Source organism: Dendronalium phyllosphericum CENA369 (assembly GCF_016056275.1).
Classification (GTDB): domain Bacteria; phylum Cyanobacteriota; class Cyanobacteriia; order Cyanobacteriales; family Nostocaceae; genus Dendronalium; species Dendronalium phyllosphericum.
The window spans coordinates 1-115,343 of the sequence record NZ_JAECZA010000080.1; the positions used below are offsets into that span (position 1 = coordinate 1).

99 protein-coding genes and 3 pseudogenes (1 of these 102 running past the window's edge) are annotated in these 115,343 nt (G+C 40.4%); 57 read left to right on the forward strand and 45 right to left on the reverse strand.

Annotated elements, in window-relative coordinates; translation table 11 throughout:
• The 7 genes from I8752_RS16510 to I8752_RS16535 form a co-directional block, all read right to left on the reverse strand.
• Nucleotides 1–199: transposase family protein (locus tag I8752_RS16510; RefSeq protein WP_214433401.1), on the reverse strand; the 199-nt coding region annotated here is incomplete at its 3' end.
• Between the two features lie 29 nt (nt 200–228).
• Complete coding sequence (locus I8752_RS16515; RefSeq protein ID WP_263985313.1) at nt 229–585, reverse strand: histidine kinase dimerization/phospho-acceptor domain-containing protein; 357 nt, start codon at nt 583–585, stop codon at nt 229–231.
• Nucleotides 586–654: 69 nt separating this feature from the next.
• Nucleotides 655–807, reverse strand: a complete 153-nt coding sequence (locus I8752_RS37365; protein WP_225895704.1) for a PAS domain-containing protein — start codon at nt 805–807, stop codon at nt 655–657.
• Nucleotides 776–1,153: a sensor histidine kinase gene (locus I8752_RS38405; RefSeq protein WP_214433523.1), complete on the reverse strand. Its 378-nt coding sequence runs from the start codon at nt 1,151–1,153 to the stop codon at nt 776–778. The genes I8752_RS37365 and I8752_RS38405 overlap by 32 nt, the downstream gene beginning before the upstream one ends.
• A gap of 21 nt (nt 1,154–1,174) precedes the next feature.
• Complete coding sequence (locus I8752_RS16525; protein WP_339381860.1) at nt 1,175–1,840, reverse strand: PAS domain-containing protein; 666 nt, start codon at nt 1,838–1,840, stop codon at nt 1,175–1,177.
• 959 nt (nt 1,841–2,799) lie between these two features.
• On the reverse strand, nt 2,800–3,060 hold the full coding sequence (locus I8752_RS16530; RefSeq protein WP_214433403.1) for a hypothetical protein: 261 nt from the start codon (nt 3,058–3,060) through the stop codon (nt 2,800–2,802).
• Between the two features lie 114 nt (nt 3,061–3,174).
• The gene (locus I8752_RS16535; protein WP_214433524.1) at nt 3,175–3,405 is read right to left on the reverse strand and encodes a hypothetical protein; all 231 of its coding nucleotides are present in this window, start codon (nt 3,403–3,405) and stop codon (nt 3,175–3,177) included.
• Between the two features lie 828 nt (nt 3,406–4,233).
• On the opposite strand from I8752_RS16535, the gene I8752_RS16540 reads away from it, so the two are divergent.
• From I8752_RS16540 to I8752_RS16580, 9 genes are all read left to right on the forward strand, one after another.
• Nucleotides 4,234–4,557, forward strand: coding sequence for a hypothetical protein (locus tag I8752_RS16540; RefSeq protein ID WP_214433404.1), 324 nt, complete (start codon nt 4,234–4,236; stop codon nt 4,555–4,557).
• A gap of 276 nt (nt 4,558–4,833) precedes the next feature.
• Complete coding sequence (locus I8752_RS16545; RefSeq protein WP_214433405.1) at nt 4,834–6,027, forward strand: ABC exporter membrane fusion protein; 1,194 nt, start codon at nt 4,834–4,836, stop codon at nt 6,025–6,027.
• Nucleotides 6,028–6,140: 113 nt separating this feature from the next.
• On the forward strand, nt 6,141–7,313 hold the full coding sequence (devC, locus tag I8752_RS16550) for an ABC transporter permease DevC (RefSeq protein WP_214433406.1): 1,173 nt from the start codon (nt 6,141–6,143) through the stop codon (nt 7,311–7,313).
• A 26-nt stretch (nt 7,314–7,339) separates the two neighbouring features.
• Nucleotides 7,340–8,029, forward strand: coding sequence for a DevA family ABC transporter ATP-binding protein (locus tag I8752_RS16555; protein ID WP_214433407.1), 690 nt, complete (start codon nt 7,340–7,342; stop codon nt 8,027–8,029).
• A 236-nt stretch (nt 8,030–8,265) separates the two neighbouring features.
• Entirely contained in the window at nt 8,266–8,463 is a 198-nt protein-coding gene (locus I8752_RS16560) for a hypothetical protein (RefSeq protein WP_214433408.1), read from the forward strand.
• Nucleotides 8,464–9,165: 702 nt separating this feature from the next.
• A complete protein-coding gene (locus tag I8752_RS16565) occupies nt 9,166–10,764 on the forward strand; it encodes a hypothetical protein (protein ID WP_225895706.1) in 1,599 nt (532 codons plus the stop codon).
• Nucleotides 10,765–10,991: 227 nt separating this feature from the next.
• Nucleotides 10,992–11,612, forward strand: a complete 621-nt coding sequence (locus I8752_RS16570) for a hypothetical protein (protein ID WP_225895707.1) — start codon at nt 10,992–10,994, stop codon at nt 11,610–11,612.
• Nucleotides 11,613–11,898: 286 nt separating this feature from the next.
• Entirely contained in the window at nt 11,899–12,051 is a 153-nt protein-coding gene (locus I8752_RS16575; RefSeq protein WP_214433409.1) for a lmo0937 family membrane protein, read from the forward strand.
• Between the two features lie 247 nt (nt 12,052–12,298).
• Nucleotides 12,299–13,375: an AI-2E family transporter gene (locus I8752_RS16580; RefSeq protein WP_214433410.1), complete on the forward strand. Its 1,077-nt coding sequence runs from the start codon at nt 12,299–12,301 to the stop codon at nt 13,373–13,375.
• A gap of 221 nt (nt 13,376–13,596) precedes the next feature.
• Here the strand turns inward: I8752_RS16580 and I8752_RS16585 are convergent, their stop codons facing one another.
• The 4 genes from I8752_RS16585 to modA (I8752_RS16600) form a co-directional block, all read right to left on the reverse strand.
• On the reverse strand, nt 13,597–13,869 hold the full coding sequence (locus I8752_RS16585; protein ID WP_214433411.1) for a hypothetical protein: 273 nt from the start codon (nt 13,867–13,869) through the stop codon (nt 13,597–13,599).
• Between the two features lie 198 nt (nt 13,870–14,067).
• Nucleotides 14,068–15,918, reverse strand: coding sequence for a molybdate ABC transporter permease subunit (gene modB, locus I8752_RS16590; RefSeq protein ID WP_214433412.1), 1,851 nt, complete (start codon nt 15,916–15,918; stop codon nt 14,068–14,070).
• Nucleotides 15,919–15,991: 73 nt separating this feature from the next.
• On the reverse strand, nt 15,992–16,816 hold the full coding sequence (modA, locus tag I8752_RS16595) for a molybdate ABC transporter substrate-binding protein (RefSeq protein WP_214433527.1): 825 nt from the start codon (nt 16,814–16,816) through the stop codon (nt 15,992–15,994).
• Nucleotides 16,817–16,960: 144 nt separating this feature from the next.
• Nucleotides 16,961–17,752, reverse strand: a complete 792-nt coding sequence (gene modA / locus I8752_RS16600; protein WP_214433413.1) for a molybdate ABC transporter substrate-binding protein — start codon at nt 17,750–17,752, stop codon at nt 16,961–16,963.
• A 244-nt stretch (nt 17,753–17,996) separates the two neighbouring features.
• Here modA (I8752_RS16600) and I8752_RS16605 point away from each other — a divergent pair, with 244 nt between their 5' ends.
• Nucleotides 17,997–18,260, forward strand: coding sequence for a hypothetical protein (locus I8752_RS16605; RefSeq protein WP_214433414.1), 264 nt, complete (start codon nt 17,997–17,999; stop codon nt 18,258–18,260).
• Here I8752_RS16605 and I8752_RS16610 read toward each other — a convergent pair.
• The 3 genes from I8752_RS16610 to I8752_RS16620 form a co-directional block, all read right to left on the reverse strand.
• Complete coding sequence (locus I8752_RS16610) at nt 18,253–19,404, reverse strand: beta-ketoacyl-ACP synthase (protein WP_214433415.1); 1,152 nt, start codon at nt 19,402–19,404, stop codon at nt 18,253–18,255. The two genes, I8752_RS16605 and I8752_RS16610, sit on opposite strands and share 8 nt — an antisense overlap.
• Before the next feature lie 100 nt (nt 19,405–19,504).
• Nucleotides 19,505–20,290, reverse strand: a complete 786-nt coding sequence (locus I8752_RS16615) for a peptidylprolyl isomerase (protein WP_214433416.1) — start codon at nt 20,288–20,290, stop codon at nt 19,505–19,507.
• Nucleotides 20,291–20,451: 161 nt separating this feature from the next.
• Nucleotides 20,452–21,048: a photosystem I assembly protein Ycf4 gene (locus I8752_RS16620; RefSeq protein ID WP_214433417.1), complete on the reverse strand. Its 597-nt coding sequence runs from the start codon at nt 21,046–21,048 to the stop codon at nt 20,452–20,454.
• A 403-nt stretch (nt 21,049–21,451) separates the two neighbouring features.
• Between I8752_RS16620 and psbD the strand changes: the two genes are divergently transcribed.
• From psbD to gatB, 7 genes are all read left to right on the forward strand, one after another.
• A complete protein-coding gene (psbD, locus tag I8752_RS16625) occupies nt 21,452–22,510 on the forward strand; it encodes a photosystem II D2 protein (photosystem q(a) protein) (RefSeq protein ID WP_214433418.1) in 1,059 nt (352 codons plus the stop codon).
• A 783-nt stretch (nt 22,511–23,293) separates the two neighbouring features.
• Complete coding sequence (locus tag I8752_RS16630; RefSeq protein WP_214433419.1) at nt 23,294–23,575, forward strand: 4a-hydroxytetrahydrobiopterin dehydratase; 282 nt, start codon at nt 23,294–23,296, stop codon at nt 23,573–23,575.
• A gap of 370 nt (nt 23,576–23,945) precedes the next feature.
• Nucleotides 23,946–25,706 (forward strand): iron uptake porin, encoded by a 1,761-nt coding sequence (locus tag I8752_RS16635; RefSeq protein ID WP_214433420.1) that lies wholly within the window; start codon nt 23,946–23,948, stop codon nt 25,704–25,706.
• Nucleotides 25,707–26,053: 347 nt separating this feature from the next.
• Nucleotides 26,054–26,491, forward strand: coding sequence for an RrF2 family transcriptional regulator (locus I8752_RS16640; protein WP_214433421.1), 438 nt, complete (start codon nt 26,054–26,056; stop codon nt 26,489–26,491).
• A gap of 64 nt (nt 26,492–26,555) precedes the next feature.
• A complete protein-coding gene (gene cysK / locus I8752_RS16645; RefSeq protein ID WP_214433422.1) occupies nt 26,556–27,518 on the forward strand; it encodes a cysteine synthase A in 963 nt (320 codons plus the stop codon).
• Between the two features lie 16 nt (nt 27,519–27,534).
• On the forward strand, nt 27,535–28,242 hold the full coding sequence (locus I8752_RS16650) for a J domain-containing protein (RefSeq protein WP_214433423.1): 708 nt from the start codon (nt 27,535–27,537) through the stop codon (nt 28,240–28,242).
• Between the two features lie 151 nt (nt 28,243–28,393).
• Entirely contained in the window at nt 28,394–29,869 is a 1,476-nt protein-coding gene (gene gatB, locus I8752_RS16655; protein ID WP_214433528.1) for an Asp-tRNA(Asn)/Glu-tRNA(Gln) amidotransferase subunit GatB, read from the forward strand.
• A gap of 359 nt (nt 29,870–30,228) precedes the next feature.
• Here gatB and I8752_RS16660 read toward each other — a convergent pair whose 3' ends face one another.
• Nucleotides 30,229–31,500, reverse strand: coding sequence for a glycosyltransferase family 4 protein (locus I8752_RS16660; RefSeq protein WP_214433424.1), 1,272 nt, complete (start codon nt 31,498–31,500; stop codon nt 30,229–30,231).
• A 491-nt stretch (nt 31,501–31,991) separates the two neighbouring features.
• Nucleotides 31,992–32,876 carry a LysR family transcriptional regulator gene (locus tag I8752_RS16665; RefSeq protein ID WP_214433425.1) on the reverse strand — a complete coding sequence of 295 codons (885 nt, stop codon included), beginning with the start codon at nt 32,874–32,876 and terminating at the stop codon, nt 31,992–31,994.
• Nucleotides 32,877–32,977: 101 nt separating this feature from the next.
• On the opposite strand from I8752_RS16665, the gene ilvD reads away from it, so the two are divergent.
• On the forward strand, nt 32,978–34,669 hold the full coding sequence (gene ilvD, locus I8752_RS16670) for a dihydroxy-acid dehydratase (RefSeq protein WP_214433426.1): 1,692 nt from the start codon (nt 32,978–32,980) through the stop codon (nt 34,667–34,669).
• 71 nt (nt 34,670–34,740) lie between these two features.
• Here ilvD and I8752_RS16675 read toward each other — a convergent pair whose 3' ends face one another.
• The gene (locus I8752_RS16675) at nt 34,741–35,481 is read right to left on the reverse strand and encodes an amino acid ABC transporter ATP-binding protein (RefSeq protein ID WP_318780858.1); all 741 of its coding nucleotides are present in this window, start codon (nt 35,479–35,481) and stop codon (nt 34,741–34,743) included.
• Between the two features lie 397 nt (nt 35,482–35,878).
• Between I8752_RS16675 and I8752_RS16680 the strand changes: the two genes are divergently transcribed.
• The 5 genes from I8752_RS16680 to hpsP all read left to right on the forward strand — a co-directional run bounded on the left by I8752_RS16680 (nt 35,879) and on the right by hpsP (nt 41,973).
• Complete coding sequence (locus tag I8752_RS16680) at nt 35,879–36,619, forward strand: glycosyltransferase family 2 protein (protein WP_214433427.1); 741 nt, start codon at nt 35,879–35,881, stop codon at nt 36,617–36,619.
• Nucleotides 36,620–36,663: 44 nt separating this feature from the next.
• Nucleotides 36,664–38,322, forward strand: a complete 1,659-nt coding sequence (gene hpsL, locus I8752_RS16685) for a hormogonium polysaccharide biosynthesis protein HpsL (RefSeq protein ID WP_214433428.1) — start codon at nt 36,664–36,666, stop codon at nt 38,320–38,322.
• Nucleotides 38,323–38,416: 94 nt separating this feature from the next.
• Entirely contained in the window at nt 38,417–39,397 is a 981-nt protein-coding gene (gene hpsN, locus I8752_RS16690) for a hormogonium polysaccharide biosynthesis glycosyltransferase HpsN (RefSeq protein ID WP_214433429.1), read from the forward strand.
• Between the two features lie 57 nt (nt 39,398–39,454).
• The gene (gene hpsO / locus I8752_RS16695; RefSeq protein WP_214433430.1) at nt 39,455–40,657 is read left to right on the forward strand and encodes a hormogonium polysaccharide biosynthesis glycosyltransferase HpsO; all 1,203 of its coding nucleotides are present in this window, start codon (nt 39,455–39,457) and stop codon (nt 40,655–40,657) included.
• Between the two features lie 131 nt (nt 40,658–40,788).
• On the forward strand, nt 40,789–41,973 hold the full coding sequence (gene hpsP, locus I8752_RS16700; RefSeq protein ID WP_214433431.1) for a hormogonium polysaccharide biosynthesis glycosyltransferase HpsP: 1,185 nt from the start codon (nt 40,789–40,791) through the stop codon (nt 41,971–41,973).
• On the opposite strand, the gene I8752_RS16705 is transcribed toward hpsP, so the two are convergent.
• The 4 genes from I8752_RS16705 to I8752_RS38055 all read right to left on the reverse strand — a co-directional run bounded on the left by I8752_RS16705 (nt 41,970) and on the right by I8752_RS38055 (nt 46,058).
• Nucleotides 41,970–43,079 carry a substrate-binding domain-containing protein gene (locus I8752_RS16705; RefSeq protein ID WP_214433432.1) on the reverse strand — a complete coding sequence of 370 codons (1,110 nt, stop codon included), beginning with the start codon at nt 43,077–43,079 and terminating at the stop codon, nt 41,970–41,972. The genes hpsP and I8752_RS16705 overlap by 4 nt on opposite strands.
• Before the next feature lie 43 nt (nt 43,080–43,122).
• Nucleotides 43,123–43,845: a hypothetical protein gene (locus I8752_RS16710; RefSeq protein WP_225895709.1), complete on the reverse strand. Its 723-nt coding sequence runs from the start codon at nt 43,843–43,845 to the stop codon at nt 43,123–43,125.
• A gap of 39 nt (nt 43,846–43,884) precedes the next feature.
• A complete protein-coding gene (locus I8752_RS16715) occupies nt 43,885–45,597 on the reverse strand; it encodes a VWA domain-containing protein (RefSeq protein WP_214433433.1) in 1,713 nt (570 codons plus the stop codon).
• A gap of 329 nt (nt 45,598–45,926) precedes the next feature.
• Nucleotides 45,927–46,058 (reverse strand): hypothetical protein, encoded by a 132-nt coding sequence (locus I8752_RS38055; RefSeq protein WP_263985314.1) that lies wholly within the window; start codon nt 46,056–46,058, stop codon nt 45,927–45,929.
• A 284-nt stretch (nt 46,059–46,342) separates the two neighbouring features.
• Here I8752_RS38055 and psb28 point away from each other — a divergent pair, with 284 nt between their 5' ends.
• From psb28 to I8752_RS16740, 5 genes are all read left to right on the forward strand, one after another.
• Nucleotides 46,343–46,684: a photosystem II reaction center protein Psb28 gene (gene psb28 / locus I8752_RS16720; protein WP_214433434.1), complete on the forward strand. Its 342-nt coding sequence runs from the start codon at nt 46,343–46,345 to the stop codon at nt 46,682–46,684.
• 158 nt (nt 46,685–46,842) lie between these two features.
• Nucleotides 46,843–47,349 carry a MogA/MoaB family molybdenum cofactor biosynthesis protein gene (locus tag I8752_RS16725; RefSeq protein ID WP_214433435.1) on the forward strand — a complete coding sequence of 169 codons (507 nt, stop codon included), beginning with the start codon at nt 46,843–46,845 and terminating at the stop codon, nt 47,347–47,349.
• Between the two features lie 430 nt (nt 47,350–47,779).
• The gene (locus tag I8752_RS16730; RefSeq protein WP_214433436.1) at nt 47,780–48,100 is read left to right on the forward strand and encodes a slr1957 family protein; all 321 of its coding nucleotides are present in this window, start codon (nt 47,780–47,782) and stop codon (nt 48,098–48,100) included.
• A 322-nt stretch (nt 48,101–48,422) separates the two neighbouring features.
• Nucleotides 48,423–48,971, forward strand: coding sequence for a PEP-CTERM sorting domain-containing protein (locus I8752_RS16735; RefSeq protein ID WP_214433437.1), 549 nt, complete (start codon nt 48,423–48,425; stop codon nt 48,969–48,971).
• A gap of 485 nt (nt 48,972–49,456) precedes the next feature.
• On the forward strand, nt 49,457–51,046 hold the full coding sequence (locus tag I8752_RS16740) for an alkaline phosphatase D family protein (RefSeq protein ID WP_214433531.1): 1,590 nt from the start codon (nt 49,457–49,459) through the stop codon (nt 51,044–51,046).
• 11 nt (nt 51,047–51,057) lie between these two features.
• Here the strand turns inward: I8752_RS16740 and I8752_RS16745 are convergent, their stop codons facing one another.
• Entirely contained in the window at nt 51,058–51,255 is a 198-nt protein-coding gene (locus I8752_RS16745) for a hypothetical protein (protein ID WP_214433438.1), read from the reverse strand.
• A 105-nt stretch (nt 51,256–51,360) separates the two neighbouring features.
• On the reverse strand, nt 51,361–53,274 hold the full coding sequence (locus I8752_RS16750; RefSeq protein ID WP_214433439.1) for a GTPase family protein: 1,914 nt from the start codon (nt 53,272–53,274) through the stop codon (nt 51,361–51,363).
• Between the two features lie 202 nt (nt 53,275–53,476).
• Here I8752_RS16750 and I8752_RS16755 point away from each other — a divergent pair, with 202 nt between their 5' ends.
• Nucleotides 53,477–53,839: a hypothetical protein gene (locus tag I8752_RS16755; RefSeq protein WP_214433440.1), complete on the forward strand. Its 363-nt coding sequence runs from the start codon at nt 53,477–53,479 to the stop codon at nt 53,837–53,839.
• Nucleotides 53,840–53,876: 37 nt separating this feature from the next.
• On the opposite strand, the gene I8752_RS16760 is transcribed toward I8752_RS16755, so the two are convergent.
• The 5 genes from I8752_RS16760 to I8752_RS16780 all read right to left on the reverse strand — a co-directional run bounded on the left by I8752_RS16760 (nt 53,877) and on the right by I8752_RS16780 (nt 58,179).
• Complete coding sequence (locus I8752_RS16760) at nt 53,877–55,253, reverse strand: AtzE family amidohydrolase (RefSeq protein ID WP_214433441.1); 1,377 nt, start codon at nt 55,251–55,253, stop codon at nt 53,877–53,879.
• On the reverse strand, nt 55,250–55,438 hold the full coding sequence (locus I8752_RS16765) for a DUF4089 domain-containing protein (RefSeq protein WP_214433442.1): 189 nt from the start codon (nt 55,436–55,438) through the stop codon (nt 55,250–55,252). Before I8752_RS16765 ends, I8752_RS16760 begins: the two co-directional genes overlap by 4 nt.
• 38 nt (nt 55,439–55,476) lie before the next feature.
• The gene (locus I8752_RS16770) at nt 55,477–55,827 is read right to left on the reverse strand and encodes a DUF952 domain-containing protein (RefSeq protein WP_214433443.1); all 351 of its coding nucleotides are present in this window, start codon (nt 55,825–55,827) and stop codon (nt 55,477–55,479) included.
• Between the two features lie 3 nt (nt 55,828–55,830).
• Nucleotides 55,831–56,529, reverse strand: a complete 699-nt coding sequence (locus I8752_RS16775; protein WP_214433444.1) for an HAD family hydrolase — start codon at nt 56,527–56,529, stop codon at nt 55,831–55,833.
• 132 nt (nt 56,530–56,661) lie between these two features.
• Nucleotides 56,662–58,179 carry a thioredoxin-like domain-containing protein gene (locus I8752_RS16780; protein ID WP_214433532.1) on the reverse strand — a complete coding sequence of 506 codons (1,518 nt, stop codon included), beginning with the start codon at nt 58,177–58,179 and terminating at the stop codon, nt 56,662–56,664.
• A 124-nt stretch (nt 58,180–58,303) separates the two neighbouring features.
• Here I8752_RS16780 and I8752_RS16785 point away from each other — a divergent pair, with 124 nt between their 5' ends.
• Nucleotides 58,304–59,083: an SIMPL domain-containing protein gene (locus tag I8752_RS16785; protein WP_214433445.1), complete on the forward strand. Its 780-nt coding sequence runs from the start codon at nt 58,304–58,306 to the stop codon at nt 59,081–59,083.
• 354 nt (nt 59,084–59,437) lie between these two features.
• Complete coding sequence (locus I8752_RS16790; RefSeq protein WP_214433446.1) at nt 59,438–60,349, forward strand: glutaminase; 912 nt, start codon at nt 59,438–59,440, stop codon at nt 60,347–60,349.
• Between the two features lie 17 nt (nt 60,350–60,366).
• Here I8752_RS16790 and I8752_RS16795 read toward each other — a convergent pair whose 3' ends face one another.
• Nucleotides 60,367–62,061 (reverse strand): hypothetical protein, encoded by a 1,695-nt coding sequence (locus I8752_RS16795; RefSeq protein WP_214433447.1) that lies wholly within the window; start codon nt 62,059–62,061, stop codon nt 60,367–60,369.
• Between the two features lie 22 nt (nt 62,062–62,083).
• Nucleotides 62,084–62,371 (reverse strand): hypothetical protein, encoded by a 288-nt coding sequence (locus I8752_RS16800; protein WP_214433448.1) that lies wholly within the window; start codon nt 62,369–62,371, stop codon nt 62,084–62,086.
• A gap of 550 nt (nt 62,372–62,921) precedes the next feature.
• Between I8752_RS16800 and psaA the strand changes: the two genes are divergently transcribed.
• The 6 genes from psaA to I8752_RS16830 all read left to right on the forward strand — a co-directional run bounded on the left by psaA (nt 62,922) and on the right by I8752_RS16830 (nt 69,916).
• Nucleotides 62,922–65,180: a photosystem I core protein PsaA gene (gene psaA, locus I8752_RS16805; protein WP_214433449.1), complete on the forward strand. Its 2,259-nt coding sequence runs from the start codon at nt 62,922–62,924 to the stop codon at nt 65,178–65,180.
• 180 nt (nt 65,181–65,360) lie between these two features.
• Nucleotides 65,361–67,586, forward strand: coding sequence for a photosystem I core protein PsaB (psaB, locus tag I8752_RS16810; RefSeq protein ID WP_214433450.1), 2,226 nt, complete (start codon nt 65,361–65,363; stop codon nt 67,584–67,586).
• Nucleotides 67,587–67,767: 181 nt separating this feature from the next.
• Nucleotides 67,768–67,974: a hypothetical protein gene (locus tag I8752_RS16815; RefSeq protein ID WP_214433451.1), complete on the forward strand. Its 207-nt coding sequence runs from the start codon at nt 67,768–67,770 to the stop codon at nt 67,972–67,974.
• A complete protein-coding gene (locus tag I8752_RS16820; protein ID WP_214433452.1) occupies nt 67,974–68,321 on the forward strand; it encodes a type II toxin-antitoxin system PemK/MazF family toxin in 348 nt (115 codons plus the stop codon). The genes I8752_RS16815 and I8752_RS16820 overlap by 1 nt, the downstream gene beginning before the upstream one ends.
• A 78-nt stretch (nt 68,322–68,399) precedes the next feature.
• Complete coding sequence (gene cynS / locus I8752_RS16825; RefSeq protein ID WP_214433453.1) at nt 68,400–68,840, forward strand: cyanase; 441 nt, start codon at nt 68,400–68,402, stop codon at nt 68,838–68,840.
• 122 nt (nt 68,841–68,962) lie between these two features.
• Nucleotides 68,963–69,916, forward strand: a complete 954-nt coding sequence (locus I8752_RS16830; protein WP_214433454.1) for a DNA-methyltransferase — start codon at nt 68,963–68,965, stop codon at nt 69,914–69,916.
• Between the two features lie 74 nt (nt 69,917–69,990).
• Here the strand turns inward: I8752_RS16830 and I8752_RS16835 are convergent, their stop codons facing one another.
• Together I8752_RS16835 and I8752_RS16840 are read right to left on the reverse strand one after the other, a co-directional pair.
• Nucleotides 69,991–70,203 carry a hypothetical protein gene (locus I8752_RS16835; protein ID WP_214433533.1) on the reverse strand — a complete coding sequence of 71 codons (213 nt, stop codon included), beginning with the start codon at nt 70,201–70,203 and terminating at the stop codon, nt 69,991–69,993.
• A 324-nt stretch (nt 70,204–70,527) separates the two neighbouring features.
• A complete protein-coding gene (locus tag I8752_RS16840; RefSeq protein ID WP_214433455.1) occupies nt 70,528–70,740 on the reverse strand; it encodes a helix-turn-helix domain-containing protein in 213 nt (70 codons plus the stop codon).
• A gap of 12 nt (nt 70,741–70,752) precedes the next feature.
• Between I8752_RS16840 and I8752_RS38060 the strand changes: the two genes are divergently transcribed.
• The 3 genes from I8752_RS38060 (at nt 70,753) to I8752_RS16850 (ending at nt 72,588) form a co-directional block, all read left to right on the forward strand.
• Nucleotides 70,753–70,875 carry a hypothetical protein gene (locus tag I8752_RS38060; protein WP_263985326.1) on the forward strand — a complete coding sequence of 41 codons (123 nt, stop codon included), beginning with the start codon at nt 70,753–70,755 and terminating at the stop codon, nt 70,873–70,875.
• A gap of 284 nt (nt 70,876–71,159) precedes the next feature.
• On the forward strand, nt 71,160–72,221 hold the full coding sequence (locus I8752_RS16845; protein WP_214433456.1) for an SGNH/GDSL hydrolase family protein: 1,062 nt from the start codon (nt 71,160–71,162) through the stop codon (nt 72,219–72,221).
• A 4-nt stretch (nt 72,222–72,225) separates the two neighbouring features.
• Nucleotides 72,226–72,588, forward strand: coding sequence for a DUF4864 domain-containing protein (locus I8752_RS16850; RefSeq protein WP_214433457.1), 363 nt, complete (start codon nt 72,226–72,228; stop codon nt 72,586–72,588).
• Between the two features lie 184 nt (nt 72,589–72,772).
• Here the strand turns inward: I8752_RS16850 and larE are convergent, their stop codons facing one another.
• Both larE and hrmK read right to left on the reverse strand, forming a co-directional pair.
• Nucleotides 72,773–73,603, reverse strand: coding sequence for an ATP-dependent sacrificial sulfur transferase LarE (larE, locus tag I8752_RS16855; RefSeq protein WP_214433458.1), 831 nt, complete (start codon nt 73,601–73,603; stop codon nt 72,773–72,775).
• 119 nt (nt 73,604–73,722) lie between these two features.
• The gene (hrmK, locus tag I8752_RS16860; protein ID WP_214433459.1) at nt 73,723–75,573 is read right to left on the reverse strand and encodes a hybrid histidine kinase/response regulator HrmK; all 1,851 of its coding nucleotides are present in this window, start codon (nt 75,571–75,573) and stop codon (nt 73,723–73,725) included.
• A gap of 190 nt (nt 75,574–75,763) precedes the next feature.
• On the opposite strand from hrmK, the gene I8752_RS16865 reads away from it, so the two are divergent.
• A complete protein-coding gene (locus I8752_RS16865; protein ID WP_214433460.1) occupies nt 75,764–76,630 on the forward strand; it encodes a branched-chain amino acid ABC transporter permease in 867 nt (288 codons plus the stop codon).
• Nucleotides 76,631–76,651: 21 nt separating this feature from the next.
• Here the strand turns inward: I8752_RS16865 and psaX are convergent, their stop codons facing one another.
• Together psaX and lipA are read right to left on the reverse strand one after the other, a co-directional pair.
• On the reverse strand, nt 76,652–76,789 hold the full coding sequence (psaX, locus tag I8752_RS16870) for a photosystem I protein PsaX (protein WP_214433461.1): 138 nt from the start codon (nt 76,787–76,789) through the stop codon (nt 76,652–76,654).
• Between the two features lie 180 nt (nt 76,790–76,969).
• Nucleotides 76,970–77,875, reverse strand: a complete 906-nt coding sequence (gene lipA / locus I8752_RS16875; RefSeq protein ID WP_214433462.1) for a lipoyl synthase — start codon at nt 77,873–77,875, stop codon at nt 76,970–76,972.
• A 351-nt stretch (nt 77,876–78,226) separates the two neighbouring features.
• On the opposite strand from lipA, the gene I8752_RS16880 reads away from it, so the two are divergent.
• Together I8752_RS16880 and I8752_RS16885 are read left to right on the forward strand one after the other, a co-directional pair.
• Complete coding sequence (locus I8752_RS16880) at nt 78,227–78,856, forward strand: response regulator (RefSeq protein ID WP_214433463.1); 630 nt, start codon at nt 78,227–78,229, stop codon at nt 78,854–78,856.
• A gap of 380 nt (nt 78,857–79,236) precedes the next feature.
• A complete protein-coding gene (locus tag I8752_RS16885; protein WP_214433534.1) occupies nt 79,237–84,921 on the forward strand; it encodes a trifunctional serine/threonine-protein kinase/ATP-binding protein/sensor histidine kinase in 5,685 nt (1,894 codons plus the stop codon).
• A gap of 246 nt (nt 84,922–85,167) precedes the next feature.
• On the opposite strand, the gene I8752_RS16890 is transcribed toward I8752_RS16885, so the two are convergent.
• From I8752_RS16890 to I8752_RS16905, 4 genes are all read right to left on the reverse strand, one after another.
• Nucleotides 85,168–86,754 carry a flavin-containing monooxygenase gene (locus I8752_RS16890; protein ID WP_214433464.1) on the reverse strand — a complete coding sequence of 529 codons (1,587 nt, stop codon included), beginning with the start codon at nt 86,752–86,754 and terminating at the stop codon, nt 85,168–85,170.
• A 404-nt stretch (nt 86,755–87,158) separates the two neighbouring features.
• Nucleotides 87,159–88,820: a tryptophan halogenase family protein gene (locus tag I8752_RS16895; protein ID WP_214433465.1), complete on the reverse strand. Its 1,662-nt coding sequence runs from the start codon at nt 88,818–88,820 to the stop codon at nt 87,159–87,161.
• 327 nt (nt 88,821–89,147) lie between these two features.
• A complete protein-coding gene (locus I8752_RS16900; RefSeq protein ID WP_214433466.1) occupies nt 89,148–89,861 on the reverse strand; it encodes a hypothetical protein in 714 nt (237 codons plus the stop codon).
• Between the two features lie 960 nt (nt 89,862–90,821).
• Entirely contained in the window at nt 90,822–92,183 is a 1,362-nt protein-coding gene (locus I8752_RS16905) for a hypothetical protein (RefSeq protein ID WP_214433467.1), read from the reverse strand.
• A 453-nt stretch (nt 92,184–92,636) separates the two neighbouring features.
• Here I8752_RS16905 and I8752_RS16910 point away from each other — a divergent pair, with 453 nt between their 5' ends.
• On the forward strand, nt 92,637–93,956 hold the full coding sequence (locus tag I8752_RS16910) for an acetyl ornithine aminotransferase family protein (protein ID WP_214433468.1): 1,320 nt from the start codon (nt 92,637–92,639) through the stop codon (nt 93,954–93,956).
• Between the two features lie 88 nt (nt 93,957–94,044).
• A complete protein-coding gene (locus tag I8752_RS16915; RefSeq protein ID WP_214433469.1) occupies nt 94,045–94,935 on the forward strand; it encodes a DUF1338 domain-containing protein in 891 nt (296 codons plus the stop codon).
• 209 nt (nt 94,936–95,144) lie between these two features.
• On the opposite strand, the gene I8752_RS16920 is transcribed toward I8752_RS16915, so the two are convergent.
• On the reverse strand, nt 95,145–95,549 hold the full coding sequence (locus I8752_RS16920; RefSeq protein ID WP_214433470.1) for a hypothetical protein: 405 nt from the start codon (nt 95,547–95,549) through the stop codon (nt 95,145–95,147).
• 701 nt (nt 95,550–96,250) lie between these two features.
• The gene (locus I8752_RS16925) at nt 96,251–96,646 is read right to left on the reverse strand and encodes a DUF6335 family protein (RefSeq protein ID WP_214433471.1); all 396 of its coding nucleotides are present in this window, start codon (nt 96,644–96,646) and stop codon (nt 96,251–96,253) included.
• A 429-nt stretch (nt 96,647–97,075) separates the two neighbouring features.
• Here I8752_RS16925 and I8752_RS16930 point away from each other — a divergent pair, with 429 nt between their 5' ends.
• The 7 genes and pseudogenes from I8752_RS16930 to I8752_RS16960 all read left to right on the forward strand — a co-directional run bounded on the left by I8752_RS16930 (nt 97,076) and on the right by I8752_RS16960 (nt 102,564).
• The gene (locus I8752_RS16930) at nt 97,076–98,173 is read left to right on the forward strand and encodes a DJ-1/PfpI/YhbO family deglycase/protease (protein ID WP_214433472.1); all 1,098 of its coding nucleotides are present in this window, start codon (nt 97,076–97,078) and stop codon (nt 98,171–98,173) included.
• A gap of 72 nt (nt 98,174–98,245) precedes the next feature.
• Nucleotides 98,246–98,944: pseudogene (locus I8752_RS16935) on the forward strand (SRPBCC family protein).
• 324 nt (nt 98,945–99,268) lie between these two features.
• On the forward strand, nt 99,269–99,655 hold the full coding sequence (locus I8752_RS16940; RefSeq protein ID WP_214433473.1) for a hypothetical protein: 387 nt from the start codon (nt 99,269–99,271) through the stop codon (nt 99,653–99,655).
• Between the two features lie 180 nt (nt 99,656–99,835).
• Entirely contained in the window at nt 99,836–101,005 is a 1,170-nt protein-coding gene (locus I8752_RS16945; protein WP_214433474.1) for a zinc-dependent alcohol dehydrogenase, read from the forward strand.
• A gap of 95 nt (nt 101,006–101,100) precedes the next feature.
• Complete coding sequence (locus tag I8752_RS16950) at nt 101,101–101,442, forward strand: cupin domain-containing protein (protein WP_214433475.1); 342 nt, start codon at nt 101,101–101,103, stop codon at nt 101,440–101,442.
• 275 nt (nt 101,443–101,717) lie between these two features.
• Nucleotides 101,718–101,831: pseudogene (locus I8752_RS16955) on the forward strand (manganese catalase family protein); the annotation flags it as partial.
• Between the two features lie 535 nt (nt 101,832–102,366).
• Nucleotides 102,367–102,564, forward strand: a complete 198-nt coding sequence (locus I8752_RS16960) for a DUF2811 domain-containing protein (protein WP_214433476.1) — start codon at nt 102,367–102,369, stop codon at nt 102,562–102,564.
• A gap of 427 nt (nt 102,565–102,991) precedes the next feature.
• On the opposite strand, the gene I8752_RS16965 is transcribed toward I8752_RS16960, so the two are convergent.
• Nucleotides 102,992–103,711, reverse strand: coding sequence for a response regulator transcription factor (locus tag I8752_RS16965; RefSeq protein WP_214433477.1), 720 nt, complete (start codon nt 103,709–103,711; stop codon nt 102,992–102,994).
• Between the two features lie 680 nt (nt 103,712–104,391).
• On the opposite strand from I8752_RS16965, the gene I8752_RS16970 reads away from it, so the two are divergent.
• Complete coding sequence (locus I8752_RS16970) at nt 104,392–105,018, forward strand: CPP1-like family protein (protein ID WP_214433478.1); 627 nt, start codon at nt 104,392–104,394, stop codon at nt 105,016–105,018.
• A gap of 184 nt (nt 105,019–105,202) precedes the next feature.
• On the opposite strand, the gene I8752_RS16975 is transcribed toward I8752_RS16970, so the two are convergent.
• Entirely contained in the window at nt 105,203–105,895 is a 693-nt protein-coding gene (locus I8752_RS16975) for an HAD family hydrolase (RefSeq protein ID WP_214433479.1), read from the reverse strand.
• A 498-nt stretch (nt 105,896–106,393) separates the two neighbouring features.
• Between I8752_RS16975 and I8752_RS16980 the strand changes: the two genes are divergently transcribed.
• Together I8752_RS16980 and I8752_RS16985 are read left to right on the forward strand one after the other, a co-directional pair.
• Nucleotides 106,394–108,385 (forward strand): serine/threonine phosphatase, encoded by a 1,992-nt coding sequence (locus I8752_RS16980; RefSeq protein ID WP_214433480.1) that lies wholly within the window; start codon nt 106,394–106,396, stop codon nt 108,383–108,385.
• 400 nt (nt 108,386–108,785) lie between these two features.
• Entirely contained in the window at nt 108,786–110,003 is a 1,218-nt protein-coding gene (locus I8752_RS16985; RefSeq protein ID WP_214433481.1) for a protein kinase domain-containing protein, read from the forward strand.
• Between the two features lie 157 nt (nt 110,004–110,160).
• Here the strand turns inward: I8752_RS16985 and I8752_RS16990 are convergent, their stop codons facing one another.
• Nucleotides 110,161–110,382, reverse strand: a complete 222-nt coding sequence (locus tag I8752_RS16990) for a DUF4327 family protein (protein WP_214433482.1) — start codon at nt 110,380–110,382, stop codon at nt 110,161–110,163.
• Between the two features lie 841 nt (nt 110,383–111,223).
• Here I8752_RS16990 and I8752_RS16995 point away from each other — a divergent pair.
• Entirely contained in the window at nt 111,224–111,619 is a 396-nt protein-coding gene (locus tag I8752_RS16995; RefSeq protein ID WP_214433483.1) for a tetratricopeptide repeat protein, read from the forward strand.
• Between the two features lie 290 nt (nt 111,620–111,909).
• Nucleotides 111,910–115,343, forward strand: a pseudogene (locus I8752_RS38410) (FkbM family methyltransferase) (its annotated part continues 1,165 nt past the right edge of the window); the annotation flags it as partial.

A 115,343-nucleotide genomic window follows, 5' to 3' on the forward strand; every position in this document is an offset into this window, starting at 1 on the left:
ATGTTCGGTATTCTCTCCAATATTCTAATGTCATCAACAATTGGTCTTCTAAGCTTAATTTACCCGGTCGCCCTGTTTTCTGTTTTGTTCGATGAAGCGATCGCACTACCTCTAACATCTCGTTAAAAGTATCTGGACGTACACCACACAAGCGTTTAAAGTCTTCTGATTTCAGACTCTTTACCTGTTCGTAGGTCATAGATGCTACCCAACTCTATCCTACTTGTCTCACGCATCTAGGACTTTTGCAAGAGGTCTATTATTGAGCAATTCTATCAAGATTCGTTCTAAGCTATTGCTGTTTGAGAATAACGTTGGTAAATCTGAAGGTAAATTAAGCTTTAGAATTTGCTGACGTTCTTGAATGCGGACTAGAAACGGCTCGATCGTCCAAGGTAACCACTCTTGTAACAGGACTGCATCGGAGGTCAGGGAAACAGATGGTGAAGTTTGCAGTCGTTGTAAATCTAATAAATCGTTGATGAGTTCCATTTCGCGATCGCACTCGGCTTCCATCAGTTTTAGATAACGCTGAGTTTCTTCAGGTGTGGTAGGTAATTGTAACATTTGTATCATGACCTTCATGTTACTGAGAGGCGATCGCAATTCATGGGAAACTAAATTTAAAAAATCATTTTTCAGTTGATTAAGTTCTTATAATTGTGCTATCAATTGCTCTTGCTCAATTTGCTTTTTACGAGCCTCAATTACTTTTTTGTGTTCGGTAATATCCCGAAATATTAAGACGACACCTGTAATATTATCTTTGTCATCTTTAATAGGTGCAGCATTGATACATTTTTTCATGAATCAAAGCCATTGATGCAATGCGTTGTTGGCTTTGTTGAAATATTTCTATATCTTGTTTATCTTTAATATATTCAGATTGCAGACTGAGCAGACTAGAAATAACTTGTAAATTGTTTTTAACGCGATGGTAGACTTCTTTTAAAAGTACTTCTTTTTCTAAAAGGGATGCTTGTAGCTGCTCCTCTGACTGATTGCGTTCGCGTAATGCTGCTTGTCGTTCGGAGATTTCTGTTTGTAGCGATTCATTTATTTTTGTTAGCTCTGCTGTTCGTTCTTCAACTATATTTTCTAATTGGTCGAGTAAGTTACTTAAAGCTTCCTCTGTTTGCTTACGCTCAGTAATATCATTTTTATCCCATAGCGCTTAACCCCGATCCAAAATCCATTTGTATGTGCCGTCTTTACATAAAACTCGATGCTCGTTAATGTAAAACGGTGTGATTTTCGCAAAGTGCTCTCGAACTGCTTTTGTCACGCATTCAATATCGTTTGGATGCACTCGCGTCACCCTTTCATCTAAAGTATTGGAAATCTCATACTCTTCATATCCAAGCATTTCCTTCCAGCGAGCGGAAAAGAAAACTTCATTAGTTTTAACATTCCAGTCCCAAATACCATCATTATTTCCGCGCAAAGCTAAATGCCAGCGTTGTTCGCTTTCTCTTAGCACCTCTTCAGTTCTTTTACGTTCAGCAACTTCTTTTGCTAGTTGGTTGTTAGCTTCCTCTAGTTGAGCAGGACTAGGCAGAACAAGTGCTTGAGGAATTAATGACACTAACTCTAAAGCTGTATATATAGAGACAAAGGCGGTAATGGCTTTAATTAATCCCGATAGCCAATAGGTAGGATGCCAAAGCGTCCACACATCCATGATATGAGTTGTGCCGCAGGCAATGATAAATGTACCAAACATCAGGAAAATCCAGTCTAAAGGCACATCTGGTCGTTTACGGACAAAATAGACTAGCATCACTGGAATGGAATAATAGGCCAGTGTAATTAGCAAATCTGAGATGACATGCAACCCCACCAACTCTGGCTTCCAAAGGTAGCAATGTCCATGAGGAACAAACTGGCTAGTAAAAAAAAATTATGTAAAAATTCTGTCATAAAAACCTAATTAGCTGTAAAAGTTTTCATTGAAACATTGTATGTGAAGGAAATTTTCAATCTAGGCTACCACCAGACTTCAAAAGGTATGTAAATCCATTATCCTTCAAGTTTTTTTAACTAAGTTAATCAAATTAGGAACTCTACATGTAGTCTTTATTGTTATTAATGTATCCCGAACACTTGGTTATTATAACCGTAAATATTCTGTCATAGCTATTCAATTGCATAATAAACTTAACAAATTAGAACCGTATTTTTGTATTTAAAAAGTAAAAAATAATACAATTTTTTTTTAAGATATGGTTAACTGAGTTAAGACTTACGCACACTCCACAGAGCAATAGTTGGCTCGGTGACGCTACTAAAAATTACCTTAGCATCTAACTTTTCGGCAATGCGAGCGCTGTTTTGTTGCAGTCTCTAAACCCTCATTTGCTGTACTATGACAATCTCAACTGCACGCAAGCCGATAAATTGATTAATTTTAGTAGTGCGATCGCCGCATACAAATACTACAATTTCGAGCTGACATGCAACTATTTCTGCGTTGATATTTGGACTTGATACTCTTGAAATTAAAATTAAAAAGAACTAACGCTTATATTACAAGATTTTGATTGTTTTAAATTGTGGCTTTATTTCCGCTGTAATGTACTAGTAATTAAACGTAGAAGAATAATTGAGCGCAAACTTCTAAATAGTTAACTTTTGCAGATTTGGTATTACTTAAGCTTTAATAATTGCATAGATAAAACAATTGCCTTAGCTCCCTAGACCCTTGAGTACATTTTTCCTTGTCGATTGTGGGTGATGCAATTCTCAATTACACTACTTTTTGTTTTTTGTTTGATTTCACAAGAAACATAAAAAGGTTCATCATATGGTGGAATAGCGAATTGTTCTGATTGTCCTAGCTGTACGAGCAAACAAACTTTCTGATGTAAATGACTTAACCAATGTATAAGGATTGTACCATCTTATGGGAAACTGTCCTTGTTGCTGGGCTGTGAGTTCTTGCCATATACATTCAACAGTAATTTTTTTAAGACTAATATTTAAAATTCTAGTAACTCCTTGAAATGCTGAACTATGAAATAATGAGAAATCTCTACTTTGATAAAAATCTTTAATTTTCATTGTTCCATCTTAAATAATGTTATCAAATTGCCATTTGCACTTATATTAGTCTGACTACTTATATATGGCAAATAATATGCAACTTAAATGCAATTCAAGTATTAACTTGAGGCTTTATTCTTTATCTTTCAACTGACGTTGAGCAGCAGCTAATAGCTTCTGTTCAAGCTCGCTAATACTTATTCCAAGCTCGGAGGCTGTTTTGTTTTTCCATTCTTCTAGCTCAAAATCATGATAATTGAGCCACTCATGCACTGCAAGGCGGGCCATCTCAGCTTTACGAAGAGTCTGGCGAGCTGCATGAAAAATCAGCCGCTGATTATCAAAGCTTGGCAATGAAAGCATGAATCGCTGTAGTTTCATTATTTCCCATGTATTTAGAGGGCGATCGCTATCACTTACATAGCTGTTAAAACTCTTCTTTATTAATATCTCACATAGCAAAATTTCATTACCAAAGTTGCATATAAATTGCATAACTTATAGTTTAGTATTTGCTGAAAATATATATCTTTATCATAAAACTAAGTTTTCATGTAACTAGTCAAACTTATTCAAATAGCTTGATAAATTGATAAAAATATATAATGAAAATTAATAAGTATTTCTTTATGTTACTAACTATTTTTGACATTTATGCTAAGTTGATTTATTTAGCAATAACCATGTATCTATCAAATAGTTGATATTTTTTAAATTTTATTTCAAGAAAGTAAAATTTATTTTAATGTAAAAATAGCCACTGGTAACTATGCCTTTGGAATGAATAAATGTAATAGTTTCAATATTTGATATCCGATTTAATGATTTTAATAATATGAATAATTGGGCGGACATAATACTGTATTAAGCTGTTAAAATAGTACAAGTACACTTGATTATTTATATTATTAAGTTCACTAAATTTTATTATTAAATTTGTTGCATATGGGTTGCAATTGAGTATCAATTAGTTTATTCTATGTCATTAAATAATCTAATTAGATATTGCTCAATAAGTGAAAAGTGGAAATACAGAGGTAGAGTCAATACAATATAAATCCACCTTAGACCTCATCATTCCATCCACTTTGAACCGTACAGTAGGGCAATGCAACTTAATGCGATGACACCGTGCTGCATAAAGCGTTCTGCATAATTCAGATTGACACAAAACTATAAGGGCTTGCTGGCATGAGACTATCTGAGCTAGATCCACTCATACCGCTAACTGAGTTAAGAGAAGAACTTCTTAAGTTGCCAAAAGGCTACTCGTTTTATGAAGAAGAACTGGTCGATTTTTTATCCCGACGAAGATGGCCTGAGAGTCATCGCCGTATTGATCGGACAACTTTTTGGCGGTGGAGAAATGATAACGGAATTGAACATCAAAAAGTGTTCAGTCGATTGGATATTTTGAAACTATGTCAAATTTGCGATCACTACCGAGTAGATGGAACTCGTAATGAATATCTAGCAATCATGAAAAAGAAAAAAGAGGTAGTGTTAAACAAATAAACATACTTCTTGTTGAATACATCAAACACTAAATACCTCTCTACTGAAAGCTAATTCTACGAACGGATTGACGGATACTGTTTTGATAGTTCCATCATCCGACAGGACTCGCTACTGCTGCGCTATCGAGCATTTTAAAAAGGTAAAGGGAAAGGAGAAAATATTTGTTTAATTCTTTTTACCCTTTTTCTTTACCATTTTCCCTACTTTGGCAAGAAGTCTCCTCACTACTTACTCAGCGAATTGAAAGATATCGCTAACTTAGAAAAGATAATTATGGTAAATAAACAAAGACAGTCATTGACAAAACCTTTAGGTTTGTGGTCAATAATTTTGGCAACAGCTACTGCTGTAGTGACTGGTGCAGTTTCTCTCTACAGCTTTTCAAGATTTCATGCGAGTTCTAGATTGCAGACTTCAACTATCTCTAATAGTTCTCCCACCATGACAGCTGTTGCTGCGTTAGGACGTTTAGAACCTCAAGGAGAAGTTATCCGTTTGTCTGCTTCTGATTCCCAAGGGAGTGTTCGAGTTGCACAACTCTTGGTAAAAAAAGGAGACTGGGTGCGTCAGGGGCAAGTAGTAGCAATTCTTGACAATTACTACCCTCGCCTTGCAGCTTTAGAAAAAGCTCAAAAGCAAGTATTGGTTGCTCAAGCTAGTCTTAACCAAGTCAAAGTAGGGGCAAAAACTGGAGACATCTCTGCACAAAATGCCACAATTGCTCGTCTAGAAGCTGAGATGCGGGGAGAAAGCGCTGCACAACAAGCAACTATTGCTCGGTTAGAGGCAGAGTTGCGTAATGCTAACAGCGAAAATCAGCGATATCAACAGTTATACAACAATGGTGCAATTTCAGCTTCTGATTTAGATACTAAACGTTTGCGAGTCGAAACTATTCGACAGCAGCTCAATGAAGCTAGAGCTTCTTTAAACCGCACTGTAGAAACTATTCAGAAGCAGTTAAAAGAAGCTATAGCCAAGCTCAAGAGTATTGCTGAAGTTCGTCCTACTGATGTGCAGGCAGCACAAACTAGTGTTGAAAGTGCAAAAGCATCAGTTAAACAAGCTCAAGTAGACCTGAGTTTAAGTTCTGTGCGATCGCCTCTCAATGGTCAAATCCTAAAAATTTATACTTGGCCTGGAGAAATTATTGGCAATATGGGAATAGCTGACTTAGGTCGCACACAGCAGATGTACGTAGTTGCAGAAGTTTATGAAACTGACATTAAAAAAGTGCATTTAGGACAATCTGCCACTATTACTAGTGATGCTTTTTCAGGGATATTACGAGGGACAGTTATAGATATTGGTTTGCAAGTTGGCAAACAAAATATCTTCAATAACAATATACAAGCAGACACAGATAACAAAGTAATTGATGTAAAAATCCGAATCGATAACCGAGCAGATAATCAACAAGTTGCTACTCTGACTGATTTACAGGTACAGGTATTAATTGATATATAAGCTTTCAAATTTAGTTTTATTAACTCTATTAAATTCTTGACAGTCAACTAGTAATAGCAAGCGATCGCCATTTAATTATTTTGACATTAATCTGTCTCACATGAGGTTTTTAGATGATTCTCAATATACCTCTAGCTTGGCTACAATTATCGCGTCAAAAATCTCGTTTTCTTGTAGCTGTGGCTGGAATTGCTTTTATCGCCATTCTCATATTTATGCAAATTGGTTTCCAAGATGCCCTCTATGTTAGTGCTACAAAACTGCATAATAACATCCAAGGAGATTTATTTATAATTAGCACCCAATATAAATCTTTAACTTCTAATCAAAGCTTTTCTCGCTGGCGTTTATATCAAGCACTAGGTTTTGAGGGTGTAGAATCAGTCAGTTCCTTATATATGCAGTTTGCCAAACTGAAGAATCCAATTAATGGTTTAAAGTTTCCGATGTATGTAATTGGTTTCGACCCAGTAAAATCAATTTTCAAAATTCCAGAGGTTCAAGAAAATTTCAAAATATTACAGATTCCTAACATGGTTTTATTTGACCGTGCTTCTAGACAAGAATTTGGGCCAATAGCTAAAGACTTCGAGCAAGGCAAATCTGTGAAAGTTGAAATATTCGGCTATCTGGCATTCGTTGGCTATAAAGTTAAAGTTGGTGGTTTATTTAGCTTAGGCCCTTCCTTTGGAGTAGATGGAAATTTAATTGTTAGTACCTCAACCTTCTTGGCAATATTCCCCGATCGCCCCGTACAAAATATAGATATAGGCATAATTAAACTCAAACCGGATGCCAATCCTCAACAAGTTTTAGCAAATTTATCAGCCAAGTTACCTCCCGATGTGAGAGTTGTCACCCGCCAGCATTTTATTACATTAGAAAAAGATTATTGGACTCTTAGAACACCTATTGGTTTTATGTTTTACTTGATGGTATTGATGGCATTTGTGGTTGGTGTAGTTGTAATTTATCAAATTCTTTATAGCAATATCTCTACTCACTTAGCTGAATATGCAACTCTCAAAGCAATGGGATTTAAAAATAAATACTTATTGATTGTAGTTTTTCAACAAGCTTTAATTTTAGGAACTCTGGGTTATATACCAGGTTTTGCTATATCTATAGGTTTGTATGATGCAGCCAAAAATGTTACTCAGTTACCAGTTGCAATGAGCGTAGAAAAGGCAACTTTAGTATTAGTTTCAGCTATATCAATGTGCTTGGTTTCTGGATTTTTATCAATAAATAAATTGCGTAAAATAGATCCAGCAGATATTTTTTAAACTAGTAAAAATATTATTCTGACATCATGGAATCAAATTATGTTGTTAACATAAAAAACCTCAATCAATATTTTGGTAAAAAAACATTACGTAGCCAAATTTTGTTTGATATTAATCTGACAATCAACTCTGGAGAAATTACGATCATGACTGGGCCTTCAGGTTCAGGAAAAACAACCTTATTAACTTTGATTGGTGGGTTGCGTTCTGTCCAAGAGGGAAGCCTGAAATTTCTCAATCGAGAACTTCGTGGAGCTACCAACGAGCAATTAGTACGAGTACGTCGCCACATTGGGTATATCTTTCAAGCTCACAACTTACTAGATTTCTTAACAGCCCGACAGAATGTCCAAATGTCGCTAGAATTACACAAAGATATTTCCAAATGGGAAGCTCACAGGCAAGCAGAAGCAATGCTTCATGCTGTGAAGTTAGAAAATAAAGTTAATTACTACCCGTCCGATCTCTCAGGAGGGCAAAAGCAACGAGTAGCGATCGCTCGTGCTTTAGTCAGTCATCCCAAATTAGTTTTAGCTGATGAACCTACTGCTGCCTTAGACAGTAAATCAGGACGAGATGTCGTCAGCCTGATGCAGCAACTGGCTAAGGAACAAAATTGCGCCATTTTAATAGTTACTCACGATAACCGAATTTTAGATGTTGCAGATCGAATCATTTGTATGGAAGATGGGCGACTGAACAAAGAAGTTGCCTGATACCGAAGTAGAAAAGACAGAAGGAGAAAGAAAATTAATCCTAACTCCTGATTGAAACTTATGTAGACTTAGCACGAATCATAGCGCTCTCCTTCTCGCCAAGGGAGTAAGCTAAACGAACTTAAGTTATGCCTTCAGTCAGGAGTAAAACATGCTGTAGGTACGAAGTTTTCAAATATCAGTCTATAGAAAATGTATGAATCCTTAGTAAATCCTCAAAAGATGTCAGCGCGATTATGTTTGCCATTGGTGATTATGTGCTAAATCAAAAAACCGGACATCTAGGGAAAGTAGTTGGTTACGGACACCAAATAAATAATAGTGTATCTATAGTTACCTTAAAAGTTTTAGTAGCTGAGTCTGCCAACTCTCAAAAGAGAGAATACGTGGTAGAAGATCGAATTTCTGCATGGAATCGGTGGTCTGTAGCTTAAAAATTAGATTTATTATTTAATCAAGAATTTGCGGATATAAAACATAGTTGGATTATCAATATTATGATGCAAGATTTTATTTTATGTCTGGAAGAAGCTACTTTACAATTGATATTTAAAAAATATTCTTCTCCTAGAGATCCTTCTGAATGTTTCGTCAATCTTCCCTGTGGATGCAATAATCCAGGGAAAAACTTACAGTGTGAGAACTGTCCTTATCTCGAAGCTTGCTTGTCTAGTTTTAAGACTAAAAAATCAAGCAACATCCATAATAAGCTGGGATTGCGGATAAAGTACCATTAGTTTTTATCCTAACAAGCAACTGCCTTCAACACTCTTCAACACTTTATTATTTGGTACTAAGTTAAGAAATTTCAATGTTGGATGCATTGTCGCCCGCGCAATGCAAGCCAACAATTCAAAGTGTGTTAGCCTACCGCATAATATTACATTCAGTTTATATTTCTTCATCTACACTGAATTTTTGTTGTTGACTTACTTACACCGCGCTGTTTTACCTTGTGAAGACAACGTGAATTACAAGGAACAAACAATAGTTACATTTGCGTCTATCTTCACATCTGCCTCAGAAGAAAGACAATAATCAGTCCCGATTACTTTAGTTTTGGGATTACTTTATCTTTTGTTTCTAATTGCTAGATATTCTTTTTTAGTCATTATAAATTTTGACTAAATTACTTAATGCCGATATTTTACCACATTATGCTGAAAAATTATCCTACCACCAACCATGTCCGAATTGTTACTGCTTTAATTTTGACTGGCATTTTGTCTATTAGTAGTGGATTAACTTTTATCAAAAACGCTACAGCCGCTTCTACCAACCTTTTACCAGATACTACAAATGAAGTTCTTAAACAAAACATTAAATTAAACCGCTTGCCACGTCCAGTAGCTAACGCAGTGCTGCGAGATTTAGCCCAAAGACTGGGGATTTTTACCAGCCAACTAAAAATTATTAATTATAGTCAACAAACTTGGCGTGATGGTTGCTTGGAATTACCTCAGCCAGATGAACTCTGTACCCAAGCATTAGTTCCTGGGTGGCTGGTTGTGGTCTCTAATAATAGACAAAATTGGATTTATCACACCAACAATAACGGGCGTTCTTTACGTTTAGCTTTGCCAAACACTTCCTCAGACAATTTACCCGACCGATTACCAGCGTTGGTAAAAAATCGTATTTTGCAAGCAGCATCGAGACGTTTACAACTGCCAATTTCTCGGTTAACAGTTATTCAAGCTCAACAGCAGACTTGGAGAGATGGCTGTTTAGAATTGGGAAATATAAATGAATCATGTATCGCTGCTTTGACACCAGGTTGGCGGGTAGTTATCGGCGCAGCAAACCAAACCTTGGTTTACCATAGCAACCAAACAGGTTCTGTAATCAAGCTAAATGATAGAGCAGGCGATAGTCCAACTGCTAATAATAGTACAGAACCTATACAAATTTCCGCCAGCGAGTTACCGCCTCCTTTGGATCGAGGTGTGGTTTTTCGGCAAATCTCTAGTGGTGGCTTTGCTGGCAGAACTTACGAAACTGTTTTACTTAATGACGGAAGTTTGATTCGCGTGCGAATTGGCGATGCCAATGATTCAGAACGCAGCGTCCGCCGTATTTCTAGACAAGAAGTACAAAAATTTCAGCAATTGCTAGAACGCTATAGATTTGGTGAATACAAAAATTTGAATTACCCTGCCCCCAGTGGTGCGGCTGATTACATTACTTATACTCTTACTAGTCGAGAAGGTACAGTTCAATACAACGATTTTTTGCAAAATAACCTGCCACAAAATTTACAAAAAGTCGTCAAAGCCTGGAATCAGATTAGCAACAGTCAAGTTTCTAACGGTAATACAGGTGAGGCTGTACCAATTCCAGCTAGTGAATTACCACCTCCATTGGATCGAGGTGTAGTGTTTCGGCAAATTTCTAGCGGAGGTTTGTTTCCTAGAACCTATGAAACAGTATTACTCAATGATGGGCGTTTAATTCGCGTGCGAATTGGCGATGCTAATGATTCCGATCGCAGCGTCCGCCGTATTTCTACTCAACAAGTAAGACAGTTTGAGCAATTACTAGAACGCTTGGAATTTAGCGAATACCAAAATCAGAGTTACCCCGCTCCCAGTGGTGCTGCTGATTACATCACCTATACTCTTACTAGCCAAGAGGCTACAGTTCAGTACAACGATATTTCGCAAAATAACTTGCCACAGAATTTACGAGAAGTGGTTGATAACTGGAATCAAATTGTCAGTAACGCTCAAACATAATTTATTAGTAGCGATCGCCAGTTGAACTATGTATCTAGATGTTTGCTGGCGATCGCTGCCAAATGTCAGGCCAAAGAGAAAGGTATAATGAACTCAACAGTATTGCGATCGCCCAATAGCATTGACTAGGTTCCACCCAATTACCAAAGCTTTGGGGAAAAAATTTTGCAGAGGATAACTGTTAAAGACCATCTAAGTATTGTCTTTGAAAATTATACTCTTGACTCATGATGAACTCACTACAGACAATTCCAGTGCTGATTTTCGCAACTGGCTTAACTGTCCACTCTCCGCATCTGCGTGCAGCTTTTTCCGTTCCAGAAATAGTTAGTATTGCCCAAGCATCAAACAATTTGCCAGTGGTTAAATCAGCAGGGTTGTCACCAGATATGGATGTGCCTTGGTCAAAACCTGTCAAAATCATTGACCCTTTTGAAGGAGAATTTGTCGGTGTCTTCGATCGCAACACTTTAGGTAGTTCTTTATACCATGAGGGTTCTAAACAAATTATCAGTTTGTGGACTCGTTCGAGTATTCGAGTACTCGTAACAATAAATTCCGCTCGAGCTGAATCTTTTTTTTACACCGCCGGAGTTGTGTATCCTAGACCCGATTATCTTAAGTTTGTCACTACCAGGAAAGTCACTAAACTCTTAATCAAAGTTGGGCAACAGGTTTTTAAGTTAGATGGGTCAGACGGCACATTTGCTGTCAGTAAGGAGTTAGCCACTGCTTTAAAAAATGCTCCAGATAAAAATTTAGATATCAGATTGCTGTTGGAAGGAGGTCAAACTGTAGATAGCAAAATTGGCAAAGGGACGGTGAAAGCTTGGCAAAGCGTTTATTAAACAAAGGCAACTTCGTTAATTAACTGTTTATTTTATTAACGTCAGTCTTCAAAGGAAACGCACCAGCAACAAGAGCAAAACCAAAGCGAAGCCAGTGAGATGAATAGGCTGCAATCTAGGAAACTACGAAAAGTCAATTGTCCAAGCTCCTAATTTTTAATTGATTTTCTTTCTTAAGAAAGATGACTTAGAATTCTAAACCTTTCTTACGACAAATAGAATTAAAGCAAAGCTAGGGAGTAAAATATCTGAACAAGTTAAAACTCACTTGACTCGGAATAAATATATGTTAAGCATACTTTGGGGTATTGTTGTTGTACTGGTTGCTTTTTGGGCATTAGGACTAACACTTCATATTGCTGGAAATTTAATTCATGCAGTGTTACTTTTAGCCATTGCCCTTGCTATTTATAATTTTTTTAAGACACGTGATGTCTAAATAACCCTTTGACACATTGATGAATTTCAAATCAGTTAGTTAAATCAAATACATCAACCTTAAATTTAACTGTATTTTGACTAAAAAAGTTATTTTTAGGGAATTATTATCTAGTCGATATAGGCTCAAACAAAAGATAAAAACTAGATTTGTGGTAAAAGAGCGGAGCTACTCCAAAAGAGAAAATTCCGCGCCGTCCCTCACGCCCAATTTTCAAGAATGGTTAATAGAAGAATAAGTTATTGTAATGGCGAATCCTGATAATGCAGATAATGGATGGTCGCAGTTGACTCGTGGTGCGCCATTGGCAGTAATAGTGGCTGCTGTACTATACATCTTATACCAACTTTTACCAGTCTTAGAACTTTTAGCAGTTGCAGCATTAATTGCTTTAATTTTGCGAACGCTGTTAAGGTTGTTGCAAAAGTTAGTCAAATCACAAGATATTGCTGTTCTGTTATTAATTGGATTAATCGTTGGATTTATTGTGGTATTAGCTACTATAGTCGTACCAAGCGTGACATTTGAATCTCAAAAGTTACTAGCTACATTACCAACTTATCTAAATAGATTAACAGGAGATGTTGGGCAACTGCGTCAGAGATTTACTTTTATTCCTGACATCTCTCAAGCACTAATACAATTACGGAATTTGACCAACGAATTACTCAGCGGAGTACCTGTCTTCTTGGGTCAAGCTTTTAGCTTAACTTTGGAATTGTTAGCGACATTAATTTTAGCGCTTTACATGGCTTACGATCCTAATTCTTTAGTAAAAGGGATTTTGAGATTAGTACCAAGGCGACATCATCAGCGGTTTAAACGCATCCTTAAAGCTTGCGAAACAAGATTGCGGGGTTGGATTTTTGGCACAGGAATAGCGATGATATTTCTGGGAGCTGGAGCAACGTTTGGACTTTTAATTTTAGGGATTCCCTCAGCCCTGCCATTTGGAATTATTGCAGGTATATTTGAAATAATTCCTTACTTTGGTTCGATTATTGGAACTTTTTTACCAGCATTAGTAGCATTGAGTATTTCACCGCTTAAGCTAGTATTTGTGCTAATACTTTTCTTAGTAATGAATCAAATAGATGCCCATATTGTTCAGCCTTTGGTGATGGGTCAGCAAGTTAATATTCATCCAGTGATGGTGATTGTAACGTTTCTGGTAATGGGTAAGCTATTCGGATTTATTGGCGTGCTGCTTGCAGTGCCTGCGGCCGCAGTGATAATTACACTTATTGATGAGTTTACGCCCAAAGAACCTGCTTTAGAACAAGTAGGAATTGAAAGTAGAACAGATGTTAAATCAAATGAATAGATGAATGATTTTCTAGCAAGTCTTTGATGCAGTTTGACGCTCTGTAACTAAAATAGGACTTACGCGCAAAGGTTGTTTATTGAGACTGGATGTAAGGGGGTAATGGTGCAGAGTTTTACTCACTTACAACCTCACACTCCTATGCCCCTTGTCTAAACCCTTAATTTTTCGGATCGCTGCGTAAGTCCTAGTAATTTGCTTAATTCTTTAGTTTGCGATCGCTACTGAATTTTTAATAGGATAATACCAATTAACACGGCAATACCTAGCGCTCTGCGAAAATAATTAACGCCTTCAAATAATTCTAGCCACGCCCAAGTAAACAAAGAACCATCTGCCACTACATCTAACACTGTATTGATTGTGCCATTTGTAATAATTAGAGATAGTAAACTAGTTACTATCCAAACAATAAGCGGTGGATTGGGCATCTGAGCTATAACAATATTGCCATTGCTGTCACGGAAGGTTTTATCAATTAGTGTATTTTCCATCTCAATTATCTCTGAACTAAAAATTATTAATTTGCAAAAAAATCTTTAGCTGGTTTGTTAAGAATAAGCTGAGATTTAATTGCAAATTATTCAATAATATTAAAACATTCAGCTAAATCTGTTTCCAAGCATCTAATTGCTGAGATAAGAACGGTCAATCATACTCATATATGACTATATTGAAAGGCATAGCCAATACTACTCATTAAACTCACGTTCCATTAAAATCAATCGCAAAGGGTCTAGACGAACGTACCACGGCAAAGGTTGGTCTTTCATAGTTGCCCATTTTTCCTTGAACACTTCTGCTTGCAGATGATAATCATTAGAATTGCTATGAGCGGAATGCAGTTTGAGAAACAGCGTCATTCGGTGGGGTGTTTCGCTAGTTTTTACTAACCAACAGGGAAAGGTATTGTCTTGGGATGAGTCGTTAGTAAAGATTAGCTGATGGGCGCGAATTCCTAAAGAAGATAATTGGTCGGGAATGGGTTGAATAACTCGCAACCTACAACCCCAGTCAACAGCCTCCACCTCTTGAGATGTTTTGATGACAGCATCCGAAAAGTTCTTACAACCTGTTAATTGGGCAACGCTCACAGTAGCAGGACGCTCAAAAATATCATTTTTGGAACCATGCTGAATCGCCTTTCCTTGTTCCATCACTAATAGATTAGTGCAAACTCGGTAAGCCTCTTCCATATTGTGCGTGACAAACAGAGTGATACCTTGGTAAGAGGCTAGCGTTGTTACCATTTGCTGTTCTAGTTGACTGCGTAAGTGGGTATCCAGGGCGGAAAATGGTTCATCTAACAACAGCACTTCTGGTTGACTAGCCAAAGCTCTCGCCAATGCTACTCGCTGCTGTTGACCGCCAGACAGTTGATGGGGATAGCGATCGCCTAATCCTTCTAACTGTACTGCTATTAGTTGGGCTGCTACCTGCTGCTTAGTAGCTAATTTCGATAATCCTTTAGGCAAACCGAAAGCAACATTTTGGGTCACAGTCATGTTTGGAAATAAAGCGTAGTTTTGTACCAAAAGACCGATGCGGCGATCGCGGCTAGGAATGTTAATCCCCTGTTGCGAATCAAATAATACTCGTCCATTCAAAACAATGCGACCTTTAGTTGGTGTTTCTATGCCAGCAATACACCGCAAAATCATACTTTTACCAGCGCCAGAACCCCCCAACAATCCTAAAGGCCGATCGTTTGCTGCAAATGCAACTTTTAAATGAAAGCCAGGAAGTATTTTTTCAATATCTACCAACAACCCCGACTCAGAGGTTGAGTGCTGAGTGCTGAGTGCAGGGTGCTGAGTGCTGAGTGCTGAGTGCTGAGTGCTGAGTGCTAAGGAGCCACTGCCCCCCTGCTCCCCTGCTCCCCTCTTCTCCCTCAACTCTTGCCAGAGGTTAACTGCAATAATACCAGATAGAGAAATTACCATAATAGCGATCGCCCAGAACCAAGCTTCATCCATTGCTCCAGCTTCTACCGCGAAATAAATCGCCATCGGAATTGTCTGGGTTTGTCCGGGTATGTTACCAGCAAGCATCAAGGTAGCACCGAATTCACCCAAGGCACGAGCAAAAGCTAGGGTTGTTGCAGCCAAAATGCCTGGAAGCGCTAGAGGTAAACTGATGCGCCAAAAGATTGTTGATTCAGTAGCGCTAAGGGTTCTGGCTACCCGCAGCAGATTTTGGTCAATTTGCTCAAAAGCTCCCAGCGCTGTTTTATACATTAAGGGGAAGGAAACTACTGTAGCTGCGATCGCAGCACCATACCACGTGAAAACAATGCTGAAGTCAAAAGCCTGCATTAGTTTCCCAGCAGGACCATTTTTGCCAAAAAAGACTAGTAATATAAAACCAACAACTGTTGGCGGTAAAATTAGAGGAGCTACAAATAAACCTTCAATTAAAGACTTGCCTTTACCGCGATATCCCAACATCCAATAAGCAGCGGCAATACCAATAAAAAAGGTAATAAATGTAGCCAACAATGAAGTCTTAAGTGATATCCAAAGCGGAGATAAATCTTGTGGCATTGTCAGTGGTCAGTTGTCAGTTGTCAGTTGTCATTTTTCTCCCCCTGCTCCCCCTGCTCCCCCTGCTCTCTACTTAGCTGCCAGTAACTGTAAATCCCTGCTTTTCAAACACTGTTTTGGCTTGATTTCCAGATAAAAATTGCACAAAATTCTTAGCAGCATCAACATTTTTAGTGCTTTTAAGAATTGCGATCGGATAGACAACGGGAGAATGAGTATTTTCAGGTGCAGTTGCCACAATTTTTACTTTCGGTGTGCTTTTTGCGTCTGAAAGGTAAACAATTCCAGCATCAGCATTGCCTGATTCCACATAGTTTAGGGCTTGGCGAACATCTTTAGCGTAGACAGCTTTGCTCTTAATTTGGCCAAATATTTTTGATGAAGTCAAAACTTGCTGGGCATATTGTCCGGCGGGAACGCTTTTAGGTTCGCCCAAAGCAATTTTCTTCACACTGGGCTTGGTTAAGTCTTTGAAGTCAGCTACAACTGTGGAATTTTGAGGTGCAATTAATACTATCTGATTTTTGAGTAAGTCTTTGCGCGTACCATCTAGCAAAAGCCCTTTTTTCTGTAACGCATCCACTTGTTTAGTAGCGGCAGAAATGAAAATATCAACTCCTGCACCTTGTTCGATTTGTTGTTGTAACGCACCCGAAGAACCAAAATTGTAGGTTAGTTTAACGTTTGAATTTTCTTTGGCATACAAGGGTTTTATCGCTTCCATTGCATCTTTGAGACTGGCAGCAGCTGATATAGTCAAAGTTGCAGACTGAGATGCTGGACTAGCAGTTGACGATAAGTTAGGTGTGGTTGTTTGATTGCAGCCAACGACCAGTAACAATGAGAGGCAAACCCAACTCAAAAAAGCAAAGATTCGTTTATTATTAATTGGCAACATCACAAAGAGATTTTCTTAATTCACTAGCTACCAACTTTTTTATAAGTTGGTTATCAACAACGAATAGATGAGCCTTCACCCTGATGCATTTGGGAGTTTAATTGCAACTCGTAATTCAGACAGCTAAGGACTTATAGCTGATTCTTAAGGTAAAATAAACCCGTATTTTGTCAGAACGTTTTTAACTTGTTCGCTAGATAAAAACTGAATAAATTCTTTACCAGCTTGAACATTCTTACTGCTCTTAAGCGCTGCGATGGGATAGACAATTGGAGAGTGATATTTCTCATCAGCAGCCACTACAACTTTTACTTTGTCAGAAATTTTAGCATCGGTTAGATAAACTAAACCTGCATCGGCATTGCCACTTTCTACTGCTGCTAAAACTTGACGCACGTTATTAGAGTAGACAAACTTAGGTTTAATCTGCTCGTAAATTTTTAATTTCTGTAATACTTGTTCAGCATATTGCCCAGCAGGTACGCTTCTCGGTTCGCCAATAGCAATTTTCTTAATTTTGGAGTCTCTGAGATTGTATAGGCTGCCAATGCCAACAACATTTTTAGGCACTATTAAGACTAGACGGTTTTTTGCCAGAATACCGCGAGTACCTGGAACTAGCTGCCCTTGCTGCTCTAAAACATCCATCTGCTTTTTCCCAGCAGAGATGAAAACATCCACTGGTGCACCCTGCTGAATCTGTTGTAACAATGCACCAGAAGCCCCAAAGTTGTAGTTAATATTGATATTGGGTTTACTTTGTTGGTAAAGAGGTTTAATTGTTTCCATCACATCTTTCATACTGGCAGCGGCAGACACAAGCAAGTTTGTATCTGCTGCTACTACCGGATGGGGATTAAACAACGGCAAGCTAATTGCTAGTATTAAGCTAGCCAGTGCTATACCAATAGAGGCAATAAATTGTCTTCTTTTCATGAAAAACCGTACTTAGAAAGAATTTTTGCGTAAAATTGACCTTGGTAAAATAATACCAAGACTACCAAAAAATTACCAATGTAATTGGTAAAATTATGTCAAGAAAAGAACACGGTTAGTCAAAGTATTTTACGAAAGACGCACAATATAAAAGTTATGTTGGCGAAGCATCAATTCTGAAAATAGAAATGCGATCGCTAAATTTATTTTTAATGCTTTCAATAACTGATTGGGATTTTGACTTATGTCATCAATCGACTACCGACAAGAGTCGAGTCAGGAGTATTGGCAACCATTACCATGTCAAACTATCTGCAACGACTGTGCTTTTCATGTCAAGGTAGAAGAAGCCATAGAGTGCATTCACCCGGAAGAATTAGAAATTAATTGTTTTACTGTCACTTTCTGTAGTTCATTCCAACCACTACAGGAAGTTGAAAGCCCTTGTGTGTCTTTTGGTAGTGATGAGATGCGAGGGAGATCAGGGGCAGAGGAGCGGATTAGTTAGCCAACGCGACAACAGCATTCTGACCGCCAAAGCCAAAACTGAAACATAATACCCGCTGAATTTCACTTGAACGTGCAGTCATCACTAAATCCAAATCAAATTCTGGCTGACGCAATCCTACACAAGGAGGTAAAATTTTTTGCTGTAAAGCCAGAAGTGAAAAAGCTATACCTAAAGCTCCCGATGCACCTAGAGTATGACCTAAGCTACCTTTAGTAGAGCTAACAGCTACTTGATGGGGAAATAGTTCTTGTATCACTTTGCTCTCGATCCGGTCGTTCAATTGCGTAGCTGTACCATGAGCATGAATGTAATCAATATCAGCTGAATTCAGGTTACTACGTTGGAGACATTGCTTGATAGCCGCGATCGCGCTTTTCCCTTCTGGTTCTGGCTGGTTTGGATGATAAGCATCTGTTGTCAAGCCAAAACCGAGAACTTCACCATAAACTCTGACTTGTCGCTGTCTAGCTAATTCTGCTGATTCCAAGACAAATACAGCCGCGCCTTCACCTAACACTAAGCCTTCGCGGTGCAAATCAAAGGGATAAGCCCCGGTTTTTGCCAAAGCACCCATCTGCTGAAATCCCGCTATTGTTAGGGGTGTAATTGGTGCTTCCACAGCCCCAGCGATCGCTCTTTGACATTGCCCAGTTTGGATTAACAAAGCGGCTTGAGCAATTGCCCAAATACCCGTAGCACAAGCTGCCATTGGTGCTAAAACTATTCCAGATGCACCAATTTGTCGCGCAGCAGCGATCGCATTCATGTGAGGTAAAGTATCTAACCAATTCTCCAAAGAAAAGACGGAAACACTCTCTTTGTTTGCATCTCCATACATTTGTCGCGCCAGCACTTCCCAAGATGCTTGATAACTGCGACTCGAACCAATTATGACAGCACAATCAGGTAAAGGTGGAAGCAAGCCAGCATCTTGCAGCGCTGAAGCTACAACCGACTTGCTCAACGTTTGTAATTGAGCTGGTTTTTGACCAATCATACCTAGAGGAAGCAGTTCGAGTTCTGGGAATGGCTGATGCCATTGAATTCCAGATTTACCAGCAATTAATTTTTGCCAGCTATCCTCTAAATTTGCGCCTAAGCAGGAGATTAAACCAATACCAGTAACAAAAACCTTAACCAATTTGCGATTTTATAGAAATAGTTAAGTCAGGAAAAAGGCGCAAAGCCTTGCGCCCGAAATAATTTAGTATTTATTCTCCCTCATCTTTCCCTGCTTTCATCTAACCAGGAGTTTTCAAGTTTTCTGCACCTTGAGTGACTTTAGCAGAATCAATGCGATCGCCTTGCTGAATTTTGTTCACTACGTCAAAGCCTTGGGTGACATAGCCAAAAACGGCATAGTTACCATCTAGGAAGCCTAGATCGGCTAAGGCAAAGTAAAACTGCGAGGAAGCCGAATCGGGTTGTTGCGATCGCGCCATTGCTATTGCACCCTGTTTGTGTTGCAACTGGGGCGGTTTCGTCACTCCTGCTGCCTCGAATGTCTTACTATAAATCGGGCTTGCTTCCCCTTTTGGCTTAATTTCTAAGGGTATGTAACGTTCGTTGCCTGTTTTTGGATCGATATATCCCCCTGTTCCCAGTCTACTTGCGGGAATTTTCGGGTCTTTGCTTTGAGGATCGCCCCCTTGAGCTACAAACGGTTGGGGATCGCGCACAACTCGATGGAATACCAATCCATCGTATACACCCTTTTGCACTAAATCGACGAAGTTGCCTGCTGTAATTGGAGCATTCGTTCCGTCTACTTCGATAGTAATCGGCGATCCTTTAACCGTCATCACCACTGTAGCTTTACCTTCGAGCTGTGGTAAATTTTTCATTCCTGGAACACTCTCACTTGTGGTTTCAGATACAGATGTTGCTTCAGTAGTTGTCGTGGCGCTTGTCTCGACAGCTGTAGAGGTTGGAGAATTAGAAGTGACTTGCTGTGTCGAACATCCTCCCAACATCAAAGCACCGACTATCAGAAGCACGACCAAAAATTTTGAAACTTTTAACTGCATTGCCAGTTACTGACTCAACCACAGTATCTTATCCTTTCAAGGGGGATTGGGGACTGGGTATTGGGAATTAAGGATAGAAAGAATTTATGACTACAATCTTTTTGCTAGTCCCCAGTCCCCAGTCCCCAGTCCCTAATCCCCAATCCCTAGTACCCAATCCTTTAAAGTCCTTCCAAAGGAACTTGCAAAAAGCGGGCTAATTCTGCGCCTTGAGTTTCTAACTCTGTTAAGGAAAATGGTTGACCTACCCGTGTTAAAGGAATATCTCGCCGCCCTTTGATACGTAAGTAAAGTGCGCGGCGGGGATTTACTCCTTCTTTAATATCTACGCGAATAGATTGCACATCTTGTATGCGGCTGTCAATCTCAATGCGACGGTTTTTGCCAGGAAATCCCCAACGAAAGATTTTAACACTATCTGTTTCTAAGTTGTAATCGTTGTAGCCGCCTCCTACATCCCATAAAATTACTAGCCACAGGTATAAAGCTAAAAGCAAGCCAGCAAGCCCATATAACCCCATAACCAATCCTTGAGGTACGAATAACAGTTGTGTGGGATCGCTAACCAGGAGTAAATTTACTTTTAGGTAACTAGATATCGCAGCCAGTAAAAAGCCTGTGGCTCCCAATGTCACGACAGTTGCCCACCAGTAGTTGCTGAACCGACGAGAACCGATAACTTTTTGATGCAGAACGCGTGAAGCGGATCTATCGCCATTAGGCGAATCGTCTTTGTTAATTTTTGTTGATGCCGTCATGGAACTACCTTGGCCTGTGAGTTCTTCCCTTTGTCAAGTCTGCCATTTGAGCAGTATGTCTTGCAAGTTGAGAGACTGGAGTTTTAAGATTTCTGAGAAAGTTGTGTCAGATTGTAAAATTTCTGATATTCATATTATTTAATAGGTTTGTGTTAAATGACTGATTCACTTCCGTAGTTCGGGTAAAAACCCGAAGTAATGTGATAAGTTAAGAATCATTAAGATACCAAAAGCTAGATTACTGGCCAATGGTACGTGTAATGGCATAACCCTGAGAAATACTAGCTTATTTAGGTAGTAAATTCTCAGAATCTTAGCAGCTTTCAGGCGGCTGAGAATGTCAAAAAAAACGTTAATTCCTCGCAAAACGTTGCAATTTTAGTAAAAAGAGGATTTTAGTTCGATGACCATCGCAGTTGGACGCGCCCCCAGTAGAAGAGGGTGGTTTGACGTTCTAGACGACTGGTTGAAGCGCGATCGCTTCGTATTCGTAGGTTGGTCGGGGATATTATTATTCCCCTGCGCCTTCCTAGCACTAGGCGGTTGGCTAACCGGTACAACATTCGTCACCTCATGGTACACCCACGGGTTAGCGTCATCCTACTTGGAAGGCTGTAACTTTTTAACAGTAGCAGTATCATCACCAGCGGACAGCATGGGACACTCGTTGTTGTTGCTGTGGGGACCAGAAGCCCAAGGCGACTTTACGCGTTGGTGTCAATTGGGTGGATTGTGGACATTCGTAGCCCTACACGGAGCCTTTGGTTTGATCGGCTTCATGTTGCGGCAATTTGAAATTGCCCGTCTAGTAGGGATTCGTCCATACAACGCCTTAGCATTTTCAGCACCGATTGCGGTATTCGTCAGCGTCTTTTTGATGTACCCCTTGGGACAATCATCTTGGTTCTTTGCACCCAGCTTTGGGGTAGCAGCGATCTTCAGATTCCTACTATTCCTGCAAGGGTTCCACAACTGGACGCTCAACCCCTTCCACATGATGGGTGTTGCTGGGGTATTGGGTGGAGCGCTATTGTGCGCGATTCACGGTGCGACAGTAGAAAATACCTTGTTTGAAGACGGCGAAGGTTCTAACACCTTCCGCGCTTTCAATCCCACCCAGTCGGAAGAAACCTATTCCATGGTGACAGCAAACCGTTTCTGGTCGCAGATTTTCGGGATTGCTTTCTCCAACAAGCGCTGGCTGCACTTCTTTATGTTGTTTGTGCCAGTCACAGGCTTGTGGATGGCTTCGGTGGGAATTGTCGGTTTGGCTCTCAACTTGCGCGCGTATGACTTTGTGTCTCAAGAATTGCGCGCGGCTGAAGACCCAGAGTTTGAAACCTTCTATACGAAAAACATTTTGCTGAACGAGGGTATCCGCGCTTGGATGGCTCCTCAAGATCAGCCTCACGAACAATTTGTATTCCCTGAAGAGGTACTACCTCGCGGTAACGCTCTCTAAGGCTGATGACCTGGACAAGTTAATACCCTGTAGTCTAGCCCTCTGAGGCATGATGAATCGCTAATTCATCATTCACTATTCTCCAGTTATCCTCTGCCAAGATGCGGAGGATTTTCTATTTTTAGTTAATAACCCTAAATACTAAATAATTTGTGTTATATTGGTTCAAGGTGACAAACCCAGAGCAAAACGCTCTGCCCTTTTGAGACTAAGACCGCTTAGGCAATAAGGAGGTGATGCCCATGATAGAAAGTAGTAAACGCGTGGGTCATCAGGTTGTAGTTAGCCGGCTGTGTGCCGGGGCTGTTCTCTAAAAGTTAGCCTTAGTTATCTTTGAGATACTGAGTTAGCTCAATTAGCTAGGCTGAATATCGGAGTTCCTTCCGGCAGTCTGGTTACAACCTGAAGACCCAACTAGACCGCTCTGATTTAGATCGACCGATCCAAATCAGAGCGGATAGTTTTTATGGGTAACTTTTGAATGAGGCAGCCCCAATAAGGGACTTCTAAATAAAAAAATAACCAATAGCTAAACGAGCAGGGGAGGCAGTTGCTTGGCAGAAAACACCCCTTATGCAAACTGGCGTGCTTTCCCTCCAGCGAACTTTGCAGACAAAAGGAGGAAAAAAAGAAATTCCCCCTATATCTCACACCCCTTTTAATTCAAGAGTTAGGGATTGAGCAAACCAAAAGGGAACACGAATAAAAAAAGTTCTTCTTCCTTTTTAAACTGTTATCCATTTTGCCCAGTTTCCAGTTCCTGTTCTCAAAGGATGTTTAAATATGGCTCAACTACTGACTGATGCAGAAATTCAAGAACAAGCAAGTGGTCTGTCAGATTGGAAAATAGAAGGCTCTCAGTTGCAGACTAGCCGCACTTTTAAAGACTTTATTGCAGCAATTGAATTTGTAAATAAACTAGTGAAACCTGCTGAGTCAGTTGGACATCATCCAGATATAGAAATTTCTTATAACAAAGTGAAAATTTCACTTACTACTCATGACGCAGGTGGGTTGACACAAAAGGATTTTGATGTTGCAAAATTGATTTCCCAAATCGATTAAAGGATATTACCGGGTGAAGTCCTAGTAACTGCGTTTGAGTAGTTTAACAAGTAGAGACTAATGAGTATGTGAAACCTTAACCGTGGTCTATATATATTAGGTGATTACATGTGACAGTTAATTAGGCGATCGCTATGATGTTGCCATCTGCTTTAAATGCTATATAATGATATGCTATAAAGGTATGTTTTTGCATAAGATAATCACATCAATTTTTAACATTAAGTTAATCGATTATTAGCTTTGCAAAAACTAAAATTGTAGTAGTGGCAACTATACCTCATCAAAAGATTTCGGTCAGATGTCGCCTTTTTGAGAGTAGGTGCAGCGAAAACAATTATTTATACAAGGTGTGAGGAGAAAAGGAAAAATGTCTAATCTTTTGTGGAAAGCCCTAGTGCTTAGTCCAGCAGTTTTGGGAGCAACATTGTTAGTTTCGACAACAGCAATTGCCGCTCCAAATGCCACTACAGAAGTACCAGTAGCTGAAAAAACAGCGGCTACAGAAGTTGTTAAAACGCCAGAAATATTTGCTCAAGCAACTCCAGCAGCTGACGATACTAAAGTATTAGATCAAGTCAACCGCTACAGTAACGAAGGTACACAAAATAACTCTCAATCCCAAGTAACATCGGTTTCGCAGTTCTCCGACGTACAACCAACTGATTGGGCATTCCAAGCATTGCAATCTTTGGTTGAGCGTTATGGTTGTATTGCTGGGTATCCGAATGGCACTTATCGCGGTAACCGCGCTTTGACCCGTTACGAATTTGCCGCTGGTTTGAATGCTTGTTTAGATCGGGTTAACGAATTGATTGCTACAGCAACAGCTGATTTAGTAACTAAACAAGATTTAGCAACTTTACAGCGGTTACAAGAAGAATTTTCCGCAGAACTAGCAACCCTACGCGGTCGCGTAGATTCATTAGAAGCGCGCACTGCTGAATTGGAAGCACATCAGTTCTCCACTACCACTAAATTAGTTGGTGAAGCTGTTTTTGCAGTTACTGATGCTTTTGGCGATAACACAGGTGATGCCAACAATACAGTCTTCCAAGACAGAGTTCGTTTAGGTTTGCAAACCAGTTTCACTGGTAGAGACGTGTTGACTACCCGCTTATCAGCTGGTAACGCAACACCGTTTGATATCAGAGATGCTGCTAATGGTACTATCCCTAGTTCTGAAGGCCTTCAAACTTTTCAAGTCGATAGTACTGGTAATAACAGCATTGAAATAGACAAATTGACCTATGAAGTACCCATAGGGCCAGCCCAAGTTTACCTTGCAGCGGCTGGAGGACGGCATAGTCATTATGCTGCTGTCAACAACCCTTACTTCTTTGACAAAACTGACGGTGGTAATGGTGCTTTATCTGCCTTTTCTTCTGAAAGCCCCATTTACCGAATTGGTGGCGGTGCAGGTTTAGCACTAACTTTACCCTTTGGTAAAGGTGGCAGCATCCTGAAACCAAGTTCAATTACTGTAGGTTACTTAGCATCAGAAGCGAACGAGCCTGGCGTAAGTACGGGACTTTTCAATGGTGACTATGGTGCTCTCGGTCAGTTGAACTTTAGTGTCGGCGATCGCGTAGCTTTAGCTGCTACCTATGTCCACGGTTATAATGGCACAGGTAGTGCTTTGTTCGGTTCGGGTCTGGGTCTAACCAGCTTCGATGCAGATACTGGTGTTACGACTCCACTTGGTGTAGTAGGTACTAGACAAGCCAACGTTCTAGATGCTCCAGCTTCCAGCAACTCTTACGGCGCATCAGCGGCATTCAGATTTAGCGACAAGATTTCAATTAGCGGCTTCTTCTCTTACCACGATGTTAAACTTGATGGTGCGGGTAATGATTTTGAAGCTTGGTCTTACGGTGCTGGCATAGCCTTAGCTGATATTGGCAAACAAGGAAACGTATTAGGATTCTTTGGTGGTGCTGTACCTTATGCTTTGAACCGCCCAGGTTTTGGTGGTGGCGATGTCCCTTACCAAATTGAAGGCTTCTATAAATATCGCGTGTCTGATAACGTTTCCATCACCCCTGGCGTTATCTACTTGATCTCTCCTGGTCAAAGCAACGACAACGATGATGCGATTATCGGTACGCTCAGAACAACCTTTACCTTCTAAAGCGTTGGAAAAGTATTAAAATTCATCTGACAATTTTAAGCTTTATTTCACCCCGCCAGCAGGTGGGGTTTTTTAATTTTCTATGGAAGCAATAAACAAACCCCAGTGGATAACCGGAGTATAATAGAAAAAGTTAGGAGTTAGAAGTTAAAAATTAAGAGTTACAGAGTGCTGGTGAAGAATTAGAAACTTTTAGCTTTCCTAGGAGTGACTTTTTCTAAGCTAATTTTTAGAGAGCTGTTAGAGTAAATTAGCACAAATATTATAAACCGAATTTTTAACTCCTCACTCCTAACTCTTGGAAAGACTTGGGTTAATCGCGTCTCTACTCTTACTTATTACTGCCTATGGAAATATCATGTAAATCTGAATATGCCATTCTTGCTTTATTAGAGATGGCAACTCATTATGCAAGCGGCGAACCAATGCAAATTCGCCAAATTGCTGCACAACAAAATATACCAGATCGCTATCTAGAACAGCTACTAGCGACATTGAGGCGCGGGGGTATACTAAAAAGTCAACGTGGCTCGAAAGGTGGCTATTTGTTGGCACGGGAACCTTGGAAAATCACCATTTTACAAGTTTTAGAATGTTTGGAAGGCTTAGATATCAGGACAGGTGAGGAAGAAATTAATCGCAAAACTTTAGACAGTTCTGTTGTAGATGAAATCTGGCAAGAAGCTTGTCAAGCAGCAAATTCAGTGTTGCAAAAATACACGCTTCAGGATGTGTGTGAAAAACGAGATTCCCGGCGGCAGTTAGATGTCATGTACTACATTTAGTAAGTCATCAGTTATTACTTGTCTAATAACTAATGACTAAATATCTACGAACAAAGGAATAATTATGCGGATTGCTCGTAACATTACAGAACTAATTGGTCGTACTCCATTAGTGCAATTGAACCGCATCCCCCAAGAGGAAGGATGTGTTGCTCAAATTGTCGTGAAACTAGAAAGCATGAACCCATCGGCATCAGTTAAAGACCGAATTGGGGTGAGTATGATTAATGCCGCAGAACAAGAGGGGTTAATTACTCCTAAAAAGACAGTATTAGTAGAACCTACCTCTGGTAATACGGGAATTGCCCTAGCAATGGCAGCTGCTGCTAAAGGTTATCGTTTGATTTTGACAATGCCAGAGACGATGAGTGGGGAACGGCGGGCAATGCTGCGCGCTTATGGAGCTGAACTAGAACTCACACCAGGAATTGAAGGTATGAGTGGGGCAATTCGCCGGGCGCAAGAAATAGTGGAGACTACGCCATATGCCTATATGTTGCAGCAGTTTCGCAATCCAGCCAACCCCAAAGTGCATCGGGAAACGACAGCAGAGGAAATCTGGGAAGATACCGATGGTCAAGTTGATATGATTGTGGCAGGGGTTGGTACAGGTGGTACGATCGCAGGTGTAGCAGAAGTAATTAAAGCACGCAAGCCGAGCTTTAAAGCGATCGCAGTCGAACCAGCCAATAGCCCAGTTTTATCTGGGGGACGACCGGGGCCGCACAAAATTCAAGGAATTGGGGCTGGTTTTATTCCTCAAGTGCTCAAGGTAAAATTGATAGATGAAGTGATTAGCGTTACCGATGACGAAGCGATCGCTTACGGTCGGCGTTTGGCAAGAGAAGAAGGGCTGCTGTCTGGTATTTCTAGTGGAGCAGCTTTATGTGCTGCCATTCGTGTTGCCCAACGCCAAGAAAACAAGGGACGTTTAATTGTAATGATTCAACCCAGTTTTGGAGAGAGGTATTTAAGTACACCATTGTTCCAAGACTTGGAAACAAAGGTAGCCGCTAGCATCAGCTAACGATAAATTTGGATGAATGGTCAATTCTAAGCAAAATTTTAATCACTACGACACACTAAAAGTTAGTCCACATGCAAGCCAAGCGGAGATTAAACAAGCTTATCGCCGCTTGGTAAAATTATTTCATCCTGACAGCAATCAAGAAACTGCCGATAAAGACCAGATTATTCGTATTAACGCTGCATACGAAGTTTTAGGCGATAGTCAAAGTCGCCTCAATTACGATCGACAACGGCAAGATGACTCTTTAAAATTAAATAGCGATCGCCAACAGCGTACAGCATCCGCTCAAAAGCATTACAAAGTAACACGACAAACAGGACGGGATGCGGATGAACAAGTCGAGGAATGGCTGCGGCGAGTGTATCAACCAGTCAATCGTTTACTTTCTGGCATTCTCTATTCCTTAGAAGAACAAATGGAGCAATTGGCTGCCGATCCCTTTGACGATGAATTATTAGAAGAATTTCAGGAATACTTACAAACTTGTCGAGATGACTTTAAACAAGCACAAGTCACTTTTCGTTCTCTACCGAATCCTCCCAGTCTTGCTAGAACAGCAGCCCACCTTTACTACAGCCTCAGTCAAGTAGGAGATGGATTGGAAGAGTTAGCTTATTTCCCATTGAACTACGATGAACGTTATTTGCACACAGGGCAAGAAATGTTCCGCATAGCTATAAGATTACACTGCGAGGCACAAGCTTCTGTGAAGAGTCATTAGTCAGTTGTCGTAGAGACGCGATTAACCCAAGTCTTTCCAAGAGTCAGTAGTTACTTCTCCCTTGTCCCCCTTGTCTTCCCCATCTCCCCCAGCCTCCTTTCAAGAGCCGCTACAATAGTACGCTAAAGAAAGATTATGCCAAAATAGAGATATTATGACTGCTACTACCGTAAAAACTGAGTACGAAGCGATTATTGGTCTGGAAACCCATTGTCAGCTGAGTACCAATACAAAGATTTTCTCTACCAGTTCCACAGCATTTGGTGCTGACCCCAATACTAATATTGACCCAGTATGTATGGGTTTACCTGGGGTTCTACCTGTACTCAACCAAAAAGTTTTAGAGTATGCCGTCAAAGCTGGCTTGGCATTAAACTGCCAAATTGCTAAATATAGCAAATTTGACCGTAAACAGTATTTTTATCCTGACTTACCCAAAAATTACCAAATTTCTCAATATGACTTGCCAATCGCAGAACATGGCTGGTTAGAAATTGAGTTAGTAGATGCAGAAGGCAATCCGATTCGCAAACGCATTGGCATCACCCGTTTGCACATGGAAGAGGACGCAGGCAAACTCGTACACGCAGGTAGCGATCGCCTATCTGGTTCTACCTATTCTTTGGTAGACTACAACCGCGCAGGTGTGCCGTTGGTAGAAATCGTCTCTGAACCCGATTTGCGTTCCGGACAAGAAGCTGCTGAATATGCCGAAGAATTACGCCGTATTGTCCGGTATCTCGGTGTGAGTGATGGCAACATGCAAGAAGGTTCTCTACGTTGTGATGTCAACATCTCTGTACGTCCGGTGGGACAAAAAGAGTTTGGCACGAAAGTAGAAATTAAAAATATGAACTCGTTTAGTGCCATCCAAAGAGCCATTGAGTACGAAATTGAACGGCAGATTGCAGCCATAGAAGCAGGCGATCGCATTGTCCAAGAAACTCGTCTATGGGAAGAAGGTACTCAACGTACAAGTAGTATGCGGGTTAAGGAAGGTTCTAGTGATTACCGCTACTTCCCCGAACCCGATTTAGCACCAATTGAGGTATCCAATAAACAATTAGAGCAGTGGCGTAACGAACTGCCAGAACTGCCAGCACAAAAACGCCATCATTATGAAAGCGAGTTGGGGCTTTCGGCTTACGATGCGCGGGTGTTGACAGAAGACCGTCCGGTAGCCGAGTATTTTGAAGGGGCGATCGCAGCAGGAGCCAATCCGAAAGCTGCTGCCAACTGGATTACTCAAGATATCGCGGCATACCTCAACAAACAAAAACTTAATATTACTGAAATTGCTTTGACTCCCACAAATCTAGCTGATATCATCACTCGAATTGAAAAGGGTAAAATTAGCAATGCTCAAGCTAAAGAAAAGCTGCCAGATTTACTCACAGGTATTTCTCCTGAAAAAGCTTTTGCTGGTCAAGAGTTAATTACCGATCCTAGCGTACTGGAACCTATTGTTGATGAAGTCATAGCTGCCAATCCCAAAGAACTAGAAAAGTATCGCAACGGTAATACTAATCTCAAAGGTTTCTTTGTGGGACAGGTTCTGAAGAAGACTAGCAAACGTGCCGACCCTAAACTAACAAATGAATTAGTAGAGAAGAAACTGAATGCTTAATTGTGGGTGCAGCATTTGCAGTTAGTTGGCGATTGTTAGATAACCTTATTAAAAATTCAAAAATAAAAAGGCAAAAGATTTCGTCTTTTGCCTTTTTATTTTTGTTTTGACTTTAATTCTAAAATCTAGAGTTTAGACTAATTATCTAAAATGAGGCAACACATTTAAACCTCCAAAGCTATGACATACCTCAATACGGTTCAGTTAAAGGTTATTGGCGTAGAAAATTGGTCTTTCAGACGCGATTCATCGCGTCTCTACATGAGGATTTGGGGCTTAACTGAACTGTATTGTGCCATATCTGACTTTCTTAATTACGAATTACGAATTACGAATTGGTATTAGACTAATGATTAGATTCATACTTCTTGTTTTGAAACTACTTTCGACTCAATTGCTTGACTATCTGCTGTCACCGAATAAAATAACTTCTCATAGTGATTTAAAGCATGTTCAAAAGCATATTGTTCTGTAGCGTATTGACGGCTGTTATAACCTAGAGTTTTGACTTTTTCTGGATGTTTGTAGAGTTCTAAAATTGCCGTTGCTAAAGCTTCGTGGTCTTCTGGAGGAACAATAACTCCACCGCCACTTTGTCTAATTGCTCTTGCTGCTGTACCATTGTCGGGAACAGATGCGACTAAAGCCCGACCACTAGCAAGTAATACTTGAATTTTTGATGGCATATTGAATGAGATGACATTTTTCTTTTGCACTACCAAACTAACATCGGCAGCCGCTAACATTTGTGGTAAATCTTCGCGGGGTTGGAACGGCAATAGCAAAACGTTATCGGCTCCACAGTCTAGACAATACTTTTGTAATCGCTGTAAACCTTTTACTTCTCCAACAATTACAAAGGCAATCTCTGGGATATGACGCAATACAGAAGCAGCTTTAATGACAGTTTCTAAACCTTGGGTCAGGGCAATGTTTCCAGAATACTGTACTACAAATTTGCCATTGAGGTTATGTGCCATCCGAAAAAGGTTATTTTCTTTTGACAAAGGGCGAATGAAATTTATATCAACCCAGTTAGGAATTTGCTCAATTTTGCTTGATTCTACACCTTTAGATAGTAAGTTTTCTACAAACCCATCAGCGATGACGCTAATTTTAGAAGCAGTGCGGTAAGCGAATTTTTCTAATCCAGCAAATACTTTGATAAGCAATTTATTTTTCAGTAGTCCAACATGGACGGCTGCTTCCGGTAATATATCTTGAAGATTTAATACTACAGGGCAGTTACGCAACCATCCCAAAAGAGCAGCTGGTACACAAACAGGTAGTGATGGCGAAGTTGAGAGAATCACATCTGGTCGCCAGCCAACCAGAGCAGGCAAAAAACTAGTAACAACGAAACTAGCATCTAGCAATACTCTATCTAACAGATTAGGTTGTGGACGAATCCAAACATAACTGCGTTGGATTTTGACACCATTTTTATATTCGGTGAAATATAATTTCCCCCGATAGCCTTCATAAATTTGGCGTTCGGGGTAGTTAGGCATGGCGGTGACTACACGCACTTCATGACCTCTTTTGACCAGTCCCTCTGCTAATTCCGTCATCAGTGGGGCGATACCAATTGGTTCTGGATAGTAGTTGTAGGAGTAAATTAAAATCCGCATAACAAATTAGTCAGAAGTTCTCTGGTTTTAATGGACTATGAAAGTATTTTTCTTCAAAAATTTATTTTTCTGGATTTTGAAGCACCCACACTATTTAATTCTGTCTTCAGACTCTTGCTATGTCAGTGATTTTTCTTGAAGATTCAGTAAATTTTGTTATTTTATTGCTTAAGTATTAGTCGGTAGTTGTTTGACAATTTAGACATGAATGTAATTGTATAAATTAATTTTGTATTTAAGTAAAAACTCTAATATTAAAGCTCGTCTCTAAAATCTTGTTTGTATTTGCGATCGCTTCAATTATTGATTGCAACACATCCTTGGTTCAAGACGCGATTTATCGCGTCTCTACAAATGGTCTATTTGTCACATTCTTTTTTCAAATTCGTATAATTTACATTAACTAAATAAAACTAGACGTTTTAAATATAAGTAACTAGAAACAAGTTTTTTATTTTGGATAAAGTCGAGCTTAGGATATTTTGATTTTTTTAAATAGAAAAGCTTTTCACCACTTGCAGAAACTGCTGTAGAACAGGAGTTATATCTTCTTGTTGCCAGACTATAGTTGTTTCTATTAATGGTGTTTTCTCCTGAAATGGGCGGTAAACTACACCAGAACGCTGAAGATTTTTTAAAGAAGAAGGTACGATCGCAATTCCCATTCCTGCCGACACTAACCCGATAATCGTCTGCATCTGAATCGCTTCTTGAGTTATTTTAGGGCTGAAATTTCCTTGCTGGCAAAGACTCACAATTTGGTCGTAAAGTCCTGGCCCTAAGTGGCGGGGAAACATAATAAAAAATTCCTCAGCAAGCGATCGCATTGGTATGCATTCTTGTTCGGCTAAGAGATGAGTTTCCGGTAAAGCCACAATTAGGGCTTCTTGCTGAATGCATTGTTGATGAAGTGTATTGTCTTCCAAAGGTGGATGAGCAAAACCTACATGAATGTGGCGATTTTGTAGTGCTTGCTCTTGCTGAGTTGTCGTCATCTCTTGTAGTACCAACTCTACTTCTGAGTATTTTTCTCGGAACTTTCGTAAAATTTGAGGCAGTAAATTGTAGGTGACTAAACTAGTAAACCCCACTCGTAGTTGCCCTTTTTCACCTCTTCCCGTTCTTTGAGTTAGGTCAATTGCCTTTTCTAGTTGAGCTAATAGTTGATAAGCTTCCTGCAAAAATACTTGCCCTGCTTCGGTTAGCTGTACCTGTCGCTTGGTTTTGCGGTGAAATAGTTCTACCCCTAGTTCCAACTCTAGTTGCTGAATTTGTTGGCTTAAGGGAGGTTGAGCGATATGCAATCTTTCAGCGGCTCTACTGAAGTGCAGTTCTTCAGCTACAGCAATAAAGTAGCGGAGGTGTCGTATTTCCATCTTTTTGATATTTTATAAGTTTTAATTCTGCATAAATATATATTGGACATCTCAAATAAGTCTACTTATGATACTCGTACAAGACACGCAAGGAAACAAAGATGTCAGAAAATATCAGAAGTCAGGCGGTCACACAAGGAGTGCAGCGATCGCCAAATCGAGCGATGCTACGAGCAGTGGGATTTCAAGATGAAGACTTTCACAAAGCTATCGTCGGCGTAGCCAACGCTTACAGCACTATCACCCCCTGCAACATCGGAATCAATCAACTTGCAAAAATAGCCGAAGCTAGTATTAAACAAGCCGGAGCAATGCCGCAAATATTTGGCACAATTACCATCAGCGACGGCATTTCAATGGGAACAGAAGGGATGAAATATTCCCTAGTATCACGAGAAGTGATCGCCGACTCCATTGAAACCGTCTGTAATGGGCAAAGTATGGATGGCGCGATCGCCATTGGTGGCTGTGATAAAAATATGCCAGGAGCAATGATTGCTATAGCGCGGATGAATATCCCAGCAATTTTTGTCTATGGTGGCACAATTAAACCCGGATACTACAACGGCCAGGATTTAACCATAGTCAGTTCTTTTGAAGCGGTAGGTCAATACAGTGCTGGAAAAATTGACGAAAAAGAACTAATAGAAGTTGAAAGTCGGGCTTGTCCTGGTGCGGGTTCTTGTGGTGGGATGTACACCGCCAACACTATGTCCTCAGCCTTTGAAGCAATGGGCATGAGTTTACCCTATTCTTCCACAATGGCGGCAGAAGACCCAGAAAAAGCCGATAGTACAGCCGAATCCGCCAAGGTCTTAGTAGAAGCAATTCGCCAACAAATCTTACCTAGACAAATTATCACCCGCAAATCCATAGAAAATGCTATTTCTGTAATTATGGCTGTAGGTGGTTCAACTAACGCCGTATTACATTTTCTGGCGATCGCTCGCGCTGCCGATGTAGAACTAAATCTCGATAACTTTGAAACTATCCGCGATCGCGTACCTGTTTTGTGCGATCTCAAACCGAGTGGTAGGTATGTTGCCACAGACTTACACAAAGCAGGTGGCATTCCCCAAGTGATGAAAATGCTACTAGTGCATGGCTTACTTCACGGTGAATGTCTGACGATTACAGGTAAAAGCATCGCCGAAGTCTTAGCAGATGTTCCCGACAAGCCACCCGCTAACCAAGATGTAATTCGTCCTTGGGATCGACCAATGTATGCCCAAGGTCACTTAGCGATTCTCAAAGGTAATCTAGCAACACAAGGGGCAGTGGCTAAAATTACTGGTGTGAAAAAGCCTAGCATTACTGGCCCGGCACGGGTATTTGATTCCGAGGAAGAATGTTTAGATGCCATCCTGGCGGGTAAGATTCAAGCTGGAGATGTCATTGTGATTCGTTATGAAGGCCCCAAAGGTGGCCCTGGGATGCGAGAAATGTTAGCGCCGACATCGGCAATTATTGGTGCGGGTTTGGGTGATGCAGTCGGTTTAATTACTGATGGGCGCTTTTCTGGTGGTACTTACGGTATGGTGGTGGGACACGTTGCGCCGGAAGCTGCTGTTGGTGGTGCGATCGCTCTGGTGGCAGAAGGTGATACCATCACCATCGATGCCCATTCTCGGTTGTTACAGTTGAATATTTCTGATGAAGAGTTAGCACGACGACGAGCTAACTGGCAACCCCGTCCGCCCCGTTATACAAAAGGTATCTTGGCGAAATATGCTAAGTTGGTTGCTTCTAGCAGCGTCGGTGCTGTCACTGATTTGGATTTATTTCATGAATAATTAAACACCTATTCCCATATCCCGATGAGTGTTTAATTAAACCATAGAGGGGCGCTGAGGAACGCGAAGTTTTAGAGAATTTGTGAGAGGAATTTGCGGGTTCGTTCTTCTTGGGGGTTGGTGAAAAAGTTGTCGGGGGTGGCTGATTCGACTAAGTGTCCGCTATCCATTAAAACTACTCGATCGGCAACTTCACGAGCGAATCCGACTTCATGGGTAACGACTACCATTGTCATACCATCACGAGCGAGATTTCGCATTACATCTAATACTTCGCGTACCATTTCTAGGTCTAAAGCTGAGGTAGGTTCGTCAAACAGCATAATTTTAGGTTGCATGGCTAAAGCACGAGCGATCGCCACCCTTTGTTGCTGTCCGCCAGATAATTGTTCTGGGTATTTCTGTGCCTGTTCTAATATTCCTACTCTATCTAGCAATTGCATTGCCAATTCTTCGGCTTTTACCTTCGACCACCGACGTACACGAATTGGTGCTAAAGTGATATTTTGCAGCACTGTTAGATGGGGAAATAAATTGAATTGTTGAAATACCATTCCGACTTCTCGCCTAATTTTTTCGACATTTCGTAAGTCATGGCTGAGGGTAATTCCGTCGATTTCAATTCTTCCTTGTTGGTATGCTTCTAAAGCATTAAAGGTGCGGATAAATGTTGATTTACCCGAACCAGAAGGCCCCATCAACACTAATACCTCTCCACGATTTACTGTTAAGCTCACACCCTGGATAACGTGAAATTTTCCATACCATTTGTGAACTTCTTGAGCTACAATTATCGGGGTTTGTTCTATCACGTTGTTTAACCTATAAAATATTACTAAAAAATATTAATAAAAAATTAGTTTTTAATTAGTTAAAAGTCTTTAATGGAACGGGGAATACCTGTAATTTCTACCAATCGTACCAAAAATAAGAGTCAGGTGTCTTGAGATAAGGCGCTACGGCAATGAATTGTCCTGTAATGCACCAAAAGGGGCGATCGCAACACAGAGGCGGTTTTGAATTAGTTATTAGTCATTCGCCCCTACACCCCTTGTCCATACCCTTGATTTGTCGTATCGCTGCGTGAGTTCTAGTTTAGAAATCTCTTGGTCACTGTGTAAGTTGTCACATTTGCATTTGCATTGTTACTCTTTAAACCTTATATTAGATCCTTGATATAATTCACACCTCTTTTTAACTAATTTGAGGATGCTGGTTTTTGTTATTCCACTCAAAAGTCCGCAAGTTTCCAAATCTTGGGAGCGTGTCTCAAAATTATTTGAGAGATGTATTAAATCAGTTTGCAATCAAACTTCAACTGATTTTCATGCCATTGTCGTCTGTCACGAAAAGCCAAAAATAGAATTCACTCATTCTCAAATAACATACATTACTGTTGATTTTCCCCCTGCCAAAGAAACAAATCTAGTAGCTCAAGGAAACACAGATAAAGGGCGGAAACTCCTCAAAGGATTAACTTATGCGCGAAAATTTTCTCCGACTCACACAATGGCAGTTGATGCTGATGACTGTGTAAGTAAAAATTTAGCAGAGTTTATTAAGCAAAATCCTAATAGCAATGGATGGTTTATCAACAAAGGTTATAAATATCGGGAGGGGAGTCAATATATATATCTTAAAAGAAGTGAATTCAATAAAATGTGTGGGACTTGTAATATTCTGCGATATGACTTAAACAATTTTCCGGAAACGGCAGAATATAACCGGGGCTATGGGTACTATAAATACTATATAGATCACGCTCAAGTGAGAAACATTTTGACGCAAAAGGCAAAAGCCATTAAACCATTACCGTTTGCAGGTGCAGTTTATGTTTTAGAAACAGGAGAACATCTTTTTTACGACTCAACAAAGTTGGGATTTAATATTTTCAATCGCAGATTTTTAAATCCATCGATTAGGGACGAGTTTGGTTTGTACAACTTATAGCAAGACCTCCTTATTTAAAAAGCTTGATAGGCTAAAGCACGGCTATGCCGAAATTAAAGTCAAAGTCCCAAAAATCAAAAAACTCAAAAAAGCAGGCTAACAAAGAAACTCCTACCCTTAGCCTTAAAGAACAATTAGCCCAAAAGCGCAAAGCAGCCCAAGCACGTAAAGAACTTACTAGCTTGATTACAACTGCCTTGTCTGTTGCTTTTTTCGTCGGCATTTTGCTATTTTTAGTAGCCGGAATTAAAGCCGCAGTTCCTGCTGTTTTGGCAATTTTGATCTTAAGTCTTTCCTACAAATATCCGCGTCAAGCCCTTATTGCTTTCATAATTTATGTACCTTTCGGAGGTACTATCACTTATTACATCGGCAATAGTCCTGTATTGCAATTAGCTAAAGATGCTTTTTACATTCCAGTTTTGATTTCACTTTGGCAAAGTTGCCGCCAACGGGGAATACCTTTAATTCCTGTCAAAGCAATCAAAACACCACTATATATATTGTTAGGGTTGTGTCTGTTAACGCTAATATTCGTCAATGGTGGACAGCAGCTAAACCCACCTAGTGCAGGACTATTGGAAAAAGCACCTAATGAAATACCTCTTGGTATGGGTATTTTAGGGCTGAAAGTATTTTTAGGATATGTTCCCCTGATAGGTTGCGCTTATTATTTAATTCGTGATAAACGAGATTTTTTATTTTTATCACGTTTACAAATTAGCCTTATTTTTATCTCCTGCATACTCGGAATAATTCAATATTTGTTACTATTAACCGGGATATGTGAAGGCACTAGAAATGCCGAGGGAAGTGCTTTATTTAAAGCCACATTAGAAGCCCGATGTTATTTTGGGGGTTCTTTAGTTTATAGTCCCAGCCAGGGGATGATTCGCCTACCAGGAACATTTGTTGCCCCTTGGCAGTGGGCATGGTTCTTGATTTCTAGTACCTTTTTTACCTTTGCGACAGGTTTTACCGACCCTTCAATTATTTGGCGGATCGTCAGTTTAGGTTCTTTAGTTACGGTTTTTATTAATGCAGTAGTTTCTGGGCAGAGAATTGCCTTAGCTTTAGTACCAACTTGCTTTGTGATTTTGCTATTGCTGACCGGTCAAGTTGGTAACTTGAAACGCTTTATCCCTATAGGTGTAGGGCTTGCCTTAGTTATTAGTATTGCGGTAGTGACTAACCCTACCGTTGTAGAAGAGAGAACAGCAAGTTTTACTAGTCGCTGGGAAGCTTCGCCACCTCAAGAATTTATCGTTCAGCAATTCGAGGAAAATTGGAAAAGTGTGGATGGGCCGCTAGGAAGTGGCTTAGGTCGCGCTACGAATTCAGCCCGTGCATTGGGTCAAACTAAGCTAGTGGAAACTTACTACCCCAAAGTACTATATGAGGTAGGTATTTTGGGGTTACTGGGTTTTGTGGCTTTAGTCACTACCCTGACATTTACTGCCTTCCGAACGTATCGCAGAATAAAAAACCGTAATTTCCGCAGTTACGGAGCTGCTTTATGGGTGTTTATATTGTTTATAAGTTACAACACTTACTACTATCCTCTTGATGTCGATCCGGTAGCTGTTTATTACTGGTTTTTTGCAGGAGTGCTATTTAAATTACCAGCATTAGAGAAACAGGATAAGGAAGATGCAGATCCGAAAAAAGCTGCGAAGAAAAAACGTCTACACACAAAGTTTTAATTTTATTCCTATACTATCCAAATAAAAATGGCAAAGAGAATTATAGTCAATGATTTTTTATCAAAACAGCAAATTTATTTGAGTATAAAAGCACATGAATAATTTGCCTTTGATTTCTGTTATTGTACCAACCTACGGGCGCGAGGAAACACTACGGGATAGTATTGTAGATGTTTTAAATCAGGATTATCCAAATTTTGAAGTTTTGGTGATTGACCAATTACCAAAACACCAACCAGAAATTCAAGCTTATTTAGAAGAACAAGCCGCAGCAAATAAAATTAAATTGTTTCATTTAGATTGGGCGAGTTTGCCAGGGGCGCGTAATTATGGCGTGCGGCGATCGCTTGGTGAAATAATTTTATTTATTGATGATGATGTAAAATTAACTCCTGGTTTTTTAGCAGCCCATGTGAAAAATTATTTGCAAAATCCAGAGGTGGGGGCTGTTGCGGGACGGGTATTCGACAGGATGAAATTAGGCGATTCTGGTGGAGAATTGGAGATTGAATATCTTCCTCCCCAAGCTATGGACCCAGGAATTGCTTGGTATCACATTGATTTGGTGCATACAACTAAACCCCAGCAGGTGCTAACAACCAGGGGTTGCAACATGTCTTTTCGCCGCGAAATCTTTTTTAAACATGGGCTAAAGTTTGATGAAAGGTTTCGCGGTAGTGCAGTGCGCGAAGAATCAGACTTTTGTTTGCGGGTGCGACAGACTGGATATAAGATTTGGTACGACCCAGAGGCTTATTTGGTGCATTTAGGAGAAGAAACTGGCGGTTGTCATGATATTAGTATGCGATCGCTCAAGTATCAACTCACCTTCTACCACAATCATTTTTTACTAGGGCTGAAAAACCTAACTGTTACCCAAGCTTTACGTCTATACGCCCGTTTATTTGATTGTCATGTCCTCGGCCGTCCTCCTTGTCACAAAAGCGGTTCGCCCATCAAAATAGCAACTCGCGCTTTCTTCTACACTTTCGGTTTCCTCAAAGCCTTGGGTACTATCATCCAATCAACATGGAATGATGGTCAAATTTATAGTCGCCTCGACCAACAAGTTTAGTCATTAGTCAGTAGTAAACACAACTGACAACTGACAACTAACAACTATCCAATATTTATGAAAATTTTAGTTGCCAGTCATACATATACTGTAGACCTTAATTGTGAAAAATTACGTGCCTTATCTCAGCTAGAACCCGGAATTGAGGTAACAGTTGTAGTTCCTAAAAGCTGGAGACCTGGTGGCGTACAAAACAAAATAATTGAAAGTCAATACCGCGAAGAAGGTACGTTTAGAATAGTTCCAATATCTAACTTTAGTCAAAATCATCAAGGATTTCTAACATTTGGTGCTGACTTGATATCTTTGTTGCGTCAGTTTCGCCCTCAAGTTATCCAAGTAGAACAAGGGTCTAGAGGACTGGCATATACTCAGATGATTGTCTTAAATCAGCTATTAGGACTCAAAGCAAAAAATCTATTTTTTACTTGGTGGAATTTGCCCTACGAACTGAAATTACCAGTTGCTTTATTAGAAAAATATAACCTTGACCACAGCCACGGTATCATTTCTGGCAATCAAGATGGGGCAGAAATTTTACGGCAACGGGGATACAAAGGTGCAATTAAAGTTATGCCGCAATTGGGTGTAGATGAAAGTTTATTTGCTCCCAAATCTCAACCAGATTTAGCAACTAAACTAGGCATAAAATCAGATGATTTTATAGTGGGATTTGTCGGAAGATTTGTCCCAGAAAAGGGATTATTAACGCTTTTAAAAGCTTTAGCTACTTTACAAGATAAGTCTTGGAAATTATTACTACTTGGACGCGGGCCATTAAAAGAAGAATTAACTAAAATAGCAACAGAAAATAATATTAGAGATAGATTAATTTTAGTAGAAAGTGTCCCTCATAACGAAGTTGCCAGTTATATCAATTTAATGAGTACTTTGGTACTACCTTCAGAAACAAGTGATGAATTTAAAACATTAACTTCTGTTGGTTGGAAAGAACAATTTGGTCATGTACTTATTGAAGCTATGGCTTGCCAAGTACCTGTAATTGGTTCTGATTCTGGCGAAATTCCTCATGTAATTGGTGATGCTGGTTTAGTCTTTCCGGAAGGGAATGCTAAGGCGTTAGCTGATTGCTTGGCGCAATTAATAGAAAAGCCTAATTTAACCCAAAATCTTGGTGAAATGGGTTATCACAAAGCAATGGTGAAATACACGAATAAGGCTTTAGCAAAGCAGCAATTCGAGTTTTATCAAGAATTAGTAAATGAAGGCAGGAGGGAGGAGGCAGAAGGCAGAAGGTAAGAAAGTTCTTAGCATAAACTTTTTAACCTTTTTCTACTAGATAGTAATTTCTGGCAAGCTGCCCTAGTAAGTAATCAGCAGTCAGAACTAAATCATAACTGACAACTGACAACTGACTACTAGCAATAACAATGAAAATTTTACAAATTGTCCCTTCTATTTCACTGATTTACGGCGGCCCTAGTCAAATGCTACTAGGACTAGCTCCGGCTTTAGCAAAAGAGGATGTAGAAGTTACAATTCTCACGACTGATAGTAATGGCGATAGTGGACAACAACCTTTGGATGTTCCTTTAAATCGCCCAATTAAACAAGATGGTTATGAAATAATTTATTTTCGATGTGCCCCATTTCGACGCTACAAATTTTCGCTTGACTTACTAAAATGGCTCAAACTTCACGCCCGCGAGTTTGACGTTGCACATATTCATGCACTATTTTCTCCTATTAGTAGTGCTGCTGCAACTGTGTGCCGTCAGCAAAAGTTGCCTTATATTTTGCGTCCGTTGGGAACTCTTGACCCGGCTGATTTGCGTAAGAAAAAACTATTGAAACAGTTTTATGTTGATATTTTAGAACGGCGTAATTTAGCAGGTGCGGCAGCAATTCATTTTACTAGCGACCAAGAAGCTAAAATATCAGAAAGATTTGGGGTGGCTACGCAAGATTTAGTGATTCCTTTAGGTGTGATTCCCCTGGGAAGAGATAGTAGGGAGAGTTTAGTTCGTGGTAAGTTGGGGATACCAGAGGGTGTACCTTTGGTGTTGTTTATGTCACGAATTGACCCAAAAAAAGGTTTGAATTTGTTGATTCCAGCTTTAGAAAAATTGCTAGCCATCGGTAGTAAATTTCACTTTGTTTTAGCCGGGACAAATCCTCAAGACCCAGATTACGAGTCAAAAATCAAATCTCAGATTGAGAATTCACCATTGCGATCGCACACTACCATTACAGGCTTTGTTAGCGGTGAATTAAAAGCTAGTTTACTCCAAACTGCTGATTTATTTGTTTTACCTTCATACTATGAAAATTTTGGGATAGCTGTAGCTGAGGCGATGGTAGCAAGCGTACCTGTAGTCATCTCCGACCAAGTACATATTTATCAGCAGGTGCGTGATAGTCAGTCGGGATGGGTAGGCGCGACGGATGTGCAAGCACTTTTTGAATTATTACGAGAAGCTTTGCAAAATCCGCAAGAATGCCAAAGGCGAGGATTAAATGCTCAAAAATATGCATTAGAGCATTTTAGTTGGGATGCGATCGCTCGACAAATAATTCAAGCTTATCAAGCAATACTGGCAAATAAATTAAATTAATTAACTCGCTCCCAGAGACGTTGAATTTCTTGCAAAGTTGCGGCATCCGGCGGTGGTAGAGTTTGTATAGATGGTTTGACTTCAGCACCAGGAATATTCTGATTCCACGGACTTCTAGGTACAGCTTTTAAATTTATAGTATTATTCACCGGCCGAAAACCATACTGAACTAACACTGCTTGTTGTTCTGGTTGTGTGAGGAAATCGAGAAACTTTCTTGCAGCATCGGCAGTTTTTGAATCTACATCTCGCCGTACAATTGCCGCTGTAGCGGTAGACTCAATTGAGGGATTTAAATAATAGATTTGATAAGGTTTGCCTTGATTAGCAGTTGATTGTTGCCAACGATAAAGGGCAACACTTTCATATACTGTCGCTACATCAGCATCGTTAGCCCCTCTAGTAATAAATTCTTGCAGAAGAATATCTGTAGACCGGGGTGGCTGGTAGACTGATTTTTTAATTAAATTAAATAGTGACTGTACAGATGGATTGTTGAAACTATCTTTGTTAATTCCACCTAATTTTGATTGCGTCCACAAATCTAATGTCACCTGACCGCTATTAGAACGGGTGGGGTCTGTGGTGACAAAATCAAAGCTACCCCAGTTACTAGAACCGCCAATTTTTTCCCAGTTAGCTGCTTGCATTGCTTGTTCGATTTTTTGCCATTGAAAGCGTCCGTCGGGAAACAGAACTTTCCCGCGTTCGGGCCAAGCAATACCGACAAGTATAGTTTTTGCTATGGGTCGCGGAGAATCGTAAAAGGGATCTGTGTTGTTCGTAGCGCGGAGGCGATCGCTTAATTCTGTTAAAATTTCGCCATTGGCTGGAATTAACACCGTTGGTTTAAAATCATTTTTCTGGTCAACAAACTGATTAACTATATCCTGAGAGCCTTGAAACTTTAGCTCTAACTTAATATTTGGATTTATCTGCTCAAATTTCGTTTCTAGCTGTTGCAAAGGTTCTTGTAATTCTGTACCGCTAACAATTACCACAGTTTTTTTTAACCCAGGAATGGGAGCGTATGTCACACCCAAGGCAGCGATGATAATTGCAACTGAAGTGGCATAACGTTGAGATTTTAAATTTTTCTTCACCATATACTTTTGTTTGCGGATGGATAGCCAAATTTCAACAATTTAATTATTTACGAACTAGCAAATCAATATTTTCTTGGAAGCTGCTAAACTCATTACTGAGTAATTGCAACTGATTAATTTGCTCTGAATCAGTTAAATCGGAAGTATGCAACTGATTGTGTAATTGCTGCAACACTCCAGCGGAATCTTGAATTTGGGTAGAAATACTAACAATTCTTGCCAAACGAGTATCTTGACCTTCTTTGGCTAATTGAATATTACGCTTAAGACTGTCTGTTAGTTGACTGAGATGTTGCTTTGCCATACCCGAACTCGACTGCAATTTTTGTTGAACTTCTAAAAGTTGCTGTTGCAATTCATTCAGGGAGAGGAGGGAATTATTTCCTTGTAAACGCCATGCTAAATTATCAATTTTCGCTGGGAGTTCCGAAGCGCGATCGCAACTCATTTGCACTGCTGCTAAAAGTTCCATTTGGAAGGAATCAGTTAATAGCTTTTTTACCTCTAAACGCAGTTCGTTGGACTTATTAGCTAAAACCAAAGCCGATGTTTTGACTGATGTTATTTCCTGCTGTAACTCCGGATTATCTAATTCCAAATATTGAGGTTCGCGGGATTTGGAAAAACTAGCCCCTGCTACAGCCACACCAGTTGCAAGAGGTAACACAATCAAACTGGGCAATTGAGCAATACGCACGCCGAGGATCAAAGTGATGCCTCCAGCCAATACTGCCCAGGGATAAAATAATGGATTGACTAGTTTCATAATTAATAATTTAGACTATCTATTCTTGACTAATTGGGGTTAAAATTCTACCTGTAAGTCTGCCATTAATCGTGAAATTGTTTCGGGATCTCCTTTAGAATAGTAACCGCCATTTAACTCGGCAATCGTCTTCAGTGCTTTGGGATCGAATTCCCCTTCCTTACCATAGCCAACGGTGAAAAACCCAATTCGCTGGTCTGTCGAAAAGCCGCTTTTTTTCAATTCTTCAGAAAGCTGGTTTAAATTGATTTGAGATTCGGAATCTTCTCCATCTGTTAATATCAAAACAGCATTAATTGCATCTTTACGAAGGTTTTTCTGTAGCCAGTTGCGAGCATAGAGAGCAGCATCATATAATTTTGTGCCGCCTTCAGCATTCAGACTACTAACAAATTGCAAACCGCGATCGCGTCCTTGGGGCGTACCATCTACCAGCACAGGCGATCGAATGGCTGAGTCAAAATCAATCAAAGCAATTTGCTCTTTTGGGCCGAGATTTTTAACGTAGTTTTGCAGAGTATTTTGCACTGCTGGTAACTTATTACCCGACATTGAACCCGAAGAATCTACGACTACCACCACCAAAGATGGTTTTTTCGCAACTTCTTGCCAAGATTTCAACATCGCTTCTACAACTTCTGGTTTCGGTGGTCGTAATGAGTCGTACTTGGCTTGGGAATTCACCCCAAATTCTGAGGTAAACTTTGGCCCCAAGGCTACACCTGGAGTTCCCGGTCGCAAACCTAAATCTGTGGCAATTTTTTGAGTTTGTGGCGATCGCAAATATGTGATAAATTTTTCCGCAGCTGCCTTTTCATCTGCACTTACCCAAGGTGCTTTCGGCAAAATTGCCCGCATGTTAGAGGTAAATGTCACTTTCGGATATACAGCTTCATAGCGTTCCTGTCCTGGTTGTAACCCAGAATTCGCAGCAATTACACTAGACTCGTACACCGACCCCACAGAAGCCCAAAATGGCCCATTTTTCACCATTGCTTGAGCTAGAGAATTAGTAGAAACACCGTAGCGAGTAATCTTGCTTTGAATTTGCTGAATTTGCGGTTGAAATTTTTGGATATCAGCAATTGTCAGTTCTTCAGGACGCTTACCCGATACACTGGCGTATTGAGCTACCAGAGTTTGTAACCCAGAATTAGAACGAGTTGGTGCAGCGTGGACATAGTGAACTACTGTTGGCGGGCCGGATGCATCAATATCGCGGTGAGTCTTGGCAGTTACTAAAGCTTTGTAAGGGTCAGCAACTTTTCGCAGTCCTTCAGCTACATCTGTCTGCGCCATAAACACCATTGGCGTACTCGCTAAAAGTTCTGAGTCTGTAATTTGCGGAATATAATTTTGCCCTGGATAAACTTGGTTAATGCGGTAAACTAGCTGGCTGTAATATATATCTCCATCCAGCGAAATAATTGTGGGAAAGTCTGCTGCATCAGCTTGCAAAGTTCCATTCTTGAGTTGAGTTGCTAAAGAAACGAGTTTAGTGACAATATCCCCGCTACCCTGTGCTTCGCAGCTCGCTTGGAAAGCCGTACCATTATCTAGCTTGGGTTGTGTAGCATTAAAATTTTTTGCAGCTTGGTTACAAAAGTCTCCCAAAGCACTGCCTACTAAAACTTTAGCCTTTAAACCTGTAAAACTATCTGCTGAGTTGGAAGTATTGTTACAAGCTGTTAATAACAGGATACTAAAGACTGTCGCTAGGCGTGTAGTTAACCAAAAGTCCCTGATAATCATGCATTTATCCAAAAAAGGGTGTTGTTGAATAGGTTATAAATCAGGCAAAAATTAGAAAGTAGGGGAGTAGCAATTAAATCAAGTATTACTGCATCTTTAATAACATTGATATTTTAAAATTTACGTAGGATTAACAATATTTTTGCGATCGCTCAAAGTTTTTCATTTTTCGACTATTGCACCGTATCAGCCCAAAAACAGCACAACCAGCAGACAGAGTCAAAAATTGCGTTACTACTCTATCTAACTGGCTATATTTTGCTTAATTGTTTAGCTAGGAAACTCTGAAAGGATGTCTGATAAGTGTTAAATATTTCTCTCCATCCCCCTTAAAAAGGTGCGGAGAGAAGTCGCTCTTGTGGGTTTCCTTCCAAGCGAACTTCGGAGGGTTCCCACGGCAGTCCGTTCAAGTCGGGAAACCCGCCCACACGGCTGCCTCCCCGTTGTAAGCTAATAATCATTCAAATTGCATCCCCCCGTCTCCCCTTCTCCGCGTCCCCGCATCTTTCTAAGGCAAAGGATTGTGCAACTTAAAGGCAGATTAGCTTAGCAAGTGTCGTCGGCTTTGCAGACTTCAAGCATGTGGCGTGGATAATGGCGGATCTAAAACTATTTGATACATCATTAGGGACTTTTCAAACATCCTCTCAGTGATGATAGAGAATATGAGTAGTGACTAGACTACTGGGTTCTAAATAATGAGAGAATATTAAATCAACCATTACAAAACTTTAAATTCATTCTCATGGCGAAAATCCAGTTTTCTAGAGGTCTTGACGAAGAAGTAATTCCAGATGTGCGTTTGACGCGATCGCGTACTGGCGAAAGCGGTACAGCGACCTTTATTTTCACAAATCCTAAGATTTTGGATCAAAACACCACCGAAGACATCACTGGTATGTACCTGATCGATGAAGAAGGGGAAATAGTTACCCGCGAAGTTAAAGGTAGATTTGTCAACGGTAGACCGGAAGCATTAGAAGCTGTTCACCTCATGAAATCTAAAGACGAATGGGATCGGTTTATGCGCTTCATGGAACGCTATGCAGAAGAAAATGGCCTAGGATTTAGCAAATCTGGTGAATAGTCAGCATTCAGTTGTCAGTGGCATCGAATAATTAACCACTGACAAATAACAAAAAGTAAGCTAATCTGCCTTTAAGTTGCACAATCCTTTGCCTTAGAAAGACGCAGGGATGCGGAGAATGGGAGATGTGGGGATGCAATTGAGATGATTATTAGCTTATGACACAACAACCTCACCCAGACTCACCTAAAATGACAGTAACTTGTGCTGTTGTTACTGTTAGCGATACGCGATCGCCCGATACAGACAAAAGCGGTCAAATTATCCAGCACTTGCTTATTAATGCTAACCATGCTACAGCAGCTTACGCAATTATCAAAGATGAGCCAGTGCAGATTCGAGAACAGATACAATTACTAGCTGAAAACCCGAATTTAGATGTTGTGATTTTCAATGGTGGTACGGGTATTGCACCAAGAGATACCACTTATGATGCTATTGAGAAATTACTAGAAAAAACCTTGCCGGGATTTGGGGAATTATTTAGATTTTTAAGCTATCAAGAAATTGGTTCGCGAGCGATCGCTTCTCGCGCTGTAGCCGGTATTTATCACAATAAATTAATTTTCTCCCTTCCTGGCTCTAGCAATGCAGTACGGCTAGGAATGGAAAAACTGATTTTGCCAGAACTCATTCACTTGGTAAGTCAGATGCGTACTTCTTAGCAAGTACAGCTTATTTTGGTGTTGCATAATTGCGGGATGATTTTAGAATTTGTATCAGCTATAATCCCCCCGTGTCTCCGTGTCCCCGCGTCTCCGCGTCAGCCTCAATCATCCCATTATTCAGCAACGCTTTTATTTTTATTGGTCGGCGATCGCTAGCTAATTTGTTTACAATTCTTAACTTTGGCGAATTTTAGGTAAAGTTTGTTGTCTTTTAAATTCAGCAGCCACTTTCGGCTGTTAGTCTTTTAATTAAGGTGAGTAGTAAGCATTGTTTGAGTGTAATTGTTTAATTGTCTCAAATGCTGAATAAAGCTCTACAGAGAATAATTAAATATAAACTTCATAGGTATTAGTTAACTACTCAAGAATCTTCCATAGATTTAGATTCCACTACACAAATTCAACAAGCCTAATTACCAACACTGATATGACACATTACTCTGTTGAATGGATTGAAGCATGGTGCCAAGAAAATGGCTGGACAGAATTATTTGTTGAGCGACGTAACAACTATTGGGCTTTTCCTCCAGGAGGAGTAATGCCCGAACCAATTCCAAATCATGTTCTCAAATCCATTAAAGCTGAGAAAGGATTGACCATTGAAGAGAGATTGTGGTCGATATCTGCGGTAATGGGCACAATTGTAGCTGTGGTTTCTACCTTTGTACTGAGATGTCCTATGCCATTGGTTGTAGCTTTTGCTTTTAATGCAGTAACAGTAGCTCAATTTGAACTTGAGGATGCCTAAATTGTGAGTTTGGGTATTACTATTAAATCAAGCTGCTCTTGACTTTACTTCCAGTCAGAGCAGCTTTTAATTTGAACTGAAGTTTAGATTTGTGTTGGCAAACTTAAATTAAATTTTATTTTTACCTGCAATTAAAGTCTGCTTAAACTCACGAGCCAAAAATTAAATAAATCCAAGTACTCGGATATTTCTTTCCTTCTCTTCAAAAAAGGGGAATAGCTTATTTTCATCACTTTTTTGGAAAAAAGGAAATTATCAGCAGACTATTTCTACATTTTGCACCGTGCATTACTTGTAGAAGTTTATCGTGAGGAAAACTAAGATGAAATTAGTGCCACAATTGCTGCTAGCTGCTACTGGTGTCACTTTATGTTTTGCTACTGTAGATACAAAATCTGCATTTGCTGGAATCGTTGACTACGCTTTTACTGTGGATAGTTCTACAACTAAAGGAAATGGCTTTTTTAGCTTTGATGACTCAACTTTTAGTAATGATTCTATTCCAGTAGCGATGGTTAAGTCATTGTCTTTTCAATTCAACGGTAACTCTACCGTTTACACCGAACAAGACGATCTCAACTACCCAGAATTTCCTGTAGTCTTTTCAAGCGATTTCTCAACAGGACAAAAATCTTTTGGATTAGACTATCTATTCAACGATAAAACTAATCCTGCCAGTTCTATTAATTACGAAATCGTTGGTGAAGATTTTACAATTTTCTCCAGCACCGACCCCAATTCCGAAATCACCTCTGGTACAGTTTCTTATCGTAAAGTACCTGAACCTACAAGTTTAGCTGGTATTTTTGCTTATAGTCTTGCCTGCATTGTAGCGAAAAAGGCAACATCAATGAAAAAAGTTAAAGTTTAATCTTTACTTTAGATAATTATGCATCAGCAAGGATGAAAGAGCAATTAGTAATCTTTCATCCTTAATTTATTAATACCTGTATCACCATATATAGCAAAGTGCTGAGTGCTGAGTGCTGAGTAAAAACCCAGTTCCTTTAAGGCTTTGAGCAATCACAAGTGTCTTAAAGGGTGTAGCTACGGCTATATTAAAAAACTAATAAGCACTTTTAATAAAATATATTTCACCCAGACATAAACTGAGAAAAATACGAAAGTTAAGTTAATATTAACGCTTTCTTTGTCAAGAATTAATCTTTGACAATTAATGTTTTAGGCAGCAACAAAACACATAATACATTGACACCAACGAAAAAATGAAACTGCTTTCAAGTTGCTGAGTCAGGAGTTATGAGCAAAGAATTATTCTCCTGAGTTTGCGTTTCCAATCCCTCTTCGTGTTAGCTGTTGCTGTACTTTAAATTACCTATTAGACAGGAGTATAAAATAGTGGATTATCGGAGTTTGGAGCAGTTTTTGCACAGTCACATCAAACGACGCAACTTAATTATTGGGGCAGGAGCATTCACTGGTTTAGCGATCGCCAACCAATTTTCTCATCAAAAGGCGATCGCCAAAACTAGATTTTCCAATTATCCCTTTACCTTGGGTGTAGCGTCGGGCGAACCCGATCCGACAAGCGTGGTAATCTGGACTCGTCTAGCTCCCGAACCCTTAAACGGCGGGGGAATGCCACCGGTGAATGTGCCAATTCACTGGGAAGTGGCAAGCGATGCCAATATGAGGCGTATTGTCTCCAGAGGTACTGTACTTGCAACCCCACAATTAGCTCACTCAGTTCGAGTTGTGGTAGAAGGACTGCAATCTGATACTTGGTATTGGTATCGGTTTAATGTCGGTCAAGATGCTAGCCCAATTGGTCGCACTCGTACAGCTCCTTTTGCAAATAGCTATTTCAGTAAATTAAACTTTGCTCTTGTTTCTTGCCAAAACTACCAGCAAGGGTATTATACAGCTTACAAATATCTGGCTAAAGACGACCTCGACTTAGTAGTGCATGTTGGTGACTACATTTACGAGGGAGGAATTTCAGCAACAGCAATCAGACCGCATAACAGTCCAGAAATTTTGACATTGGAAGATTACCGCAACCGTCACGCTCTCTATAAAACCGATGCTAATCTGCAAGCAGCTCATCGAGCATTTCCCTGGATTGTTACTTGGGACGACCACGAAGTAGAAAACAACTACGCCAATGACATTTCAGAAGTTGATAACGAACCAGACCAAGACCCGCAAGTTTTTCTCCAACGCCGGGCAGCTGCTTATCAAGCTTACTACGAGCATATGCCACTGCGACCCTTTTCAAAGCCCAAAGGCCCAGATGCACAAATTTTCCGTCGGCTTGATTTCGGGAATTTAGCAACCTTCCATGTCTTAGATACTCGTCAATATCGTACAGATCAGCCTTGTGGTGATGGTACTAAAGAACGGTGTGCAGCGGATTTCGACCCCAAAGCAACGATTACTGGCAAGCGTCAGGAAGATTGGCTATATGATGGTTTAAATAAATCGCAGACTAAGTGGAATATTATCGCTCAACAGGTTGTAGTTGCTCAGATTGACACTAAGCCAGGAGAAGGCGGAACTTACAGCATGGATAAGTGGGATGGATACTTGGCTTCCCGCGATCGCCTAATGCATTTTCTAGAACAGCGCAAACCATCGAATCCAGTCGTCTTATCGGGTGATATCCATTCCAACTGGGCAATGAATTTAAAGGCTGACTTTAATAAACCAGAATCTACTACAGTTGGGAGCGAATTCGTTTGTACATCAATTAGTTCCGCTGGAGATGGAGCAGACAGCAACCCCACAGTTGAAGCTTACTTACCTGACAACCCACACATTAAGTTCTACAACGGTCAACGGGGATATGTTCGCTGTTCCCTAACTCCCACAACTTGGAAGACAGACTATATGGTTGTGTCAAAGGTTACAATCCCAGATGGGACGATTAGTAAACGCGCTTCATTTGTGGTTGAAGATGGTCGTTCAGGAATACAACAAGCCTAATCGTTTAATTCTTAGGTAATATCATATCCACCTAAATAGTTACGATAAGAGCGACGCAAAGAAGGGGAGACGCGGTGAGGAAGTTGGAGTCTTGGCGGTTTCCGTCGAGTCCAAACTTCCGAACCCGAAGGGGGACGCGGAGAATTTTTAATTGTAAGTGATTTACCAGTGATGATGTAATATAGGGTTTCGATTGGGACTCGTACCATTTCACTTTATAAATGATGCAAATAGGGATGTAAGGGCGAACGTAACAGCGCCCCTACGCCTGTACTTCATTTACCTGAAAAACGCTGTATTAAATTTGTTTTAGCTTATACTTGCTTCAAGTAGTACTCAAACCGTTCTCGGAGTTGTTCGACCTTTAGATTCTGAGTCCAGTATTCTACTAAAGCATGACCAAATGCCCAAGCGTTGCGATCGGGTGAAGCAGGATTTTCTAACAACAACGGCCAGAGGGTTAGCAGGTCAAAATTGAGCGTTTTGGAGTCGCCAGTATTTAATAGCGAAAAAAGTTCATAAGCCATCTGGAGTTTGCCAATTACAACAGGCAACTGTTCCACAGGAATTTGCTCTGCTAGGAGATATGCTAGGGCTGGAGAACCAGTTGATAGCGTAGAAATAAACTGAAGGACGGGACTTTTAAGCAGTGCTGTCAGTCCTTGTGTAGTTGCCATCTGAAACGTGTAACGATCGATAATTTTGGCTGCTGCAACGGTGCGGGCTTCCAAGTTTCGTAAAAAACGAGCCAGTCGCAGTTGTTTAGCTGGAGCGATCGCATCTACTAGTCCCAAAGATAGTGCTTCTATTCCCCAGGCAACTCGTCCTGTTTTTGAGTCTCCCGTGACAACAGGTAGAACCAGATTACAAAAATCTAACTGTTTGGCGCGATATTCGGTAGCTTCCCGAATTGCAATTTCCTTTGGGCGATCGCCCCATTCCCAATCATAAGGTGGTTGCCATTCGCGGATAGGACGCAAACGATCTACTTGAGTAACGACAGCGATCGCGCTTAATTCGCTAACTTCCGCCTTAATATCTTTGAGAAAGTCCACATCCATTTGTAAAGCAGGGTCAAGAGCAGGAGTGACCAACACTAGTAAATCGGTATTTGTGGCATAGTCAAGCACCAATTTTCCCAAATCTCCACGGTTGACTTGTTCGTAACCTGGAGTGTCCCAAAGCGTTAAAGTTTCTCCAGATTGGGTTTGCCACTGGTAACTTTGAATTTTTTCGGTACTGGGCAAAACATCAACAACTGCTTTATCCGCTTGAAACAAAGTGTTAATCAAACTGCTTTTTCCCGATCCCGTTCGCCCTGCCAACAGAATATTAACGGGTTTTTGCTCAACCGCTGCGGCTGGTTCGGCTTGAGTGAGGATGTCTCGCAGTGTTTGAGTTTTGACTTTGGGTTGTTTTGGTGTTGAAACAGCAGTTGCAGAAATTGGTAGCGTACTACTGCCGTAAAGAGCGATCGCTTGCCGACACAAGTTTCTTAAAGCAGCTTCTCTGAGCAGTTGGCCCAAATTTCCTAACAATTGCTGAGTGGCGCGATTGCTTGTACCTTTGGTAGCTCGATTAGCAACAGCCGCCACCGGATTTAGCAGCCACTGCGCCCAGTTCCAGGCTTGCCAGATTTTACGAGCAGATGGTTCTAACTTCTGGTATACCTCGTATGCTTGGTATGCTTGTCCAACCGTGACTTGATTGAGAGCAGGCGATAACTTCTGCATCCACTGATCTAGGTCATCTACGGTTCCGCGAATCAATCCGTAAGCTTGGGGAACGTAGATATTGAGTAAGGGATATTGAACTTCAGGATTGTAGATCCGAGCGATCGCTACGACTAAATCTTGGCATCGCGTCCAAAAAGTTTGCCAATCTTCCCAAATAGGGCGATCGTTCGCTGCGGTTTTGAGAATTTCTTGAAGCGCGGCTTGGGCTTGTTGAGTGCGATCGCTTCCCCCTGGTAATCCGATTGCATTGTCTGTGGCAGATTCCAGTTCTTCTCTCACCTCTGCCAGTGCAGCCTCCACCTCCCTGACTCCAGGTTGAGTCCATCTCACTAGCAGCCAACGCCAGCCCACAAATACAAGAGTAAATACACCCCAAATCCAATTAATGCCCCACTCATGGATTTGTAAGCCTGCCGATATTAATAAGAAAGTGATGATGGAGGCGATCGGGATTGCTAATACTACCCACTGCCACGGTTTTAATCGCACCATACCTCATACCTGCTTAGATAACGCTTCTTCTACAAATAGTAACTATGCTTTACCGAGCAAAGTAAACTCCTGTATTAAAATCAATCGTGTGACTGAGATTAATTAAAAGAATAAGCGTTATCCGCATAGAGTTAAGACTACAAATTATTGTCTAAAGTTGAACCATTTATAATGATTAAGCAACAAGCTCTGAGGTAAAGACATGACCACAGTAGCGATCCTGCCAGTATCGGATGCGAGTGGAGGTAAGATTTATCGGGCGATCGCAGGTGATAAACAATCAACAGGTAGAACGGCTGGTGAAGCACTAGATGCTTTGACTGCCCAAATGGAAGATGACGAATTAAATACTCTGTTGGTGATTCAAAGTTTTCGTCCTGACTGGTTTTTCAGTGCCGAACAGCAAAAGCGTTTATCCGAGTTGATGAATCTTTGGCGAACAGCACGCGATCGAGGACAAACACTGTCTCCAAAGCAGCAATTAGAACTAGATAGTCTTGTTGAAGCTGAATTGAAAGGTGCTACAGCCCGTTCAGCAGCATTGGTGCAAAAGATTGGTAAATGAATCCTTTCCTTACCATAGTTGCTACTTTATTTCTATCCTACAAAGTCTTATTTACTGAAACTACACTTTTTGCTTCTAGCACTGCTGCAACTTGTAAAATCAACGCTTCATTATAGGGTGCAGCTATTAATTGTACGCCTAGAGGTAGGGCATTCGGGCGCTGAACTGGTACTGATAACACAGGTAAGCCGATAAAAGATAATGGCTGAGTGAATAAACCTAAATGAGGACGGATGAGAATTTCTTCACCATCTAAAATCATGGTTTGTTGTCCAATTAGTGGTGCTGAAATTGGTGTAGTTGGGGCAATAATTACATCCACATTTTGAAAAAGTTCGCGGACGCGATCGCAATACCATCTTCTAAACCGTTGTGCTTGCAAATACCAATTACTCGGAATTAACGCCCCCGCCAAAAAGCGATCGCGTGTAGCTGGATCGAAATCTTGGGGACGCGATCGCAGTTTCTCGAAATGCAGATTTGCCCCCTCGCTAGCTGTAATCACAAAGGCGGCTGCACGGGCGCGGTGTGCTTCTGGTATCGTCACATACTCAGTTACATTCAAAGCATCCGCTACCTGTTGTACTGCTGCCAATGCTTCCGGTTCTGCACCTATGAGAAAGTAATCATCAGCGATCGCAATTCTGATACCAGAGATATCTCGATTGAGTTGTGGTAAACATAATTCCAGAGGACGCTTTGTGCAAACTAGATCGCGATCGTCTTCACCCTGAAGCGCATCAAACACCGTAGCGATATCCCGCACCGAACCAGTAAAGGGCCCAATGTGGTCAAAACTGCTAGAAAATAAAGCTGCACCAGCACGAGATAACCTTCCGTAAGTTGGTTTCAAACCAAAAACACCACACAAAGCCGCGGGAACGCGAATTGAACCGTTAGTATCAGAACCTAATGTTAGCGGTACTAACCCAGCAGCAACCGCCGCAGCCGAACCACCCGAAGAACCGCCTGCTACCCGCTGCAAATCGTGGGGATTGCGAGTAGCACCGTAATGAGAGTTTTCCGTTACAAACCCATAGGCGTACTCATCCATATTTAAAGCACCAACCAACACAGCACCCGCTTGTTTCAACTTAGTTACAGCTGTTGCATCTTGAGTTGCTGGGGGATTTTCTGCGTTAATTTTCGCTCCCGCCAGAGTTGTCAAACCAGCAATATCGAAGAGGTTTTTGACAGCAAAAGGTACACCAGCCAACACACCAGGATTATTACCAACAGCTATTTCTTTATCTATTCGTGCTGCATCTGCCAAAGCCGTTTCCGCAGTTACAGTTGTAAAACAGTTGAGTTCATTATTTCTGGCTGCGATTGTTGCTAATGCAGCTTTAGTAACTTCCAGTGCGCTAACTTTACCTTTACACACAGCATTTGCTATTGATACAGCATCATTCATGGTTCAAACACTGGTGCGACTTCGATTTCTTCTGGTATGGGAAAAGAGTTTACTACTTGTGCGATCGCTTTAATTCTCTCAAAATTCGCTACCACCCCATCCCGATATTCATCTCTTAATTGCAAATCCAACAACAACGACATTTGCTTAATATACTCACTCACATTGAATTCCTGACTTTCCATCTTTCTTACTTCGTGTCCTTTGTGTCCTTTGCGGTTCGTTATTCCAAATTTACAACTTCTTGCGGCAACTCAAAAAAACCATCTTCCCCAGGTTCAAAGTTAATCACCTTATAGACAGCATCAACATTTAACTCACCATAAATGTGCGGAAAGACTTCACCTATCTCAGCCTCTTCATAGCGAATTTCAGCTTTAACGCGATCGGAGTCAATAAAAAGCAATACCAAGTCTTTTTGATTAAAGAAAAACCTATTTGCAACTTTGACAATTTGCGTTGACTTAGAACAGTGAATAAAGCCTTCATTATCTAGAGAATCAGCATGATAGCTACCAAGATTTTTTGCTTCTCGCCATTCTTGGCTACGAGTAATGTGGAGGATAGTATTCATAAATTACTTAGGAATAGTTGCTGTTTCTAATATTTTTATAAAATAGTTTAAGTCCGTGAAATCTTTAATTACCTTTGTAGCACCTACATTTAATAATGTCTGTGCTACTTTACCACTACCTATACCAATCATAGCAATACTTAGCTGATAGGCTACTTTTACGTCCCAAGTACCATCACCGACAAAAACAATTTTTTTAAAATTATCAATTTTATAAATATTTTTAGCTTTGACAATAGCAGTATTGACAATATCAGTTCGTGAAATTCCATCATCGGCTGAAGCCAAAGGTATACTTTCTATTTTTAAATTTGCTTTTTGCAGCTTCAGTTCAGCAGATTCACGCCATCCACCAGTTGCGATCGCAACACACCAATCACGAGTCAAACATAAATTGGCTAATAAATTCGCAGAACCAGAAATTTCGCTAAATAAATCTTGGTTATGATTACATGCTTCTTGAAGTAAATTAACAAAGCGTATTTTGATTCTTGCTACTTCTTCATTTGATGGAATACGACCTAATTTTTCTATAAAAATCTGCTGAGTAATTCCAGAGTCGGTAACATGTGTGTATTCAGCCCAGTTTCTATTTATATCAGAAATCTTTAATTCTGACTTCAAAGCGTTTACAAAACAATCTTCATCAATTTTGTAGGTATTGGTCAGTGTACCATCAATATCAAAAATTACTAATTTCATAAATATATTTATTTGAATTTATAGAGCATACTAAAACTTGAATATTTATCCAGCGATCGCTCAACATCTCTCTTTAAAATCTCAGGCATAGACATAGAGTCTTTCTTTGCGACTTTGCGCGAAATAATTCTTTTATAAATTAGGTGGAATACAAACATCTGGCGCGCACAAACTAGGAAATTGTAAAGTCGTAACCTCAAACGTATTTAAATCTACACGACGGATAGCGTGATTATTAGTATCAGCTATATATAAATATGAACCTATTGCACTCAATCCAGAAGGTTCAAAAAAGCGGGTATTCTTACCTTTACCATCTTCTAAACCAGCAGAACCATCTCCCAAAACTGTTTGACAATTTCCTGTGCTGGGACTCACTAATTTAATTTTGTGATTATAAGTATCAGCTATCCAGAGAAAATTCTGAGCGTATTCTATTCCTAAACAATGCTGTAACCACACATCTTCACCTTGTCCATCTACATCGCCAAAGCCAAATAACTGCCCACTACCGCAAACAGTTCGTACTTGTTGCGGTTCTACCAAACCCACGCCACGAATTGAACTTACTTCACTGTCAGCAATATATAATTCTTGCCCATTGATACTAATACCACTAGGTTGAGCAAAGGCAGATTCGGTTAGAGAACCATCAACACAACCTTCTGCACCAGTGCCAGCATAAGTTTTGACGATACCTGTTTCTAAATCCATTTGCCAGATTTGATGCGGCCCTGCCATTGCAATAAACAAAGTATTTCCAACTTTCACTAAATCCCAAGGAGAATTAAGCGCGGTTTCTAAACCAGCACCACCATGTGGCCGGATATTGCGACTTTGTTCGCCCGTTCCGGCTATGGTTTCTACAACTTGACGTTTCAAATCAATTTTCCGTAAAGCATGATTTTCTGTATCTGCAATGTAGAGAATCTGATTTTCTGCATCAAATGTCATTCCCTGCGGTGCAAAAAACTGCGCTTCGCTAAAACTACCGTCAGCTAAACCAGATTTTCCCGTACCAATTAAATGCAGAATTTCCCCATCAAAACTACTCATAACCAAGCGGTGATGTCCAGAATCAGCGATGAACAAACCCTCTGAAGTAGCTAAGACTTTACCAGGAAAAGCTAAAGGCGTAATTAATGGTTGACGCTGTTTTTCTAAAGTCAAGCTAAGTTCTTGAAAATTAATAGTACCTTTCTCAGAGTGTTGGCTAATTAACTCTTGAATTAACCGATCTAAAGCATCACGATTACCTTCTCCAGGAACGTAATCAACTATGTAGCCTTGCGGATCGATAACTATTAAGGTAGGCCAAGCACGCACTGTATACTCTTGCCAAACCCGAAAACCAATATCAACTAAAACCGGATGTTCGATATCGTAGCGCAGAATAGCTTGGCGGATGTTTTCGCTTTCTTTTTCGTTGTCAAATTTGGCAGAATGGATACCGATAACAGTGAGACTATCTTTATATTTCTGTTCTAAATATTTTAATTTTGGTAGAACATGCAAACAGTTGATACAACAATACGTCCAAAAGTCTAAAATTACAACTCTACCTTTGAGTTGCTTCATAGATAAAGGTTTATCTGTATTGAGCCAAGAGTAATTTTGTGGTAATTCTGGCGCTCTGATACGGGGAGCCATAATAATTCGTAATTCGTAATTCGTAATTAAGAAAAACGTTTGAGTTTCCAAAACTGTAACGCGATCGCCTACCAACACATCTCAATGCCAGATTGGAAACACACAAAAATTTTCTCATAGATTTATGGCTTACTATTGTTTAACAAGTTTTAAACTTAATTCTGGTAAAACGTTAAAATGGCTGCCTGCTTTTTGTTTAGTAGGTTTGGTGGGTTGTCAAGCGGCTCAAAGTCAAGTCACGCCAAATACGACATTTCAATCTCAAACACTTGTAGTTTCTGGAAGAGGGACAGTGGATATTCCCAGAACAACTGCAAAAGTCAGTTTGGGTGTGGAGGTACAGGGTGAAACTTCTGCACTTGTGCAACAGGAACTTGCCAAGCGATCGCTAGCAGTGGTTAATTTATTGAAAGCACATTCGGATGTAACTAAGTTAGAAACCACTAGTATCAGTCTCAATCCCCGCTACAGTCAAAAAGGTGGCAAGCAAGTAATCTCTGGCTATTCTGCAACCAACATTGTCCGCTTCCAAATTGCTCCAGAAAAAATTGGCACATTGTTGGATGAAGCGGTTAAAACAGGAGCTACACGGGTTGATGGTGTAACATTAGTAGCATCAGATGAAGCGATCGCAGCTGCTCAAAAAGAAGCGATCGATGCAGCCTCAAAAGATGCTCGTTCTCAAGCAGATGCAGCTCTTGGCGCTTTGGAACTGAAGCAACGAGAAATTGTCAGCATTCAAATTAACGGCGCTCGTCCACCGATGCCAGTAGCAATGCCATTGAGCAGCTTGGCACAAAACAGTACGGCAGATTTAGCTAGTACGCCTGTGGTTGCTGGAGAACAACGTATAGAAGCTTTTGTAACACTCCAAGTTCGCTATCAACCTACTGAGCGAAATTAAAAAGATGAAAACAATAAAAGAATTAAAGACTCGTATTAAGGAACTCAGTAAACAAGCTGTTGAACTCAGACAACAAGCATCCCAATTGTATTTAACTAACTAGGAGCAAGCCAAACAATTCAGACAACTGGCAAGAGAAGCTAACAAGCGCTGTCAAGTATTAAGTAGGTGGACATAATTAAATGTAAAATGTCAATCTGTGAAACCCTATTATCAACTGGCTTTTCCCTTCTGCCTTCTGCCTTCTGCCTCCTGCCTTCTACTTAATACAAGAGTTAAAACGCCAACAATTTTAAAGCTAAAAAGCGCAATTTTAACCGTATAAACTAGAAATGGTATTAGTGGATATTACTTTTGAAAGGACTTGATAAACTAACTACTACTGATTTGTCAGCTTGGGTGCAATTAGCCAAAACTCAAACTGAACTAGGACAAGTTAGCGATCGCATCCCAAAATTAGCATTAGCCAATCGTCGTTGGTTTGCAGTTCATATCTGCTGTGAATCAAGGAATTACAGCCAAGGAGATACAGCTTGTGTGTTTCCTTTGATGAGTGTTATTAAGCCATTTTCATTGCTTTATTTATTAGAACACTTAGGATCTGCAATAGTTTTGCAATGGGTTGGGGTTGAAGCTTCGGATGCACCTTTCAATTCCCTAGAACAACTAGTTGCTGATAAAGCATATCCGCGCAATCCCATGATTAATAGTGGGGCAATTACCCTTGCTGATAAGTTGCCAGGAAAGAATGGTAGCGATCGCACTCAATTATTCTGTCAATGGTTAAATCAATTAGCAGGCTGTCAACTCAAGTTAGATGAAGCAATGTTGGCTTCTGTACGCTCGTCGCGTTCTCCTGCTAATCTAGCGATCGCCAATTATCTTTCTCAAACAGGGCATCTCAATCATCTTGAAATTGCTCTTGACACTTACGAGCAAATATGCTGTTTATCTGGAACAGTTGAAGATTTAGCTTTGCTGGGAAAAGTCCTTGCTTGTGAAAATGATTTTTTAAACTCACAGCACCGCCGGATTGTCAATGCTGTGATGTTAACCTGTGGACTTTACGAAGCTTCTGCCCAGTTTGCTGTCAAGATTGGTCTGCCGATGAAATCTGGGATTGGGGGTGGACTTTTAGCAATAGTACCAAGTGAGGGAGCGATCGCCATTTACAGTCCTGCCTTGGATAATATAGGTAATCCGGTAGCAGCGATCGCCTTTGTTGAAGCTTTATCGCAAAAGTTAGAGTTGAGTATCTTCAGCTAAAAATATAGCCGTCACCTTCAGGGTGAAGTTGTAGTTTCTGGTAAAGGAGACTCAATGACCTCTGGTAATGTGGGAGGTAGGCTAGGGGATGGTTGAACGTTGGGACGGAAACGGTTAAAAAATCCGCTAAAGTTCCGTTTCTCAGCTTTGGGATTGATTTGTTTTGGTAATTCTGTTGCTTGTGGTGTTAGTGTTACCTCTGGCTGTGGTACTGATGTTGTTTCTGGTGTAGGTGTGATTTCTGGTACTGGAGACTCGATAACCTCTGGTAAAGTCGGGGGTAAGCTAGGCGATGGTTGAGGTGTAGGACGAGGACGACGGTTAAAAAATCCACCGAATCTCTGTTTTTCAGGTTCGGGAACTGCTATTTTTGGCGATTCTGTCGCTTGCGGTGTCGGCGTTACTTCTAGCTGTGGTTCTGGTGTAGGCGTGGTTTCTGGTACAGGAGACTCGATAACCTCTGGTAACGTCGGTGGTAAACTGGGCGATGATTGGGGTGTAGGACGAGGACGATTATTAAAAAATCCGCCAAATCTCTGTTTTTCAGGTTCCGGAACTACTGTTTTTGGCGATTCTGTCGCTTGCGGTGTCGGCGTTATCTCTGGCTGGGGTAATTCCGTTGGCTGTGCTTGCGGTATCTCTGGAACTTGAGTTTCAGGAATTGGTTGTTCTTCCTTAGGCTGTGGTTGTGGTGTTGTCTCCACAGTAGGAGTTGTAGTAGGTATAGGCGTAGGTTCAGTACTAGGTTGCTTGGCAGTATAATTCTGGTCTACAATGCTACGCACATCTTCAGCTTTAAGTTCCCCTCTGACAATTTTCGACAGAGTATCTTTGCCTTTTGGCTGGTAGTCAATCACTCTGACAGTGGTGTTAAAGACATTTTTGATAGGCTTTCCTTGATTATCCAGAAATTCTAGTTTTACCCAATTTTTTCCAGGCTTGAAACCTTTAAGATAAACTGCCTGCCAACGGTCAAGAACGAAGCTTTCGCCATTTATCGTGCAGCGGATGCGCCAATTTCCGAATTCGTCGTTGGGGTTATCCTTGGCAACAAGGTGTAGGGGGGCATTAGTCAGATAAAAGTCCAGCAGAATTGGTTCTGCACCATAATTGTCTTTTGGACGGCTGTAAGTGAGCAAGGGAACAGTAGTATCGGGCTGGTTATCATCAGTTTTGGTAAAAATGTGAAATGTTGTCTGGGCATAAGCGCCTTCATTTTTAAAGCTTTCATGCCAAGGACGGGAGGCAAATACGCGCAGGGTATGAGTACCAGGGGATAAGTCTGGTAAAACCAAAGGCTGATTCAGGTCGTAAACAGCTACATAAGGTCGATTGTCGATAATTACATGTAGATGAGGCCCTAATTCTAGTTGCGGATCTTGAAATATAGGTAAATCTTTAACTTGAAAGCTGACTGTAACTGTGTTTCCTGAGAGAACTTCATCAGGTTTCGGTGTAACTATCGTCACCTGTGGCCGATATACTTCCAAGGCTGGGCGTAGTTCTTGAATAACATCTGGAGGAGATACTTCTGAAAATTGCTGAGAAATCTGTTGAGGTTTTTCTTTGTAGCCAATGGATACCTCTTGACTTACAGCTTTCTCGCCACAACTGGCCAAATTCAAGACTAGCGCTAATGGAATTAACCATCTAAAAATAACAAAACTCCCAGGGAGGAGCTTCTTTAAAGCTAACTTCTGCCACAAATTCATGCCTTACACCCAATTATAATCTTCAACCACTGACCAAAAAGAATTCAGGAGTCAGGACAATGCAGTCCTTTACGGTGAGTCCAGCACTGCAAAGAGAAGTTGCTAGGAGCAGCCAGTTACTTGCAGAGGTTCTTCCAGTAGTCCGCTCAAGTCGGTCAACCTGCCTGTAGCGCTGGCTCTTTGCTCTTGAAAACTGGGTGGTTTTCCTCCAAGCAAACTTCTGCGAGTATTTTCTGACATAAGTGACTGGCGTTAGCACTGGCAAGTCTTCGTCGCCCAAAGGTAAGTTCCCTGTTGTAGTAACTGTCATTCAGCAATCAAAATGACTTTTGTGCAATAGGGATATTCTGGATTCTTCTCAAAAATTATTTTGGCTTAAACTGTCCATCCGGAACTATAGCCCAAAAGGTGAAATTTTCCTTATATTCGCTGACAAATCTTTTGTCTTTCACAAGGATATAGCGAAATAGTGATGTTTTTAACAATGCTTGCTAACAGGCGATTAAATACCGCACCTAATTACTTGAGTGATAAAAACAGCAAATCACAGAATAGTTACTTTATACAGTAAAATCATAAATTTTACGAATTGTTATCCTTTGTAAATTATATGAAGAAACTATTGACTTTTTTACCAACGCTTTGAAGTTAAAAGGCATGAAATGCAATTATTTCAGGGATTTTGAATTATTGTTAAAATGTCTCCAACAGTGTGCAAGTGAAGACTCTATAATTCAACAGAAACAACTCTCCACATCAGAGTCTTCACACCGCTGCTCCAGAAATTTTCTGGATGCTGCGGTAAAGGTTCACTTTGTGGTATCCATGATTCCTCATTCCTTATCCAGAGAGGAGGTCGAATGACAATCAGTCCTCCGGAGCGAGAGGAAAAAAAGGCCAGAGTCATAGTTGATAACGATCCGGTTCCAACCTCATTTGAAAAATGGGCACAGCCTGGTCACTTCGACAGATCTTTAGCCAGAGGTCCCAAAACCACCACATGGATTTGGAACCTTCATGCCCTCGCCCACGATTTTGATACACATACAAGCGATTTAGAAGATATATCCCGCAAGATATTCGCAGCGCACTTCGGACACCTAGCCGTTGTGACGATTTGGTTGAGCGGGATGATATTCCACGGCGCGAAGTTTTCCAACTACGAAGCGTGGCTAACCGACCCATTGAACGTGAAACCTAGCGCTCAAGTCGTTTGGCCCATTGTGGGACAAGACATTTTGAATGGTGATGTTGGTGGTGGCTTCCACGGCATTCAGATCACCTCTGGCTTGTTCCAGGTATGGCGTGGCTGGGGTATTACCAACTCCTTCCAGCTTTACTGCACTGCCATTGGCGGCTTGGTGTTAGCAGGCTTGTTCCTATTTGCTGGTTGGTTCCACTACCACAAGCGCGCTCCCAAACTGGAATGGTTCCAGAATGTGGAGTCAATGCTAAATCACCACTTGCAAGTATTGCTGGGTTGTGGTTCTTTAGGATGGGCTGGTCACTTGATCCATGTGTCCGCACCAACCAACAAACTGCTGGATGCAGGTGTTGCCCTTAAAGACATACCCTTGCCCCACGAATTCATTCTGAACAAAGACTTGTTGATTGAGCTTTATCCTGGCTTTGCCAGCGGTTTAGCACCTTTCTTCACCTTGAATTGGGGTCAGTATGCTGATTTCTTAACATTCAAGGGCGGTTTAAACCCCGTAACAGGCGGCTTGTGGCTGACAGATATTTCTCATCACCACTTAGCGATCGCAGTACTGTTCATTATTGCTGGTCACCAATACCGGACAAACTGGGGTATCGGTCACAGCATTAAAGAGATCCTGGAAAACCATAAAGGACCCTTCACTGGTGAAGGTCACAAAGGTCTCTACGAAAACCTGACCACCTCTTGGCACGCTCAGTTGGCAACTAACCTTGCCTTCTTAGGTTCCTTGACCATCATCATCGCGCATCACATGTACGCGATGCCCCCGTATCCATACTTGGCAACTGATTACGCTACGCAGTTGTGCATATTCACTCACCATATTTGGATCGGTGGTTTCCTAATTGTGGGTGGAGCAGCTCACGCAGCCATCTTCATGGTTCGGGATTACGATCCAGTTGTGAACCAAAACAACCTGCTGGATCGGGTGATTCGTCACCGGGATGCGATTATCTCTCATCTGAACTGGGTTTGTATTTTCCTTGGTTTCCACAGCTTTGGACTTTACATCCACAACGATACAATGCGTGCCTTGGGCCGTCCCCAAGACATGTTCTCTGACACAGCAATTCAGTTGCAGCCAGTGTTTGCTCAGTGGATACAAAATATCCATGCCTTGGCTCCTGGAACAACTGCACCCAATGCCTTAGAACCTGTAAGCTATGTATTTGGCGGCGGTGTTTTGGCTGTAGGCGGTAAAGTGGCAGCTGCACCCATTGCTTTGGGAACAGCCGACTTCTTGATTCACCACATTCATGCCTTTACCATTCACGTCACCGTCCTGATTCTGCTCAAAGGCGTACTATTTGCCCGCAGTTCTCGTCTGATTCCAGACAAGGCAAACCTAGGCTTCCGCTTCCCTTGCGACGGTCCTGGTCGTGGCGGCACCTGTCAAGTATCTGGTTGGGACCATGTGTTCCTCGGATTATTCTGGATGTACAACTCCCTGTCGATTGTGATCTTCCACTTCAGCTGGAAAATGCAATCTGATGTTTGGGGAACCGTAGACGCAGCAGGTAATGTGACTCACATTACTGGTGGTAACTTTGCCCAAAGTGCCATCACCATCAACGGCTGGTTGCGTGACTTCTTGTGGGCACAAGCTTCACAAGTAATCAACTCCTACGGAAGTGCGCTGTCTGCTTATGGACTTATGTTCTTGGGCGCTCACTTTGTCTGGGCATTCAGCTTAATGTTCCTGTTCAGTGGTCGCGGCTACTGGCAAGAATTGATTGAATCCATCGTTTGGGCGCACAATAAACTGAAGGTAGCGCCAGCAATTCAGCCTCGCGCTCTGAGCATCATTCAGGGACGAGCTGTAGGCGTGGCTCACTACCTACTAGGAGGAATTGCTACAACCTGGGCATTCTTCCACGCACACATCCTTTCAGTAGGGTAGCAATCAGTTATGGAGTGCTGAGTGCTGAGGAGCCAGCCGCTTGGGCGGGTCTCCCGACTTGAGCGGACTGGCGTTGCTGAGTGCTGAGTGCTTTAATTAAAACTCGGAACTTTGGACTCAAAACTCAGAACTCCGGATACTGATACCAGATGGCTAAAGGTCAGAGGAATTATCAAACCTATGGCAACGAAATTTCCAAAATTTAGCCAGGATCTCGCACAGGACCCGACTACTCGTCGGATATGGTATGCGATCGCAACAGGCAACGACTTTGAAAGCCATGATGGCATGACAGAAGAAAATCTTTACCAAAAGATTTTCGCTACTCACTTCGGTCACTTGGCAATCATCTTCCTGTGGGCATCCAGCCTCCTGTTCCACGTAGCCTGGCAAGGTAACTTTGAACAGTGGATCAAAGATCCCCTTCACATCCGCCCAATTGCCCACGCGATTTGGGACCCCCACTTCGGTAAACCAGCAATTGAAGCTTTTACCCAAGGTGGTGCTAACTATCCAGTCAACATTACCTATTCTGGTCTCTACCACTGGTGGTACACCATTGGTATGCGGACAAATAGCGAACTATACGCTGGTTCAGTGTTCCTGCTGATCTTCGCGGCTGTCTTATTGTTCGCTGGTTGGCTGCACTTACAGCCCAAGTTCCGCCCCAGCTTGGCATGGTTTAAGAGCGCCGAACATCGCCTTAACCACCACTTAGCAGGTTTATTTGGCGTTAGCTCTTTGGCTTGGGCCGGTCACTTGATTCACGTTGCTATCCCCGAAGCTCGCGGACAGCACGTAGGTTGGGATAACTTTTTGTCTACCCCACCCCACCCAGCAGGTTTGACACCTTTCTTCACAGGTAACTGGGGTGTTTACTCACAAAACCCTGACACTGCTGGCCATGTGTTCGGCACATCTCAAGGTGCAGGGACTGCGATTTTGAGTTTCTTGGGTGGTTTCCATCCCCAAACAGAATCCTTGTGGTTGACTGATATTGCTCACCACCACTTGGCGATCGCAGTACTATTCATAGTTGCCGGTCATATGTACCGGACAAACTTTGGGATTGGTCACAGTCTCAAAGAGGCATTGAATGCTAAAAGCTTCTTCGGTATTCCTGTAGAAGGCCCATTCAACTTACCTCACCAAGGTATCTACGATACCTACAACAACTCCCTACACTTCCAGTTGGGTTGGCACTTAGCAGCTTTGGGTGTGGTTACATCCTTAGTGGCACAGCACATGTACTCCATGCCTTCCTACGCATTTATTGCGAAGGACTACACAACCCAGGCAGCTTTGTACACACACCATCAGTACATCGCTATTTTCCTGATGGTTGGTGCTTTTGCCCACGGAGCAATCTTCTGGGTTCGTGACTACGACCCCGAACAAAACAAAGGCAACGTTCTCGACCGCGTATTGAAGCACAAAGAAGCGATTATCTCGCACCTGAGCTGGGTATCCCTTTTCTTAGGCTTCCACACCCTCGGTTTGTACGTTCACAACGATGTAGTAGTTGCTTTCGGTACTCCAGAAAAGCAAATCTTAATCGAGCCAGTATTCGCTCAGTTCGTCCAAGCTGCTAACGGTAAGGTGCTTTACGGCTTAGATACTTTGTTATCTAACCCAGACAGTGTTGCTTACACAGCATGGCCCAACTACGCTAACGTCTGGCTACCAGGTTGGTTGGAAGCGATCAACTCCGGTACCAACTCTCTGTTCTTAACAATTGGCCCTGGCGACTTCTTGGTACACCATGCGATCGCACTAGGTCTGCACACCACCACCTTGATTTTGGTCAAAGGTGCTTTGGATGCACGTGGTTCCAAGCTGATGCCCGACAAAAAGGACTTCGGCTATTCCTTCCCCTGTGACGGCCCCGGTCGTGGCGGTACTTGCGACATCTCTGCTTGGGATGCCTTCTACTTAGCACTGTTCTGGGCATTGAACACAGTCGGTTGGTTAACCTTCTACTGGCATTGGAAACATTTAGGTATTTGGCAAGGTAACGTTGCTCAGTTCAACGAAAACTCCACATACCTGATGGGTTGGTTCCGCGATTACCTCTGGGCTAACTCTGCTCAATTAATTAACGGTTACAACCCCTACGGCGTGAATAACTTGTCTGTTTGGGCTTGGATGTTCCTCTTCGGACACCTAGTTTGGGCAACAGGCTTCATGTTCCTCATCTCTTGGAGAGGTTACTGGCAAGAGTTGATTGAAACTCTGGTCTGGGCACACGAGCGTACTCCTCTAGCTAACTTGGTTCGCTGGAAAGATAAGCCCGTTGCTATGTCCATCGTTCAAGGTCGTTTGGTTGGTCTAGCTCACTTCACCGTTGGCTATGTCTTGACCTACGCAGCCTTCTTGATTGCCTCTACGGCTGGTAAGTTCGGTTAATTCGGCTGCTAGTTTTGTAGATAAGTAATTTAAATCCCCTGCCGTAAGGTGGGGGATTTTTATTAGGCTAGTAGTATCTATATGAAATATTTACTCTTAGGGGTTGCAAAATTTCTAAAATTAACTTTGTTTACAAGCAGTTATAATTACGGCAAACTAGCAAAATCTTTCATAATAGAAAATGAACACTAAACTTGTAGAATCGCTGTTGCAAGTTATATTATCTCTCTCTGATGAGGAGCGCTTACTATTAGAAGAAAGACTTTTTTTCGATTCATCAGAAGCCTCTTCTCGCGATCTAATACAACTTGCTCAAATAGGTGGTTCATTTAAATTTCTTGAAGATGAACCAGACATATACTCCCTTGAAGATGGAGAACCTATCTGATGTCTCTCCAAAAAGGTGATATTGTCTTAGTTCCATTTCCGTTTACAAATTTAAGTGGAACAAAGCTGCGCCCTGGTTTAGTTTTATGGGTAGATACTATGGGGGATGATATCACTTTATGTTTTATTTCATCTCAAAATATAAGTAGTTTAAGTCAAGAAGAGTTCATCTTAGAACCTTCAGATCCAGATTTTTCTGGTACTGGATTACGAGTTGTTTCTAAAGTTAGGGTAACTCGAATAACTACCATAGAGCGTAGACTAATTACTAGAAGGATAGGTAAATTAGGAGCAAGCCAAGTTCAACAGTTGAATACAATAATGCTTCAAGCCTTGAAACTAACATAATGTAAAGCATTTATTAAGCTAGCGAACACCACGATCGCCTAAAATAAACCAGTGTAAATAAACTAACGGAGTTATCACGTGTCTATTCCCCAAGTTACGCAAAAGCTATTAGCAGCAAAAAAAGAGAAAGGACTAAGCTTTGCAGATTTAGAAAAAATTCTCAACCACGATGAAATATGGATTGCAGCTTTATTCTACCTTCAAGCTACGGCTTCTGAGGAAGAAGCGAAATTACTGGTTGAAGCACTAGGGCTAGATACAAGTTATATTCAAGAATTAACTGCATATCCTGTGAAAGGATTAGGGCCAGTTGTACCAACCGATCCACTGATTTATCGTTTTTATGAAATTATGCAAGTTTATGGTTTGCCACTTAAAGACGTAATTCAGGAGAAGTTTGGCGATGGGATTATGAGCGCCATTGATTTTACTTTAGATGTGGAGAAAGAAGAAGACCCCAAAGGCGATCGCGTAAAAGTTATTATGTCTGGCAAATTTCTACCATACAAAAAATGGTAGGCTTTTATTTAGTGGAAAATTGCAAATTTTATTACTATAACTACCAATATTTGATTATGTAACTAAAAACGAAAACAAATTATAAATATAGCAAAGTAAGAATTTTACAAAAATAACTACTCTTGACAGTTGAAACTCAAACAACACAAAACTTTAATAACTTTAGCCCTTATTATACCCAAAGTAAGGGGGCAGTATATTTGGGAAATAGTTTAGAGCTAATTAAGTTTATTGATGACAATAGTATTAATTTAATTTTGACATCACCTCCGTTTGCTCTCACTCGAAAAAAAGAATACGGTAACGAAAGTGCAGACAAATATATTGAGTGGTTTTTACCTTTCGCTTACGAGTTTAAAAGAGTATTGGCAGATAATGGTTCATTTGTTTTAGACTTAGGCGGTGCTTATCTTTCTGGTAATCCCGTTCGGAGTATCTATCAATACGAACTTTTAGTCAGATTATGTAAAGAGGTAGGCTTTTTTCTCGCTCAGGAATTTTACCACTATAATCCGGCTAGATTGCCTACTCCTGCTGAGTGGGTGACAATCAGACGAATTCGCGTTAAAGATTCAGTCAATCTAGTTTGGTGGTTGTCTAAAACACCAAATCCCAAAGCAGACAACAGAAAAGTTTTAAAGCCGTATAGCCAGAGTATGAAGCAATTACTCAAAACTGGCTATAAAGCCAAAAAACGTCCAAGTGGACATGATATCTCTGAAAAATTTCAAAAGGATAACCAAGGTGCAATTCCACCAAACTTGTTAGAAATTGCCAATACTGAATCCAATAGTGCTTATTTACGTAGGTGCAAAGCAGCAGGAATTAAAACACATCCAGCACGTTTTCCTCAAGGGTTCGCTGAATTTTTTATCAAATTCTTAACTGATGAAGATGATATAGTTTTAGATCCATTTGCAGGTTCTAACACAACTGGGTTTGTTGCTGAAACCTTACAACGCCGATGGATATCTTTTGAAATTAATGAAAATTATGCTATTGGAAGTCGTTATCGATTTAGTCAACAGTCAGATGCTGTTAGAGGTGAGGAGAAAAAAGTTAAAGGTGAGGAGTGAGGAAATAACTATGAGGAGTTAAGAGTAAAAACTTATAACTTCTAACTCCTCCTTTATAAATTAGGGCTATTCATTTAAATCTCTCCATTTACTTGCATTTGATGAACTTGATTAGCTAACTCTTGACGACTTTGATCGTCTAGTTTGTCAATTGCTAACATCCCCATAAGAATTACTTCTTTGAGGGTTAAACGCGTCGAATGTGCCTGTTTTTGCACAATCTCCTTAATAATTGGACTAACACCAATCGCTGTACTAGCTCTAGCCACAGAACAATAGGGAAACACTAATGACATCGCCTAAATCTTAACACTTTCAAGGAGTTTATTCTATAATAGATAAAACTCTATTTAAGAGTGTAAAAACTTATATTCGCTTGTTTAAGTACAAATTTTAAATCACCATAAGATAAAATAATGCCATGAATAAGGCGTATTATCCTATTTTTGGACAATTTTTACCAATTTCTTGATTACAGCATCAAAGGTGCTAGCTCGTCCTGAGATTCTGCCCCCAATAAAAATTATTAGTCTTTTGCGAACAACTTTGATGCTTATATGATTATTGAATTGATGGTATAGAACTTTAATTTCAGAACAACCAATCATCGCTTATTCTTCGAGAATTTCCACCAACTCTTCAATCATCACATTAAAGGTACGAGCTAACTTTTGGATAGATGTAAAGTCAACTGTTGTCATTTGCGAACGACGGGCATAGCTTCTGACTGTACTGTAAATTACCCCAGAACGGTCTGAAACCTCCTTCAAAGTCCAGCCTTTCTCTTGTGCTAGTTCTCGAATCTTTAATCTGACTAATCCCATAGTTGACAGCTGATGCGATCGCATCCTTCAATTTTAGATGAGGAATCAGAAGGCGATCGCATCAAAACTAGTAAACTAGCGATCGCCAAAATGTATCTCAATCAAGGTACTGAATTTCAGATAGATATTTATTAAGCTCCAAGGAGGCAGTTATGGCTTCTGGCTTTTTGCTGTCTTGGCAAAGCACAGTACAAGTTAAATGCAAATTGATCGGTCGATCTTAGAGAAAGACTACTTACGTAAGATAAGAGCTAGCTTTAAAGAAATTGTAAATTGTCAAACATAATCTCATTAACCCGCTTTACAGAACTATACAGTTCCACTGAAAATAATAATCTGACAAAGTAAAATTGTCCCGAATACAGGCAATTAATGCTGTCAATTGGTATAAAAACAGTGAGTAGAGGAGTGACAAAGCGATGAGGAACCCTTATCTGTTGGCAGCAAGCTTGTTAACAGGATTAGTACTACCAACATCAGCTCTTCCACAAGTATCGATTATCTTGCCGGAAAGTTCTAAATTCCTGTCTGATTTACAACACAAATCACAGCCAACAGTAAGTGAAAAAAATATCCTCAGCTTTGACATTTCCTTACCAGAATTCAGTCATCAAGCATTGCCACTCGTATATGCTTCTCAGCCAACAGTTAGCGAGAAAAGTATTCCCAGCCTCGACAATCAAGTATTATCAGCGTCAACAAAGTCATTACTCAACCCTAGCTACCAACCACCTAATTTATCGGTGACATCTGGCAATCAGCTTTATTACCAAAGATTAGTAACGCTAAAAACAGATAAAATTTATACACATATAGACAATAAAAGGGTGCAATCATTATTGGAGTTAGCCAAGAAGCCTCAACTCACTTATGAGGATTGGAAAGGTTTATTAGCTTTAGAAGCCAAAGCCATTACTGAAATTCAAAATGGAAATCATCTAAGTATCTTGGTAGGTGATTCTTTGAGTATGTGGTTTCCTACCGAAAAATTGCCTGCTGGGAACTTGTGGCTAAATCAAGGAATATCTGGAGATACTACCGGAGGCATTTTTAAAAGGTTGGCAGCGTTTTCGGCAACAAAACCAGACGCAATTTACGTTATGGCCGGGATTAACGATTTACGCAAAGGTGCTAGCGATCGAACAATTTTGTATAATCATCGCCGGATTATCCGTAGCCTCAAACAGAGTCATCCAAAAACTCAGATAATTATCCAATCAATTCTACCTACTCGTTTAGAATCAATTCCTAATACTCGGATTCGTCGCATTAATGCTCAACTGGCCTCAATTGCCAAACAAGAAAAAGTTTCTTATGTGAATATTTATAGTTTATTTACAGATTCTCAGGGCAATTTGCGTACCGAGTTAACCACAGATGGACTGCATCTATCTCCAGATGGCTACGATGTTTGGCGTTCGGCACTTCAGCAGATAAAATTTCAGCTGAATCAGCGAGAGAACAGAGCGATCGCATTTTAAACTTATGCAATTTACTGAGAGCGATTTTATCGCCATACGTTCTGTAATCGAACGTCAATTAGAAGCCTTTCAAAAAGATGATGCTGAAAGTGCTTTTGCCTTCGCTAGTCCTGGAATTCAAAATCAGTTTGGTACTCCAGAAAACTTTATACAGATGGTAAGGAAGCATTATCCTGCCGTCTATCGGCCTCGTTCTGTCTTTTTTGAGAATATTACAATCATTCAGAACAACATCACTCAGCAAGTGTTGCTACTTAGTCCTCATGGAGTTCCCTTGAGAGCCTTGTATTTAATGGAAAAACAGCCAGATGATACCTGGAGGATTAACGGCTGTTTTTTGATATCTGTAGAAGCGAAAATTACCTAAACAGAATTCAGAAGCCAAGCTAGCTAGCTTTTAGATTAACAGTAGAAAAGCATTCCAAATTCTGGATTCTGCATTCTACAGCCGTAGCCACACCCTTTAAGACAGGTGTGATTGCTCAAAGACTTAAAGTAACTGGGTTTTTACTTAGCACTCAGCACTCAGCACTCAGCACTTTAGCTATACTTCATGATTTCGCCCCCAAGGCTTCCCGATTTAAAACCTGATTCAACTTACCGCTGCGATAACCTTCTAAATCGAGGGTGACGTAGATAAAGCCAAAATCTTGAAATGCAGAAACTACTGAGGGTAAATCCGTAGTAAGTATAAATTCTTTAATGTGTTCTGGTGACAATTCAATTCGTGCTGTATCTCCTTCAGAACGCACGCGTAAATTCTGCCAACCCAGCTTTCGCAGATAAATTTCTGCCCTACCCACTCTTTGCAACTTGGCTACGGTAATTTCTTCGCCGTAAGGAAAGCGGGAACTGAGACAAGGTTGAGCGGGTTTATCCCACCAAGGTAATCCTAGTTGTTGTGAAAGTTGGCGGACTTCAGCTTTGCTAACACCAACTTCTGCTAAAGGCGATCGCGCACCTCTTTCTTTAGCAGCTTGAATTCCTGGGCGATAATCGTGCAAATCATCAGCATTCACGCCATCCACCACATAAGGATAACCCAACTTCAAAGCTAGCGGTTTGAGAGTGTCATGCAATTCACTTTTACAAAAATAGCAGCGGTTGACAGGATTAGAAGTGTAATTAGGATTGTCCATTTCGTGAGTCTGGACAATTTGATGCCGAATCCCAATAGTTGCAGCTTGAATTTTGGCATCTTCTAGTTCTTCTGGCAACAACGAAGGAGAAACGGCTGTAATTGCCAAAGCGCGATCGCCCAACACATCATATGCAATCTTTGCTACTAATGTGCTGTCAACGCCTCCAGAGTAGGCAATCAATGCTTGCTCCATTTCTGTAAATAAAGCTTTTAGTTGCTCAAGTTTTCCTGTCAGCATCATTTCTTAATCTCGGCATAACCCGATAGCACCCAACAAATTCCATTTTAGTCATTAGTAGAGATGCGATTGCGTCTGCACAATAGAGACGCGATCAATCGCGTCTGTACAAGAGTCAGTTGTCAGTTGTCAGTTGTAATTTTCTCCCCCTGCTCCCCCTGCTTCTCTCCCCCTGCTGGCAATTGACTGTACTTTGCCACTAGGCTGGTTAATAGGGGTAAATCAATGGGCTTAGAAATATAGTCATTGACTCCAGCCGCCAGACAAGTTTCGCGATCGCCTTTCATCGCCATTGCCGTTTGAGCAATTATCGGAATCTTGCAATACTGCTGATTTTGCCGCAGTTGCTGCACTAGATTAAGTCCATTTCCATCTGGAAAATTGATATCCATTAAAATCACTGCTGGTTCTAGCTGAGTCAAAGCTGCCCACATTTCGACTGCATTCTGTACCCAACTCACTTGATATCCCAATTTACTGAGATGAGTGTGCATCAGCTCCCCATTGGGTAAGTCATTTTCCACCAGCAAAATCTTCACTGAATAACTAGGGGTAACAGGTAAAGAATATGAGAACAATTTTGTTTCCTCAACTTCCCTAGCCTCTCCAACTTCTCCAACTTCTCCTAGCTTGAGAGGAAGAACAATAGTAAAACGCGAGCCGCGATCTACTTCTGATTCGACTTCAACGCAACCGCCATGAATTTCAGCAAGTTTGTGCGTTACCGCTAACCCTAAACCAGTACCTTCAGTACGACTGGTTACAGCATTAGCTATTTGGAAATAAGGTTGAAACAGTTGAGCTTGGTCTTCTTTAGAGATACCAATCCCAGTATCCCAAACTGTAAAATGTGCAAATCTACCTTTGGATACTACTTGTAAGCCAACAGCGCCTGTGCTGGTAAACTTAAGGGCGTTAAATAATAAATTTAACAGCATTTGCTTGAGTCGTAAAGGGTCCGCAACTAGAGTTGCGATCTGGGGGTCTAGTTCTAGACACAGTTTCAAACCCTTATTAGCTGCTTTCTCTTTTACCAGTGCCAAAACATTACGACATAGTTCTGGTACGTTTATGTTTTCCCACTGCACCTCTAGCTGGTTAGCTTCAATTTTGGAGAGATCCAAAATATCGTTGATCAGCGCTAGTAAGTGTTTGCCACTAGATTGAATAATCTTCAAATACTCTTGGTGGCGTTCTCTGTTTGGATCGTAGCCTTGGGCTAAGAGTAGGTGGGTAAAACCAATAATCGAACTCAGCGGTGTGCGGATTTCGTGACTGGTATTTGCTAAAAATTGGTTTTTGAGTTGATTGGTACGCTCTAGTTCTTGATTAAAGCTACTGAACTGTTGAGACTGTTGTTGCCAAGATTGTATTTGTCTTATTTGTGCCAATGCAGCAGCACACAGCTTGGCAGACCTAGCCATCAATTGCGATCGCAGTTGCATTTGTGATGCTGTTAGTGGTTCGCTATCTGTCTCTAAAGATGCTGTAGCAATCATTAGCCAACCTATAACACCGCCATCGTTAGTTATTTGCCAAGCTTGAGGTGGTTTTTGGTTTTCCAACTGCTGCAAAACCTTGAGTTCTATGACTTCTTGTAATCTCAATTGCAGCTTTTTGCCTTTTTTGGGCATCACTTCTACAAGCTCAGATTGCGAACCTAGGGATGGAGCAAGAGAAACATAGCAAATTTTAACTGTTTCTTGTGGTTGAAACAGAGCGATCGCCACTCTACTAGTTTTCAAAGCATTATCGAGTTCATTTACCACAGTTTGGCAAATTTCTGCTTCTGGGCTTCTGGGCTGGATGACAGCAGTGCAAGCAGAAAGCAGACAATCGTTAATGCGACTTTGCAACTGATTCAGGCTGCGTTCCAGCCACAACTCAGCACAAAGTTGCTGGATTTTTATCAAATCTTTTGGCGGTGCATCTTTCTGTGAGTTCTGTTCTGGTAAGCTTGAATACTGCTGCATGGTCAACTAGACCGCTGAACAAATTTGGCTTCGCATAAAAATTGCGAATGAGATTCTATGTATATTAGCTCACAATTTCTATTTATTTGTAAAACATAACTTATAGTATCGATTGTAACGTATGTATCATAATTATTTTATTTATTTACCTATCAGAATTTACTGAGAGTAACTTAGTTCAGATACGAATATGAATACACAACTCGCTCAACTAATTGTTAATGGAATTGCTGTAGGCAGCATTATTGCCCTAGCGGCAGTTGGATTGACTCTTACCTACGGAATTTTACGGTTATCTAACTTTGCCCACGGTGATTTCCTGACTTTAGGAGCTTATTTAACCCTGTTGGTAAATACCGTTGGGGTAAATATTTGGCTATCAATGGTGCTAGCAGCCGTGGGAACAGTGGCCATGATGCTAGTGTCAGAAAAACTGCTCTGGTCAAGAATGCGAAATCTCCGTGCGACTTCTACTACGCTGATTATTATTTCCATTGGACTAGCATTATTCCTTCGCAATGGAATTATCTTTATTTGGGGTGGTAGGAACCAAAATTACGATGTACCTGTTACTAGCGCTTTAGATTTCTTTGGTGTAAAAGTACCGCAAAATCAATTGTTAGTATTAGGGTTAGCAATTTTGGCAATTTTGGCACTGCATTTACTTTTACAACACACTAAAATCGGTAAAGCAATGCGAGCGGTTGCTGACGATCTAGATTTAGCTAGGGTTTCTGGCATTAATGTAGATCGGGTTATTTTCTGGACTTGGCTGATTGCTGGCACTCTCACATCTTTGGGTGGCAGCATGTACGGTTTGATTACAGCTGTGCGCCCGAATATGGGGTGGTTTTTGATTTTGCCCTTGTTCGCCTCAGTGATTTTAGGAGGGATTGGTAATCCTTATGGAGCAATTATCGCAGCTTTAATCATTGGTATAGCTCAAGAAGTCAGTACCATTTGGCTAGGTTCTCAGTACAAACAGGCGATAGCGCTGTTAATTATGATTTTGGTGCTGCTCATTCGTCCCAAGGGTTTATTCAAAGGTACGATTTGAGCAGCACCATTCCACTTCTAATTATTCAATGATGTGGAAATAATAGGCTGCTACCAAGAAATTGATAGCTAACAGAAACAGTGCCCAACCCGTGCGAAAGGCATAAGGGGGTTTAGCACCACTGTCGGCCACTGCGGAACTCTTGCTTTTAGCTGTCATAAGCGTTCTCCTAATGTCAAGACTTCTTAAGAAATACCAAACAGACGTGCCAATTTGTCACATTCTTTAAAAATATTTGTGTGGCAATGGAAATTGGGAATTGGGGACTGGGTACTGGGGACTGGGAATAGGTATAGGCATTGGTTTTTCTGCCTCACTCCCTCACTCAGCACTCATCATTCACCCCTGCTCGCCTGCATGGTAGGAACTGCGAACCAGAGGCCCGGAACGGACGTGGCTGAATCCCATTTCCCATGCTAAACTGCCGAGCCGCTCGAATTCCTCCGGTGTCCAGTATTTTTGGACTGGTAAATGCTCTAGGGAAGGACGCATATATTGACCAATTGTCAAGCGATCGCATCCCACTGCCCTTAAATCCCTCATTGTTTCGATTACTTCCTCAACAGTTTCACCATGTCCCAGCATTAAACCCGATTTGGTCGGTATAGTTGGGTCGAGTTGTTTAACTGTTGCTAGAACCAAGAGCGAGCGATCGTATTTTGCTCCTCGGCGTACCGGGCCTGTTAATCGGCGCACTGTCTCAATATTATGATTGAAACAAGCTGGCAAGGCTTTGACAATCGTGGCTATCCGCTGGCGTTGACCTTCTTCCCCAGCACCCGCACCACCCCAAAAATCTGGTGTCAGCACTTCAATTTGAGTGTCTGGATTTAACTGGCAAATCGTCTCCATTGTCTTCACAAACTGGCTTGCACCTTGATCTGGCAAGTCATCACGGGCAACAGAAGTTAACACCACATAACGCAATCTCAAAAGCCGCACCGCTTCTGCTATCTTTTGCGGTTCCTCTGGATCGACGGGCATAGGCGCATGACCTTTATCTACTTGACAAAAAGCACAAGAACGCGTGCACGTTGGCCCCATTAATAGGAAAGTTGCTGTTTTTTGCGCGTAACACTCTCCTCGATTCGGGCAGCGTCCTTCTTCGCAAATTGTGTGAATTTGGCGCTGCTTAATAATGCGTTGTACAGTCGAAAGTTCGCTGGCTTTAGCGATCGGACGGCGTAACCAGTTCGGCATTGCCGTAATTTCCAATCGAAGTTGGGCTGGTTGTGACGAATTCATAGACATTTAAGCAAGATCCAAAGGTGCTGTGAGGCGAATTTCCTATGCCTAAGAGCAAGGTTTAAGCCTTAAATATCACCATGACACAAATTGAGAAGGACAGGAGTAAGAGTTTTTTAAAGCACTTCCAGCAATGAGATTTATACCGAAATATACTATTCCCCGATCGATAAAAATTTTGAGTATAGTGGGAGCATTCTCAAAGTCAAGCCCTTTGGGTTCAGCAGTAACGCTCCTACGTCGCTACCCTTCGGGTTCGGCAGTTCGTAACCTAGGGAAACCGTCAGGACTGCGACTGCTTCACGGGCAAGCTGCTATTTACACTTAAATTTTCTGTTAGAGCAATCAGACGTGGCAAGTAACAAAATTTTAGTTATCGATGACACTACAGTTGTCAGGGTAAAAGTAAGAGAAATGTTGCCTCCAGGCAATTTCGAGGTATTAGAAGCAAAAGACGGTATGGAAGGACTAAACCTCATCCGTCAAGAAAAACTCAGTTTAATCATGTTAGATTTTCTGTTACCTAAAATGAGCGGTTGGGAAGTTTTCCAGCAAGTTCAAGCTCACCCTGAGTTAAGAAAAATTCCTTTGGTGATCATGTCTGGTCGAAAGGAAGAGGTAACGGAAAAAATCTCAGAACCTTTTGAGTATTTTGAATTTCTGAACAAGCCTTTTGATCAGAAGCAACTAATTGGTGCAATTAAGTTAGCAATGACAAAAGCTAAACTACCGCGCCAAGAATCAGTCCCAGTAGCAGCCGTTGCCGCTACAAATGGTCTAACAACAGCCGCTGCCACTACAAATGGTTCAGTAACAGCCTCTGCCGCTACGAATGGTGCAAAAACTTCTGATCCTGTAGCAGTTCCCTCCGCAGAAATTGAAGCACTGAATGAAAAAATTGCCAAAATGCAAGCAGAAATTGATGGTTTGAAGAAACAGCTAACTCAAGTTGTGACTTTTATTAAACAGAAAATTAAGTAACATTAGTGTACTGAATATCAAAATACCCGGGTATTGCGAAATAGCAAGGACGATTAATCTTAACTGCCGTGTCATACAAAGCAGCAATATATTTCAGAAACCTGCCACGATTTACTTCTTAGCTAAAGGAAACGGCAGGTTTTTTGTTCTGGTCATGACATATTTTACTAATTGAAAATTATAAATTCTGAACGAACTGTGTGTGAGATTCTTATCTACACTCCTAAGAGTAGCTCCTTAATTTCTGTAATATTTATTAAAGTTAATTTATATCACAATAATGAATTAAATATTTTGAATACAAAGTTGTAACAATTTAATAGATGTTATTAGCCGGACGATGGGAACACTGAACAATAGAAAAAATATGAGCAAAGGCTATAATGTCAGCATTAGATACGCTATATCCAATAATTGGCTATCAAATTACTGAGCAAATTTACTCAAGTAGTAAAACTCTGGTTTATCGGGGTATTCGAGAAAAAGATCAACAATCGGTTATACTGAAGCTGATACGGAGTGAGTATCCTACTTTTGTTGAAATTGCTCAGTTTCGCAATCAATACACTATCAGCAAAAACTTAAACATTTCTGGTATAGTTAAACCTCATAGCTTAGAAAACCACCGTAACGGCTATATTTTAGTAATGGAAGATTTTGGTGGTATATCCCTCAAAGACTGGCGACACATACAGCAAGGAATTGGGAAAAATCCTGTTTCTTTGAGTGAGTTTTTTCATATTGCCATCGAAATTTCTTCTACCCTGGAAGAACTACATCGTCATCGCATTATTCATAAAGACATCAAACCCGCCAATATTCTAATTGACCCTACAACGGGTGATGTTAAACTCATTGACTTTAGTATTGCTACCCTTCTACCAAAAGAAATCCAAGTTCAGACAAATCCCAACGTCTTAGAAGGTACTCTTGCTTACATTTCCCCCGAACAAACGGGACGTATGAACCGAGGCATTGACTACCGCACCGACTTTTATTCTTTGGGTGTTACTTTCTTTGAACTCCTAACTGGACAGTTACCATTCAGCATTACTGAACCAATGGAGTTAGTTTATTGCCACATTGCTAAGGAACCACCAAAAGCAAATCATATTAACCCTAGTATTCCTGCAATTTTGTGCGAGATTATCGGCAAATTGATGGCAAAAAATGCCGAAGACCGCTATCAGAGTGCTATAGGACTCAGACATGACTTAGAAATGTGTCGAAACCAGTGGCAGGAGACTGGAAGTATTACAAACTTTGAGTTAGGAATTCGGGACATCTCAAACTGTTTTGTCATTCCCGAAAAACTTTATGGTCGTCAACGGGAAGTTGAAACTTTACTCACTGCTTTTGAGCGTGTGACAAGCGGTCAAACTGAAATGGTCTTAGTTGTCGGTTCCTCTGGTATCGGCAAAACTGCTGTGGTTAATGAAGTTCACAAACCTATTGTGCGACAGCGCGGTTACTTCATCAAAGGGAAATTTGACCAGTTTCAACGCGATATACCCTTGTCAGGATTAGTGCAAGCCTTTCGGAATTTAATTGAGCAAATTATTTCAGAAACCGACGAACAAATTCAAAAATGGAAAGACAAAATATTATCGGTATTGGGAACACAAGCGCAAGTAATAACTGATGTAATTCCCGAACTTGAAAGTATTATTGGCAAGCAACCGCCAGTTGCAGAAATCTCTGGGATTGCTGTCCAAAATCGATTTAATTTACTGTTTCAGCGATTTATCCAAGTTTTTACTAGTAAGGAACATCCTCTAGTCATATTTCTAGATGACTTGCAATGGGCAGATATAGCTTCATTAAAACTCATTCAACTATTAATAAGTGAAAATACTTCCTCTTTAGAATGCATAGGTGAGACGGAAAAAATAGGAGAGCGTCCGAGTAAATTTTTATTAATTGGTGCATATAGGGATAATGAAGTTTACTCTACACATCCTTTGCATTTAACAATCAAAGAAATTGCCAAAACAGAAGTAACTATTAATACTATAAAATTAGTATCTTTAAGTCAGATAGATTTAAACTATTTAGTTGCGGATACCCTGCATTGCTCGGAAATATTTGCTGTTCCGCTGACACAAATGATATTTGCCAAAACTAAAGGCAACCCATTTTTTGCAACAAAGTTTCTTAAGTCTTTACATGATGATGGACTAATTAAATTAAACTTGGAAGCAGGTCATTGGCAATATGAAATTGAAAATATTAAATTACTATCTTTAACAGATGACGTAGTAGAATTTATGGCAGTGCAAATTGAAAAGCTGCCAAAAAATACGCAGAACCTACTAAAATTAGCAGCTTGTATTGGGAATGAATTTGACTTAAAAACTATAGCTATTATTAATGAAAAATCTATATTAGATACAGCGTCAGATTTATGGAAAGCTTTACTTGACGGATTAGTTTTATCTCAAAGCGAGCTTTACAATTTTGTACCAGAAGATAATGAACAGGTAATTGTTAGTGGAAAACATACACCAGAAATACAAATTAGTCATAATCAATTACCTAGATATAATTTTGTTCACGATCGCGTACAGCAAGCCGCTTATTCATTAATACCTGAAGATGAGAAAAAGCCAATTCACTTAAAAATTGGTCTACTGCTGTTGAAGAATCTTTCCATTGCCGAACAAGAAGACAAAATTTTCGATCTTGTCAATCAATTTAACGTTGCAATGGAATTGATTACCGAACGAGATAAACGTAATGAATTGGCTGCGATGAATCTGAGCGCTGGACGTAAAGCTTTAGCATCAACAGCTTACTTTGCTGCGGTTAACTATTTAAAAACTGGATTGGAACTATTAGCAGACGATAGTTGGAAAACTCAATACGAGCTAACTCTAGCCTTGTATGAGACAGGAGCAGAAGCAGCATACCTCAGCGGCAACTTTGAGCAGATGCAGAAATTTGCAGAGGTTGTATTAGTAGAAGCTAAAACACCTCTAGATAAAGTAAAAGTTTATGAAGCGATTATTCAAGCATATGGGGCGCAGAATAAAGCACAAGAAGCTGTTAAAGCTGGACTGACTTTCTTGAAATTATTAGGAGTGGATTTTCCCGAACATCCCAGCCAGAGTGATGTTGAGAAAGAAATAGAACTAACAGCCGCAAATCTTGCACATCAAAGCATTGAAAACTTAATCGAGCTACCAAAGATGACGGCGGCAGAACCACTGGCAGTGATGCGTATTTTATCAAGTGCGATCGCTTTTGCCTATCAAGCCGTTCCCGAACTCATGCCTCTGATTTGCTTAAAACAGATAAATTTATCGCTAAAATATGGAAATTCTCCATTGTCAGCTTATGCATATGTTGTTTACGGATTAATGCTGTGCGGGTCATTGGAGAACATTGAAGTTGGCTATCAGTTTGGTAAATTAGCTGTAAATTTATTGTCACGCTTCAATGTTAAAGAAATCAAAGCTAAAGTTATTCAGACATTTAACGCGCTTGTCAGACATTGGCAGGAACCTATTAGGGAAATCCTCAAGCCTCTTCTGGAATCTTACTTCGCAGCACTAGAGGCTGGAGACTTAGAATTTGCCGCTTATTCTTTGAATGCATACTGCTACATTTGTTTTTTCAGTGGTAGAGAACTAACAGAACTCGAACGAGATATGGCAACCTACAGTCATGCTGTTAGTCAACTTAAGCAAAACGTAGTTTTTTATTGGATTGAAATTTATCGGCAAACAGTACTAAATTTGATGAATGCCGTACCAAATCCCTGTTATTTGATCGGCGAAGCTTATGACGAAGAAAACATTCTGCCAGTGCAGATAAAAGCAAATGATGGAACTGCACTGGCATATTTCTATTTCTGTAAACTTCATTTATGTTATCTGTTTGCTAATTACCATCAAGCAGTTGAAAATGCTGTGAAAGTAGAACAGTACTTATCCAGTGTCACTGGGCAATTTGTAGTTCCTCAATATTATTTCTATAATTCCTTAGCATGGCTAGCGACTTATGATGACGCTCAACCAACAAATCAAACAGAAATATTGCATAAAGTAGCAGTTAATCAAGAAAAATTATCTAACTGGGCAGATCGCATTCCCATCAATTACTTACATAAATTTTATTTAGTAGAGGCTGAAAAGTACCAGGTTTTAGGTCAATATATCCAAGCAATAGATTATTACGATCGCGCCATCACCCATAGTAAAGAATATGAGTACATCCACGAAGAAGCCCTTGCTAGCGAACTGGCAGCGAAGTTTTATCTAAAATGGGGCAAAAATAAGATTGCCCAAACTTACTTAATTGATGCTTACTATGGCTACGTTCGCTGGGGAGCATTAGCTAAAGTCAACGACTTGCAACAACGCTACCCTCAATTACTTATACCTGTTATCCAGCAAGAAAAACTTAACCAAGTTCCCCACGATCGCAGCAACTCTGATTTGAGCATCACCCTAGTTGCACCTCATACCATATCTACTCTGAGCACTAATGAAACTGTAATTGGCTCTAATACAAGCATTTCAGACATGCTAGACTTAGCGGCCGTCATTAAAGCTTCTCAAGCACTGGCTGGGGAAATTGAGTTAGAAGAACTTCTTTCTAAATTAATAGAAGTTGTTATGGAGAATGCAGGAGCATCTAAGTGCGTTCTGATTTTGAGTGAAGAGAATAGCTCAAACTTAATTGTTACCGCAATCAGTTCTAATTCTACTTTTGCACCCACCTGTACCGAGTTTCCCTCAATTCCTTTAGAGTCTAGCTACCAAGTTCCTGCAACTTTAATTAACTACGTCAAACGTACCAGAGAAATATTAGTCATTGATGATGTAAATGCTCAGGCTTCCTTAGCGGCGGATATCTACATTACCAATGAGTCACCAAAGAGCATATTATGTATCCCAATGATCAATCAAAGCAAATTGTTGGGTATTCTTTACCTAGAAAATAATTTAACCACAGGAACATTTACACGCGATCGCCTAGAACTCCTCAAACTCATCACCATCCAAGCAACAATCTCTTTAGAAAACGCCATGCTCTACAAAAATTTGGCAAAAGCTAACGAGCGTTTGGAAGAATACAACCATATGCTAGAGGAAAGAGTGGTGGTCAGAACGGCAGAACTCAATGAAAAAAATCACAGTTTACAAAAAACTCTACAGGAATTACAACGCACTCAAAGTCAATTAATTCAAAGTGAAAAAATGTCTTCTTTAGGGCAAATGGTAGCGGGAATTGCCCATGAAATTAATAATCCTATTAACTTTATTCATGGCAATATTAATCACACTAGTGAATATGTCCAAAGCTTGCTAGAGTTGATTGCTGTCTATCAGCAAGAGTATCCCTACCCTTCCCCTGTAGTTGAGGACAAAGTAGAGGAAATCGATTTAGATTTTCTCGCCGCGGATTTGCCAAAGATTATAGATTCCATGAAAATGGGCAGTTCGCGCATTCGTAACATTGTTCTGAGTCTGCGAAACTTCTCCCGCTTGGATGAGTCCGACATGAAACCTGTAAATATTCATGAGGGTATTGATAACACCTTAATGATTTTGCAACACCGCCTCAAGAAAACCAGCGCAGATGCTAAACAATCGCTCGATAAACATCTTACTGAAATTGAAATCATCAAAGAATACGGAAACTTAATAGAAGTTAGTTGTTATCCCAGTCAACTCAATCAAGTGTTTATGAATATTCTGAGTAATGCGATTGAGGCTTTAGAAGAGTCACTTGTTGTCGGTCGCTGGTCAGCAATTAATACAAAAACAACTGATAACAGACAAATAACAACTAACAAACCACAGATTCGCATTCATACCGAACAAGTGGACTCCAATAGCGTCATAATTCGGATTGGTGATAACGGTCATGGTATGACAGCAGCGCTACGGCAGAAGATATTCGATCCATTTTTTACTACCAAACCTGTAGGTAGTGGGACTGGATTAGGATTATCGATTAGCTATCAAATTGTTGTTGAAAAACACAAAGGGAAATTAACCTGTAATTCCGAAGTTGGTCGGGGAACTGAGTTTGTCATTGAGATTCCCATACGATAGTTAGAAAACTTCAACAAATCAATTTAATTACACTGCGCCATTGGTTGTTGAGCGTCACTAACAGGGTGTGGGGTGCAGGGGGTAGGGTGTAGGGGAAAACGGCGTTGGATGGATGGAGCTTGAACTCCAAAGGGCGCAAGTGTCTTGACTCATACGGGGCTTGTGTCCCGCGTTGTTGGGGCTATTTCTTCCCCACACCCGACACCCGACACCCCGCCTCAACGGGGCTTGGTCAACCGTTCATAATCAACTCTTGCCTATTGACATTTGTTGATTTAGAAGTTCCTGAGTAACATCTGTTTCTAAACTGTCACCATTTTCAGAATCATTCACAGATGAAAGTCGTTTTCCCCGCAATTCTTGGCGAATTTTTTGGTAAGTAGATGGATTTACAGGCATCATCACTTCTGCTATGCGCTGCCAGCCTTTTTGGTGACTCTTTACCCCCATATCTTCTATTAGCTGTTCTAGGTGATGAAAGTTAAATGGGGATACGCATCCGCCATTGCCTCTATCTTGAGGCCATTGAGTCTGCCTCCAGTGCAACTCTGTCTCCATAACCTCAATCGTTTCCGAGCGTGAGGGTAAAGCCAAATTACCTTTAACATATTCTGCTAACCACCAAGCTCCTACCTCTGATGTTAATTGGGTAAAGAAGCTAGAGTTATAGCCGACAAAACCGATCTCCGGAATATCCGGATGAATCAGATTGCGATAGAGATGCAAGTAGCCGCGGTCATCGATTAGCAACCGACGATACTTTTCTTCGAGAAAGGGTACATCCTGACGAAATCCAGTCCCAAAGATAACTACGTCTGCCTGCAACCGCTTGCCATTTGCTAACTCTACTCCATCATTGCAAAATCGAGCAATTGTTGTCTTTTGAGTTTTGATTTTACCAGCGTACAAATACTTATAAAAATTTTCGGGTGCGATCGCACTGGAACAGTTCACCGATTGGGACATAGGTCGATCGGGCAACATCCCACTTGCATCAAGACGGAACTGTAAGCGTAGGAGAATCTCGTTTATCTTCCAAAAAGCCCACACAATCGGTTTTCCAAAAGTGTGTAGCACCTTCTCTACACCTTGAAGTTGGCGATAGGGTAACCAAGCCTCTGAAAAGCGGGTTAACAAAATGTACTTAATATTGACCAAACCTAAGAAAAATTTAGGAACCTTCCACAAGCTTTCACGAAAGACAAGAGTACATTCTTTAGCTAGATGAACAGCGTAGGCAGTTATATCAGTAGCGGATCTACCAAAGCCTACAACAATTACTCGTTTACCCTCGATTTGGCAATTGTCATTAAACTCAGTAGAATGTAGCACCTGACCTCCAGATGCAATAAATTCCTCTTTACCAGGTACTAAAGGTATCTTTGGGATATTAAAAAGACCGTTACATACAAGAACGAAATCGTACTCGTGCTCCTCCTTTTGGATTTCGTCGTTGCTATGATTACGGCAGTTGACGCTAACTACCCATCCCGGTTTTACTCCAGTCCTCCTCTTCACCTGAGTGACTTCTGCTTGAAATCGAATTTTCTCTATAAGACCAAAATTCTGGGCGTAAGACTCTAAATAATTCCGCATCTGTTCGGCTGTGGGCCACTCTGGGTAGGATGCAGGCATGGGATAATCGGAGAATGCATATGTGTCTTTGGGGTTCTGGGTAGTTAGCCCTACATAAGTCCGAGAAACCTCCCATACACCGCCAAGCCGCTGCTGTTTCTCGAAAACAGTAACTTCATAGCCTTCCTCGATAAAGGTCTTAGCTGCTACTAGACCACTAATACCAGCGCCAATGATACAAATATGCTGAATTGTCATATTCATAGAGTTGGGTGAATTTCTATTTATATGAGAATGCCCATAATTTATTCAAAAGTAGAATTCTCATCACCTTTATTTTGATGCTATTTCCCAGACAGAAAACTTATTTTATCTCAAAAAAAATAAAACAGAGCACAGCGTTCCTCAGTAAGATATGAACTAGTTAAAAGCCATAGACAGGAGATCGGCTTTGTTCATCACTAACAGGGTGTGGGCTGTAGGGGAAAACGGCGTTGGACGGAGCTTGAACTCCGAAGGGCGCAAGCGTCTTTTGAAGACGGAGCTTGTTTCCCACTGGTTGTTGGGGCTATTTCTTCCCCACACCCGACACCCGTTGCGCCACACCCCACCCCAACGGGGCTTGGTAACTCTTAATAAAGGTGAAAATACTTTTCGAGCTTTTATGAAATTGGTACAGTGGTCTGATTTGGCCAATCGTTTACTAGCGAACAATCTATTTTATTTTCGTTGATATACTCTGACTGCTCTTGAGACTTAATTACATGAGTTAAGTATTCATACTGTGATGGCAAAGTCCTGCGTAGGTAAGCGGCTTTTTCCTGTATTTCCAGAAATGTCGCCTTAGCATTTTGGTCTTGAATATGCTCTAGAACGGGTAAGCTGCTTTCTGGCAAATAATTTAACCCAAGTAACATCACTGAATAAGAGTAAGATTCAAAGCCATGATATTTCGGATTGATGCTCTTGTTGTTTGGCAGTCTATTTTTCCATAATCTCAGCTTTTCACGTAATTCCTCTGGAACTTGGATTTCGTGCTTAGTTGCTTTCCAGAACTCTGTATCTGCTCTATCGCTGGCACAATAATGGAGTGTTAAGAACTCGCGAACACCATCTATGCAGTCTGCGATCGCCTTATTGTAACTGCGAATCAGCTCCTCATTGCACGATTTCTTGGGAAAGTGGCTAACTAACTCTTCAATTCCATGCTGAATAAAGAATATTCCAGTAGACTCTAGTGGTTCTACAAAACCACTGGAAAGACCAATTGCGACACAATTTTTCACCCATGAGTTTCTGTTTCGGCCAATTCTCATTTTGATGTGAGATGCTTTGCACTCATTAGCAGCTTCTCCTAAATGCTCCTGAAATTCCTTTTCTGCTTCTTCTTTAGAGATAAATGCACTTGAATAAACATACCCCGTACCACTTCTGCCATACAAAGGTATATTCCAGACCCAACCAGATGAAAGCGCGGTCGCTGTAGTATAGGGGTTGATGCCATTTTTCTTAATATCAGTTGGTAATTGCATGGCAATTGCACTATCGCACAATAGTGACTCCGAAAAAGCAATGAATGGTTCGCCAAGAGCTTTGTTGATTAGCAGTCCTCGAAAACCAGTACAATCTACGAAAAAGTCGCTACTAATACTGCCATGCTCTTTGGTCTCGATGGAATCTATGCTTCCGTCTGCTGTTAGCTTTACGTCTACGACATCATCAACAATTTGTTTCACACCTCTGTGCATTGCATAATCTTTCATGAATCTTGCAAGTAGGTTTGCATCAAAATGATAGGCGTAAGGATATTGAACCTTTAAATGATCCAAAATGTTTTTCTTGACGATATGCTCGCGAGAAAATAAATTTTGCACTTTATCGTCAAAGACTTTTCCATCAAGATATCTAGGCGACCTTTGATTGTCACATAGCCAGGGGATTAAAAAGCAAGCATAATCGAATGCTTCTTGATTTCTCTTCATTTTCAGCCACCATTCAGAGATATCAAAGCCATCTACTACTTCATATCTCTGAAAAGGATGATAAAAGTGTTGTCTTTGAGCATTCCAGTTAACAAACTTAATTGCCATTTTATATGTAGCATTACATTTTGGCATCCATTCATCTTCTTGTAGACCTAGAAAATCAAAGAATAATTTGATGGTACTGAAAGTGGCTTCACCAACTCCAATTGTTGTGACATTAGATGATTCAACCAAAGTAATTTGAACATTTTTATCTAAAGCTTTACTCAGATAAGCAGCAGTCATCCAACCTGCCGAACCACCACCAACAATTACAACAGTTTGTACATACCCAGACATAGCAATATTTACTCCCAAATACTTTAACGAGAGATTTCCTATCAATTTCAGAAGGCTTTTAGATTAATCTCAATTAATTCATGAGTCCAACAGAACTGCTAACCTGTTCGCTGAAACCGTTAACGAAGAGTAAATAGGTTCCTTTATTGAGCAAAGTAGGTTCAGAATTCAGGATGAATTGGAGTCAGAGGTGAATAAATAGTGACTCTTGCTAAATCGAAAATGAGTGCAGTCTAGAAATAGTGAGCGAGTGTAGTCTAGGGATTTCCCCAGTCATAGCAAATCGCCTGATGGTTCTGAATACCCTACGAATTTATTCTGAATGATTCAAGTAATTTTCACTAGTTGCTTAATTTTATGATTTTGAGCATAAGTTAAAAGTTCATTGGTAAATTTAGTAAAAACTACAAATAGTTGTTTAACTATTTCAATAGCTTCTTGTCGAGCTTCTGTTGTTAATTGAATATCTCCAACAAATTGTTCTAAATTAGATGCATCTATCGTATGTTCACTTTCAGCAATCAGATGAATATCGCCAAAATATTGATATTCTTGTTGGGTAATTGCTGTAATTTCCTTGCTAACTTCTGAAGCAATGGGAAGCATCACATGGCTTGTTGCTTCAGTTACTTCAATTACTATCAATTTTTGGAGAGAATTTGCTTGTGAACTATATTGATAAAGTTGATAGCTTAACCAGCGAGTGTTCTTTGTTTCTTCACTCCAAATAAATTTTAATGCATCACTAAATTTTAATGAGCGGTCAACTTCTAGCTTGTGCAAATCTTCTAAAAACCATAGCCAATGTGAATCATCTTCATGGGTATATTGGTTAATAATTTTTTGAATGGGATCGTCGGTTGTTTCTGTACGCAAAAAATACTTATTTAATTCTCCAAAAGTCATAATGAAAGGAGCAGCACAGGGGGCCCAAGCCAGCCTTTGCCTAGGGTCTATGCTTTTATCTTTCATAAATTCAAATAACGGCAATTGGGCAAACTCTTGCTTCTGTTTTTCAATCAAGGCAAGTATTTCTTTCATCTGGAATAATTTATAGGTAAATGATGCACTTGTGTTGGTAAATGGAATTTCTACTCAGAAAATTTCAAACTGAATTAGGCTTTATATATGTTGTTATAGATAAAGCTTGAGTAGCTAAGTATATTTAATTGTTGAAAAATCACGATCGCCACCTATGAACAAAGTCTATAGAACTTACATAATCAATTTATGAAGAGTTTTACTCTATAGCAATTAAGGTTTGGACATAGTATTTTCCATCAAGACAAAACTGTTATAAATAACGCTAGTTTTAATAGTGTTTGAAGAAATAGTCAATCGCTCAACGACTTTATACGTAAATTATTGTTACTTTTTATCTTAAAAGTAACCGCAATTATATGTATTTATAAAATTTTAATCAATACAAAGATAGTAATAGTGGCTGATGCAACAAATAAATTATGAAAATACAGAGATATACTATTGCCTATTTGGTTACAGATTAAGTAAGTGGACATAATTAAATGTAAAATACCAACCTGTGAAATCCGCTCAAAATTGGGATTTTCCCTTCTGCCCTGCGGGTTCAGCAGTTCGCAATCGACGCAAAGCGCCAAGACTGCGACTGCTTCACCATCTGCCTCCAGCATAGCTGCCTTCTACTTATTACGTAGATAGGTGTAATATCAATTCTCTATGAAGATGCATATTTGAAAACCGAGTAAATGGTCAAATACTCTATGCAATTGTTACCGCACTGCCTTAAGATTTTTTTGTGATACCAGCCACAATATACCCTCATTCAGAAACCCCGATAATTGCTCTAATTTAAACTTCTGCATACAGCGCAGAGATTGTACGCGAAGTTATGTTCTCCCTCACAGTTAATTTAGAAGTAGAATTTGAAATTGCCTAGAGTCAACAAATTTTGTTTTGTCAGAATACCATTGACGACATCCACATAACAAAAAGCGACTATTAAGGGTTAGAGCATCCCTTCTATTTTTTCACTAAGACATATGCTGTGGCATAATCAGGCAGTTGTCCGATATGCTCCTGAAAATCTTTTTTGTTCTTAAAAATACCTGCCAAAAAATCTAGTTGATAAAGATTTGGTAAAAAAGCTCCACCAGTATCTGCAATTACTCCCATTTGTAAACGTTTGCGTCCACCTTGAGTATGCTCAATTACAATCACTTTCCCTAAACCAATATTCAGTACATCTCCTGCAAAAGTTACCCCTGGCTTGATGGAAATTTTTGCATCTATTTTGTATCCATAGCCTTTAATCGCATCAACCTGTTTAAAATACCAATAGCGTTTTTGTGCTGTGGCTTTTAATCCGCGAATGTACGATATACCATTGTTTCTATCTACGTTAAAAAATGCTTGGGAACCATCTGTAAAATTAATCAGTATGGTTCCCTCCATGAGTGCTTCTTCTAAGCCGTCGCGGGTTAGATAAGCGATGGGTTTAACTTTACCAAACTCTTTACCACCTGGTTCATAAATACCAGATAAAACATCTTGCTTTGTGTATCTAGTGTAAAACTTATCATTAATAGCGATGTCTTTTAAACTATAAATTGGTGTGTTAAAAGTAGAGGTTTTTTGGTGAGAACCTGGATGAGTAAAAACAGCATATTTAGTAATTCTCAGTCTATCTTGCTTCTGGTTGCCGGGGTTATAAGCAGACCATTTAATGACTCGAAAATTGGTATTGATAAAATTAGGGTCTTGTAAACGAGTAGTTCGCTTATTGGTAATATCTTCTTGCAAAGTAGCGATCATAAAATCCAGCGTTTTGAGCATATCTTGTACTGTCACTCCTTGAGTACCTAAAAGCCCTTTACGCTGAATATCTGGATCTGCCGAAGAGTAGTCTTGAAAATATTTTCTAGTATTAGTCAGCACAGTTAATAAATCGTTTTGATTAAAATTCACTTTAGCGCTAGGTAATTGTCCTGAAGATAAAATCTGATTGCCACTAATGCTGAATTTATACTTTTGCCATTCATCAATGACTGGATAAGTTACAGGTACTGATGCCAAAAATTTCTTTTCTGCAAGCGTATTTTGCTTATTTATATTTTCATTACCTGCGTGTGGAGTAATAAAATAATTAGGGGAAATTGTGGTAGATGTACGATTAGTTTGAGTTGAAACAGGAAGAATTTGTGATTGAGGTAGGTTATAATTTTCCTGCTGAGTAAAGGATAAACTTTGTGCTGTTTGATTTTGTTGGGCTAGCTGTTTATTTTTTGTCTCACTATTATATATATAGCTACTAGCTAAACCAAGAATTAACAAAGTAGCAATACCTAGTGTGAGGCGAATTTTTTGGTTAAATTGAATGCTCATAACTTGGGATAAAATCTGATGTTTGATAATAATTACACTTGCCCAATATCTGAACGATACTAACTTGACAATGGGTTAACCATGTATACAATTGGGCATAATACCTTGTCCAGTTTTAGTGGGCTAATCAGCCTAACAGTGCATTATACTCTTGCACCCCTAATTACGTATGTACTTTTTAGTTTAGGATTTAGAACGCAAAGGAACTACTGCATTAGTTGGTGCTAACTAGTAGACGCATACGCGGTTACTGTAACTTGTGAAAACTCTCTTTGAGAGAACGAGAAGGGCTAAAGGCGAATCTGCTGTACAGCGAGTAGTGGTGAAGAGTGGGGAGTAGTCTGATTGTTCTGTCAATACGTAAATATTACACAAATAGAATCAAATGTTACTGTAACTATTCGCACCTGACAGTTTAATCATCAATAATTTGACAAAAATCTTCAAAAAAATATGTTAAGTATCCCCATTAACTCACTTTTACCTAGTGCGCCTCGCTTAGTTACATCTTTACCTGGGCCTCGCGCTCAAGCAATTGTAGAACGCGATCGCGCTGTAACTTCTCCTTCCTACACCCGTGACTATCCCTTAGTTGTGGCTCGCGGTGAAGGCTGTATGGTGGAAGATGTGGATGGTAATGTATTTCTCGACATGACCGCAGGCATTGCTGTTACTGCTACCGGACACGCCCACCCAGAAGTCGTCAGAGCAATTCAAGAACAGGCGGCGCGGCTGCTGCATATGTCGGGGACTGATTTTTACTACGAACCGATGGTAGAACTAGCAGAACAATTAGCTCTGCGCGCTCCTTTTGCTGGTGGTGACACTACATTTCCAGCTAAGGTATTTTTCACTAATTCTGGGGCAGAGTCTAACGAAGGAGCCATCAAACTAGCTCGATATTACACCAAGCGATCGCTGATTGTAGCTTTCTTAGGAGCATTCCACGGACGTACTTACGGAGCAATGTCTCTCACAGGTTCTAAAGCAGTGCAGCGAGCTAACTTTGGCCCGCTAGTACCTGGGGTAACTCACATTCCTTACGGCACTCACGCTAGCTTAGATTATTTAGAAAAAAACTTATTTACAACAATCTTGCCACCCCATGAAGTAGCAGCCATCGTAGTCGAACCAATTCAAGGGGAAGGAGGATACATTGTCCCAGAAGATGGATTCTTGCAAAGAATTCGGGAAATATGCGATCGCTATGGCATTCTCATGGTGGTTGATGAAGTGCAAGCCGGGATGGGGCGTACAGGTCGCTTATTTGCGATCGAGCATTGGGGTGTAACGCCTGATATCATTACCACTGCTAAAGGTATCGCCAGTGGGATGCCTTTAGGAGCGATTCTCTCCCGACCGGAATTAATGACTTGGCCTCCAGGTTCCCACGCCACCACATTTGGCGGTAATCCCGTAGCTTGTGCGGCTGGTATTGCTACTTTGCGCCTGTTGGACAGCGGCTTGATGGCGAACGCTTCCCGGATGGGAGAAATCTTACAAGCTGGTCTGACTCAGTTACATGAAAAATTTCTCAACATTTCCCTACCCAGAGGTAAAGGTTTGATGGTCGCCGTGGATTTATTGGATGAAGCAGGTAATTACAATCCTAAATTGCGCGATCGCATTATCCAAGAAGCTTTTTTGCGCGGTCTGTTATTACTTGGTTGCGGTAAAGCAGCAATTCGTTTTTGTCCGCCTCTGGTTATCAACAGCGACCAAATTCAAACAGCTTTAGATATCATCTCTAATGTATTAATAGAAATACTTTAGGCTCATCCAAAGACGAAAAAACTTCTGCGCCTTTCGATGTCTGTGGGTCAGAATTTTAGAAAAATCTTCATTTATAGCATTCTGCTTTATGTCTCCTGAACAAGTTTGCGACTTTTGGGAATTACTTTGGCAAGATTACACCGCCAGAGTCAGTTATGCTCGCATCTACCAGCAAATGATTACTGTTGCGGGCGGGACTGTTGCCAATGACCATATTGCTTTTCGGTCTTTGCGTATGACTGTGGATAGTCCGCAGGGAGAAATTAATTTAGGTATTGACTATCTCGAACAAGTTGCTAAATTTTTGGGTTATGAAGCGGCTGGGGAATATACTTTTCCTGAAACTCATCTTTATGCCCGTCATTATCGCCATCCCCAACAAGAGAAGTTTGATTTACCCAAACTGTTTATCAGCGAATTGATTGTAGATGAATTGCCCACTGATATTGTGCAACTCATATATCAAACAATAGCCACTGCTAATTTCAGTAGGTTTACAACACTGCTACTAAATGTTCAAGATTTTCAGCAAATTTTCACTCGTCCTTGGCAACCTCCCTTGCGTTCTGTTGTGGAACAAGTAAATAAATTTACTCAGTATGGGGCTTGGGTGCTGTTGCACGGTTACGCTGTCAACCATTTCACGGGCTACGTCAATCGTCAGAATACTCCAGAATATCCAGATATAGATAGTACTGCTCGTGGTTTAGCTAATTTGGGTGTGCCGATGAAAGCTGAAATTGAAGGCGATATTGCTTGTGGTTTGCGACAAACAGCAACTCAAGCAGTAAAAGAGATGGTGACAGTACTAGATGATATTAATAAAGAAGAAATCCAAATTCCCTGGACTTACGCCTATTATGAAATTGCTCAGCGCTACACGCTAGAAGTGGAACCTGGAAACCAAAAGCTTTTTGATGCTTTTTTAGGAAACAACGCTCAACACTTGTTTGAAATGACTCGGTTATCTAAAAAGTAGTGCTGAGTGCTAAGTATAACTTTTTAGGAAGCAGATTGCTTACCGGAGGTATTGCTGCTTTGTCATATCAATTCTGTATGAAGATGCGCTAAACCATATTGAAGTACAAGAAATAAGAAAGAGAAACGAACCGCAAAGGACGCAAAGGACACAAAGAAAAGAAGAAATGAAGTTAAAAGGGTTTGGCGCAGCCTTACAAAGAAATGGTATCAGTTATCATTTCGTAGGTTAATTGGGCGGATGTCGCGGATCTTGAGGGTTCTTTTGCCTGCGTTATCGTCGTCATCAATCGTGACTAAGTATTTCACGACCGTATGGTTTGCATTTCCACCAGTCACGGTGACAACAAATGCTGAGTAACTGTTAGTGTTTGTGTCACAACCACTTCGGTCGTGGAAGGTTTGATTCCATTCACCAATATAGACACCCTCGCCTCGTGGCTCATCACCACTTTGTTTAATTTGATTGAGGAGAGCTACTTTCAGTTGAGATAGCTTTGATTTTTGATCGGCAAGCATAAGTTTAACAAACTTATCGCGATTAAACTGGTCAAGATTGCCGCCGTTGCTGCATTTATCTTCGTAGTTGGCTTTAGCTGAATCCGGGCTGGTCATCACCAGTGTTGGGATCTTGGGAGACTGAGCGGCGTATCCACTTGTTGTCGCTAGTGCGAGAACACATAAAGTAAAAAAACCAAAGCGCATTAAATTCTCCGAGCGTGAATTAGTGTGTCCAATCAAGATTAACTGCAACGGACACTAAAGCACAGGGTTTGCTCGGTAGAAGTATCAATGCTCTCTCTGAAAATCTGTATATTTACCCCTCTTCTGTCAGTCTCCGAAAACATTTGCCATTTCTGAATTCTAGAGCTTTTGTACAGCAAGCGATCGCGCGATTATTTTCTAATAACAAATTCAAGAGCAATTTTTTTCTAATAGTATAGGTTGTATTGATTGCCTCGTGAGACTTCTAGCAATCGCCCTCACGGAGAGTGACAGAAGAGGGTTACAGCGAATTTCAAGTTGATGAAGTACGCGATCTCAGTCTCAAAGCCAAACATCAAGCCAGTTTTAGGGACTTCCAGAAATTAAATTATTCAATTTGGAGAGCAAAGACGATGAATAGACTCTTTCTCTCTCGACTTCCCCAGCTCGCCAAAGTGATTGATTATTTTTTTATTTGGAAGTCCCTTACTTCAGCTATCGGCGTTGCATAATTGCGGGATAATTTTGGAATTTACATCAACCATAATCCCCGCGTCTCCGCGTCCCCGCGTCCTCCTCAATCATCCCCTTATTCAGCAACACCCAGCTATCTATTCCCGCTCTTGATAATCTTCAGAAGACGACGGATCTAATTCCCAACGAGCATCATCGCGTCCTTCTAAAATGTCGTTAGTGCGGAGAAGCTCATTATCGCCCATTTCCAATCCGACAGCTGCTTCTAGATCCTCAGTTACATTTTGATCGGGAGTAGGCGATGTGCCACCAACAGCTTCATCTCCTACTGCATCCGCATCTTCCCAATAAGCATCAATATCGCCACCTGTGAGTTCGGGACTAGTTTCTGTATACTCGTGAGCTTTTTCTCTAAGCGATCGCCCACCGATATTGTACCCTGGTAGGTCTTTGACACCAGTGCCGTAGGATTCGGTAATTTCTTGGGGCAAATCACTAGATTCAATTTCACGATCTTTATTTTTTTCTGCCATAATATTTAACCTTTTCTGCATACCTACAATAACGTTTTTAAAGCAAAAAGTTGTATCGCCGAGGATGTACGACTTTAGAAATAAAACAATCTATCCCCTGGGAACGAAGCTGAGATAACTAGTACAGCATAATCTTGTAAATGTAAATTCACGGTCAAGCCACATGTAGTTGTGAGTTAGTAGTTCTCAACCCACAAAACATTCAGTTATCAACTTCTTTCTCATAACTATTCTTTCCCGATAAATCACTGTAATACTGCTGGTTGAGTTTTTGTGATTAATTAAATTTTTTTGAATTGTTAGCAGCAGAACGAGTCCAAGTAGCTCGAAATTGAGAGGAAAATTTTACTCCGACACAAAGCAGTGAAGTACCTGCCTGATAAGCAATTTAATTTCAAAAAATCTCAATTAAAAGATTAGGAAGAATCTATGTCAGAACCCAACAATTATTCAGGTAAAAAGAAAGTCGCTATCCTGGTGGAAAATGGCGTAGAAGATGCAGAATTTACCGTTCCTTATAATGGGTTAAAACAAGCGGGAATGGAAGTAGTGGTTCTTGGTTCCCGCATGAATGAGAAATACAAGGGTAAACAAGGTAAACTGAGCGTCCAAGCCGATGCCACAGCTACAGAAGTATCAGCTTCGGAATTCGATGCAGTAGTGATTCCCGGTGGTATGGCTCCCGACAAGATGCGGCGGAACCCCAATATGGTACGCTTTGTCCAAGAAGCAGTTCAACAAGGAAAATGGGTAGCTGCTGTCTGCCACGGGCCACAACTTTTGATTGAAGGCGATTTGCTCAAAAATAAAACAGTAACTGGCTTTAGCGCTATCAGCAAAGACATTATTAATGCGGGTGCAAATTATCAAGATCGGCCATTGGTAGTTGACGGCAACTTAATTACCTCCCGCGAACCTGGAGATTTGGCAATTTTCACCACAGCTATTCTCAGCCGCTTGGGGTATGGCGGCAAAGATGTGGCAATGCCAGATGAGAACAATGCCAATGCTGAATGGTGGAAACTGGCTGATACTTGGGGTGGCTCAACCAAAGGCGATATCGTCAAAGGTCTGAATACTGCTTTAAGTGGAGAACGTTATTCGCTAGAAGCTTTGGAGCAGTACGCGCAAAAAGAATCAGATGCAGAAGTGCGATCGCTATTTCAAGAAGCGATCGCCAACAAACAGCGCCACATCGAAAAGCTAGAAGCCTATCTGCAAATTTTGGGTGAAAAACCTTCTCTATTAACGAATATTGCCAGTCAATATGCCAAGGTCAAAACTGCCTTGACCGGAAGTGATGACATATATCAGCTGCGTTCCGCTTTAGGGGATGTGCAAACTGGTATAGGCGACATTGGTAACTTATGTGCAATGTACACCGACCCTGTAGCAACTGGTATTTTCAAAGAAATTTACCAAGATTTGTTGCAATCAGAACAAAGGTTGGCACAGCTATATCGGACGCGGGTAGCGGCTGAAGTTCAGCCTCCCAAGCCTACAACAGGTGCGGCTATCTCAATGTAAGGTTTTTAGCGAACCGCAGAGAAAAAGTCTTTGCGCTCTGCGGTAATTTAATTGCGATCGGGAGATAAAAAAGTGACTTCGACACCCGAAAATCAACTGGCTAGCAGTCAGGGTGAAGCTAGTGAAGCAGAGCGTTGGGCATCTCTCATCGGCGGTGGTGCGCTAGTGCTAATGGGTTTAAGGCAAGGCTCTTTACGAGGGGCGCTAACGGCTTTAGCTGGTGGCGGTTTAATTTATTAGGCTGCAACAAAACAAAGCACTGTTAAACAAGCACAAGAAGCGATCGGCATGAACCAACCTATCAAAGTTGAAAAAACAGTAACGATTAATAAACCAGCAGAGGAACTGTACCACTTTTGGCACGACTTTGAGAATTTGCCCAGATTTATGAAGCATCTCAAATCTGTAAAAGTTTACAACGATAAACGTTCTCACTGGATTGCCAATGCTCCTTTGGGTAACAGTGTGGAATGGGATGCAGATATTTTGGAAGACCGAGCAAACGAATTTATTTCTTGGGCTTCTGTAGAAGGTGCAGATGTTGATAATTCCGGTTTTATTCGTTTTAAAAAAGCACCAGGCGATCGCGGCACGGAAGTCAAGGTTGTGATGGAATATAACGTTCCTGGTGGAGTATTAACAGCTGCTGTCGCTAAACTTTTTGGTGAAGAACCAGAACAGCAAATTGGGGATGATTTACGCCGCTTCAAGATGCTAATGGAAGCGGGTGAAATTGCTACAACAGAAGGTCAACCAAAGGGTAAAGGCTGAAGAAGCAAGAACTTCTACTTCATCTATCCTTCTGTTGCTCCAGCCAATCTTGGACGACAAGCTCGCTCCAAATTTTGTGGTTAACTATCAATTATCGCTTGTACAAGCACTTTAGAGTTACCACATTTATTCCCAGAATTAAGACAACTGTATCAAAGTTGTTCTTAGGAAAATTCCACAAATAAATTATTCCATTTGAAATTGTTAATTATTAACAATCAAAAAAGGAATATTTGTTAGTTGGAAGTCTCCATAGCCTTGAATGAAAAATAGTCATTCAAAGTTTTGAATCGTTAACTCAACATCATGTAATTGAGGTTTTTTATGAATCGAGTAATTTCTTGGTTACGAAATATTCGCGTTTATCAAGTTGTTGTAGTTTTTCTCGTAGGATTTATATTTTTATTGGGTCAAGCTTTTAGCTACGCTCATGTAGCGCAAGCTGATGTTAAAACTCCTGAAGGTATTTACTATAAAGGAGCACCAGATGGGGTAACACTAGATAACCAAGGTGAAGTTAGAAACGATAATCAACTCGAAAATACCCAGAATAAATTAAAAAGTGCTGCTGACAATATCCGTGAAAAGTTAAACTTGGATGAAAAAACCCCTAGAGCTACAAAAGAATTTTTAGATTCTGGCAAAAATAAATCAGCAAACAAACTTTATGAAACTAAAGAGGGTTATTATCAAACTCCCTCAAGCAGATAACTTAAAAGCATAGAACCAAGCTTGGATAAAATTTTGTGTCGAATTACTGACTCAAAAACTGTTAAACAAGCATTAATGAATTACGAAGCGCGATAATTATCGCGCTTCTAAGTAAGTTAGATCGAGATATATATCTTGATATTAATTAAGTAATAAAATCTAACTACGGACTAAGTAATTATGAAAGCAGTTTGTTGGCACGGAGCAAATGACGTGCGGGTGGAAACAGTTCCAGACCCCAAAATTATCAACCCTCGTGATGCCATTATTAAAATTACTTCCACAGCAATCTGCGGTTCCGATTTGCATATTTATAATGGCTACATTCCCACAATGGAAAAAGGCGATATCCTTGGCCATGAATTTATGGGGGAAGTCGTTGAACTGGGAAGTAGTGTAAAAAATGTCAAAGTGGGCGATCGCGTCGTTGTTCCCTTTACTATCTCCTGTGGTAACTGTTTTTTCTGCAATCAAGATTTATGGTCGCTGTGCGATAACTCTAACCCCAATGCTTGGATGGTAGAGAAGCAAATGGGTTATTCACCATCAGGTCTTTTTGGCTACTCTCACTTATTTGGTGGTTACGCTGGTGGTCAAGCACAGTACGCCAGAGTACCTTTTGCTGACGTAGGCTTGTTCAAAATCCCCGATGGTTTAACAGATGAGCAAGTGCTATTTTTAACTGACGTTTTTCCCACAGGTTACATGGCAGCCGAAAATTGCGACATCAAAACCGGCGATACTGTCGCTGTTTGGGGTTGCGGGCCTGTTGGACAATTTGCCATTAAAAGCGCATATCTCCTCGGTGCAGAACGCGTCATTGCCATTGACCGCATTCCCGAACGCTTAGAAATGGCTAAAACATATGGCAAAGCTGAAGTTCTCAACTATGAAGAAATAGATGTAGGGGAAGCCCTCAAAGAAATGACTGGCGGACGCGGCCCCGATGCTTGTATTGATGCTGTAGGAATGGAGGCACACGGCACAGATTTGATGTCGTTCTATGACCAAGCAAAGCAAGCGGTACGTTTAGAAACAGACCGCCCGACGGCATTACGGCAAGTGATTGTGTCTTGTCGTAAAGGCGGTCACGTATCAATTCCAGGGGTTTACGGCGGCTTTATCGACAAAGTACCTATGGGTGCTGCTATGAACAAGGGCCTAACCTTCAAAATGGGACAAACCCATGTGCATAAGTATCTACAGCCTTTACTAGAACACATTCAAAACGGCAAAATCGATCCAACCTTTATCATCAGCCACAGATTACCTATAGAAGAAGCCCCACACGGCTACGAAATTTTCAAGCACAAGAAAGATAACTGTACCAAAGTTGTACTCAAACCATAGGTCATTTGTTCTTTATCAGTAGTCAGTTGTTAATTTTTAGCTACTGACTACCGAGCAATAACGGACTTGCTAAAACCAGAACTCAGGAAACAGATATGACTGATACAAGCGTTACAAAAATCGACTCTAGCCATTCTCCTAAAGGTCAACTCGGTCAGAAGTATCTTGCATCTGGCAAATCGTTATCGATGCGCCTTTGGGAAGGCGAACAACCAGGAGAAGCTAAAGAACCAACAGCACGAGAATATGAAACAGTTGGTTATGTAATTAGTGGTCGTGCAGAGTTACACATTGAAGATCAAAAGATTTTACTCGAACCTGGAAATTCTTGGGTAGTGCCAAAAGGAGCCTCTCATACATACAAAATATTGGAACCATTCACCGCAGTTGAAGCAACCAGTCCCCCCGCTCAAGTACACGGGCGTGACGAAAATTAACATCTAATTCTTTACTTACTACCAACCCATAACTTTGTAATATCTAGCCAGAGTCTCTTAGTATCTGGCTTTTACTTTATTTTTTATAATTTTCTAACTATGTTATAGAACGATCTGACCTCAGTCAACATACTTATTTTTTAAGTATTTTTTATGTGACTAAAGAATGATGAATCGAAAAGATTTAGTAGGTTTCCTAGAAAGCATAAGCAACTCATCCACAGCATCAGAAAAGTCTGAATGGATACAAACTACGGAATCAATGAGGAATCTAAATGTTTTATCACACTAAAAAACTACAGTATTTCACACCACCAGAAAGACCAGATCCGGTCTATGCGAAGAAAATGCAAGAACTCATTGGTGGTACTTTTGGTGAAATGACTGTTGGGGATTTAGTTGGAGTAAGCTAATCTGCCTTTAAGTTGCACAATCCTTTGTCTTAGAGATTATTAGCTTAAACACGATAAAAACTCGAATACTAGCACAAATATGCTGGGATTTAGATGTCAGCAGAGGATAATATTTTTGTAATTCTTATCATTGACTACAATTTTCCTCACTGATTCCACAAGGTTTCCACAGAAATTTTACAGGTTTTCCACAGATGTTCTACGAGCTAATCAGTTCTTGCAGTTTTACTGGGGATTTTTTACTCCCAGAGGAATGATAGAGAAAAGACCGAGTTTATATTAAGTAACGTAACAAAATATAGCAGCAAACGCCGATACCTGCGTATAAAAAGATTTTTTATACAAGCTTTTTTAACATTTCGCAGCATTGACAAACCCACCCCCTCTTGCCGCACAATGATGCGGCTTGCCTTTTTTGGATTCTGTTCGACTGCTGGTGCAGATTGTCAGCCAAGCAGGATCGCTACAAGCAATTTGTCCCTCTTGATTAACCTCACAGAAGGAAAATCTCATGAAAGCAACGGTTAGCATTTTTACAGAAATTCCCGAAACACTCGACGAATCACTGAAAAAATACTTAGAAAAACATCCTGATTGGGATCAAAACCGAGTATTGACGGCAGCCTTATCACTGTTTTTACTCCAAAATGGAGATAGCGATCGCCGCGCTGCCCGTGTATATTTAGAAACTTTGTTCCACCATAGCTAAATAGAAATGTTTTGTATTGATTTACCACAAACAACTCATTTACCAGACACGCCTAAGCAATAGTACAAGATCGTTAATAATGTTCTGGCTGATGTGTTTGGGCATGGTATACCGTGCCCTCTCAATAAATTTTTGTTACAAGGAAGCGATTGACGAGTTGGAGCAATATCAAAACAAAAAAACAAGTGATATTATTCCTATTTTAGGACTATGGTAAAGAAAAAGACTATGCTTGCGCGTATATACGCATGAGTAATTGCCCAAGCATTGCTATGTTTGGCATTAAAACCCTTTATCAAAGAAGTTTGAGAAGAAGGGTTTGAGATGATTTTCTGTCGGATGTAAAGGCAGATTAGTTACTTAATATTTACATCCAAAGTCAAGAGTTAATATAGTTACAAACTCTAGACTAAAGACAATCAAAGATTCAAGAATTAGTTTCCAACTGTTGAGAGTGAGTTGGACATTCAAACTTATATCCAACACCACGTACAGTTTGAATTAATGCTGGTTGGCTAGCATCGGCTTCAATTTTTTTACGAATCTGACCGATATGTACATCTACAACTCGCTGGTCGCCAACATATTCATAGTCCCAAACTTCTTGAATCAGCTCTGCTCGTCGCCAGACTCGACCGGGATGACTAGCTAAAAAATGCAGCAAGTCAAATTCTAGAGCGGTTAAGGGCACTGCTTGATTATTCAGTGACACCTCTCGTCGTACTGGGTCGATCATCAACTTTTCAAACACTAGGCGTTTCTGTTCTGCGGTAGTCACAACCCGCTGTCGCCTCAAAATAGCTGCTACTCTAACTTCTAGTTCTCCCAGCCCAAATGGCTTGGTGAGATAGTCATCAGCACCTTTAGCAAAACCGCGAATCTTGTCAGCCTCATCCGCACGGCTAGTGAGCATGAGAACAAAAACACCATTACGACTTTGCATCTCTTGGCAGAGGTTGAACCCGGTTACATCTGGTAAATTCACATCTAGAATCACCAAATCTGGATTAAATTGCTCAAATAGCGCTAAGGCTGTTTTACCATCCTCAGCAGCTTCTACTTGATAGCTCTGCTTAATCAAAAAGCGTTGGATTAAATTCCGAACCGCTGGGTCGTCATCAACTACAAGAATCTTGGCGGGAGCCATGACCATCACTTTGCACAAAAATTCATTAGATTAACATGAGGATTGCGTAAAAACGCAGGTTCCACTTTGGGAGTTGTTTCAGAATCTACAAAGGCTAGAAATCAGTTTCCAGATTATCCAAATAATAGTGTAATTAGGATTCTGGACAATGAATGCAAAAAGAGTTCGTCAGTCATTCCGCACTATTGCAGCTACTAAAATGACCAAACTTTGTATCCAATTGCTATATATTGTTGAAATTAGCCATAGTAACTCGGTAACCTAGGACACTTTCCTATCCCAATTATGTGGTAACTTAAAACTTTTCAATTTTAAATCTATATGCGGATTGACACCACTATTTACTTTGTGGATAATTCATAAAAAATTTTCAAGGCACGGTAAATTGCCAAATCTGAAACAAAAAAGTTAATTTTTTCATAAAAAATACGTTTTAGGTATCCCTACCTCAAATTCTAGGGTAAAGCCCTCACAGATCAACGGCATGAGGGGATACACGGAGTTATGGCAATATGTTAAAGTGACTGTAGTTAAAATGCCCAGGTTAATCTAACCCGTGCTACTATCCTGGTAGAGCATAAATATAGGTCGATGCGTTTTGTTTCGATCTTGATAAAATATAAAGTTGTTTTTCCTTAAGCGAAAGACTGCCGCTGATTAAGGCTAGAGTATAAACTCCCATGAGCGATCAAAATCCCTACGACAAACTTGGGGTATCAGAAGATGCTAGCTTTGATGAAATTCAAGATGCTCGCAATCGCCTACTGGAGCAGTACAACGGCGATGGCAAGAGTCTGGAGGTAATTGAAGCTGCTTATGATGCGATTTTAATGGATCGCTTACGGATGCGTCAGGAAGGTAAAATAAAAGTGCCTGAGCGTATCCGGTTTCCAGAGCTACGAGTGCAATCGCCTCTTAAAGAAAGTCCAGCTCCTCGCGAGCAGTCACCTGCATGGCTGCAACGAATGCTGGATCGGCCATCGCTTGCAGATGTACTGCTACCTGGAGCTTGGTACTTGGGTTTGAGTACCATTAGCGTCTTTTACCCAGATGCTGGCGATCGAGTTTTGCAGTTGGTGTTAGTGGTTGGAGTAGGAATTAGTATTTACTTTCTAAATCGCAAAGAAGGTAAATTTGGACGAGCAGTTTTGTTCACCCTAGTCGGACTAATAACAGGTTTAATTATCGGAGGAATATTTGCTAGTTGGCTTTTGCCACAAGTACAATTCCTGAACTTGAGACCCAATCAATTGGCTACGGTACTAACGTTTATCTTGTTCTGGTTAGTTAGTAGCTTTTTACGTTAAATTAATTTTTGGATGTCGGATGGGTAACGAGCAATAAGTAATTGGTAGAATTGCCCGTTATCGATTACTGCTATTAACAAATAGACAGACTAAACAAGACATCTAGGTTTTAAGAAAACCGATTCAGTTGTAACTCGATTGCTCACCCTTCCCTAATAGGGAAGGGAATTTTAGTTTGTAACGATCAAAGCGATGTTCCAGACTTCAGGATAAAATCTACAGCAAAGCTTAAGTCTTTAACAATTAGATCGGGGTGGTAAAGTTCTAATTGAGCACGATCGCGGATACCAGATTCCACAGCCATCACCTTAATACCGTGTTTTTGAGCAGCAGTGATATCGGCTTCCGTATCCCCTACCATCCAGGTATCAGCTGCGGGGGGCAGTTCTGCTAATGCCCTGGCCATCAATAAAGGCTTGTCTTCGATATCACGAGTTTTAACATAGTCATTACTAAGGCAATAACAGCGGTTTTCTGGGAAAAATCTTGCTAAATCATGTTTTTGAAAGGCATAATCTAGTTCTCCAACTCGGCGCATTGTCATCACTGCTAAATCGATGCCAGCCTGTTGAATTTTTAACAGCGCCTCCACAGCACCCGGTACGAGGCTGTCATAGTCAAAATAAGGTTGTGTATGCACTGTTTTTCGCCGTAGCTGGGCAAATTCTACTGCTTGCGCTTCGTCTAAACCAGAATTTAAAGCAATTTGTTTTTCCGGAACCCGCGATCGCTTCATCTGCCAAAATTCTGCTTTAGAAAGTTGTTGCACTGGTCGATCTGGTCGTCGGGCTTTCTCCAAACAGAATTGATAAACGCGATAATAACGTTCGGAAACATCAATAATCGGGCCGTCGAAGTCAGTAATGAGTCTCAGCATCGGCGGAAAATGTTAATTTTATTTAAGATTATAGAACTTACGCGATCTTGTTGAGCGCTGAAGCAATGTTCCTTATGAGACTTAGGCGGCAAAATTATCTATCATAACATAAAATAATTTTGCAAGAGGTATATAGTTAAAGGCAACTTGGAAGTGATGTTACTTCATATGAAAGCTTTGGCAGGACATAAAACATCAAAAACTCACACTAGAGGTTGCTACACTTGAGTATTATCTTGCCAGTTAAACAAAGAGATTTGCGGGACTTAAACCCCGATCGTATTAACTTTGTTAGAGAATGAGTCCATTTATGAGGAATTAGCTTGCTGATATCTGAAATATTTAGCTAATATGCGTCACAATTAATACTGCCACCAAAATTCCTTGAAGAAACCACAATCTCTTGTTATGTCTATTGTAGGCAGGGGCGGCCAATTGTGGCACTTTGGATATTAGTGGCTAGAAGCACTTTGGAACCGGAATTAAGGAACTTCCACTATGCTGATTTGCCCTCAGTGTAAATTTGAAAATCCCCACGCTAATAAATTCTGTCAAAAGTGTGGCACGTCCCTGACCCACAAAGTCTGTCCTGAATGCAGTGCTGAAGTACCTGTGAGCGCACAACTTTGTCAACAATGTGGTGCAGAATGCGGAACAGTTTGGTGGGCAATTATTGCTCAAGAACCTATTCTTACGGGAAGTAGCTTTGTACCTACGCAAGTAGGGAAAGATGAAGAGGATGAGGCAACAGTATCTTCCACATCTTCATCCTCCACTCCTCAGCTAGCAGTAGGTTCTTATTTAGACCAAGAGCAGCGCTATCAATTGTTAGAACCGCTATCAGCTCCCAAGGAAAACGCTGCTAATACGGAAGTGAGTGCGAGAGTTTTAGACTGCCAGCCTTATCAACTATCACCGATTGAAGCAATGTTAGCCAATCAGGAACAAGGGCTAACGCCATCTATTGAAACAAATGGAATTCCTAGCCTTGCTAAAGTTTATATTTCCCTACAATCTCAAACTCACCCAGGAATACCGTTAATTCACGATGCATGGCAGCAGGATGATACGCAGGTAGTAATCATCCAAAATCGTTCGCATTGGCAAAATTTACTCGATTTGTGGCAAGCAGAAACAACAACTTCGTTACAAATTTTACACTGGTGTTATCAAATGACCCAACTCTGGACGATACTGGAGCCATTTAAGTGTCGCCAAAGTTTGTTGGAGTTATCGAATCTACGATTGGATGAAGACCAAACACTGGCATTACAACAATTGTATGTGGAACCATTGAATAGTCAGCCTGCGATCGATGAATCAGACGATGGGGAAGCAGACACATTCGCTCTGCAAGGGCGGCCTTTTACTATCCAAGCTTTGGGTCAGATTTGGCAGATTTTATTTAGACAGTCTCAACGCACTCAATTTGGCTCTATAGTGCAGATATTAGAAGATTTGCAAGTAGGTAGAATTCAGAAGATTGCACAGCTGCGATCGCGTTTGGAAGAAACTGCGGCTGAATTAGAAGCACCCGTCACCCCTAGTTTTCAACCAACGCTAGAACAAGAACTGGATGCGCTTACGATCCTGCAAGCGGACGAACTAGAAGATATTTCTGCCAAAGCTGACGATCTGCCAACAGTTGTACTATCAATGCAGTTGAGTAGCTTAGAAGACGCAGGACGCACTGATGTAGGTCGTCAGCGCCATCACAATGAAGACTGCTTTGGCATTGAAACCAAAATTAACAAGCTGGAATTACCTAAAAACCGAGTTCTACAAGCCCGTGGTTTGTATATTCTTTGCGATGGTATGGGCGGACATGCTGGCGGCGAGATAGCCAGTGAGTTAGCGGTCAATACGTTGCGGAATTATTTTCAGGAACACTGGATTACCAACCAAATGCCAACGGAAGACAATATTCGTGAGGCAGTCTATTTGGCTAATCAGGCAATATTCCAAGTAAATCAACAAGATGCTCGTTCTGGTGTTGGGCGCATGGGCACAACCTTGGTGATGCTGTTAATTCAAGGTACGCAAGCAGCAGTTGCTCATGTAGGAGATAGTCGCCTCTACCGCTTGACTCGCAAGCGGGGGCTGGAACAAATCACAGTAGATCACGAAGTTGGTCAACGGGAAATTGCTAGAGGAGTGGAAGCAAGCATTGCTTACGCCCGTCCAGATGCTTACCAACTGACTCAAGCTTTGGGACCTAGGGACGAAAACTCAATTAATCCCGATGTGGAATTTTTCGAGATCGTTGAAGACAGCCTTCTGATCCTGGCCTCGGACGGTCTATCAGATAATGATTTACTAGAAATACATTGCCAGAATCACCTGATTCCCATACTTAGTTCTGATGCTAACTTAGAACGGAGTGTAACAAAATTAATCGATTTAGCAAATGAATACAATGGTCATGACAATATTACTGCTATACTTGTCCGGGCAAAAGTACGCCCGAATATGGAAGGAAGTGGGGAGTAGGGAGTAGGGGAAAAGAGGACGCAAGAACTGGAGAGGAAGAATTCAATACTCCTAAGACCTAATTCCTAAACGGCAGTTGCTACTCTGCGGGTTCGCCTTTAGGGGTTCTCGTTTCCTCGTTCGCGTTAGCGTCTTGGGAGGCAGAAGAAGGTTTCCGCAGGGTAGAGTAGTCGCCAAAGCGTCTACAAGTCTGGCGAACGAAGGCACTGCCTCCTCCTAATACCGTTTCACTTTAAATTTGATACGAATAGGCCGCAAGGGAGCAGGGGAGCAGAGGGGCAGAGGAGAAATTATTTGTATCATTTATTTGGTGAAATGGTATAACTCTTGTACAGACAAGGATTAATCGCGTCTCTACGACAACTAAATTCTTTATACTTTTATTTTTTAGGGTTGCATTGTGGTTACTCTGACCCTGTTAGAACCGCAACAAAAGACACCGCTCCAGCATTGGAGTTTTGAGAATTCCTCCGCGATCAAGATTGGTCGAGCGGCTGACAATCATATTGTTTTAACTGATAGTTTGGTTTCTCGACATCATCTAGAATTGAAGCAAATTAGTGATGGCAGCGATGGTGGTTCTTGGCAAGTAACTAGTCAAGGCACAAATGGTACTTTTCTCAACGGCGTTCTTGTGCTGCAAAGTCCGTTGCCAAATAATTCCCTCCTACAACTGGCACAAGGAGGGCCAATGTTGCTATTCCAAATTCCGGAGATAGCAGGTCAGGAGAATTGGCTGCCTGCCAGTTTATCCCACACCTGCACCCACGAAGGTAATTCTCCCAAAAATCTGTTTTGCATCCACTGCGGTCAACCTTTAACAGTACAACAAACAATTCGCCACTATCAGGTGTTGCAAACCCTAGGACAGGGAGGGATGGGTACTACTTATTTAGCTTGGGATGCAGCAGCTGTGATGGCAGCACATCCACAACTTTTGGTGTTGAAGCAAATGAATGCTGATATGGCTAAAATTGCCAAAGCCCAAGAATTATTTGAGCGGGAGGCGTACACGCTCAAATCTCTGAATCATCCTGGAATTCCCAAGTATTACGATTTTTTTGTAGAAGGCGGTAAAAAATACTTGGCAATGGAATTAGTCCACGGACAAGATTTGGAAAAGCGGGTATATGCCACAGGCCCGGTAACACCGAATCAAGCGATCGCTTGGACGATCCAAACCTGTGACATATTAGATTATTTACACAGCCAAGAGCCACCACTAATCCACCGCGATATTAAACCCGCTAATTTGATGGTGCGAAATTCTAATAATCAGATAGTAGTGTTGGATTTTGGTGCTGTGAAGGAAATTGGTACGACACCGGGTACTCGTATTGGTGCGGAGGGTTACTGCGCTCCCGAACAAGAACGGGGACAACCCGTGACGCAATCTGATTTGTATGCCATTGGGCCAACGCTGATTTTTCTCTTGACAGGCGAAAACCCTTTCAAGTTTTATCGCCAACGAGGGCGAAATTTCCGCTTTGATGTAACAAGTATTCCGACAATTACGCCCCAGTTAAGAGCGATTATCGACCGCGTTACCGAACAACTGCCACGCGATCGCTATCAGACTGCCAAAGAACTGGCTGGGGCTTTAGCTGCTTGTAAATAGAGGGATTGGTGACTGGTAACTGGGAAATTAATTTGGAACTTGATTTGGGGATTAGAAGCAATGGAAACTGAGGACAATAGGGAAAAGGTAAGAACCTTGTTTAGCTTCCCTAATTCTCAATCCTTTTTCCCAATCCCTAATCCCCAGTCCCCAATCGCTACTCTTCGTCCCACGCTTCTACGGCTAGTAATTCGCTAATTGGGTCTTGCATACTAAACCCAAAATCTAGCAGTTCCTGTTTCCAGTGCTGCCAATCATTGCCATAGAGTAAGGCAATCTTCCAAATGCTATCAGTTGGCTTGATAATATTGGATTCTACGAGTGATTGCACATTACGTTGCAATTTCACCATAGGGTGAAGAATCACTTGCTGAGTCATAACCTAAGTTCAATTCAGATTTTATTTGGTAAATGCTTAATCAAAACTGCTTTCCGTTTCGCAATTGTCACCGATGCGTAGAGTGTTGTAATTGGCAAAGCTAGTCTTAACTTTTTAAATATACCATAACAAACTCTACTTATTTGCCGACAAATCGGTATTGTACGGTAATTACCACCACAAAACTGAATATTTTTCCGAGTTGCTATCGTGGATGGCGATCGTCAAAACTAGTGGCTCTATAAAGTTGCACTGACAGCATCGGTAGGGATGACATGTAAAGTTTTAATTTTTTGTAGATACCAGAATCCAGGTCATGGTGGAACAACCATAAAATCTGGACTATTTTGAAGGTTTTTGTGCAATGGAGAAGGAATGTCTTTAGTACATATTTATAACGTTATATACGATATCGCAAATATCCAAGCTTAGACAAAATCATTAGAAATCTTTATATATATTTAATTTTTTTCTAGATATTTAGCGCAGATGTATTAATTTCCTTCTTTGGCTAGAGGCAAGGAAAAAATCGATGGTTTTTCTCTAAAAGCGAAATATTTAAGAACTTGGCACAACAGCTTAACGCTCAAACTATAAAAAAGTAACTATTAATACTTAGTTGTATACAGTACTTATTCTGAGGTTATTTTTGAAATTGTAAAAATACCGAAAGTCGTTGACTAGTATACCTTTTTAGTGATGTATTAGCATTTTTTCATATTCAGCATCACCTAAGTGTGAAAAATTTGTAGTTTTAAATGTTAGTTTCTGCTCAGTGGTGGGTATTCTCATAACTAGAGATTGCTGTTACTTCAGTATTTACTACAGTAACCATTAAGATATGTCTAATTCTGCTGAAGACTACCTTACCGCCCGTGCTAAGAAGATTGAAAGGAAAAAAAGGCTTTTATCGATTGTGTCAATTATATCTTTCGTAGGTTCTGCGGGATTTGGTGTAATTCATTTAATACAATATGCTAGTCAACCGCATCAACCAACTGTTGTATATACTGAGTCTTTATTAGAACATCAGGCACGGGGCTATGAGTTGGTTTTGCAGCGAGAACCAAACAACCAAGTTGCACTAGAGAAGCTATCTTTACTCCGGTTGCAGTTGAAGGATATTAAGGGTTCTGTAGAACTTTTAGAGAAGTTGGTGAAACAGTATCCTAACAGGCAAGATTATAAAATGCTTTTGGAACAGATGAAGAAGCAAGAAAGAGAGGGCGATCGCTAATAAGTTTTTAGTTTTAATAAATCTTACGCCAGCGCTATTAAAAAAACTGATAATTATATGCATATTAATGTAAAGTTTATGAGTTTGATTTTTATAATTATACTCAAGTAATTTTAATAGGTAAGTATAAAGTTGATTATTTTCAATGTTACCATTGTAGTTTTATTCAGACAAAAAAGTCTCTACTTTTATGTGATTATTTAAAAGCAGTTTTATCATTTATTATTCGTCATAATTCTAATTTTATAAGTTCTAATTAAGAGGTCAATTACCCTAATATGAAAAATTTAACAGTAATAATAGACGGAGTATTTTTTCAACTTAACCAAACAGGTATAGCTCGTGTCTGGAAATCTTTATTAGAAGAATGGGTAATCAACGGATTTTCCAAATATATCATTGTGCTTGACCGCACTGGAACTGCACCTAAAATTCATGGTGTGAAGTATCGTATTGTACCATCCTATAACTACAATAACACTGATGCTGATCGAGCAATGCTCCAGCAAGTGTGTAATGAAGAAGATGCAGATTTATTTATTTCTTCTTACTATACAACGCCCATTACAACATCTTCAGTATTCATGGCGCATGACATGATTCCAGAACTTTTGGGATGGAATTTAGAGAATCCTATGTGGCAAGAAAAACATTATGGGATTAAACATGCATCAGCATACATCGCTGTTTCAGAAAATACAGCTAAGGACTTAGTAAAATGTTTTCCACACATTTCATTAGACTCTATAATAATTGCTAAAAATGGAGTTAATCATAAAATTTTTTCACCAATATCCCAGGAAAACATCAATTTATTTAAGGCGAAGTATGGGATTACTAAACCTTACTTCCTTTTGGTAGGTGCTGGCAGCCCTAATAAAAATGTTATTTTATTTTTTCAAGCTTTTTCACAACTTTATAACAGCAATGGATTTGAGATTATCTTGACAGGAAGTAGCAGTATATTAACATCTGATTTTAGAAAATATACATGGGGTAGTATTGTTCATAATATACAACTCAGCGATGAAGAATTAGCAACAGCTTATTCTGGCGCTGTGGCACTAGTTTATTCTTCTATATATGAAGGTTTTGGGATGCCTTTAATTGAAGCAATGGCTTGTGGCTGTCCTGTAATTACTTGTCCTAATTCCTCAATTCCAGAAGTAGCTGGAGAAGCGGCGATATATGTCAATGATGATGATGTACATGGGCTAGCAAATGCACTTTGCGAAGTACAAAAACCAAGTGTTCGTCAATCGTTAATTACTGCAGGTTTAGCACAAGCTAAAAAGTTCTCTTGGTCAACAATGGCTAATACTGTAAGTGCTGCCCTTATTGATGCTTCTATCCTACATTTAAACCTTAATGAGATTAATTTAATTATTTTTCCAGATTGGTCGCAATTAGAAGAATTAATCAGCTTAGATTTAGAAAGAGTAATTAAAGCCTTAGCTGAGTATTCTAATGAACAAAAGATTACATTAATTATCGACACAAGTGATATTAGTGGCGAAGATGCCGCAATCTTGCTATCAAGTGTGACTATGAATTTGCTTATGCAAGAAGATTTAGATGTTAATGAAGGATTGGAAATTTCTTTATTAGGGTTTTTATCTAATGTTCAATGGACAGCCTTACTATGTCGTGTTACAGCAAGAATTATTTTATCACACGAAAATAAACAGGCAGTAGCAAATTGGAGACAAATACTTAAGAATGAGATCGAATCAAATAGGTTAATAGAAGAAGTTACAATTGATATTTTTATAAAAAATTATCAACTAACCAATAAATTAAACGATTTGGTAGATAAATATCAACAAGATAATATTTCTCAGTACGATCTAGATCAATTACGTCTATTAAGAAAGCAGATAGCTGAATTATTGCTGAACATAGAAAAAAATCAGATTGAGAAATTATACAAAACAAAATATGGTGAAGCCTATCAAACACTATTAAATAGTGGTATGAAGCATGAACCACTGACAGAACTTGAACAGAACTTTATCGCTGAAGTATTAGTAAAAGTTGCTAAAGGATTTGATGAATCGAATGCTGTTCAATATCTGTTAGTAGCAATGCTCTACTATCGTCCTCATCAGTTACCTTTAGTATCCGATCTAACTCAGATTCCTAACTGGTTACTATCTGACTATCTTGAATTTACTTTAAAATCTCCTCTTTATTTTCAGGAGATAGATGAAGTAGATAATTACTATCAGTATATGAAAAAATGGGTTAATTATTTACACACAAATATCATCCATAATTCTGAGTCTGATTTTTGGCAATATACTGCTGAGTATTTTACCAAAATGGCTAATTTTATTCCTTTGTATTTTAACAAAGAAAATTTAAAGGATATCTATATTAAACGGGCAGATATCATTGAGACTTATTTGCAAAAATGCGCTACTGCTACTATTGTTGACTACTATTTTCCAGAAAGACCTCCTGAAAGAAAAAAAATTAAGCTGGGCATTCTTGCTAGCCATTTTCTTCCACAAACAGAAACTTTTGCAGCTTTGTCAGTATATAAATACTTAAACAGAGATTTATTTGAAGTAATACTTTTTACTCTTCATACAAACAATCATCGTTTAGAACGATATTGCTTTGGCCATGCAGACAGTATTATAAAACTTCCAACAGATTTAGTCACTCAAGTGCAAGCTATCCGAGAAGTAGACCTTGATATTTTGTTCATTGCTACAAACATTACAGCAGTTACTCATCAAATTACTTTGCTTTCTTTGCATAGGTTAGCTCGAATCCAGATAGTTGATGCTAATTCACCTGTAACAACAGGTATGCGTCATATAGATTACTATATTTCGAGTAAGCTTTCTGAAATTGAAGAGAACGCCCAACAACATTATACGGAAAAGTTAATTACATTAGATTGTCCTCCCCAATGTTTTGATTTTGCAACAGAAGAACAAATACTTGCTACAAAAAATATTTACCGGGAAAGTTTGGGGATTAATAAAAACGCTGTAGTTTATGCTTCTGGAGCTAATTACTACAAAATAATTCCAGAGCAAGAAGTAACTTGGGCAAAGATAATTGCCAATGTACCTAATTCTGTACTTTTACTTTATCCGTTTAATCCTAACTGGTCATCTTCCTATCCTTGTACTGCTTTTCGTAAGCGTATAGTCAATACTTTTGCTAAATATGGTTTGAGTGAAGATAGATTGCTCATTCTTGAACCAGCAGCAAACCGTGCTGATGTTAAAGAACGTTTGAAACTGAGCGACATTTACTTAGATTCCTATCCTTACTCCGGTATGACTTCGCTCATAGATCCGCTAGAAATAGCTTTACCAACGGTGGTAAGGGAAACAGAACCTTCTCGCTCTCGCAAGGGGGCATCACTTCTGCGAGAACTAGGAATATTTGATTTAATTACTAATCATGAAGAAGCTTATATTAAACTAGCGATTGCACTGGGTACTAATCCTGAATTACGTCAACAAAAGAGCACCGAAATCAAAGAAAAAATGAAGGTTAATCCTAGTTTTATAGATAACCGCTCTTACTCAGCTAAAATAGGAAGCCTATTCCAAAAAAGTTTCAATAATTATTTTGCAGCTAATATGAGTCAAAATTTATGTTTAAGAGATATTAACTTAATTATTTTTCCTGACTGGTCGCAATCAGAAGAATTAATAGGTTTAGAATTAGAACAAGTAATTAAGACAATAGCATCTCATCC

Excerpts from the sequence above, each read along its gene's own strand:
- I8752_RS16765 (WP_214433442.1), bottom strand. The coding sequence starts at position 55,438 with ATGGAAAGTCAGGAATTCAATGTGAGTGAGTATATTAAGCAAATGTCG.
- I8752_RS16890 (WP_214433464.1), bottom strand. The coding sequence starts at position 86,754 with ATGACAATTCAGCATATTTGTATCATTGGCGCTGGTATTAGTGGTCTA.
- hpsN (WP_214433429.1), top strand. The coding sequence starts at position 38,417 with ATGAATAATTTGCCTTTGATTTCTGTTATTGTACCAACCTACGGGCGC.
- I8752_RS16530 (WP_214433403.1), bottom strand. The coding sequence starts at position 3,060 with ATGAAAATTAAAGATTTTTATCAAAGTAGAGATTTCTCATTATTTCAT.
- I8752_RS16680 (WP_214433427.1), top strand. The coding sequence starts at position 35,879 with ATGCTGGTTTTTGTTATTCCACTCAAAAGTCCGCAAGTTTCCAAATCT.
- I8752_RS16920 (WP_214433470.1), bottom strand. The coding sequence starts at position 95,549 with ATGACCAGCCCGGATTCAGCTAAAGCCAACTACGAAGATAAATGCAGC.
- I8752_RS38060 (WP_263985326.1), top strand. The coding sequence starts at position 70,753 with ATGCGATCGCATCCTTCAATTTTAGATGAGGAATCAGAAGGCGATCGC.
- I8752_RS16535 (WP_214433524.1), bottom strand. The coding sequence starts at position 3,405 with ATGCTTTCATTGCCAAGCTTTGATAATCAGCGGCTGATTTTTCATGCA.
- I8752_RS16980 (WP_214433480.1), top strand. The coding sequence starts at position 106,394 with ATGCTGATTTGCCCTCAGTGTAAATTTGAAAATCCCCACGCTAATAAA.
- psbD (WP_214433418.1), top strand. The coding sequence starts at position 21,452 with ATGACCATCGCAGTTGGACGCGCCCCCAGTAGAAGAGGGTGGTTTGAC.
- I8752_RS16770 (WP_214433443.1), bottom strand. The coding sequence starts at position 55,827 with ATGAATACTATCCTCCACATTACTCGTAGCCAAGAATGGCGAGAAGCA.
- I8752_RS16570 (WP_225895707.1), top strand. The coding sequence starts at position 10,992 with ATGATGAACTCACTACAGACAATTCCAGTGCTGATTTTCGCAACTGGC.
- I8752_RS16815 (WP_214433451.1), top strand. The coding sequence starts at position 67,768 with ATGAACACTAAACTTGTAGAATCGCTGTTGCAAGTTATATTATCTCTC.
- I8752_RS16745 (WP_214433438.1), bottom strand. The coding sequence starts at position 51,255 with ATGGTACGAGTCCCAATCGAAACCCTATATTACATCATCACTGGTAAA.
- I8752_RS16545 (WP_214433405.1), top strand. The coding sequence starts at position 4,834 with ATGGTAAATAAACAAAGACAGTCATTGACAAAACCTTTAGGTTTGTGG.
- I8752_RS16640 (WP_214433421.1), top strand. The coding sequence starts at position 26,054 with ATGGAAATATCATGTAAATCTGAATATGCCATTCTTGCTTTATTAGAG.
- I8752_RS16760 (WP_214433441.1), bottom strand. The coding sequence starts at position 55,253 with ATGAATGATGCTGTATCAATAGCAAATGCTGTGTGTAAAGGTAAAGTT.
- I8752_RS16755 (WP_214433440.1), top strand. The coding sequence starts at position 53,477 with ATGACCACAGTAGCGATCCTGCCAGTATCGGATGCGAGTGGAGGTAAG.
- I8752_RS16515 (WP_263985313.1), bottom strand. The coding sequence starts at position 585 with ATGAAGGTCATGATACAAATGTTACAATTACCTACCACACCTGAAGAA.
- I8752_RS16990 (WP_214433482.1), bottom strand. The coding sequence starts at position 110,382 with ATGACTCAGCAAGTGATTCTTCACCCTATGGTGAAATTGCAACGTAAT.
- I8752_RS16705 (WP_214433432.1), bottom strand. The coding sequence starts at position 43,079 with ATGGTGAAGAAAAATTTAAAATCTCAACGTTATGCCACTTCAGTTGCA.
- I8752_RS16820 (WP_214433452.1), top strand. The coding sequence starts at position 67,974 with ATGTCTCTCCAAAAAGGTGATATTGTCTTAGTTCCATTTCCGTTTACA.
- I8752_RS16710 (WP_225895709.1), bottom strand. The coding sequence starts at position 43,845 with ATGAAACTAGTCAATCCATTATTTTATCCCTGGGCAGTATTGGCTGGA.
- psaX (WP_214433461.1), bottom strand. The coding sequence starts at position 76,789 with ATGACAGCTAAAAGCAAGAGTTCCGCAGTGGCCGACAGTGGTGCTAAA.
- I8752_RS16540 (WP_214433404.1), top strand. The coding sequence starts at position 4,234 with ATGAGACTATCTGAGCTAGATCCACTCATACCGCTAACTGAGTTAAGA.
- I8752_RS16940 (WP_214433473.1), top strand. The coding sequence starts at position 99,269 with ATGAATCGAGTAATTTCTTGGTTACGAAATATTCGCGTTTATCAAGTT.
- I8752_RS16785 (WP_214433445.1), top strand. The coding sequence starts at position 58,304 with ATGGCTTACTATTGTTTAACAAGTTTTAAACTTAATTCTGGTAAAACG.
- I8752_RS38055 (WP_263985314.1), bottom strand. The coding sequence starts at position 46,058 with ATGATTATTAGCTTACAACGGGGAGGCAGCCGTGTGGGCGGGTTTCCC.
- I8752_RS16905 (WP_214433467.1), bottom strand. The coding sequence starts at position 92,183 with ATGAGCATTCAATTTAACCAAAAAATTCGCCTCACACTAGGTATTGCT.
- I8752_RS16945 (WP_214433474.1), top strand. The coding sequence starts at position 99,836 with ATGAAAGCAGTTTGTTGGCACGGAGCAAATGACGTGCGGGTGGAAACA.
- I8752_RS16665 (WP_214433425.1), bottom strand. The coding sequence starts at position 32,876 with ATGGAAATACGACACCTCCGCTACTTTATTGCTGTAGCTGAAGAACTG.
- I8752_RS16725 (WP_214433435.1), top strand. The coding sequence starts at position 46,843 with ATGACACAACAACCTCACCCAGACTCACCTAAAATGACAGTAACTTGT.
- I8752_RS16775 (WP_214433444.1), bottom strand. The coding sequence starts at position 56,529 with ATGAAATTAGTAATTTTTGATATTGATGGTACACTGACCAATACCTAC.
- hpsO (WP_214433430.1), top strand. The coding sequence starts at position 39,455 with ATGAAAATTTTAGTTGCCAGTCATACATATACTGTAGACCTTAATTGT.
- lipA (WP_214433462.1), bottom strand. The coding sequence starts at position 77,875 with ATGAATTCGTCACAACCAGCCCAACTTCGATTGGAAATTACGGCAATG.
- modB (WP_214433412.1), bottom strand. The coding sequence starts at position 15,918 with ATGCCACAAGATTTATCTCCGCTTTGGATATCACTTAAGACTTCATTG.
- I8752_RS16960 (WP_214433476.1), top strand. The coding sequence starts at position 102,367 with ATGAAAGCAACGGTTAGCATTTTTACAGAAATTCCCGAAACACTCGAC.
- I8752_RS16565 (WP_225895706.1), top strand. The coding sequence starts at position 9,166 with ATGCCGATATTTTACCACATTATGCTGAAAAATTATCCTACCACCAAC.
- psb28 (WP_214433434.1), top strand. The coding sequence starts at position 46,343 with ATGGCGAAAATCCAGTTTTCTAGAGGTCTTGACGAAGAAGTAATTCCA.
- I8752_RS16800 (WP_214433448.1), bottom strand. The coding sequence starts at position 62,371 with ATGACAGTTACTACAACAGGGAACTTACCTTTGGGCGACGAAGACTTG.
- modA (WP_214433527.1), bottom strand. The coding sequence starts at position 16,816 with ATGTTGCCAATTAATAATAAACGAATCTTTGCTTTTTTGAGTTGGGTT.
- I8752_RS16620 (WP_214433417.1), bottom strand. The coding sequence starts at position 21,048 with ATGACGGCATCAACAAAAATTAACAAAGACGATTCGCCTAATGGCGAT.
- modA (WP_214433413.1), bottom strand. The coding sequence starts at position 17,752 with ATGAAAAGAAGACAATTTATTGCCTCTATTGGTATAGCACTGGCTAGC.
- I8752_RS16635 (WP_214433420.1), top strand. The coding sequence starts at position 23,946 with ATGTCTAATCTTTTGTGGAAAGCCCTAGTGCTTAGTCCAGCAGTTTTG.
- hpsL (WP_214433428.1), top strand. The coding sequence starts at position 36,664 with ATGCCGAAATTAAAGTCAAAGTCCCAAAAATCAAAAAACTCAAAAAAG.
- I8752_RS16845 (WP_214433456.1), top strand. The coding sequence starts at position 71,160 with ATGAGGAACCCTTATCTGTTGGCAGCAAGCTTGTTAACAGGATTAGTA.
- I8752_RS16950 (WP_214433475.1), top strand. The coding sequence starts at position 101,101 with ATGACTGATACAAGCGTTACAAAAATCGACTCTAGCCATTCTCCTAAA.
- I8752_RS16560 (WP_214433408.1), top strand. The coding sequence starts at position 8,266 with ATGTTTGCCATTGGTGATTATGTGCTAAATCAAAAAACCGGACATCTA.
- I8752_RS16915 (WP_214433469.1), top strand. The coding sequence starts at position 94,045 with ATGTCTCCTGAACAAGTTTGCGACTTTTGGGAATTACTTTGGCAAGAT.
- I8752_RS16585 (WP_214433411.1), bottom strand. The coding sequence starts at position 13,869 with ATGGAAAATACACTAATTGATAAAACCTTCCGTGACAGCAATGGCAAT.
- I8752_RS16930 (WP_214433472.1), top strand. The coding sequence starts at position 97,076 with ATGTCAGAACCCAACAATTATTCAGGTAAAAAGAAAGTCGCTATCCTG.
- I8752_RS16850 (WP_214433457.1), top strand. The coding sequence starts at position 72,226 with ATGCAATTTACTGAGAGCGATTTTATCGCCATACGTTCTGTAATCGAA.
- I8752_RS16580 (WP_214433410.1), top strand. The coding sequence starts at position 12,299 with ATGGCGAATCCTGATAATGCAGATAATGGATGGTCGCAGTTGACTCGT.
- cysK (WP_214433422.1), top strand. The coding sequence starts at position 26,556 with ATGCGGATTGCTCGTAACATTACAGAACTAATTGGTCGTACTCCATTA.
- I8752_RS16650 (WP_214433423.1), top strand. The coding sequence starts at position 27,535 with ATGGTCAATTCTAAGCAAAATTTTAATCACTACGACACACTAAAAGTT.
- I8752_RS16925 (WP_214433471.1), bottom strand. The coding sequence starts at position 96,646 with ATGGCAGAAAAAAATAAAGATCGTGAAATTGAATCTAGTGATTTGCCC.
- I8752_RS16735 (WP_214433437.1), top strand. The coding sequence starts at position 48,423 with ATGAAATTAGTGCCACAATTGCTGCTAGCTGCTACTGGTGTCACTTTA.
- hpsP (WP_214433431.1), top strand. The coding sequence starts at position 40,789 with ATGAAAATTTTACAAATTGTCCCTTCTATTTCACTGATTTACGGCGGC.
- I8752_RS16910 (WP_214433468.1), top strand. The coding sequence starts at position 92,637 with ATGTTAAGTATCCCCATTAACTCACTTTTACCTAGTGCGCCTCGCTTA.
- I8752_RS16660 (WP_214433424.1), bottom strand. The coding sequence starts at position 31,500 with ATGCGGATTTTAATTTACTCCTACAACTACTATCCAGAACCAATTGGT.
- I8752_RS16840 (WP_214433455.1), bottom strand. The coding sequence starts at position 70,740 with ATGGGATTAGTCAGATTAAAGATTCGAGAACTAGCACAAGAGAAAGGC.
- I8752_RS16605 (WP_214433414.1), top strand. The coding sequence starts at position 17,997 with ATGTCATCAATCGACTACCGACAAGAGTCGAGTCAGGAGTATTGGCAA.
- I8752_RS16730 (WP_214433436.1), top strand. The coding sequence starts at position 47,780 with ATGACACATTACTCTGTTGAATGGATTGAAGCATGGTGCCAAGAAAAT.
- psaA (WP_214433449.1), top strand. The coding sequence starts at position 62,922 with ATGACAATCAGTCCTCCGGAGCGAGAGGAAAAAAAGGCCAGAGTCATA.
- I8752_RS16795 (WP_214433447.1), bottom strand. The coding sequence starts at position 62,061 with ATGAATTTGTGGCAGAAGTTAGCTTTAAAGAAGCTCCTCCCTGGGAGT.
- I8752_RS16575 (WP_214433409.1), top strand. The coding sequence starts at position 11,899 with ATGTTAAGCATACTTTGGGGTATTGTTGTTGTACTGGTTGCTTTTTGG.
- devC (WP_214433406.1), top strand. The coding sequence starts at position 6,141 with ATGATTCTCAATATACCTCTAGCTTGGCTACAATTATCGCGTCAAAAA.
- I8752_RS16865 (WP_214433460.1), top strand. The coding sequence starts at position 75,764 with ATGAATACACAACTCGCTCAACTAATTGTTAATGGAATTGCTGTAGGC.
- I8752_RS16995 (WP_214433483.1), top strand. The coding sequence starts at position 111,224 with ATGTCTAATTCTGCTGAAGACTACCTTACCGCCCGTGCTAAGAAGATT.
- I8752_RS16900 (WP_214433466.1), bottom strand. The coding sequence starts at position 89,861 with ATGAAAGAAATACTTGCCTTGATTGAAAAACAGAAGCAAGAGTTTGCC.
- I8752_RS16615 (WP_214433416.1), bottom strand. The coding sequence starts at position 20,290 with ATGCAGTTAAAAGTTTCAAAATTTTTGGTCGTGCTTCTGATAGTCGGT.
- I8752_RS16780 (WP_214433532.1), bottom strand. The coding sequence starts at position 58,179 with ATGGCTCCCCGTATCAGAGCGCCAGAATTACCACAAAATTACTCTTGG.
- larE (WP_214433458.1), bottom strand. The coding sequence starts at position 73,603 with ATGATGCTGACAGGAAAACTTGAGCAACTAAAAGCTTTATTTACAGAA.
- I8752_RS16970 (WP_214433478.1), top strand. The coding sequence starts at position 104,392 with ATGAGCGATCAAAATCCCTACGACAAACTTGGGGTATCAGAAGATGCT.
- I8752_RS16975 (WP_214433479.1), bottom strand. The coding sequence starts at position 105,895 with ATGCTGAGACTCATTACTGACTTCGACGGCCCGATTATTGATGTTTCC.
- I8752_RS37365 (WP_225895704.1), bottom strand. The coding sequence starts at position 807 with ATGAAAAAATGTATCAATGCTGCACCTATTAAAGATGACAAAGATAAT.
- I8752_RS16630 (WP_214433419.1), top strand. The coding sequence starts at position 23,294 with ATGGCTCAACTACTGACTGATGCAGAAATTCAAGAACAAGCAAGTGGT.
- I8752_RS16555 (WP_214433407.1), top strand. The coding sequence starts at position 7,340 with ATGGAATCAAATTATGTTGTTAACATAAAAAACCTCAATCAATATTTT.
- I8752_RS16895 (WP_214433465.1), bottom strand. The coding sequence starts at position 88,820 with ATGTCTGGGTATGTACAAACTGTTGTAATTGTTGGTGGTGGTTCGGCA.
- ilvD (WP_214433426.1), top strand. The coding sequence starts at position 32,978 with ATGTCAGAAAATATCAGAAGTCAGGCGGTCACACAAGGAGTGCAGCGA.
- I8752_RS16715 (WP_214433433.1), bottom strand. The coding sequence starts at position 45,597 with ATGATTATCAGGGACTTTTGGTTAACTACACGCCTAGCGACAGTCTTT.
- psaB (WP_214433450.1), top strand. The coding sequence starts at position 65,361 with ATGGCAACGAAATTTCCAAAATTTAGCCAGGATCTCGCACAGGACCCG.
- I8752_RS16750 (WP_214433439.1), bottom strand. The coding sequence starts at position 53,274 with ATGGTGCGATTAAAACCGTGGCAGTGGGTAGTATTAGCAATCCCGATC.
- hrmK (WP_214433459.1), bottom strand. The coding sequence starts at position 75,573 with ATGCAGCAGTATTCAAGCTTACCAGAACAGAACTCACAGAAAGATGCA.
- I8752_RS16965 (WP_214433477.1), bottom strand. The coding sequence starts at position 103,711 with ATGGCTCCCGCCAAGATTCTTGTAGTTGATGACGACCCAGCGGTTCGG.